This window comes from Nitrospira sp. Nam74 (genome assembly GCF_965152615.1).
In genome coordinates, this window is the sequence record NZ_OZ224220.1 from 57,672 (window position 1) to 167,747 (window position 110,076).

The 110,076-nt window shown below is 56.2% G+C and carries 118 protein-coding genes and 3 tRNA genes (1 of these 121 cut by a window edge); 44 read left to right on the forward strand and 77 right to left on the reverse strand.

Annotation, left to right across the window (positions count from 1 at the left end; all coding sequences use genetic code 11):
* Positions 1–1,059: the 5' portion of a glycerate kinase type-2 family protein gene (locus tag ACWHYZ_RS00275; RefSeq protein WP_447985305.1), read on the reverse strand. Its footprint begins 279 nt before the window's first position; 1,059 of the gene's 1,338 nt are visible here — the first part of the coding sequence; it begins with the start codon at positions 1,057–1,059; its stop codon lies beyond the left edge, outside the window.
* A 2-nt stretch (positions 1,060–1,061) separates the two neighbouring features.
* Entirely contained in the window at positions 1,062–2,198 is a 1,137-nt protein-coding gene (locus ACWHYZ_RS00280) for a lytic transglycosylase domain-containing protein (RefSeq protein ID WP_447985306.1), read from the reverse strand.
* Between the two features lie 163 nt (positions 2,199–2,361).
* On the opposite strand from ACWHYZ_RS00280, the gene ACWHYZ_RS00285 reads away from it, so the two are divergent.
* A complete protein-coding gene (locus ACWHYZ_RS00285; protein ID WP_447985307.1) occupies positions 2,362–3,108 on the forward strand; it encodes a uracil-DNA glycosylase in 747 nt (248 codons plus the stop codon).
* On the opposite strand, the gene fsa is transcribed toward ACWHYZ_RS00285, so the two are convergent.
* A complete protein-coding gene (gene fsa, locus ACWHYZ_RS00290; RefSeq protein WP_447985308.1) occupies positions 3,065–3,712 on the reverse strand; it encodes a fructose-6-phosphate aldolase in 648 nt (215 codons plus the stop codon). The two genes, ACWHYZ_RS00285 and fsa, sit on opposite strands and share 44 nt — an antisense overlap.
* 231 nt (positions 3,713–3,943) lie before the next feature.
* Here fsa and ACWHYZ_RS00295 point away from each other — a divergent pair, with 231 nt between their 5' ends.
* Positions 3,944–4,255, forward strand: coding sequence for a hypothetical protein (locus ACWHYZ_RS00295; RefSeq protein WP_447985309.1), 312 nt, complete (start codon positions 3,944–3,946; stop codon positions 4,253–4,255).
* Here ACWHYZ_RS00295 and ACWHYZ_RS00300 read toward each other — a convergent pair.
* From ACWHYZ_RS00300 to dapA, 3 genes are all read right to left on the reverse strand, one after another.
* The gene (locus tag ACWHYZ_RS00300; protein ID WP_447985310.1) at positions 4,252–4,503 is read right to left on the reverse strand and encodes a YHS domain-containing protein; all 252 of its coding nucleotides are present in this window, start codon (positions 4,501–4,503) and stop codon (positions 4,252–4,254) included. The two genes, ACWHYZ_RS00295 and ACWHYZ_RS00300, sit on opposite strands and share 4 nt — an antisense overlap.
* A 745-nt stretch (positions 4,504–5,248) precedes the next feature.
* Entirely contained in the window at positions 5,249–6,052 is an 804-nt protein-coding gene (gene dapB, locus ACWHYZ_RS00305) for a 4-hydroxy-tetrahydrodipicolinate reductase (protein ID WP_447985311.1), read from the reverse strand.
* 70 nt (positions 6,053–6,122) lie between these two features.
* The gene (dapA, locus tag ACWHYZ_RS00310; protein ID WP_447985312.1) at positions 6,123–6,995 is read right to left on the reverse strand and encodes a 4-hydroxy-tetrahydrodipicolinate synthase; all 873 of its coding nucleotides are present in this window, start codon (positions 6,993–6,995) and stop codon (positions 6,123–6,125) included.
* On the opposite strand from dapA, the gene ACWHYZ_RS00315 reads away from it, so the two are divergent.
* The gene (locus ACWHYZ_RS00315; RefSeq protein WP_447985313.1) at positions 6,994–7,140 is read left to right on the forward strand and encodes a hypothetical protein; all 147 of its coding nucleotides are present in this window, start codon (positions 6,994–6,996) and stop codon (positions 7,138–7,140) included. The genes dapA and ACWHYZ_RS00315 overlap by 2 nt on opposite strands.
* Positions 7,141–7,186: 46 nt before the next feature.
* Here the strand turns inward: ACWHYZ_RS00315 and dapF are convergent, their stop codons facing one another.
* The 8 genes from dapF to ACWHYZ_RS00355 form a co-directional block, all read right to left on the reverse strand.
* A complete protein-coding gene (dapF, locus tag ACWHYZ_RS00320; RefSeq protein ID WP_447985314.1) occupies positions 7,187–8,068 on the reverse strand; it encodes a diaminopimelate epimerase in 882 nt (293 codons plus the stop codon).
* 104 nt (positions 8,069–8,172) lie between these two features.
* The gene (lysA, locus tag ACWHYZ_RS00325; RefSeq protein WP_447985315.1) at positions 8,173–9,432 is read right to left on the reverse strand and encodes a diaminopimelate decarboxylase; all 1,260 of its coding nucleotides are present in this window, start codon (positions 9,430–9,432) and stop codon (positions 8,173–8,175) included.
* Positions 9,425–11,311 carry a B12-binding domain-containing radical SAM protein gene (locus tag ACWHYZ_RS00330; RefSeq protein WP_447985316.1) on the reverse strand — a complete coding sequence of 629 codons (1,887 nt, stop codon included), beginning with the start codon at positions 11,309–11,311 and terminating at the stop codon, positions 9,425–9,427. Before ACWHYZ_RS00330 ends, lysA begins: the two co-directional genes overlap by 8 nt.
* A gap of 63 nt (positions 11,312–11,374) precedes the next feature.
* On the reverse strand, positions 11,375–11,683 hold the full coding sequence (locus tag ACWHYZ_RS00335) for a hypothetical protein (protein WP_447985317.1): 309 nt from the start codon (positions 11,681–11,683) through the stop codon (positions 11,375–11,377).
* Positions 11,674–13,083 carry an argininosuccinate lyase gene (gene argH / locus ACWHYZ_RS00340; RefSeq protein WP_447985318.1) on the reverse strand — a complete coding sequence of 470 codons (1,410 nt, stop codon included), beginning with the start codon at positions 13,081–13,083 and terminating at the stop codon, positions 11,674–11,676. Before argH ends, ACWHYZ_RS00335 begins: the two co-directional genes overlap by 10 nt.
* Positions 13,084–13,129: 46 nt before the next feature.
* The gene (locus tag ACWHYZ_RS00345) at positions 13,130–14,341 is read right to left on the reverse strand and encodes an argininosuccinate synthase (RefSeq protein ID WP_447985319.1); all 1,212 of its coding nucleotides are present in this window, start codon (positions 14,339–14,341) and stop codon (positions 13,130–13,132) included.
* Positions 14,338–15,336, reverse strand: coding sequence for an ornithine carbamoyltransferase (argF, locus tag ACWHYZ_RS00350; RefSeq protein WP_447985320.1), 999 nt, complete (start codon positions 15,334–15,336; stop codon positions 14,338–14,340). Before argF ends, ACWHYZ_RS00345 begins: the two co-directional genes overlap by 4 nt.
* Positions 15,337–15,347: 11 nt before the next feature.
* Positions 15,348–16,541, reverse strand: coding sequence for an acetylornithine transaminase (locus ACWHYZ_RS00355; protein ID WP_447985321.1), 1,194 nt, complete (start codon positions 16,539–16,541; stop codon positions 15,348–15,350).
* Positions 16,542–16,714: 173 nt separating this feature from the next.
* Here ACWHYZ_RS00355 and ACWHYZ_RS00360 point away from each other — a divergent pair, with 173 nt between their 5' ends.
* Both ACWHYZ_RS00360 and ACWHYZ_RS00365 read left to right on the forward strand, forming a co-directional pair.
* The gene (locus ACWHYZ_RS00360; RefSeq protein ID WP_447985322.1) at positions 16,715–16,915 is read left to right on the forward strand and encodes a hypothetical protein; all 201 of its coding nucleotides are present in this window, start codon (positions 16,715–16,717) and stop codon (positions 16,913–16,915) included.
* 40 nt (positions 16,916–16,955) lie between these two features.
* Entirely contained in the window at positions 16,956–17,630 is a 675-nt protein-coding gene (locus ACWHYZ_RS00365; protein WP_447985323.1) for a zinc-ribbon domain-containing protein, read from the forward strand.
* A gap of 122 nt (positions 17,631–17,752) precedes the next feature.
* Here the strand turns inward: ACWHYZ_RS00365 and ACWHYZ_RS00370 are convergent, their stop codons facing one another.
* Positions 17,753–18,655, reverse strand: coding sequence for a hypothetical protein (locus ACWHYZ_RS00370; protein WP_447985324.1), 903 nt, complete (start codon positions 18,653–18,655; stop codon positions 17,753–17,755).
* A 249-nt stretch (positions 18,656–18,904) separates the two neighbouring features.
* On the opposite strand from ACWHYZ_RS00370, the gene ACWHYZ_RS00375 reads away from it, so the two are divergent.
* Positions 18,905–19,510 (forward strand): 2,3-bisphosphoglycerate-dependent phosphoglycerate mutase, encoded by a 606-nt coding sequence (locus tag ACWHYZ_RS00375; protein WP_447985325.1) that lies wholly within the window; start codon positions 18,905–18,907, stop codon positions 19,508–19,510.
* 6 nt (positions 19,511–19,516) lie between these two features.
* Here the strand turns inward: ACWHYZ_RS00375 and ACWHYZ_RS00380 are convergent, their stop codons facing one another.
* Positions 19,517–20,011 carry a hypothetical protein gene (locus ACWHYZ_RS00380; protein WP_447985326.1) on the reverse strand — a complete coding sequence of 165 codons (495 nt, stop codon included), beginning with the start codon at positions 20,009–20,011 and terminating at the stop codon, positions 19,517–19,519.
* Between the two features lie 144 nt (positions 20,012–20,155).
* On the opposite strand from ACWHYZ_RS00380, the gene ACWHYZ_RS00385 reads away from it, so the two are divergent.
* The 4 genes from ACWHYZ_RS00385 (at position 20,156) to ACWHYZ_RS00400 (ending at position 24,073) form a co-directional block, all read left to right on the forward strand.
* The gene (locus ACWHYZ_RS00385; RefSeq protein WP_447985327.1) at positions 20,156–20,704 is read left to right on the forward strand and encodes an outer membrane beta-barrel protein; all 549 of its coding nucleotides are present in this window, start codon (positions 20,156–20,158) and stop codon (positions 20,702–20,704) included.
* Positions 20,705–20,861: 157 nt separating this feature from the next.
* A complete protein-coding gene (locus tag ACWHYZ_RS00390; RefSeq protein ID WP_447985328.1) occupies positions 20,862–21,428 on the forward strand; it encodes a tetratricopeptide repeat protein in 567 nt (188 codons plus the stop codon).
* 117 nt (positions 21,429–21,545) lie between these two features.
* Positions 21,546–23,480 (forward strand): OmpA family protein, encoded by a 1,935-nt coding sequence (locus ACWHYZ_RS00395; protein WP_447985329.1) that lies wholly within the window; start codon positions 21,546–21,548, stop codon positions 23,478–23,480.
* Positions 23,481–23,638: 158 nt separating this feature from the next.
* Positions 23,639–24,073 carry a hypothetical protein gene (locus ACWHYZ_RS00400; RefSeq protein WP_447985330.1) on the forward strand — a complete coding sequence of 145 codons (435 nt, stop codon included), beginning with the start codon at positions 23,639–23,641 and terminating at the stop codon, positions 24,071–24,073.
* A 5-nt stretch (positions 24,074–24,078) separates the two neighbouring features.
* Here the strand turns inward: ACWHYZ_RS00400 and ACWHYZ_RS00405 are convergent, their stop codons facing one another.
* From ACWHYZ_RS00405 to ACWHYZ_RS00425, 5 genes are all read right to left on the reverse strand, one after another.
* Positions 24,079–25,374, reverse strand: coding sequence for an ATP-grasp domain-containing protein (locus ACWHYZ_RS00405; RefSeq protein ID WP_447985331.1), 1,296 nt, complete (start codon positions 25,372–25,374; stop codon positions 24,079–24,081).
* 123 nt (positions 25,375–25,497) lie between these two features.
* Complete coding sequence (locus ACWHYZ_RS00410; protein WP_447985332.1) at positions 25,498–26,199, reverse strand: DUF169 domain-containing protein; 702 nt, start codon at positions 26,197–26,199, stop codon at positions 25,498–25,500.
* A 68-nt stretch (positions 26,200–26,267) separates the two neighbouring features.
* Positions 26,268–27,827, reverse strand: a complete 1,560-nt coding sequence (locus ACWHYZ_RS00415; RefSeq protein WP_447985333.1) for a CUAEP/CCAEP-tail radical SAM (seleno)protein — start codon at positions 27,825–27,827, stop codon at positions 26,268–26,270.
* Between the two features lie 507 nt (positions 27,828–28,334).
* Positions 28,335–28,679, reverse strand: a complete 345-nt coding sequence (locus tag ACWHYZ_RS00420; protein ID WP_447985334.1) for a hypothetical protein — start codon at positions 28,677–28,679, stop codon at positions 28,335–28,337.
* A gap of 455 nt (positions 28,680–29,134) precedes the next feature.
* The gene (locus ACWHYZ_RS00425) at positions 29,135–29,431 is read right to left on the reverse strand and encodes an RNA recognition motif domain-containing protein (protein ID WP_447985335.1); all 297 of its coding nucleotides are present in this window, start codon (positions 29,429–29,431) and stop codon (positions 29,135–29,137) included.
* Positions 29,432–30,123: 692 nt separating this feature from the next.
* On the opposite strand from ACWHYZ_RS00425, the gene ACWHYZ_RS00430 reads away from it, so the two are divergent.
* Positions 30,124–30,516: a hypothetical protein gene (locus ACWHYZ_RS00430; protein WP_447985336.1), complete on the forward strand. Its 393-nt coding sequence runs from the start codon at positions 30,124–30,126 to the stop codon at positions 30,514–30,516.
* A 34-nt stretch (positions 30,517–30,550) separates the two neighbouring features.
* The gene (locus ACWHYZ_RS00435; RefSeq protein ID WP_447985337.1) at positions 30,551–30,937 is read left to right on the forward strand and encodes a DUF3015 family protein; all 387 of its coding nucleotides are present in this window, start codon (positions 30,551–30,553) and stop codon (positions 30,935–30,937) included.
* Between the two features lie 286 nt (positions 30,938–31,223).
* Here the strand turns inward: ACWHYZ_RS00435 and ACWHYZ_RS00440 are convergent.
* The 7 genes from ACWHYZ_RS00440 to ACWHYZ_RS00470 form a co-directional block, all read right to left on the reverse strand.
* A tRNA-Arg gene (locus ACWHYZ_RS00440) sits at positions 31,224–31,300 on the reverse strand.
* Positions 31,301–31,419: 119 nt separating this feature from the next.
* Positions 31,420–31,728, reverse strand: coding sequence for an RNA recognition motif domain-containing protein (locus tag ACWHYZ_RS00445; RefSeq protein ID WP_447985338.1), 309 nt, complete (start codon positions 31,726–31,728; stop codon positions 31,420–31,422).
* Positions 31,729–31,971: 243 nt separating this feature from the next.
* The gene (locus ACWHYZ_RS00450) at positions 31,972–32,472 is read right to left on the reverse strand and encodes a shikimate kinase (RefSeq protein ID WP_447985339.1); all 501 of its coding nucleotides are present in this window, start codon (positions 32,470–32,472) and stop codon (positions 31,972–31,974) included.
* Positions 32,469–33,326: a shikimate dehydrogenase gene (locus ACWHYZ_RS00455; RefSeq protein WP_447985340.1), complete on the reverse strand. Its 858-nt coding sequence runs from the start codon at positions 33,324–33,326 to the stop codon at positions 32,469–32,471. Before ACWHYZ_RS00455 ends, ACWHYZ_RS00450 begins: the two co-directional genes overlap by 4 nt.
* Positions 33,323–33,655, reverse strand: coding sequence for a hypothetical protein (locus ACWHYZ_RS00460; RefSeq protein ID WP_447985341.1), 333 nt, complete (start codon positions 33,653–33,655; stop codon positions 33,323–33,325). The genes ACWHYZ_RS00455 and ACWHYZ_RS00460 overlap by 4 nt, the downstream gene beginning before the upstream one ends.
* Before the next feature lie 10 nt (positions 33,656–33,665).
* Entirely contained in the window at positions 33,666–34,418 is a 753-nt protein-coding gene (locus ACWHYZ_RS00465; protein ID WP_447985342.1) for an SDR family NAD(P)-dependent oxidoreductase, read from the reverse strand.
* On the reverse strand, positions 34,409–35,461 hold the full coding sequence (locus tag ACWHYZ_RS00470; RefSeq protein WP_447985343.1) for a tRNA (adenine-N1)-methyltransferase: 1,053 nt from the start codon (positions 35,459–35,461) through the stop codon (positions 34,409–34,411). The genes ACWHYZ_RS00465 and ACWHYZ_RS00470 overlap by 10 nt, the downstream gene beginning before the upstream one ends.
* Between ACWHYZ_RS00470 and ACWHYZ_RS00475 the strand changes: the two genes are divergently transcribed.
* The 8 genes from ACWHYZ_RS00475 to ACWHYZ_RS00510 all read left to right on the forward strand — a co-directional run bounded on the left by ACWHYZ_RS00475 (position 35,414) and on the right by ACWHYZ_RS00510 (position 43,051).
* Complete coding sequence (locus ACWHYZ_RS00475; protein ID WP_447985344.1) at positions 35,414–36,748, forward strand: NfeD family protein; 1,335 nt, start codon at positions 35,414–35,416, stop codon at positions 36,746–36,748. The genes ACWHYZ_RS00470 and ACWHYZ_RS00475 overlap by 48 nt on opposite strands.
* Positions 36,749–36,765: 17 nt before the next feature.
* Positions 36,766–37,518, forward strand: a complete 753-nt coding sequence (locus tag ACWHYZ_RS00480) for a slipin family protein (protein ID WP_447987500.1) — start codon at positions 36,766–36,768, stop codon at positions 37,516–37,518.
* A 146-nt stretch (positions 37,519–37,664) separates the two neighbouring features.
* Positions 37,665–38,918 (forward strand): sigma-70 family RNA polymerase sigma factor, encoded by a 1,254-nt coding sequence (locus ACWHYZ_RS00485; protein WP_447985345.1) that lies wholly within the window; start codon positions 37,665–37,667, stop codon positions 38,916–38,918.
* Between the two features lie 447 nt (positions 38,919–39,365).
* Entirely contained in the window at positions 39,366–40,295 is a 930-nt protein-coding gene (locus ACWHYZ_RS00490; RefSeq protein WP_447985346.1) for a S1C family serine protease, read from the forward strand.
* Positions 40,292–41,062: a lipoyl(octanoyl) transferase LipB gene (lipB, locus tag ACWHYZ_RS00495; RefSeq protein ID WP_447985347.1), complete on the forward strand. Its 771-nt coding sequence runs from the start codon at positions 40,292–40,294 to the stop codon at positions 41,060–41,062. Before ACWHYZ_RS00490 ends, lipB begins: the two co-directional genes overlap by 4 nt.
* A complete protein-coding gene (locus ACWHYZ_RS00500) occupies positions 41,046–42,311 on the forward strand; it encodes a Glu/Leu/Phe/Val family dehydrogenase (protein WP_447985348.1) in 1,266 nt (421 codons plus the stop codon). Before lipB ends, ACWHYZ_RS00500 begins: the two co-directional genes overlap by 17 nt.
* A 14-nt stretch (positions 42,312–42,325) precedes the next feature.
* Positions 42,326–42,715, forward strand: a complete 390-nt coding sequence (locus ACWHYZ_RS00505) for a hypothetical protein (RefSeq protein WP_447985349.1) — start codon at positions 42,326–42,328, stop codon at positions 42,713–42,715.
* Between the two features lie 48 nt (positions 42,716–42,763).
* Positions 42,764–43,051, forward strand: coding sequence for a hypothetical protein (locus tag ACWHYZ_RS00510; RefSeq protein ID WP_447985350.1), 288 nt, complete (start codon positions 42,764–42,766; stop codon positions 43,049–43,051).
* A gap of 37 nt (positions 43,052–43,088) precedes the next feature.
* On the opposite strand, the gene ACWHYZ_RS00515 is transcribed toward ACWHYZ_RS00510, so the two are convergent.
* Entirely contained in the window at positions 43,089–43,550 is a 462-nt protein-coding gene (locus tag ACWHYZ_RS00515; RefSeq protein WP_447985351.1) for a group I truncated hemoglobin, read from the reverse strand.
* 179 nt (positions 43,551–43,729) lie between these two features.
* Between ACWHYZ_RS00515 and ACWHYZ_RS00520 the strand changes: the two genes are divergently transcribed.
* Together ACWHYZ_RS00520 and ACWHYZ_RS00525 are read left to right on the forward strand one after the other, a co-directional pair.
* Positions 43,730–44,689 carry a LysR family transcriptional regulator gene (locus ACWHYZ_RS00520; RefSeq protein WP_447985352.1) on the forward strand — a complete coding sequence of 320 codons (960 nt, stop codon included), beginning with the start codon at positions 43,730–43,732 and terminating at the stop codon, positions 44,687–44,689.
* Between the two features lie 143 nt (positions 44,690–44,832).
* The gene (locus tag ACWHYZ_RS00525) at positions 44,833–45,357 is read left to right on the forward strand and encodes a hypothetical protein (protein ID WP_447985353.1); all 525 of its coding nucleotides are present in this window, start codon (positions 44,833–44,835) and stop codon (positions 45,355–45,357) included.
* A gap of 121 nt (positions 45,358–45,478) precedes the next feature.
* On the opposite strand, the gene ACWHYZ_RS00530 is transcribed toward ACWHYZ_RS00525, so the two are convergent.
* The 3 genes from ACWHYZ_RS00530 to ACWHYZ_RS00540 all read right to left on the reverse strand — a co-directional run bounded on the left by ACWHYZ_RS00530 (position 45,479) and on the right by ACWHYZ_RS00540 (position 48,220).
* Positions 45,479–46,567 (reverse strand): D-alanyl-D-alanine carboxypeptidase family protein, encoded by a 1,089-nt coding sequence (locus tag ACWHYZ_RS00530; RefSeq protein ID WP_447985354.1) that lies wholly within the window; start codon positions 46,565–46,567, stop codon positions 45,479–45,481.
* Positions 46,568–46,741: 174 nt separating this feature from the next.
* Positions 46,742–46,939 carry a hypothetical protein gene (locus ACWHYZ_RS00535; RefSeq protein ID WP_447985355.1) on the reverse strand — a complete coding sequence of 66 codons (198 nt, stop codon included), beginning with the start codon at positions 46,937–46,939 and terminating at the stop codon, positions 46,742–46,744.
* Between the two features lie 81 nt (positions 46,940–47,020).
* Positions 47,021–48,220 carry an FG-GAP repeat domain-containing protein gene (locus ACWHYZ_RS00540; RefSeq protein WP_447985356.1) on the reverse strand — a complete coding sequence of 400 codons (1,200 nt, stop codon included), beginning with the start codon at positions 48,218–48,220 and terminating at the stop codon, positions 47,021–47,023.
* Between the two features lie 214 nt (positions 48,221–48,434).
* Here ACWHYZ_RS00540 and ACWHYZ_RS00545 point away from each other — a divergent pair, with 214 nt between their 5' ends.
* Entirely contained in the window at positions 48,435–48,758 is a 324-nt protein-coding gene (locus tag ACWHYZ_RS00545; RefSeq protein ID WP_447985357.1) for a hypothetical protein, read from the forward strand.
* Between the two features lie 479 nt (positions 48,759–49,237).
* On the opposite strand, the gene ACWHYZ_RS00550 is transcribed toward ACWHYZ_RS00545, so the two are convergent.
* From ACWHYZ_RS00550 to ACWHYZ_RS00675, 26 genes are all read right to left on the reverse strand, one after another.
* A complete protein-coding gene (locus ACWHYZ_RS00550; protein ID WP_447985358.1) occupies positions 49,238–50,236 on the reverse strand; it encodes a PCP reductase family protein in 999 nt (332 codons plus the stop codon).
* A gap of 10 nt (positions 50,237–50,246) precedes the next feature.
* Positions 50,247–50,528 (reverse strand): integration host factor subunit beta, encoded by a 282-nt coding sequence (locus ACWHYZ_RS00555; RefSeq protein ID WP_447985359.1) that lies wholly within the window; start codon positions 50,526–50,528, stop codon positions 50,247–50,249.
* Positions 50,529–50,594: 66 nt separating this feature from the next.
* Positions 50,595–51,491: a signal peptide peptidase SppA gene (gene sppA / locus ACWHYZ_RS00560; RefSeq protein WP_447985360.1), complete on the reverse strand. Its 897-nt coding sequence runs from the start codon at positions 51,489–51,491 to the stop codon at positions 50,595–50,597.
* A 34-nt stretch (positions 51,492–51,525) separates the two neighbouring features.
* Complete coding sequence (locus tag ACWHYZ_RS00565; RefSeq protein WP_447985361.1) at positions 51,526–53,238, reverse strand: 30S ribosomal protein S1; 1,713 nt, start codon at positions 53,236–53,238, stop codon at positions 51,526–51,528.
* 68 nt (positions 53,239–53,306) lie between these two features.
* Positions 53,307–53,918 carry a lysophospholipid acyltransferase family protein gene (locus tag ACWHYZ_RS00570; RefSeq protein ID WP_447985362.1) on the reverse strand — a complete coding sequence of 204 codons (612 nt, stop codon included), beginning with the start codon at positions 53,916–53,918 and terminating at the stop codon, positions 53,307–53,309.
* 41 nt (positions 53,919–53,959) lie between these two features.
* Complete coding sequence (cmk, locus tag ACWHYZ_RS00575) at positions 53,960–54,622, reverse strand: (d)CMP kinase (protein ID WP_447987501.1); 663 nt, start codon at positions 54,620–54,622, stop codon at positions 53,960–53,962.
* Positions 54,623–54,667: 45 nt separating this feature from the next.
* Entirely contained in the window at positions 54,668–55,969 is a 1,302-nt protein-coding gene (gene aroA / locus ACWHYZ_RS00580) for a 3-phosphoshikimate 1-carboxyvinyltransferase (RefSeq protein ID WP_447985363.1), read from the reverse strand.
* Positions 55,966–56,844 carry a prephenate dehydrogenase gene (locus ACWHYZ_RS00585; protein WP_447985364.1) on the reverse strand — a complete coding sequence of 293 codons (879 nt, stop codon included), beginning with the start codon at positions 56,842–56,844 and terminating at the stop codon, positions 55,966–55,968. Before ACWHYZ_RS00585 ends, aroA begins: the two co-directional genes overlap by 4 nt.
* A 92-nt stretch (positions 56,845–56,936) precedes the next feature.
* A complete protein-coding gene (gene aroF, locus ACWHYZ_RS00590; protein WP_447985365.1) occupies positions 56,937–57,950 on the reverse strand; it encodes a 3-deoxy-7-phosphoheptulonate synthase in 1,014 nt (337 codons plus the stop codon).
* Positions 57,951–57,973: 23 nt separating this feature from the next.
* Positions 57,974–59,050 carry a histidinol-phosphate transaminase gene (gene hisC / locus ACWHYZ_RS00595; protein ID WP_447985366.1) on the reverse strand — a complete coding sequence of 359 codons (1,077 nt, stop codon included), beginning with the start codon at positions 59,048–59,050 and terminating at the stop codon, positions 57,974–57,976.
* 2 nt (positions 59,051–59,052) lie between these two features.
* Positions 59,053–60,135 (reverse strand): prephenate dehydratase, encoded by a 1,083-nt coding sequence (gene pheA / locus ACWHYZ_RS00600; RefSeq protein ID WP_447985367.1) that lies wholly within the window; start codon positions 60,133–60,135, stop codon positions 59,053–59,055.
* Positions 60,136–60,317: 182 nt separating this feature from the next.
* Positions 60,318–61,322: a Holliday junction branch migration DNA helicase RuvB gene (gene ruvB / locus ACWHYZ_RS00605; protein WP_447985368.1), complete on the reverse strand. Its 1,005-nt coding sequence runs from the start codon at positions 61,320–61,322 to the stop codon at positions 60,318–60,320.
* Between the two features lie 55 nt (positions 61,323–61,377).
* On the reverse strand, positions 61,378–61,893 hold the full coding sequence (locus ACWHYZ_RS00610; protein ID WP_447985369.1) for a hypothetical protein: 516 nt from the start codon (positions 61,891–61,893) through the stop codon (positions 61,378–61,380).
* Between the two features lie 3 nt (positions 61,894–61,896).
* Complete coding sequence (gene ruvA, locus ACWHYZ_RS00615; RefSeq protein WP_447985370.1) at positions 61,897–62,505, reverse strand: Holliday junction branch migration protein RuvA; 609 nt, start codon at positions 62,503–62,505, stop codon at positions 61,897–61,899.
* A gap of 104 nt (positions 62,506–62,609) precedes the next feature.
* Entirely contained in the window at positions 62,610–63,365 is a 756-nt protein-coding gene (locus tag ACWHYZ_RS00620; RefSeq protein ID WP_447985371.1) for a YebC/PmpR family DNA-binding transcriptional regulator, read from the reverse strand.
* 203 nt (positions 63,366–63,568) lie between these two features.
* Positions 63,569–63,883 (reverse strand): DUF5683 domain-containing protein, encoded by a 315-nt coding sequence (locus ACWHYZ_RS00625; RefSeq protein ID WP_447985372.1) that lies wholly within the window; start codon positions 63,881–63,883, stop codon positions 63,569–63,571.
* A 6-nt stretch (positions 63,884–63,889) separates the two neighbouring features.
* Positions 63,890–64,633: a hypothetical protein gene (locus ACWHYZ_RS00630; RefSeq protein ID WP_447985373.1), complete on the reverse strand. Its 744-nt coding sequence runs from the start codon at positions 64,631–64,633 to the stop codon at positions 63,890–63,892.
* Between the two features lie 79 nt (positions 64,634–64,712).
* Positions 64,713–65,480, reverse strand: coding sequence for a PCP reductase family protein (locus ACWHYZ_RS00635; RefSeq protein ID WP_447985374.1), 768 nt, complete (start codon positions 65,478–65,480; stop codon positions 64,713–64,715).
* A gap of 23 nt (positions 65,481–65,503) precedes the next feature.
* Positions 65,504–66,424 carry an Mrp/NBP35 family ATP-binding protein gene (locus tag ACWHYZ_RS00640; RefSeq protein WP_447985375.1) on the reverse strand — a complete coding sequence of 307 codons (921 nt, stop codon included), beginning with the start codon at positions 66,422–66,424 and terminating at the stop codon, positions 65,504–65,506.
* A gap of 180 nt (positions 66,425–66,604) precedes the next feature.
* Positions 66,605–68,449 carry a GTP-binding protein gene (locus ACWHYZ_RS00645; protein WP_447985376.1) on the reverse strand — a complete coding sequence of 615 codons (1,845 nt, stop codon included), beginning with the start codon at positions 68,447–68,449 and terminating at the stop codon, positions 66,605–66,607.
* Positions 68,450–68,639: 190 nt separating this feature from the next.
* Complete coding sequence (gene cysD / locus ACWHYZ_RS00650; protein ID WP_447985377.1) at positions 68,640–69,437, reverse strand: sulfate adenylyltransferase subunit CysD; 798 nt, start codon at positions 69,435–69,437, stop codon at positions 68,640–68,642.
* Complete coding sequence (gene trpD / locus ACWHYZ_RS00655; protein ID WP_447985378.1) at positions 69,434–70,501, reverse strand: anthranilate phosphoribosyltransferase; 1,068 nt, start codon at positions 70,499–70,501, stop codon at positions 69,434–69,436. The genes cysD and trpD overlap by 4 nt, the downstream gene beginning before the upstream one ends.
* Before the next feature lie 80 nt (positions 70,502–70,581).
* Positions 70,582–70,995 (reverse strand): DsrE family protein, encoded by a 414-nt coding sequence (locus tag ACWHYZ_RS00660; protein WP_447985379.1) that lies wholly within the window; start codon positions 70,993–70,995, stop codon positions 70,582–70,584.
* Between the two features lie 102 nt (positions 70,996–71,097).
* On the reverse strand, positions 71,098–71,826 hold the full coding sequence (locus tag ACWHYZ_RS00665; RefSeq protein WP_447985380.1) for a phosphoadenylyl-sulfate reductase: 729 nt from the start codon (positions 71,824–71,826) through the stop codon (positions 71,098–71,100).
* A gap of 110 nt (positions 71,827–71,936) precedes the next feature.
* Complete coding sequence (locus ACWHYZ_RS00670) at positions 71,937–74,426, reverse strand: sulfurtransferase TusA family protein (RefSeq protein ID WP_447985381.1); 2,490 nt, start codon at positions 74,424–74,426, stop codon at positions 71,937–71,939.
* Between the two features lie 20 nt (positions 74,427–74,446).
* Entirely contained in the window at positions 74,447–74,899 is a 453-nt protein-coding gene (locus tag ACWHYZ_RS00675; protein WP_447985382.1) for an RrF2 family transcriptional regulator, read from the reverse strand.
* A gap of 167 nt (positions 74,900–75,066) precedes the next feature.
* Here ACWHYZ_RS00675 and ACWHYZ_RS00680 point away from each other — a divergent pair, with 167 nt between their 5' ends.
* The 6 genes from ACWHYZ_RS00680 to rplT all read left to right on the forward strand — a co-directional run bounded on the left by ACWHYZ_RS00680 (position 75,067) and on the right by rplT (position 79,112).
* Positions 75,067–75,642: a helix-turn-helix domain-containing protein gene (locus tag ACWHYZ_RS00680; RefSeq protein ID WP_447985383.1), complete on the forward strand. Its 576-nt coding sequence runs from the start codon at positions 75,067–75,069 to the stop codon at positions 75,640–75,642.
* A 76-nt stretch (positions 75,643–75,718) separates the two neighbouring features.
* Positions 75,719–75,793 (forward strand) — tRNA-Val (locus ACWHYZ_RS00685).
* 135 nt (positions 75,794–75,928) lie between these two features.
* Complete coding sequence (gene thrS, locus ACWHYZ_RS00690) at positions 75,929–77,866, forward strand: threonine--tRNA ligase (protein WP_447985384.1); 1,938 nt, start codon at positions 75,929–75,931, stop codon at positions 77,864–77,866.
* Positions 77,867–77,902: 36 nt separating this feature from the next.
* Positions 77,903–78,394 carry a translation initiation factor IF-3 gene (gene infC / locus ACWHYZ_RS00695; protein ID WP_447985385.1) on the forward strand — a complete coding sequence of 164 codons (492 nt, stop codon included), beginning with the start codon at positions 77,903–77,905 and terminating at the stop codon, positions 78,392–78,394.
* 27 nt (positions 78,395–78,421) lie between these two features.
* Positions 78,422–78,622, forward strand: a complete 201-nt coding sequence (gene rpmI / locus ACWHYZ_RS00700; protein WP_447985386.1) for a 50S ribosomal protein L35 — start codon at positions 78,422–78,424, stop codon at positions 78,620–78,622.
* 124 nt (positions 78,623–78,746) lie between these two features.
* Positions 78,747–79,112, forward strand: a complete 366-nt coding sequence (rplT, locus tag ACWHYZ_RS00705) for a 50S ribosomal protein L20 (protein WP_447985387.1) — start codon at positions 78,747–78,749, stop codon at positions 79,110–79,112.
* A 47-nt stretch (positions 79,113–79,159) separates the two neighbouring features.
* On the opposite strand, the gene pheT is transcribed toward rplT, so the two are convergent.
* The 5 genes from pheT to fmt all read right to left on the reverse strand — a co-directional run bounded on the left by pheT (position 79,160) and on the right by fmt (position 85,843).
* The gene (pheT, locus tag ACWHYZ_RS00710; RefSeq protein ID WP_447985388.1) at positions 79,160–80,875 is read right to left on the reverse strand and encodes a phenylalanine--tRNA ligase subunit beta; all 1,716 of its coding nucleotides are present in this window, start codon (positions 80,873–80,875) and stop codon (positions 79,160–79,162) included.
* A 62-nt stretch (positions 80,876–80,937) separates the two neighbouring features.
* Positions 80,938–82,509 (reverse strand): phenylalanine--tRNA ligase subunit alpha, encoded by a 1,572-nt coding sequence (gene pheS, locus ACWHYZ_RS00715; RefSeq protein ID WP_447985389.1) that lies wholly within the window; start codon positions 82,507–82,509, stop codon positions 80,938–80,940.
* 3 nt (positions 82,510–82,512) lie between these two features.
* The gene (rpe, locus tag ACWHYZ_RS00720; RefSeq protein ID WP_447985390.1) at positions 82,513–83,226 is read right to left on the reverse strand and encodes a ribulose-phosphate 3-epimerase; all 714 of its coding nucleotides are present in this window, start codon (positions 83,224–83,226) and stop codon (positions 82,513–82,515) included.
* Position 83,227: 1 nt separating this feature from the next.
* On the reverse strand, positions 83,228–84,610 hold the full coding sequence (rsmB, locus tag ACWHYZ_RS00725) for a 16S rRNA (cytosine(967)-C(5))-methyltransferase RsmB (protein WP_447985391.1): 1,383 nt from the start codon (positions 84,608–84,610) through the stop codon (positions 83,228–83,230).
* Positions 84,611–84,898: 288 nt separating this feature from the next.
* Complete coding sequence (gene fmt, locus ACWHYZ_RS00730) at positions 84,899–85,843, reverse strand: methionyl-tRNA formyltransferase (protein ID WP_447985392.1); 945 nt, start codon at positions 85,841–85,843, stop codon at positions 84,899–84,901.
* Between the two features lie 89 nt (positions 85,844–85,932).
* Here fmt and ACWHYZ_RS00735 point away from each other — a divergent pair.
* A tRNA-Met gene (locus ACWHYZ_RS00735) sits at positions 85,933–86,009 on the forward strand.
* A gap of 261 nt (positions 86,010–86,270) precedes the next feature.
* On the opposite strand, the gene ACWHYZ_RS00740 is transcribed toward ACWHYZ_RS00735, so the two are convergent.
* Positions 86,271–87,833: a DEAD/DEAH box helicase gene (locus tag ACWHYZ_RS00740; RefSeq protein WP_447985393.1), complete on the reverse strand. Its 1,563-nt coding sequence runs from the start codon at positions 87,831–87,833 to the stop codon at positions 86,271–86,273.
* 174 nt (positions 87,834–88,007) lie between these two features.
* Here ACWHYZ_RS00740 and ACWHYZ_RS00745 point away from each other — a divergent pair, with 174 nt between their 5' ends.
* Positions 88,008–88,448 carry a response regulator gene (locus tag ACWHYZ_RS00745; protein ID WP_447985394.1) on the forward strand — a complete coding sequence of 147 codons (441 nt, stop codon included), beginning with the start codon at positions 88,008–88,010 and terminating at the stop codon, positions 88,446–88,448.
* A 98-nt stretch (positions 88,449–88,546) separates the two neighbouring features.
* Here ACWHYZ_RS00745 and ACWHYZ_RS00750 read toward each other — a convergent pair whose 3' ends face one another.
* Positions 88,547–88,780 carry a hypothetical protein gene (locus ACWHYZ_RS00750; RefSeq protein ID WP_447985395.1) on the reverse strand — a complete coding sequence of 78 codons (234 nt, stop codon included), beginning with the start codon at positions 88,778–88,780 and terminating at the stop codon, positions 88,547–88,549.
* Positions 88,781–89,018: 238 nt separating this feature from the next.
* Between ACWHYZ_RS00750 and ACWHYZ_RS00755 the strand changes: the two genes are divergently transcribed.
* The 5 genes from ACWHYZ_RS00755 (at position 89,019) to ACWHYZ_RS00775 (ending at position 95,282) form a co-directional block, all read left to right on the forward strand.
* A complete protein-coding gene (locus ACWHYZ_RS00755) occupies positions 89,019–89,567 on the forward strand; it encodes a tetratricopeptide repeat protein (RefSeq protein ID WP_447985396.1) in 549 nt (182 codons plus the stop codon).
* Between the two features lie 318 nt (positions 89,568–89,885).
* The gene (locus ACWHYZ_RS00760) at positions 89,886–91,472 is read left to right on the forward strand and encodes a tetratricopeptide repeat protein (protein ID WP_447985397.1); all 1,587 of its coding nucleotides are present in this window, start codon (positions 89,886–89,888) and stop codon (positions 91,470–91,472) included.
* A 12-nt stretch (positions 91,473–91,484) separates the two neighbouring features.
* On the forward strand, positions 91,485–92,579 hold the full coding sequence (locus ACWHYZ_RS00765) for a FecR domain-containing protein (protein WP_447985398.1): 1,095 nt from the start codon (positions 91,485–91,487) through the stop codon (positions 92,577–92,579).
* Positions 92,580–92,602: 23 nt separating this feature from the next.
* Positions 92,603–93,862: a hypothetical protein gene (locus ACWHYZ_RS00770; protein ID WP_447985399.1), complete on the forward strand. Its 1,260-nt coding sequence runs from the start codon at positions 92,603–92,605 to the stop codon at positions 93,860–93,862.
* A 31-nt stretch (positions 93,863–93,893) separates the two neighbouring features.
* The gene (locus ACWHYZ_RS00775) at positions 93,894–95,282 is read left to right on the forward strand and encodes a S1 family peptidase (protein ID WP_447985400.1); all 1,389 of its coding nucleotides are present in this window, start codon (positions 93,894–93,896) and stop codon (positions 95,280–95,282) included.
* Positions 95,283–95,287: 5 nt separating this feature from the next.
* Here the strand turns inward: ACWHYZ_RS00775 and ACWHYZ_RS00780 are convergent, their stop codons facing one another.
* Both ACWHYZ_RS00780 and ACWHYZ_RS00785 read right to left on the reverse strand, forming a co-directional pair.
* Complete coding sequence (locus tag ACWHYZ_RS00780) at positions 95,288–95,827, reverse strand: hypothetical protein (RefSeq protein WP_447985401.1); 540 nt, start codon at positions 95,825–95,827, stop codon at positions 95,288–95,290.
* Positions 95,828–95,854: 27 nt separating this feature from the next.
* Positions 95,855–96,187 (reverse strand): hypothetical protein, encoded by a 333-nt coding sequence (locus tag ACWHYZ_RS00785; protein WP_447985402.1) that lies wholly within the window; start codon positions 96,185–96,187, stop codon positions 95,855–95,857.
* A gap of 357 nt (positions 96,188–96,544) precedes the next feature.
* Here ACWHYZ_RS00785 and ACWHYZ_RS00790 point away from each other — a divergent pair, with 357 nt between their 5' ends.
* Positions 96,545–97,006 carry a DUF4112 domain-containing protein gene (locus ACWHYZ_RS00790; RefSeq protein WP_447985403.1) on the forward strand — a complete coding sequence of 154 codons (462 nt, stop codon included), beginning with the start codon at positions 96,545–96,547 and terminating at the stop codon, positions 97,004–97,006.
* A gap of 63 nt (positions 97,007–97,069) precedes the next feature.
* Positions 97,070–97,546, forward strand: a complete 477-nt coding sequence (locus tag ACWHYZ_RS00795) for a DUF6328 family protein (RefSeq protein WP_447985404.1) — start codon at positions 97,070–97,072, stop codon at positions 97,544–97,546.
* Between the two features lie 3 nt (positions 97,547–97,549).
* Here the strand turns inward: ACWHYZ_RS00795 and ACWHYZ_RS00800 are convergent, their stop codons facing one another.
* Genes ACWHYZ_RS00800 through ACWHYZ_RS00820 form a run of 5 tightly spaced genes read right to left on the reverse strand, consistent with a single transcriptional unit; the run spans position 97,550 to position 100,244 of the window.
* The gene (locus ACWHYZ_RS00800; protein ID WP_447985405.1) at positions 97,550–98,680 is read right to left on the reverse strand and encodes an outer membrane beta-barrel protein; all 1,131 of its coding nucleotides are present in this window, start codon (positions 98,678–98,680) and stop codon (positions 97,550–97,552) included.
* Between the two features lie 39 nt (positions 98,681–98,719).
* The gene (locus tag ACWHYZ_RS00805; protein WP_447985406.1) at positions 98,720–99,019 is read right to left on the reverse strand and encodes a BON domain-containing protein; all 300 of its coding nucleotides are present in this window, start codon (positions 99,017–99,019) and stop codon (positions 98,720–98,722) included.
* A complete protein-coding gene (locus ACWHYZ_RS00810) occupies positions 99,016–99,468 on the reverse strand; it encodes a DUF421 domain-containing protein (RefSeq protein WP_447985407.1) in 453 nt (150 codons plus the stop codon). Before ACWHYZ_RS00810 ends, ACWHYZ_RS00805 begins: the two co-directional genes overlap by 4 nt.
* Before the next feature lie 36 nt (positions 99,469–99,504).
* On the reverse strand, positions 99,505–100,020 hold the full coding sequence (locus ACWHYZ_RS00815) for a hypothetical protein (protein ID WP_447985408.1): 516 nt from the start codon (positions 100,018–100,020) through the stop codon (positions 99,505–99,507).
* A gap of 29 nt (positions 100,021–100,049) precedes the next feature.
* A complete protein-coding gene (locus ACWHYZ_RS00820; protein ID WP_447985409.1) occupies positions 100,050–100,244 on the reverse strand; it encodes a hypothetical protein in 195 nt (64 codons plus the stop codon).
* Positions 100,245–100,678: 434 nt separating this feature from the next.
* Here ACWHYZ_RS00820 and corA point away from each other — a divergent pair, with 434 nt between their 5' ends.
* Complete coding sequence (gene corA, locus ACWHYZ_RS00825) at positions 100,679–101,782, forward strand: magnesium/cobalt transporter CorA (RefSeq protein ID WP_447985410.1); 1,104 nt, start codon at positions 100,679–100,681, stop codon at positions 101,780–101,782.
* Positions 101,783–101,871: 89 nt separating this feature from the next.
* Positions 101,872–102,315 (forward strand): tol-pal system protein YbgF, encoded by a 444-nt coding sequence (ybgF, locus tag ACWHYZ_RS00830; protein ID WP_447985411.1) that lies wholly within the window; start codon positions 101,872–101,874, stop codon positions 102,313–102,315.
* 89 nt (positions 102,316–102,404) lie between these two features.
* Here ybgF and ACWHYZ_RS00835 read toward each other — a convergent pair whose 3' ends face one another.
* Both ACWHYZ_RS00835 and ACWHYZ_RS00840 read right to left on the reverse strand, forming a co-directional pair.
* Entirely contained in the window at positions 102,405–102,956 is a 552-nt protein-coding gene (locus ACWHYZ_RS00835) for a DUF2726 domain-containing protein (protein ID WP_447985412.1), read from the reverse strand.
* On the reverse strand, positions 102,941–104,143 hold the full coding sequence (locus ACWHYZ_RS00840) for an anhydro-N-acetylmuramic acid kinase (RefSeq protein WP_447985413.1): 1,203 nt from the start codon (positions 104,141–104,143) through the stop codon (positions 102,941–102,943). The genes ACWHYZ_RS00835 and ACWHYZ_RS00840 overlap by 16 nt, the downstream gene beginning before the upstream one ends.
* A gap of 452 nt (positions 104,144–104,595) precedes the next feature.
* Here ACWHYZ_RS00840 and ACWHYZ_RS00845 point away from each other — a divergent pair, with 452 nt between their 5' ends.
* The 3 genes from ACWHYZ_RS00845 (at position 104,596) to ACWHYZ_RS00855 (ending at position 107,341) form a co-directional block, all read left to right on the forward strand.
* Positions 104,596–105,504 carry a metal ABC transporter substrate-binding protein gene (locus tag ACWHYZ_RS00845; protein ID WP_447985414.1) on the forward strand — a complete coding sequence of 303 codons (909 nt, stop codon included), beginning with the start codon at positions 104,596–104,598 and terminating at the stop codon, positions 105,502–105,504.
* 118 nt (positions 105,505–105,622) lie between these two features.
* Positions 105,623–106,444 (forward strand): metal ABC transporter ATP-binding protein, encoded by an 822-nt coding sequence (locus tag ACWHYZ_RS00850; protein WP_447985415.1) that lies wholly within the window; start codon positions 105,623–105,625, stop codon positions 106,442–106,444.
* A 78-nt stretch (positions 106,445–106,522) separates the two neighbouring features.
* Positions 106,523–107,341 carry a metal ABC transporter permease gene (locus tag ACWHYZ_RS00855; protein WP_447985416.1) on the forward strand — a complete coding sequence of 273 codons (819 nt, stop codon included), beginning with the start codon at positions 106,523–106,525 and terminating at the stop codon, positions 107,339–107,341.
* A gap of 232 nt (positions 107,342–107,573) precedes the next feature.
* Here ACWHYZ_RS00855 and ACWHYZ_RS00860 read toward each other — a convergent pair whose 3' ends face one another.
* Positions 107,574–107,984, reverse strand: a complete 411-nt coding sequence (locus ACWHYZ_RS00860; RefSeq protein WP_447985417.1) for a GNAT family N-acetyltransferase — start codon at positions 107,982–107,984, stop codon at positions 107,574–107,576.
* A gap of 75 nt (positions 107,985–108,059) precedes the next feature.
* Between ACWHYZ_RS00860 and ACWHYZ_RS00865 the strand changes: the two genes are divergently transcribed.
* Positions 108,060–108,236: a hypothetical protein gene (locus ACWHYZ_RS00865; protein WP_447985418.1), complete on the forward strand. Its 177-nt coding sequence runs from the start codon at positions 108,060–108,062 to the stop codon at positions 108,234–108,236.
* A 195-nt stretch (positions 108,237–108,431) separates the two neighbouring features.
* Here the strand turns inward: ACWHYZ_RS00865 and ACWHYZ_RS00870 are convergent, their stop codons facing one another.
* Together ACWHYZ_RS00870 and ACWHYZ_RS00875 are read right to left on the reverse strand one after the other, a co-directional pair.
* Entirely contained in the window at positions 108,432–108,854 is a 423-nt protein-coding gene (locus ACWHYZ_RS00870; RefSeq protein ID WP_447985419.1) for a hypothetical protein, read from the reverse strand.
* 226 nt (positions 108,855–109,080) lie between these two features.
* Positions 109,081–110,028, reverse strand: coding sequence for an RluA family pseudouridine synthase (locus tag ACWHYZ_RS00875; protein ID WP_447985420.1), 948 nt, complete (start codon positions 110,026–110,028; stop codon positions 109,081–109,083).
* Between the last annotated feature and the right edge of the window lie 48 nt (positions 110,029–110,076).

Below are 110,076 nucleotides of genomic sequence, written 5' to 3' on the forward strand. Positions count from 1 at the left end.
GCGCCCCCCTTGCCCTTTACCGCGGACAGTGACGGTCAATTCGCCTCCTGCAATGACGCAGGCCGGGCGCCGAATCGGTCGTCCTGTGGAGACGATCTCACGCGCAATCGCGCCAAAACATTTGGCCACTTCACGAGCTTCCCCTTGCAAGAACGTCGAGAGAATAAGCGGGTGCAGTCCGGATTGTTTCGCCACTTGGGCAACGGTCTCTACAGCACCCTGATTATTGCCGATAATCTGGTTCTGGACCCTGCGGAATATGCTCGCTCCAGGCTTCGGCGATTCAGGATACGCTCCTCGCCGGCCTTTGAGAAGATGAGCGCGTACGTTTCGGGGGACTTTGTTCCAGATGCCATAGCGGCGCAAAATCTGAATGGCATCGGCGTAGCTGGTTCCATCCGGAGCCGTGGGTCCCGAGCCGATCGTGCCCAGATCATCGCCCAGCACATCGGACAGGATCAAGGTGATCAAGCGAGCGCGTGTCGCCGCCGCCATACGACCGCCTTTCATGGCCGAGAGGTGCTTGCGGATGGTATTGATCTCGGCGATCGTCGCGCCGCTGCGTAAGAGCAGCGACGTCGTCCGCTGTTTATCGGCCAGCGCGACGCCCGGCGCAGGAGCCGGCAACAGGCTCGAGGCACCCCCGGACAACAGGACAAAGATCAAATCATCGGCGGTGAGCTCGTTGAGCATGGCCAAGACCCGTTCCGTCGCGTGTTGGCCTTTCAAGTCGGGAACCGGATGACCGGCTTCCTGTATATTAATGATTGAGGTCGATGCCGCGTGTCCGTATTTGACCACGACTACGCCGCCGCTCAGTCGCGCGCCGAGGCGTTGTTCCAGGGCGACAGCCATGCGAGCCGACGCTTTTCCTGCTCCGATGGCAAGCAGGCGCTTGTACCGCGCCAAATTGTAGCGATGCTCGCCTACTCGAAGTGTCCTGCCCTTAAGCAAGACGGCTTGATGCACCGCTTCATAGGGATCGACTGCAGTGAGGGCAGACGTCAGCATACGTCCGAGCAACATGCGGACTCGTAGCTGCTTCACGTCGATGTGCATGTTTAGGGAATGGTATCCTGCTTGAGGCAGCGAAAGGGACAGGCTTGTTTCGGTATGCGAATGGAGTGTGTGCCTTTGGGCAGGGAATCTTTGCGGATCTCGGGATTCAGCATTTTCAATTCGAGAAAATAAGAGCCGTAGTCTTGAGCGATGGAGGCCAAATGGCGTTGTGTCTCCTTGATCGTCACGGCCACCGTTTCCGTCTCAAGCTGGGCATAGAGATCCTTCCTGGTCAGGCCTAGGTATTTCTCGGGCTGAGAATAAATCTCCTTGGCCGCAATGATTCGAGGGACATACCGCATCGTCTCCCGGACATAATGCAGTTTCCAATAGTCGCTGACCCGCTGCTCCTTGAGCAGTTTTCTGATCCGGTCTTCACCGGCGTTGTAGGCGGCCATCGCGAGGAACCAGTCTCCCAGATCCTGTTTGAGATAACGGAGATACTTAATCGCCGCTTCAGTGGACATTTCGAGGTTCCGGCGATCATCCCGCCATTGGTTGCTATAGAGCTTGTAGCGTTTTCCGGTCGACCCAATGAACTGCCAGGGACCGGAGGCCTTCGCCTTGGAAAAGGCGGCGGAGATGCATTTGCTCTCGACCAGCAACATGTATTTCAGATCGTCGGGAAGACCTGACTGAGCCAACTGTTTCTCGACCGGCGGGAAACACCTGCCCGTCCGCTTCGCCATGATGATGCTTTCGCCTTCTTCGGCGAGGAACTGGTAAAATTCATATTCGATTCGCTCGCGGACTTGCCAGTTGTCCATCGGAACCGATACCCCGGCAAAGGTCAGTTGGGTCGGGAGCTTAAAGGAGCTGAGGAAGTAGCGCTGACTCGGCCGCTCGATTGGTGGAACCACGACCAGCGGCGTGTCGTTCCCTTGCCCTGAGTCCAGTTCCTCCCCAGAGGCCGGGACCAGCTCCTCCATGGACCCGCTTTTCTCTGTGTCGGCAGCAGGTGGCGGTGGGATGGCGGCTGCCGGTTTTGTATCAGTCACCTCCGGGATATCAGAAGTAGGGATATCCGCACTGACGGCGCTATGTACCACCGGCAGTCCGATGCCCACGTAGATGAGAAGGCTGATAATGAGTCGGCGGGAAAGTGACGAGCAGTTCGGGGCACAATATCCGGTTGTCACAAGCGTCGAATCCGTTATGAGAACAACGTAGTCATGCTATCAGGAACGCGATCCCTCGGCAAGTCTGATCAGCTTGATCATGAGAGCTTATGATACACTCCAGTCTATGCGGTCACTGGTCGTAGTGAATCAGTCTATCACCGAGTGTAGGAAGTGTCCCCGTTTGGTCGCCCATCGGGAAAATATCGCGCGTCTCAAACGGAGGCAGTATCGCGACTGGAGCTATTGGGGCCGGCCTGTTCCTGCCTTCGGGGATTCGTCCGCCCGGTTATTCGTGATCGGGTTGGCACCGGCGGCGCATGGGGGGAATCGCACCGGTCGTATCTTTACCGGAGATCGAAGCGGCGATTGGCTGTATGCGGCCCTCCACCGCTATGGATTCGCCAATCAACCCCAGTCGACTCATAAGGACGACGGTCTTGCGCTCAAGGACTGCTATATTGCCGCCGTGGTTCGTTGTGCGCCTCCCGACAATAAACCCACGCCCTCGGAGTTTGATCGCTGCCGCCCCTATTTGTTGGACGAGCTTCGTCTGCTAAAGAACATCCGGGTGGTCGTTGCGCTTGGGAAGATTGCGTTCGATCAATATATCAAGGCATGCCGTGAATTGGGCTATGAGGTTCCCTCACCGGCATTGCGTTTTGGACATGGAGTCGTCTATCGGCTTCCATGGGGCGTCACGCTCATCGGTTCGTACCACCCGAGCCAGCAAAATACCTTCACCGGCAAGCTGACCGCCTCGATGTTTCATGAGGTCTTTGCACAAGCTGTACAGGCAATGTCGAGCGCTTTAAATCCATCGAGTGCGAAGGAGGAGGGAGCCGGCCTGCGGCCGTCTCGTCGCAGGCGGCCCTCTGTTGAAAGAATCAGCTCAGTCGTTGGGCGTTCCAGTCGGCGAGAAACTTCTTGAGGCCGATGTCGGTCAGCGGATGTTTAATCAGCTGCTGGTAGACACTATAGGGCATCGTACAAATGTCTCCGCCCGCCAATGCGGCTTCTACGACGTGCATGGTGTGTCGCACACTGGCCACAAGCACTTGAGTCTTGAAATCGTAATTGTGGTAGATGGCGATGATCTGCCGGATAAGCTCCATCCCATCGGTGGCAACGTCGTCCAGTCGTCCAATAAATGGAGAGACGCACCAAGCTCCGGCTTTGGCGGCCAAAAGCGCTTGCGTTGGCGAGAAACAGAGTGTCACGTTGACTCGAATGCCCTCTGCAGTGAGTCGCTTGGTGGCTTTCAGCCCTTCGGGAATCAGCGGACACTTGACTACAATATTCTTATGGAGCTTGGCCAGTTCCCGGCCTTCTTTCACGATGGCATCGGCTTCAACACTGATGACTTCGGCACTCACAGGACCATCGACGAGGTTGCAGATCTCGAGTACCAGCTCCTTGAAATCCCGTCCTTCCTTCGCCGCCAACGAGGGGTTCGTGGTGATGCCGTCTACTGATCCCTGGCTGACCGCCTCCTTAATGTCCTTCACATTTGCGGTATCGAGGTAAATCTTCATGGCCATTCCTTTGGACAAGGGTTTGTCGCTGAAGAGTTAAATAATAGATTTATTGTATGAGCATCGACAGTCGAATGCAATGTCACCGAGGTTTTGACAGGGTCAGGTTCGACGACTACAATCATCGTGCGATGGAAAAGAGGCGTGTAACACAAGGCCTAGCTGCGTTTAGGCAGCGCGTCGCGGCGAGTCAATCGCTTGGAGGCTGACGGCTGTGGAGGGCAGCATGATATGAGACGATCAATAGCGTGGCTTCTGCTCATGATAGTGTTGACCGCCGGGTGCGGGGGCAATCCTTACCTCGATGCGTCGCTCAAACCGGCTGAGATGGAAGGCAAAGATAAGGCATGGTTCGAGAAAAACTGGGGAACTCCTAGCGGAAAAGCGGCGAGATTTTTTGGTGGAGAAGAGTGGATCTATTTTCGAATCGCGGGCGGGAGAAGCAGCGCGCCTTATTTTAATTTTGCGCCGAATCAATGTCAGATTACACTGAAGTTCGATAAGGAAGAAAAGTTGAATTCGTATAAATATTCAGGATGCTAATCTGAGAGTTGTTTCTGGAAGGTCTGCGCGCAGTTCCTACTACAGAAGTAATAGGTTTGCCCTCCAATGCTCGCACTCACGGCATTCCCCCGCGGAATATATGTTCGGCACACCGGGTCTTGAATCATTTGATCGGCCTCTGCACTCCCTTGATTGGGGAGCGATGGCTTATTAAACTCGCGCAGAGCTTTCCTGACTAAGAAATACAAAATAATCAACAGACCGAGGATCAACAATAGACGATACATAGAATCTCCCGCTACCCACCGACATCCTATGGCAGCTACCAATGGCTGTCAAGGAACCCAACGTATAGTGGTCGCAGTGACTCCAACTTGTTCCTACGACGACGACGACTAGAATCCGCGGCCCGAACGGCTCATTAACCAAACGAGCCGAAGGGCCTTTTGATTTCGACTAGAGGGACTTTCGGCTGATGGTCTCATGCGAAGGCCGCATGTTATGCTCACGGTATGAAGACTTGTGATAAGTGTCAGGGAACAATGTTGTTGGAGCGGGCGGTCGACCTCAATGCAGGTCTCGTCATCACTGTGTTGGCGTGTCTCAATTGCGGCAGGCGTCGTCCGGTGGAACAGCAACCCCGTCCTATCACCGCGCGTTGTTGACCGCCTGTTGCCTCACACAGGAAGTATGCCCGTGATGAGGCCTCGTTTTGCTCAGGTGGCAATATGAAACCGTCGGTGACGAGAGTGTCTCGCCCCTCGTGGACTGCTGTAGTGTGTTGCCCGCAGTGTTATCGACTTATTAGCTATGAATCCGGGCAGGCCAAGGTCCAGTGCCACGCCTGTGGTGCGGCCATCATCAGTCAGCCTTCGCCGACTGCCGACCAGTTGCCTTACACAGCGCAATAATTCCCGCCGAGCTATCGAATCCGAGGAGCCGACCCTGTCGATGGGTCTGCGGCGGCTTATTGCGCTGGATATACGAAGGCGGACAACCTATTCAAAAACGCAAAAGAAGAGGCGAGATACTTCAGCGAAGGTCGAGCACATCCAGCATATCGTAGAGACCGGGCTGTTGCTTGACTGCCCAGCGAGCAGCTCGTAGTGCCCCCCGCGCGAAGGTATCTCGACTTTGCGCGCGGTGAGTGACTTCAATACGCTCGCCCATTCCACCAAAGATCACCGTGTGATCTCCAACAATATCTCCCGCACGAATCGTCTGAATACCGATTTCGCCGGACTTTCTCTCGCCGATGAGACCTTTGCGCGCGTAGACGCCTTTCTCGTCAAGGCTTCGATTCATGGCTGTTGCCAGAACCTCGGCCAACTTGAGCGCCGTTCCACTCGGAGCATCCTTTTTTAAGCGATGATGAGCCTCGATCACTTCAATGTCGTAATCCTCGCCTAGTGTTTTGGCCATCTCGGCCACGGCTCTGAACAGCAGATTGACCCCGACGCTCATATTGGGGGAAACGACGCACGGGATGTGGCGGGCTAAGACTCGCAACTCGCTCATGTCCTCCGCGGTAAAGCCTGTAGTGCCGAGGACCACTGCGCGTCGATGCTGGGCGGCAAGTCGCACGTGCTCGAGACTCGCTTCGGGCGCCGAGAAGTCGACGACCACTTCTGCGTGCGGCAATAGGGATGATAAATCTTCGGTGATCCGAATCCCTACATGGCCGCAGCCTGCCGTTTCTCCGGCATCATCACCAATGGACCCATGCCCTTTTCGTTCTACCGCGCCTGCGAGCGTCAACGCTGCTGATTCCTTTGTGAGCGCAACCAAACGTGCGCCCATTCGGCCGGCGGCCCCAGTGATGATCACTTTTACCATCGGAGTCCTCGTTATGCTGGTTGGTGAATCCTATAGAGAGGGGATATTGAACGATTCATAATTGCTGGTGTCAAATGAGGCCGTGGTCTTTCAGGGCGCGCGCCAGCTTGTCTCGGTTTTCAGTAGACATCGGGCACAGCGGCAAGCGGAGTTCTGGTTGGATCTTGCCCATCATGCCGAGGGCTTCCTTCACCGGAATCGGGTTGGTCTCATAGAACAAGGCGGTGAATAATGGATAGAGCTTGTAATGCCATGCCATTGCTTGATCAAGCCGGCCTGCGGCACAGGCATCGACCAAGGCCGCCATATCGGCAGGCGCAATATTGGCGGTGACGGTGATGACGCCCTTCGCTCCCACGGCCATCATCGGCAGGGTTAGGGCATCATCGCCGGCGAGCACCGTGATGCGTTCTCCGCAGGCCTGTATGATCTCAGAGACCTGCCCCAGCGAGCCGGCGCCTTCCTTGATCGCCACAATGTTACGGATCGATGAGAGCCTCTCGACGGTAGCAGGCAGCAGGTTGACGCTGGTTCTACCGGGGATGTTATAGAGTACGAGGGGAATGTCCACCGCTTCTGCGATCGCCTTGTAGTGCCGATAGAGCCCCTCTTGTGTCGGCTTGTTGTAGTACGGACAAATCAAAAGCGCGCCGTCGGCTCCCGCCATCTTCGCATGTTTCGTCAGTGTGATCGCTTCATCGGTTGAATTAGAGCCCGTACCTGCGATTACCGGGACCCGCCCCTTGGTGGCTTCCACGGTGAATTCGATGACGCGGTCATGTTCCTCGTATGTGAGGGTGGCCGATTCACCGCTCGTGCCGCAGGGAACGATACCATCCGTGCCATTGTTAATCTGAAATTCAATGAGGTCGCCGAGCGCACGTTCGTCGACCCGTCCATTCTTAAAAGGAGTGACAATTGCGACTGATGATCCGGCAAACATGGCGAACCTCTTAACTGATGTCGCTCAAGAGTCGATGAAGATGCTCAAAAGCTGGAATATTACACTCACCTACGACGAGCGCGGCGAGAGGCGCTCTTTCCGAGGCGAAGCCCTGACGACGAACACTCGGAGCCATACCGCCTGAGGTACGCTGAGGATTGGTTCCAGTCACGAGCCGGTGGGCAGCCTTTTCAGCATCCTCTATAATATGTCCAAGCGTCCGGCAGTATCTTCCCCTCGTACACTGAACGGGCGTCGCCTTGCAAGTACACCTCTGTGAAGCGCTTCCCATCGGACTGAAAATGGACCGTGAGGTTGAGCCCACTCTGTGGGATCAGGGTCACAGGCGATTCTGCCTTCCCAACGAGACTTGCAATAAGGGCTGACGCAATCGAGCCGGTTCCGCAGGCGAGCGTCTCATCTTCGACGCCTCGTTCGTATGTCCGAATCCTGATGCGGTGCGGGTCCAGTACGGAAATGAAATTGACATTCGTGCCGGCGGGCTGAAAAAGAGCGTGATGCCGCGTCGGGCGCCCAAGTCCAACGACGTCAACCTGATCAGGATCATCAACCACATACACGCAGTGCGGAACGCCCGTATCGATAAAGTGTGCGTCCCACTCAGTTCCGTCGAGCGCCACGCGAAGATTCAGGCGCAGTCCCTTGGGATCGGGAAAGCGAATCTTCACTTGATCCAGAATCGGTTTTACGTCGCGCTTGAGATAGCGTGGCACCATTTCGGCTTCAATCAGTCCGGCTAAGGTTTCGAACCGCATCTGCTTGGGAGCGATACGTTTGAGGAACGCAAACCGCGCGGCACAGCGAGCACCATTCCCGCTGAACTCCGCTTCACTGCCATCCGCATTGAAAAGCCGCCACCGAAAATCGGCGCGTCGGGATCGTTCGATGAGAATCAGGCCATCACCTCCGACCGACATGCGGTGCGTACAGACTTTGGCCGATAGTGCCCCCGCACGTTTAGGATCGACTATCCGGTCTCGATTGTCGATCAGAATGAAATCATTTCCACTTCCCGAGAGCTTCATGAAGGAAATTGGCTGTTCTTTACGCATAGAGCCTCAAGTCCTCAATGCAAAATTGAAAATGCAAAATGACAAAATGTCAGAGCGTAAGAAGCTTATTCCTCCCTTGTTCATTTTGACTTTTGCCCTGTGCATTAGCCAAGAAATCCGGGGATACTTTCGCCGCGGACCAGATCGGCATAATCTTCCCGCGCTCGGATCACGTGCATTTCACCTTCCTTCACCAGGACCTCGGGGATGCGCGGGCGGGAATTGTAGTTCGATGACATGACGAACCCATAGGCGCCGGCGCTCATCACGGCCAAGAGATCGCCTGGCTGCGCTTCCGGCATGGCTCGATCCTTTGCGAGAAAGTCTCCGGACTCGCACACAGGGCCAACCACGTCTACAGTCTCCGTTTTGGCGGTGGGTGCTTCGCGGACCGGTTTAATTTCATGATAGGCGCCATAGAGACTCGGACGAATCAAGTCGTTCATGGCCGCGTCGACGATCACGAATTTTTTGGCTTCGCCGTCCTTGGTATACAACACTCGCGTCAGAAGTAAGCCGGCATTGCCGACGATCACTCGCCCCGGCTCCATAATCATCACACACTTCAGATCCCGGAGCAGTGGAGAGACCGCTTTGGCCAACTCGCGCGGGAGGGGCGGTGTCTCATCCGAGTAGGTGATTCCCAGCCCCCCACCGATGTTCAAATACCGGATGTTGGCTCCGCACGTCTTGAGGGTTTCGATGAGGCTCAAGACTTTTTTCAACGAATCGACGAAGGGCGTGACTTCCGTCAACTGCGATCCGATATGCGCGTGCACTCCGACCACGTCAATATGTTGTAACGACGAGGCGAGTTTAAACTCCTCGAGCGCTCGGTCAGCGCTGATGCCGAATTTGCTCTTTTTCAATCCGGTGGAAATGTACGGGTGCGTTTTGGGATCGATGTCCGGATTGATGCGCAAGGCCACACGCGCCTTGCGTTTTGCTTCGGCCGCTACGTCATCGATGGCCCGCAGTTCGGCCGACGACTCGACGTTGAACATAAGCACATCGGCATCCAACGCCTGCCGGATTTCCTGGCGGTTCTTCCCGACACCGGCGAAGACAATCTTATTCGAGGGAACCCCGGCTTTAAGGGCGCGATAGAGTTCTCCTCCGGAGACAATGTCCGCGCCTCCTCCTTCGCGCGCCATGAGGCGCAAAATCGCCAAGTTGGAATTGGCTTTCATGGCGAAGGCCACGATGTGCGGGACGCCTTGAAAGGCGCTATCGAACGCGCGGAAATGCCGAATCAGCGTACTATAACTGTAGACGTAGCATGGCGTGCCGAGTTCCTTGGCAACCCGTGACAAGGGCACCGCCTCGCAATAGAGCTCGCCCTGTTTATATTCGAAATCATGCATCTTGCCAATCCTCTTTCAACATGTCCAGGCCGCTCAGCGTGAAACCTTCCAGTGCAGATGCGAAGGCCGCGGTGAACTTTCTGTAGCGAATCTTTGCATGCGGCGCGATCGCGGTCAGCGCGTCATGGTTCAGCAAGGTCTCGAGGGCCTTGGGCGTCGCATGTTTGAGATGCTCAAAATTCACGATGATATCCATCTTCGCCTGCTCCGCCGCCTGCTTGATTCGTGTCAGTAATTCTTCGGCGTTCAGGTGGTCTAATGTCCCTTCCAGCTCGACGAACAGAGCCGCGAATTGATTGTGACGCTTTGTCTTGATATTCAGCCACAGCTCCTGCGCCGGCGCGGTTGTCTCCTCGAATTTCTGTTTCAAGGCGATCAGTGCGTTCGGGATGAGTTGCTCGGTGGCAAAACTCGGGAGCTTGGCCTGCAAGCCCTTGAGGACGTCGGCGACCGGAGACAAGCGTCCCTTCGGACACGATCGCTTGACCAGTTTGCGGAACTGCCGATTCATTTCCCATCGCGCCACCAGTCGCTGCTTCGTGCTCCTCAAGCGATGGAAGATGGACGGCAGCGAGTAAAACTGATGATTGGCCCAATAAAAGCCTTCCTGGAGCTGCTCCGGAGTCATGCGACTGGGATAGAAGACCACGTGCTTGCCGTCATATTTGGCCCAGTCGCGGTCGAAGATGCGTCCGGTGCTGTTGTAGCGCTCGAACAGGGCCGTCCCCGGAAGCGGCGTCAGAACATTAAAGTAGGCCAGCTCTACTTGGTTTTTTGTCAGGAAGTTCACGGCTCGCTCGAACACGGATTCGTCATCATTGTCGAAGCCGAACACGATTCCCGGATTGACCATGATGCCGTTGTCATGAAACATCTTGATCTCATCAGAGAACTTCTGAACGCGGTTGAACGGTTTGTTGGTTTCTTCCAGGCAATCTTCATCGAGCGATTCCATGCCGACGAACACGGACACGCATCCGCTCTCAGCCGCCAATTTGACCATCTCCTCGTCGTCACCGAGAAACAGGGTTGACTGGCATCCCCATTTGATGTTCAGCGGTTTGAGCGCCGCCCACAGTTCCTTACAGTAGGTGCGATTGCTGTTGTGAAGATCGTCGACGAAAGCGAAAATCGTTCCGTCCTCGATCCCAAGCCGGATGCGAAGTCCGGTGAGAAACGCCTGCCACAGCGTATCGTTGGACATGCGGTCAACCAGTTCGCTGCAAATCCACTGCTTGACGTGGGTCAGTTCCTTTACGACTTCGGGGACCGGCCGGCGGCGGGTCGTCTTTCCGTTGAACGGCGACACGCTGCAGAACTCGCAATCGAAGTGACAGCCGCGCGTGGTAAAGCTGCATTGCCGAGTCATGTAGGCATCCGGGCTCAGCAGATCGACCCGGGGGCTGATGTAATGGTCCAGCGCGGGGAACTGCTCCATTTTATACATACGCTTCATCGAGCCTGCCAAAAAGTCGGCGACCACTTGAGGCCACAGGTCTTCCGCTTCCCCGCACACAATAGCGTCGCTATACCTGAGTGCTTCGTCCGGGCAGTAGGTCGGATGAACGCCGCCGAGGACGACCGTCTTGCCTCTCTTCCGAAATTCGGCGGCAATTTCATAGGCGCGGGGCGCATAACACGTCATAATCGACAGGCCCACCAAATCACAGGGCTGATCGAAATCAATGTCCTGAACGGCCTCATCGAGCAGCACGACATGCCAATCGGCCGGAGTATAAGCTGCGATCACCGGCAAGCTGAGCTTCGGAAACCAGACGGCGCGGCGTTCACTGGCCGTCAGGTGATAGGGATTATTCCTGGGATAGGGATCGACGAGCAAGAGCGTATGTTTCTTTCCGGCTGTCGTGGTAACGTGCATCGTGTTCGTTCCTCCTCGTGCCCACTGCACGGCTTGTGCCGTGCGGACGTACGAATCGCGCTGTTATCTCGGTCTCACTAAGAAATCGCTGTCCGGTCGAGCGGCCGGCTGAACGATCTCACCCTGAAGCAACACATCTTCTGGACTCGGTGTTTGTTCCCCTGGACCCTGCGGCTTTTGTTCATCCCTGTCCCTATCTTGCCGCTTCTGAGCTTCTTGAATGCGCTGTTCGCGCGCTATTCTCTCTTTTTTATCAGCCTCTCGTTTGACATTCACCCCGATCGTATTCGGGGCAACCGGGGGCCCCATCACGCCGCACCCCGCCACCATAAGCGAGAGGACCATGAGGGTGATCCATTCCTTCACTTGCACGCCAGCGCTTTCTCCAAGACCTTCAGCCGTGCCTCGACCCGTTTGCGTGCAGTCCCCCCGATTTGAACCTTACGCTCAATGGCTCCTTCCAGGGTGATCGCATCAAGGACGTCTTTCTCAAATCGTTCGGAGTAGCCGCGTAGATCGGGCAGAGTCAACTCGCGCAGATCGCGTCGACCATCGAGGCAATCTCTCACGATGCGACCCGTGACTTCATGCGCCTCTCGGAACGGCAAGCCTTTCGCGACAAGATAATCGGCCAGTTCGGTGGCCAAAAGAAAGCCCGAGTCTGCAGCGCGAGCAATCGCCGCCCGATTGACCGTCAGTCCTTTCATCAGTTCAGCGCACAGCGTGACGGAGCCTCTGACCGTATCCAGCGCATCAAATAGCGCTTCTTTGTCTTCCTGGAGATCACGATTGTAACTGAGGGGCAGGCCTTTAAGAACGGTCAGCAACCCCATGAGATGGCCGTACACGCGGCCTGTCTTGCCGCGGATGATCTCCGGAACGTCCGGGTTCTTTTTCTGCGGCATCATGCTGCTGCCGGTGCAAAACGAATCCGGTAAGTCGATAAACTGGAATTCCTGCGAAGACCAGAGGACTAATTCTTCGCTCAATCTGGACAGGTGCATGGCGAGGATGGCGAGGGCACTGACGACCTCCAATACATAATCCCGGTCGGACACAGCATCCAGGCTGTTCTCGCTCACGGAAGAAAATCCAAGCAACTGCGCCGTGTATTCTCGATCGATGGGGTAATTCGTGCCTGCCAACGCTCCGGAGCCCAGCGGCATGACATTCACGCGTGTCAACGCATCACGGAGGCGGCTCTTATCGCGCTCCATCATGTCGACGTACGCCAACAGATGATGTGCGAACAGCACGGGTTGCGCCCGTTGAAGATGCGTATAACCGGGCATGACGACATCGGAATGCCGTCGCGCTTGAGCCACCAGAGCGGCTTGACACCGCTGAACCTCATCCGCCAATAAGGCGAGCGCCTCGCGAAGATAGAGGCGAAGATCGGTCGTCACCTGATCATTCCGGCTGCGGCCTGTGTGCAACTTGCCCCCAAGCGGGCCGATCAACTCGGTGAGTCGACGCTCGATGGCCATGTGAATATCTTCGTCCTGCGGCATGAAGGCAAAGCGGTCCGTATCGAGCTCGCGGCGGACTCGGTTGAGTCCTTCAATGATCGTGGCGGCTTCTCGCTTCGTCAGCACGGCCGCTCGATGCAACGTTTGCGCATGCGCGATACTGCCCTGGACGTCCTGGGCATACAGCCGCCGGTCGACGGCCAGCGAGGACGTAAATGCTTCCACCAGCCGATTCGTCCGTTCTCGAAATCGTCCGCCCCATAGTTTCCCATGCGGCGCCTGGCGGGACGTCTTTTTCTTCATCGAGCCTCGATGGTCAGCGGCATCGCCGGTTCCTGGTATCGACCGTTCATTTCCGTGTCCGGCGACGTTGCGTGCGGATCGCCAGACGCAAGGCGTTCAACCGAATGAACCCTTCCGCGTCCTTCTGTCGATACGATTCATCTTCTTCAAAGGTCGCCAAATCGAGCCGATACAGGGACCGATCCGACTTCCTCCCCACGACCGTACAGCTGCCCTTATACAGCTTCACCCGTACCGTGCCGGTCACATCTCGCTGGGCTTCATCCATGGTGGTCTGTAGCAGTTCCCGTTCGGGACTGTACCAATACCCATAATAAACGAGTTCGGCGTAGCGTGGTATCAGGCTATCGCGAAGATGCAGGACTTCGCGATCCATGGTTATCGATTCAAGCCCACGGTGGGCGGCATGCAGGATAGTCCCACCCGGCGTTTCATAGACTCCACGTGACTTCATGCCGACGTAGCGATTCTCAACCAAGTCCACTCGGCCGACGCCATGTGCGCCACCGAGCTTATTTAAGTGCGCTAACAAGGTGGCGGGGCTCATCCGTTTGCCATCCACTGCCACAGGATCGCCTTGAACGTACTCGATTTCTACTTCACGCGGCCTGTTCGGTGCTTTCTCCGGAGAGACCGTCATTTGGAAGATTTCATCAGGCGGGGCCTGCCATGGATCTTCCAGGATCCCTCCCTCATAGCTGATGTGGAACAGGTTGAGGTCCATGCTATAGGGCTTGGCCTTGGTTGCCGTGACCGGAATCCCGTGAGCCGCCGCATACTCGATGAGCTCGCGCCTGGAACGGAACGTCCACTCCCGCCACGGCGCAATGGTCCTGATCTTCGGATCCAGGGCCATATAGGTGAGTTCAAAGCGGACCTGATCGTTCCCTTTTCCTGTAGAACCATGCGAGACGGCATCCGCACCCTCCTTGCGGGCGAGTTCAATCTGCCGCCGTGCAATGAGGGGCCGCGCGATCGAGGTACCGAGCAAATAACTGCCTTCGTAGACCGCATTGCCTCGCAGCATAGGAAAGACATGCTCTTTGATAAAGACTTCCCGCAGATCCTCCACGTACACTTTCGAGGCGCCGACGGCGAGCCCCTTCGTTTTGATCGCTTTCAGATCTTCGCCTTGGCCCAAGTCGGCACAAAACGCGACGACTTCGCAGCCATAGGTTTCCTTGAGCCATTTGAGAATGACTGAAGTATCCAAACCGCCGGAATAGGCCAGCACCACCTTCTTCACGTCTTTTTTCATGCCCGTGTGTACCTTTTTCTTGTGTTCTGTTTGCCGGCAGACAACCATTCGACGAGAATGGCTTTCTGCATATGCAGACGGTTCTCTGCCTGATCCAGTACGACGGACTGCTCACCGTCGAGTACCCCCGCAGTGATTTCCTGGCCACGGTGGGCAGGCAAGCAATGCATCACGATCGCATCCGGGCGCGCGCCCTTCAACAATCGCTCATTCAATTGGTAAGGGGAGAGGATCTTTAACCGGCGCGACTGCTCGCGTTCACGGCCCATGCTGATCCAGACATCCGTGTAGACAACGTCCGCTTCTTTGACGGCCATATGTGGATTCTCCGTCAGCATGACCGACGCGCCGGTCTTCTCTCCTTCGACACGGGCCTGATCCACGATCCGCTGGTCGGGCTCATACCCGCTTGGGCAGGCCACGCTCACGATCATGCCGACTTTCACGGCCGCTTCGATCAGTGAATGTGATACGTTGTTGCCGTCTCCGACGTAGGCCAACTTCACGCCTTTGAGCGTCCCCTTCTTTTCTCGAATAGTCAGCAAATCGGATAGCGCCTGGCACGGATGGAAAAGATCGGTGAGTCCATTGATTACCGGAATCGTAGCCTGCTGGGCCCACTCTTCGACGATGGCATGATCGTACGTTCTCACGACCAGGCCGTCCAGGTATCGCGAGAGCACCCGTGCGGTGTCCGCAATCGTCTCCCCGCGACAGAGCTGAATGTCCGCGGTCGATAAGAATAACGATTGGCCGCCGAGTTGATTCATCCCGGCTTCAAAGGATACCCGTGTGCGGGTGGAAGGTTTCTCAAAGAGCAGGCCGAGTGTGGCGCCGACCAGTGGTTGATACACCACCCCGCATCGTCGTTTCGCCTTTACCTCGGCCGCAAGCCGGAGGAGTCGCGTGACCTGGGCGGGCGCAATGGCGCTGACCGTCAGAAGGTCCTTCCCAAATGAACGAGGGGCCTTGCCTCGCAAAGGCTGCACAGTCATGAGAGCCGTCCTTACACGCGTTTGCCGAGTACGTCCGCCAGTACGTCGACGAGGCGGTCTATCTCGCGCTGGGTGATGATCAGCGGTGGTACGAACCGCAAGACACGGTCCATCGTGCAGTTGATGAGGAGGCCGCGGTTGAGGCAGTCGGTGACCACGGGCTTGCCATCAATGGTAAGTTCTACGCCCTGCAAGAGCCCCAAGCCCCGCACGTCCTTCACGTTGGGAAGCCGGTCTTTCAGCTCAAGCAGGCTCTTTCCCATATACTGGCCGACCGTGCGACTCTGAGTGAGCAGCCGTCCTTCCAAGAGGACTCGCATGACGGCGAGCGCGGCGCTGCAGGCAAGAGGATTTCCCCCGAAGGTCGATGCATGGGTGCCCAGCCCAAACGCTGCCGCGACTTCGTCGGTCGCCAGGCAAGCACCGATCGGCAGGCCGCCGCCGAGCCCTTTCGCCAAGGTCATGATATCCGGCTGAATTCCATACTGCTCGTACGCGAAGAGCGTCCCTGTCCTTCCCATGCCGGTTTGCACTTCGTCCAGGATCAACAGAATGTCACGGTCGCGACAGAGATCGCGAAGGCCTTTCACAAATGCCTGATCGGCCACTTGCACGCCGCCTTCTCCCTGGATGAGTTCCAGCATAATGGCGGCAGTGGCCGGTGTGATGGCCTGTTCCACGGCGTTGAGGTCATTAAACGGAACGTAGGTGAAACCCGGCAGCAGCGGCTCGAACCCTTTCTGCACCTTCTCCTGCCCCGTGGCGGTCAATGTGGCCATCGTCCGGCCATGGAACGACTGCAACATGGTTATGATTTCGAAGCGGGAGGCTCCGTACTTGCCATGGGCGTACCGGCGGGCGAGCTTAATGGCGGCTTCATTCGCCTCCGCGCCGCTATTGCAAAAGAAGACTTTCCGGGCGAAGGAATGCTCCACCAAGGCCTCCGCCAATTTGACTTGTGGCTCGGTGTAATACAGATTTGACGCGTGCAACAGGTGCTGAGATTGCTTTTGAATGGCGGCAATGAGATCGGGATGGCCATGGCCGAGGACATTGACCGCTACGCCGGCGACGAAGTCCACATATTCCCGCCCTTCCAAGTCATACACACGGCTCCCGCGGCCGCGCACGATGGAGATCGGCTGGCGAGTATAGGTGTGCATCAGATAGCGATCGGCATCTTCCCGAAGTTCTTCCGTCGGCATGGTCCTCTTCCTTTAGAGATCGGTGGAAAATAGCATAAGCGTGCTCAGCCTCGCAATACAAAACGCTGGACAGAGGCGAGCTATCCGCTCATCAACGTTGGAGAAAATTCACATCCTGTGCTTGAGGCTTCCGCACAGACAGTGCTATAACCACCCCCTCTGCGACGCCCGTCATGCTAGACCCGATTATTGATGAATGCCGTCGCGAAGCGGCTGAGACGGAAGTCCTCTGCATTCGCCCACCGAAGACGCGCCATGAGGTGCCCTTTCCGGTTGGCGTCTTGCAGGGAGGGCGGCGGGGGCGAATTTACGGCTCGTCGAGGAGACCGGACGAGAACAGCCCCGACGGGCGAGACGATCGGCCGCTGCAGTAGATGTTCACAAAAAGTCCCGGCTAAGTAAGATTAATCAACCATGAAGTTCTGTCACAAATGTACACAGGCGAATCCGGATGAGGCGATTTTTTGCACGCAGTGCGGTACACCGCTTGAGACTGAGGCCGCCGAGCCTGTTCCGGAATTCGATGAGACTGGTTTGTGGCGATCCTTTATCGGACCTCAGAAGGCCCTTCTATTCTCTTTCACCAAGGGATGGTCATGGGGACGGCCTGACGACTATTATCTGCAACAGTTCAAGAAATTTTCTGCCGGAAATACGTCGCGATTCGCCCTAACGTGGCATTGGCCGGCCTTCCTCGTGGACCCATTTCTCTGGTTTCTTTACCGCAAGATGTACCTATACGCCCTCGTCTATGCCGTTGGTCCCGTACTCTCGGCCTATCTGACCGGCGATTTTACGGTCGGTTTTGTCTGGCGGGTGATGGCGGGCGTAAGTGGCAACTATATCTATTACTGGCATGTCCAGGAGCACGTGAACGAAATCCGCAAAAGCCGGCCTCTTGGCCCCGGCGCACTGGAAGAACAAATCCGCGACCGAGGCGGGGTTCAACCGTATGTCCTCTGGCTTGGTGTCGTTCTCTACATCATGCTCTTCTTCATCGTCGTCCAAGTCATTCGTGAAGGTCCACCCCCGACCGGGCCCCTTCAGCCGGGCAAGATGAAGCCGGTCGTCAGCCGTACGACGCTTTAGCAGACGCAACAACCCGTTGCTCAAAAAGATTGTCAGCAAGGCCGCAACGAGATTGGACGCCAAGCGTACGAGCCGGTACGTTGAGCGGGTCGATCGACCGAGAGCGCCGCTGACGAACTTTTTCAGCAGCCGGTCGAGGGGCGGGACATCTGCCATTGCCACCAGCCTCTGAACCAGTCGAAATCCTGATGGTAGGCAATCGCGGCGGATTCGGGATGTGCGGTGTGCTGCTCAAGTTGAGTATAGGTGCGGGGCCAGTTTTTTTGCCACCACGACTTGAGTTCATCCGGGGTGTGGGGCTGTCCGGTTTGTTGCACAATGCCGGCGGCTGTCGCGACCTCGGCGATCAAGGGCCAGTACCGGTCCTTGCCCAATCCCAGCGCTCTGAAATGCTCGCGTAACAAAAAGATGACCCAGAGCTCCGCGCTGTTTTTCTTATTGTGCTTAAACGGCTGTGTTTGCCGGAGCGGAATGGGATCGAAGTGTTTAATGACGGACGTGTAGTCAGGTCCGCCGTAACTGCCGGCGACTTCGGCGATCCCATCCAACATATGCGCCAGTTCTACTTCGACGACCGGCTTGCTTGGCGGCGTCGCGGATGTCGGTTCTTGCGCGAGGGGATTGCTGGCGGTCAGCAGTTCGATCAGTGGTTTGAGCTCGCGAAGCCGAACGACGGCTGCCCGTAAGATCTGCTCGGACTCCAACCAATAGTCAGGGTCGTTCTTTGTTAAACGTTCTCGGCCAGCGGGGGGCAGCACGGCCGGGATCCAATAGCGGAGCACGACAAAGAGAATGTAGTGGACGTTCCCTCCCGATCGCCCGACGCGCGCCAGGGCCGCATCGTGCCCAAGGGCGTTCTTAAAAAATACCTGGATTCGTTCCCCGACCCCGAGGCGTTGGGCCAAACTGACCCACCATTGTTCGACCTCCTGCCATGGGAATTCTGTAGGATCTTGGTCCGACATCGCCGCTCCATCCGCTCCTGGATCATTCACAATGCCGTCGAGATGCGAGACCGAATGCACACGTCCACCGCGCGCTTGGCAAGACAACGCGCCAGTGTCCGTGGGATACGCTTCCCATCGGTCTTTATAATAATCCGGGCTAGCATCGTATCGCCGGACTTGACCTATTGCAATATGCCTGGAACATCTGGTCGCCTCAGTCTCCACAAATATGAAATTTTTGGAGATGACAATTCAAATTGGCTTGACGTACTCTTCTGCAAGCGAAAGGTCGCGACGGCAAAGGAACTCGATGAGTGGAGGTATGTCATGGGCCGGATCGTGCTTCTGCGACATGGCGAATCGCAATGGAATCTGGAAAATCGGTTTACGGGATGGGTTGACGTGCCGCTTTCACCCAAGGGGGAAGAGGAGGCTCGGGCGGCAGGGGCAAAACTTAAAGGCTACCGCTTTGACCGGGCCTTTACATCCGTGCTCATCCGGGCAAACGAAACACTACGACTCGTCTTGGAGGAAATCGGGCAGACGAATATTCCCATCGAGAAAGATCAAGCGCTCAACGAGCGCATGTACGGTGACCTCCAAGGTCTCAATAAAGCAGAGACGGCGAAACAATATGGCGAGCAACAGGTCAAGATTTGGCGACGGAGCTATGAGGTGCGTCCACCGAATGGAGAAAGCCTAAAAGACACCGCGGACCGCGTGCTCCCGTATTACGAGCGGCGTATTAAGCCGCATGTCGTGGCCGGGGAGACCATTATTATCGCCGCCCATGGGAACAGCTTGCGAGCCTTAGTCATGCATTTGGACCAGCTCTCTAAAGAGCAAGTCTTGGAGCTGAATATTCCGACCGGCGCGCCGCTGGTCTATGACATTGGAGAAGGTGGCAAGGTCCTCGACCATCGATACCTCTGACTCCTGTTACGAATCGGTCAGTTCAAGACCCGCGACGAGTTCGCCGAACCCATCGATGGGAATCACATCGATAAACAGCGCCAGGAGTTTCTGACGGTCCCCCGCTCCAATTATGCCGGAAAATTCTAAGGACGCTGCTGATTCGCCGAAGACTGCGATCGGTGATCCTCCCTCTCGCACGATCTGATCGTAACCCGCGCGCCGGCTCTGCGCCTCTTCAAGAGCGGCGGCATGGTCACGCCCCTCCATATCGAAGTCCTTCCAGCCATGCTGGATACGCTGCGCCACTTCGCGTGAGACGCGTTCGGCTTCGCCGGCCCGCAGATTGGCTTGTAAGGCAGTCTGGATCCAATAGAGGTTCAGCGATAAGACCTCTTCAGTAATTTGTCGGGCTTGCTCGGGTGTGACCTCAAGGCCGTACTCACCCAACAGGTCGAGTGACATGGCGCGCGGCATCGCGGCGTACAAGGATTCAGCTGCTGCACGAAACGTGGTGGCCATTGAACTCTCAGAATCGTTACGTTGAAAGAATAGCCGATCGTTGAGGCAGGAACAATGGCCGCGAATATTTCGGACTGTCACCTTGTTGGGTAGAGTCCGCTATGGTACAGTGCGCCGCCAATTGAGCCCTAAGGAGGAGACGCGATGAACGTTAGGAGGCGAGCGACCCGACTCACGGCAGTCCTCATCATCGCATTCGTCTGTTCTGTCCCGTCAATCGTATCTGCCCAAGAGCCGCAAAATCGGTGGGGCTTTGGAACTGATCTTGGATTCACGAGCGGGACGGTCAACGGTACGGTGTTCACGCTAGGCTTTAACGCCGATTATTACGTGGACCGAGCGTTTTCGGTTGGCCCCATGCTGCTCTTGTCGCCGCTCGGTGATCTGACCCAGATTGCGGCCGCCGGGGTCGCACGGTATCACTTGAGAACCGCATCACTCAACGTGGTGCCGTTTGCGGGGATCGGGCTAATCCATGCCGCTCTCGACCGCGGCAGCGGTCCGGGACGGATCGACCGCAACGATACGAGCTGGTATCTGCCCATCGGAATTTCTGCCGAGTATCCCGTGAATCCCAAATTGGCCTTCGCATCGACGCTCATTGTCAACCTTCACGATATCAATCTTCAGCCGTCGGTCGAGCAAGACCATACGAGCGTCAGTCTGCTGTTCGGCCTCCGTTTTGGACCGTAGCACGGCTCTTCACGAGTCCTTCAGAACCCTCGTTATCTCCGTCCGACTTCCACTGACAGCCGCTCCACACTTTCATGGACACGGCATTATCTCTTTGCCTGGCTGAATTACCCAGGGAAAAGTCCTACGGTGACGTGTGCCCTATTGGAGCTTTATTGTGCGACCTTTCGTGGCTCTCGCTGTGCTTGCCGCTTGTGTGCGGTTATGGTTGACCCTCAATATCGGACCAACAGGCTTATCTGTGTCAGAAGCCCGCACACAGGATCTTCCCGGCCACGCCAAAGGAGCCGAAGAGCCTTGGCTTAATACTGTTGAAGACATCATGACTGGTCCAGTTGGATCGTTTCATGCTCCGGACCGGCAATTTTTCGATCGCATCGTGGCTGAAGCCAGACGGCAGGATTACGAGGCGGCGGCCGCCGGATTTAAATTATTCTTGGAATTGCATCCGACTTCATCTCTTTCGGCGCAAGCCGACTATTGGCTAAGCGAGTGCGAATATCAATTGGGGCACTATGAGGAGGCGATTCAAGCCCTCGACCGCGCGCTTTCTCACGCTCCAATCGATCCACAGCTGACGGCCGCCTCTTTTTTACGGAAGGGCAGCAGTTACGCCAAGCTCGGCCAAGTGCAGCGCGCCCGACATCTCTTGGAGCTTCTTGTCGTGCAGTTCCCGAGCACAGAGGAAGCTGCGGAGGCGCGTCATACACTTTTGGCGCCATAATCACCTCCTATTAAAAGCAATCACACCTAAGCATGGCAGGGCAATTGACGGGTCCATTTGCTCAGCAGATACTTCCCATTTTTCAATCGTTCACTATCGCCTTCAAAGGAGGGTGCTATGAAGAATGCGGCCGTGTTCATTCTTTTGTGTCTGCCCTTGATAGCTGGGTGCGTGAGCAAGTCCGCTCATCTGGATACCGTGGCCCAACTGGAGGAAGCCCGCAAAGCCGGCCTGAAAAACTCCGAAGCGTTTGAAACACTCAAGCGGCAATCGGCGGCTGATGCGGACTCCCAAAAGCAGCACTTCACACAACAGGTCACCGGCCTCGATCAGGACAGGATGCGCCTTGCCGACGAGTTGAACAAGGCACAACAGGCACTGGCTCGTGAGAAGCAAGACCGGGAACTGGCGCAACGGAATCTCGACAGTGAGCGGGAACGCCAAGGGAACATGGCAAAGCAACTGGAGCAGGCACAGGATGAACATCAGCAATTGGAGCGCACGAATGTCCAATTGGATCAAGAGCGCAATCGCTCGAAAACTGCCACTGATGCCTTGCAAGGGCAAGTCGACGATCTGCGGCAGCAGGTCGTCGTTGCGAAATCCGATTTGGCCGATGCCGATAGCCGCCATGCGGCCCTTCACAAAGAGAAAGAGCAACTGGCGAGCGATATGGCGGCGGCTCGCGATGAAGCAAAGGCCTTATCCGGCAAGGTGAGCGCGGAGCAACAGACTTCCAGTGGCCTGCGCGAGCAGGCACAACAATTGACCAGCGCCGCTGATGCATTGCAAGGGCAAGTCGACGATTTGCGGCAGCAGGTCGTCGTTGCGAAGTCCGATTTGGCCGATGCCGATAGCCGCCATGCGGCCCTTCAGAAAGAGAAAGAGCAACTGGCGAGGGATATGGCGGCGGCTCGCGATGAAGCAAAGGCCTTATCCGGCAAGGTGAGCGCGGAGCAACAGACTTCCAGTAGCCTGCGCGAGCAGGCACAACAATTGACCAGCGCCGCGGTGGCCGCTCAAGAAGAGCGAGCCCGCCTTCAGCAGCGTCTCGACAAACTGGAGAGGCAGGTCTCCGATTCCGAAGCGGAGCTGGCCCGTGTCCGGCAGCATGACGGCGAAGTTCAATCTCAGTTGACCAAACAACTGTCCGACCGGGATCAGGACATCGAACGGCTGAAGCAAGTGGCCGCTGATCGCGATATCCTCAACCAACAGGTCGCCGACCTCTCTAAGGATATCGAACATCATCGGCAACGCGTCGCCACGGTTAGCGGCAATCTTGAAACGCTGGAATCGGAAGCACAGCGTCTAAGGCAGGAACGCGATCGCCTAGCATCCGAACTTCAGCAACATCAAGATTTGCTGAAGGCCGCGGAGCCGAAACTCGCCAGTCTGAACTCGACGGTGTCCGAACGCGATCAAGAAGTAGATCGGCTTCGTCGGGATCAGGAACGGCTTCAATCCTTGCTCTCACAGGAAGAGGAGCGATTACAGCAGGAGGCCCGTGATAAGCAGCGGCTTGAAGAGGAACGGGCCTCGAAGGAAGCCGAGATCCAGCGACTGACGAAAACGTATGAGGACCTGACGAAATCTTTGAAGGACGATATTGAGAAGGGCAACATCACCATTAAACAAGTGCGCGATCAGCTCATGATCAATCTGGTGGACCGTGTCCTGTTCGATTCGGGCAAGGCCGAAATCAAGCCCGCTGGGCTAGAAGTGTTGAAACAGGTCGCCGACGTGCTGAAGGATGTCCAGGATAAACAGATTCGCATCGAAGGTCACACCGATAATGTGCCGATCGGCCCCAAAATTAAAGATCGCTTTCCGACGAATTGGGAATTGTCCACGGCGCGGGCCACGAGTGTGATCCGGTATCTCATTGAAGATGGCGGTGTAAACCGGACCTCCATTTCCGCGGGAGGCTATGCCGATACGCGGCCGACGGCTGCCAATGAGACCGATGAAGGCCGCGCCTCAAACCGGCGGATCGAAATCGTGCTCTATCCCAAGGATCTCGGTGCGATCGTGAGCCAGATGAGTCAATGAGAATCGGGTAGAGCGTGTGATCGCCCGTTCACAGGTCCAGACAGTTGTATCTCCGCGGAGGGAGGCGAATCACTCCGCGGGGCCAATCTTGCTCAGCGGTCACGGCCCTGTTAGACTTGATGTGTCTCGCTTTTGTCGGCAGCTAAAGGAGGATAGCCATGGGAGAAGTTAGTGCGGAACCCGAAGTTGCGGCGAGGGCTGTTGAAGATCTCACCAAAATAGACGTTGATCCTGCCAAGGGCGAGCGACTCTACAAAGCGGCGCTCATTCAATCGAACAAAGGGTCAGTGTACCGCCAACTGGCCAAGACCTTGAGCACGGGGAAGTTGGATCTCGTTCGCTACGGGTGTACGCTCGACGACGAGGGAAATCCTACTACCAAGTGGAGCATTCAGCGCATTTTGGAGCAGAAGCCTGAGCGGTTTGATAGGGAAATCGAGAGCATTAAGAAAGCCATTCAGGACGGCGGCGAAGAAGTGCAGGGTGTGTGGGTGCATGATTTGACGGGCATCACCGATGTTGCCGCCCAAGGAACTAGCCTAGCGGCATGGGCGAAAAAGATGGCGAGTGATCTTCGAAAACAAGCTTCCTGAGACGCTCAAAACCGAATCGATTGAACACCACTGTTCAGGTTCACTCGAGTTCCTTCGGCAGGCGCCTTCTTCTCATCAATCGAGAAGCTCAATCGTCCGTGTGCTTGCCGGAGCGCTGCTTCAACCTCGGCTGGCGTGGATGATCTGGCGATCATAAACCCTAAGTAGCGAGTCCCCTCCGGAAGCGGAATCAGTTCCTGACCCATCTCGGCCGTAATCGTTACGTCCTCGATCCCGGGAACTGCGCGCGCGCCCTCCTGTCCACCGATATCGCGCAGCACACCGCCTCGCGGGATCGGCAGCATCATGACGCCCGCCGCACCGCCTTCGCGATTCAGTGGCGGGAGATCCATCCGGAGCGCATGGCGTAGGATTAACTCCTCTAAGCTGCAGTCCGCCGCGAACCGGAGTGTACTGGAGCATCGACCGCCGATGGAGCGGGCGGCTACTTCGATGATCCAAGGTTTGTCATCGTTGATGCGTAATTCGCTATGAATGGGGCCCTCTCGGAGTCCCAGTGCGCCAGCGGCTTGTTCTGCACAGGCGGCGATCCTGATCTGAACGGCGTGTGAGAGACGAGACGGGGTCACGTAAATCGTTTCTTCAAAAAAGGGTCCGTCGAGCGGATCCGGCTTATCGAAGAGAGCGAGCACGTGAAGCGATCCAGCCGTCAGAAGTCCCTCTAAGGCGACTTCCTGGCCCGGTACAAAATCCTCCACTAGAAGTTGGCGTCCCGCTTCACTGGCTTTGGGCAATCCCAGTCGGTGAAGGAGCGACGTCACACGCTGGAATGCCACGGCAAACTCGCTAGGATTGTTCGCCCGGATCACGCCGCAGCTTGCGGAGAGCACCAGTGGTTTCAGTACGCAGGGGTAGGAGACCTGTTCAGCACGCACCACTGGATCATCGAAGATGGAAAATAGGACGAAACCCGGGACCGGCACGCCGCTCCCGTGTAGGAGCTCTCGCATGCGGAATTTGTTGCGAGCGGCGGACACCGAATCAAGGGAGTTGTGTGGAAGATTCAATGCTGCCGCGACTTGTGCCGCGAGTACGGCAGTCATGTCATCCACGCCCAGGACGGCATGGATAGGATGCGTATGAGTGTACTCGACCACCGCGTCCGCCGAACGCTCGGGCTCACTAAAATTCAATGAGAGCCAATCAAATTCGGGACGATCGATGAGGACAGCCGTTCTCTCCAGGCCCAATGTGATCTCGAGGCACAGCTTGCGGGCGGCTGCAAGAAACGCCTCGGCTCGGTAGGTTGTCGAGGGCAGTAGGAGAAGGATTCTCGGCATGGACGTTAGTAACCATTAGAGAAACTAAACAGGCGCCGTGCTTGGATAACGAGCTCCTTCCCAGTGGAGTACGTCGAGGAGTTTTTCGATCCGAGAACCCGGTACTAGGACTTTTCAGCCGTCTTACGAGCGCTCCGCCCGGGCCTTGTGAAACTCGTTCAGCTGCCGGTTCGCCTCAACAATAATTGCGAGCTTATTCACGACCTCAGGAATGTTGGTGCCGGGAATCGCATAGTAGCCCTCGTCATCTCCGAGGCCGGTATAGACGCGATTACCAATGCACCCGAAACTGGCGGCCGCCAGCCCGGATTGCAGTGACTCCGGAAGGATCGCGCAGGTCGGCCGTCCCATCGTCGCGCCGCCGCCAGCCACCCCGGCCGCTTGTACCGCTTCGGCCACCAGCATGAGTTGCTTGGCTGTTCCCCGGATCAGTATGACATCGGGTTCAAAGGGCGTATCGGCCAACGGAGCATAGAGAGCGACTCGAAACCGCTTTTGCCTGCGCGGGATCGTTGGAATCTCTTCCATTTTGATGTACTGCATTTGGACCATCGTCTGCACAAGGCCCTTCAGCTCCTGGGCGACATCGGCAGGAAGATCAATCCCGTGTGTATGGGCGCCCACCGGGCACGTATAGTGATCCGAGTCTTCTGTGTAAAACACGCGCCCTTCTGCGGCGAGACGCCAATACCCACAGCCGGCAGGGGCCGGAGACTCGATGCGTGGCATGTTCCCCGGCGCGGAGTCGCGAAAAGCAATGGCGACGGGCGGCAATCGCAACCCCAAGAGTCTCTGCAATCTTGTGCCTGATGTCGTGACGCTCATCTTTTTCTTTCTCCATAGAACCTAGGCCTCTGACCATGCATCCGAGGGAACTGCGGACAGGATCCACTTCATTGTGAATGATTCGGCTGGAGCGCCACGAATTGCTCTTTCGTCGGCTCCGCACAACAAAACCAAGGCTCGCTCATGCGAGGCGGCCGGCTCTGTTGAGCGCGCCTGGACCGATGCACGGCCGGCACCGTTCGCCGTGCCTTTCTATATGTCATGGCTCGCAGACGATAGAACGTATCGAAAGGATCCTCCTCTGCTTTAGTCGCGTCTTCGACTGCAAAGCTGATGTCCTGGTGCAATTGGTCCATGCGGGGATCAGGGTGCTTCCAATGATATTGGAAACCGGCTTGGTCCAACGGACCAAGGAACCTCTCAATAGACCCATACTGTGCGGGCTGATTGAGCAAGGCTGAGCCAGGCGGAATTAGGAGCCGAATGGCATACTGCACGGGGTCGATGGCATCGATCAAATCATTGGCCTCCACAATCGCGAACATGGTGAGATAATCATCGAGCGTTGTCCATGGGGTAAAGGCGACCAGTGATGGGCGAAGGGTCACCCCCAAGCCTCGCAGCATTTCAACCACGGTCATGACATCGGCCGCAGTATGCCCCTTTTTGAGATACGCAAGCACGGTGTCGCTAAACGACTCTACGGCGGAGATGACAAAGAGACAGCCGAATGCCGCAAGTTCAGGAACAATCGTCCGACGCTTCAGCAGATGCTCGATCTTGGTCGTGAAATCAAACGTCAGCAGGGGAAACTCCGTATGCATCGCGCGTACGATGCTCAATGAATGGCCGGGTCCATTCAAGAAGTCCGGGTCACCAAACGTGATATGGGTGGCGCCGGCTTCGACCTGTTGTCGGATGTCCCCAAGCACCACCTCTTCAGGGACCAAGAAGAAGCGGCCTTCGTACACCGGTACGATAGGACAATGTAAACAGGTATGGAGACAGCCTCGGCTGGCTTCTACATAGCCCGCGACATGCTGAGTGCCGAGGTAGTCAAGATGGGCATACCGCGTGAGTGGGGGCAGATTTGTACGACTGGGCGTCGGTGCGTGCCCCGGAAATCGTTTTAGTAATGGACTCACGATGTGGCCACGCAGGCTCACGCCTTCGATAGCGGGCAATTCGTGTTCGTCTCGGTGCTCTGTCTCGTGTTGAGAAGAGCCGGCCAGAGACTTTTGATCGAGAGCGTTGACCAGGTTCACGAGAGGCGTTTCATACTCGCCTCCAATGACTGAATCCGCGACCTGCCCCAACAAGTACTTCGCATTGATGGAGGCGTAGAGACCGAACACACAGATATGGCACTGAGGATTCAGGGTGCGGATCAATTCGGCCACGCGGACGCCCAGGCGCAAGGCCGTATGCATGGGGACGGAAATACCGATGAACCGAGCCTGCTTGACTCGCTCCCCATCGAAGTCTTCCACGGAAATGTCCAAGGCCGCGGGCGCATAGCCGGCCTGTTCCAAAAAACCGATCGGTTGGGCAGCGCCGATGGGCTGATGTCCGAGTTCGTAGCAGGAGATCAACAGAATGGCCCCGGGCCGACGGAGGGATACGGGGCTGTCGATCTGCCCTTGTTTCTGTAATCTGACGAGAACCACCTGAACCCTCGCTCCGCAGTGCTGATGGACCGTCAAGCTAGTTCATTTCGATCCTAGAGGGAAGGGTACGCAATCCGCCGTGCGAAAGCAATCAGTTGCCTTTTCTATCCCTCAGCGGAAGCGTGTGCGGAAGCAGCATTAGTATGCGGAAAGGCACGTACTTGCCACTGCAGCCTTATCTCAGCGACGATGCGGACGCGCCCGTGAAGGTGGAGCTAGGCGCCGCACAATCGCGCTCTCGTTTTCATCAATCGGCCCGGCGCTGATATCGTTCAGCGAAATGGGGAAAGCCCTCTCAGGACGACCGGGCTATGCCGGTTTAAGCAGTCTGGCCTTGAGCGACGTGAGGTGAAGAGAAAGAGCAGCTGGGGAGAACAACCCTGTCAGTGCTTAGCTCTTCAAGCAGGCACGCCTAAGGACCAAGCAGAAATGAGCGTGGATATGCTGCCGCCCTGTGTCGAGGTTAGGAGGACCCGCGCACTTTGAACGCCTTGAGGCAAGAGCACGTTAGAGAGATTCAAACAGTTCGATGATCTGGGTTATCGGAGTCGCATTGTCGATCGACGCAACAAGGCGACCCTCATTGTTCTGCTCACGAAGCTCAATCGCGCGATTGTGATGCTCATACCGGAGGGCATATCGAACGCCTGAAAAAGATACCCACAACATGTTGGCTGTGCTACCACCGTATGTTCTAGCTTCGATCGGATAGGAGGGGTCCTTAAAAAGCACCACGGCGCCCGCGACAGCCAGAATCGCTCCCCTCACGTCTCCAGCATGGTGACTCGCGCGGTCCAATACTCCGCGAAGATATTCCTGGAGAGCATCTACTTCAACCATAGTGCGTGTCATCTCAGTCACCTCCGTTGAGAAAGATCCAGACAAATAGTCCTGACTTTGTTATGTATCGGAACAGGTATAACGGTCTACTGCGTTGGTCATGCGGCTCGTGTAGGCCGGAATGGGTCTTTGAACCGTTCAGAAACTCGGGGTGGAAGCGGTCGCCATGGCTACGCGCAGGGGCACCCGTATGTCGAGAGCCTACGGCCAGGGGACGAGGCGCCAGCACGACCGCACCGCAACACAGAAATAGGACAATCAGCTGAGAGGGGAATGGCCCAACCGAGACGCAACGCTTCAACATCTCCTCCGAGGTATACCTTGAAAAAAGGACTGCTGATTCCCTTATCGGGAAGCGTTTCCGGGGATACAGTACGGTATACGAACAAATAATGCAGGGACACGGGCAGATAGGTTTTATGACGCTTAGAAGGCTGGAGCTTACGCTTTCGCGGACTCCTCGATCTTCACTTTGTCTGATCGGCAATATGGTTGGCCAACTGCTCCAATCTTAGTCCTTCCGAGCTATCGGCTTGTACAACGGAGAGTTTGCACCCGCCTTCAAGGGTAAAAAGTGTCGAACGGGAGAAAGTCGCCGTAAGCTTCTGGGCATCTTCTATTGAGTGGAGTTCCACCACGCCCACATCCCCCTGAACTGTTTGGATCAACGTGAAGGAGTGTGGGTGGAAGTCATCAAGAAGTGATCGGAGTTTTGTTTCGGTGATATAGAAAGGGATGCCAGTAATGTAAAGCTTGGCTCCCATGACGCAGCTCCTTTGTGAGGCGGCTCTCCTCTCCCTCTTATAAGCTCGGCGTATGCTCTACACTACGCTTGCACCTGTAGGCCGTCAAGTTAGGATAGGTTAGTACGTGATATTAGGAACGCTAAATTGTCCGTCAGGTTATTGATGCTTCTTCGCTTTCCCTTCGACGACATGCCGTTCATGCGTTCACGACTTGCGGCATCCGCTCGCGTCATTGCTCGTTGAAGAGCTGGAAAGCGTAGCGTAGGTGAGGAGAAAATTCGACATTCCTCTATAGAGATTATGGTGGACCTATTTGCGTGCCGGATAGAGTGTCCCTTTCTAAAGTGGATGAGTGAAGGGTGCCCCCTGTCATTTTTGACAGTTCCCCAAGGCCCCGCGGTTACCTACACTACCACGCGGTAATGGCTATAAGAGATGCCTCACGAATGGTGGGACGCCCATCGGCAGTGTGAAACTCATTGGAGAGGTGCCCAAGCCAATGAGGCACAAACTAGGAACGTTTCTGGATTCGGTTTATTGGCACGGCTTCAAGCGGAGCGGGATCGCGGCTGCTGGAGTCGTTCAGCGTCTCTCCAATCATGGCTCATTTACCAAACCAGTTGGCGTGTGGGCGCAACGTGTTCATGAAAAGAGCGATCTCATGACGCGACAAATCTGCAACCGGTCCCTGGAGGCGTCTGGTCGCTGGATTGGTAGGGACAATAATCGTCTTGAACGGCGGGCTGTCCAGCGCCGCCTTGGCTCGCCAAATTGAGACCAGTGTGGATGAAGCGCTGGTCCGTTTCGAAAAAGAAGTACAAGGCGGCAAGAGTTTCATAAATCCCAACAAAGGCATGGTCGTATTTCCGTCAGTGCTCAAGGCAGGACTTGGAATCGGGGACAGCATGGAGAAGGGGTACTCCGGGCTTCAGGCAAGACCGTGGATTATTATAGTACCGCGGCCGGTTCGTTTGGATTACAAGCTGGGGAGCAGGTCAAGAGCATCATCGTTGCGTTTTTTGGAGGCCGATGCACTGAAACGGTTTCAGGAAAGCGAAGGACGGAAGTGGGTGTGGATGAGTCGGTCGGGTGACGATGCATGACGGCTAAAGATGGAATCAACCGGGAGGTTTCCCTATGAGAATCGGAATAACCTTTCGCGCGCTCTCCATGATCCTGTTAGGACTGACTATGACGGCATGCGGGACCACCGAGAGCATCAGCGATAGCACGCAAAACACCACCGAGAGCACATCGGGCAATACGATGTTCCCGCGGAACGGAACCCTGAGACAGGATCAGAAGATCCATGCCTTCGCCAGTATGAATTTTGACAACCTGAAGCAGGACATGGCGCGGGGCCAGGGAGAATATCTCGCGTCTCTCGGTGCCCTTTTAGGCATTCCAGAAGAGCGTCAAGCGGCGTTCTATGCGTGGACCAGGGACCACTATCCGGTGCTGATCCGGTCGGACGGGACGACTCCTGGCGAAATGATAGCCGCGCTTTCTCTCTCCCCCGATTAAAACTTCTTGGCAAGACGTCGGTCTGAGACCCCTCGGAATCGTTCCGAGGGGTTGTGGCTCCCTAAACCAGTGTCCTGAGCGCAACACAAGGCGGGACAACACACTAAAGACCGCATGAATGACTTCTGCAAGCGAATCCACAAACGGGGCGGTGCAGGCAGCGGGGTTGGAAGGAGTGACGTGGCACAACTTGCGTCATACTTTTGCCAGTCGCCTGGCGATGTTCGTCGCCACAAGCTACGACATTGCAGCCTATCTGCGGCACAGCAATACGTCACTGGAACGTTGGTGCGCCCGGCAGGAATTGAACCTGCGACCTGCGGGTTCGAAGCCCGACGCTCTATCCAACTGAGCTACGGGCGCACAACTATTACAAACCACTTCCGTGGAAACATTGTCAAGATATGATATTCGGTTAGATTGCGGAACAAAAAAAGGCCGCTGAACTCAGCGGCCTTCATGCGTTCGTGTGTGTCATCAGCCTACCAGCGGTCGCCGCCTCCGCCCCCGGCTCCTCCGCCTCCGCCCCCGTATGCGCGCTTCTCCTGAGGTCGAGCTTCGTTGACGACGAGCGTCCGTCCACCCAATTCGGAGCCATGCAGTGCGGCGATGGCTTTCTGTGCTTCCTCCCCCGTCGACATTTCCACGAAGCCGAATCCTCGCGATTGTCCGGTGTACCGATCGGTAATCACTTTTGCGGACTGCACGGAACCATATTGTGAAAACAGCTCGCTGAGTTGCTGCTCGGTAGTGGAATAGGGAAGGCTGCCCACATATAATTTAGTGCTCACGACGACCTCCTCACGGCTGTTGATATTGTCTTGAGACGGGAGGATGGAAAGACGAAGAAGAGAACGGCAGGGATGCTGGACACCAGCCCATCAAACCACTTACGCTTTCCGAAACACTTCCTCTTCACAAGCCAACATCGGTTCAGGGCCACCTGACCGCGCGCTTCATCACTCGGCCCCGCAGCGATGAATTGCAAGTCAAGAATAGCACGGGAAATCAGGCAGATCAACTTCCTGTGGGGCTTACATCGCCGCAAGTATGGTGTTGGCTACTTGAGTCACTGACTGGTTATCTGTAGCAATCACATAGTCTGCCGCAGCACGGTACTTGGGGCGCCGTTCCTCTAAGACTTCGGCGATTTCCTCGATAAACGATTTGGATCCCGTCAGAGAGGGCCGCTGGGTATCCCCGCCAATACGGGCCTCGATGGTCGGGATCTCGGCCGTCAACCAGAAAAGGCGACCGTTGGCTTTCAAGGCCTGGACATTCTCCGGTCTGAGGATCGCTCCTCCGCCGGTATCAATGATGAGGGAGTCCTTTCCCCCGACGTCTCGGCATACCTCGCTCTCCAAACCTCGAAAATACTCCCACCCGAATGCTTTCACGATCTCTGGAATAGATTGTTTGGCCCGGGTGACAATTTCCGTGTCCGTCGAGACCCGTTCCCAACGGAGCCGGCTGGCGAGTATGGTCGCCACGCTGCTCTTTCCGGTGCCGCGATACCCGATCAGGACAATGTTCATGCGAACCGAGATTCTAAAACGGTTCGCATGACGTCTGCCGGGGCGGGCTGCTGCGTCCACAACTCGAATTGCGCGACCGCTTGATTGAGGAACATTTCCAGTCCACGGATGGTTCGGCAGCCGGCCGCTTTCGCATCGCACAGCAGACGGGTCTCCAGAGGATTGTAGACGATATCCATGACGGTGAGAGAGGGGTGAAGGAGCCCAGCCGGGATGCAAGTGCGGTCGATGTTCGGAGACATGCCTACAGGCGTGCAATGAAGGAGCACGTGCGACCCCTTGATGGCCTCGCTCAACGTCGCTTCATTCAATTGCGCGTCTTCTAGGGTGATGGCGGTTTTTGTGCGAAGATCATCGACGAGATGGCGCCGTTCGGCATCTTCAATTCCAAGGATGGTGAGCCGATCGATGCCGGTCTGACCTGCGAGGGCAAATGCAATCGCCCTCCCTGCCCCACCCGAGCCGACCATGAGGACGCGTTGTCCTTTCAGCGTAACGCCGGCGTCCGTCAACGCCCGCAACGCACCAGATGCATCGGTATTGTATCCGAGCAGCTTTCCCTGTTCCACGACGATGGTATTCACTGAGCCGATGTGTTGGGCAGTCGTCTCCACTTCATCAAGATAGGGCATCACCGCCATCTTGTGCGGAATCGTCACGCTGAAGCCGCGGACGTTGCCGAGTGCGCGAATGCCGCGAATGGCACTTTCTACATCGGCCACCGGGAAGGCGAGGTACACATAGTTGAGACCAAGTTTCTGGAACGCCGCGTTATGGATGACCGGTGAGAGGGAATGCTCAACTGGGTTCCCAATGACTCCACATAATTTCGTTTGCGCGTTGATGTCGATCATTTGTTCGGGAGTGCCGTTATTTTTTGCGCAACGTACTGCGTACCATTAACCAGATAGGTGACGATGACATGGTCGCCCTTCTTCACGTCAGCTAAACTTTTGATCCCGCTTCCCCTGAACTGCGTCTTGTCGTTCATAACAAAGGTAAAACGGGTTCCTCCCTCGTTTTTTTTGACGATCAGCTTTCCGGACCCCGGGTCTGCCACGAGCACAGTTCCCTGGAAGTCCGTACCTTCCTGTGCGTGGACCACCGCTGCGCCGGCACATGAAATAACCAACAGTACACCAACCAACAGGACGGACAAACGACGTTCAACTCTGTCGAACATGACAGCTTCCTCAGTGCGCAGTTAACCCGCCGTCGATGGTGAATGAGCTTCCCGTCACCCATGATGCATCATCAGAGGCAAGGTAGAGGACCATCTTTGCGACTTCCTCCGATGTGCCCACGCGACGGATTGGATAGGCGGATAACACCTCGGCTTTCATCTCCGGATTGTTGAGCAGGGGAGCGGCCATCGGGGTATCAATCAAGCCGGGGCATACGGAGTTGCAACGAATCTTATCCTGAGCGTAGTCCATGGCGACGCATTTGGTAAAAAGCTCCAAGCCGCCTTTTGACGTTCCGTACGCCGCGCTGCCTGAAAATCCGATCAGACCTCCAACAGACGACATATTGATGATGGAGCCGCCACCATTCTTTAACATGACGGGCACGGCTGCGCGAGTCATCCGAAACACTCCCGTGAGATTCACGTCGAGCACCTCATTCCATGTGGCATCATCGATTTCGTGCAGAAGTTTGCCGAAGGCGCCGATGCCGGCATTGTTAACAAGAATATTCAGTGTGCCGAAGGCGCGAACACACTGGTCCACGACGGATCGCACATGAGATTCATCGATGACGCTTCCGGCAACAGCCAGCGCTCGGCCCTTTTTGCGGTCGATACCCGCCACGACCTGATCCAATAGATCCTTCCTTCGCCCGGTCACGACCACGGCGGCACCTTCTGCGGCGAGCACGTCGGCAATCGCCGCGCCGATCCCTGCATTCGCGCCGGTGACGACGGCCACTTTCCCCGCTAGACGCATGGGCCCGCCTCCTCATTGTCCCGCATCTCGTCTTGGTCAGTCTCATCGATCGGCACAGGTTCAGCCTGTGTTTTGCGCCATAGGCCCGGTTCGATTTTGCGCGCCACGGTCAGAAATCCAGAATGGGCGACCATGCGATGATCGGGCCTGACGCTTCGTCCTTGAATATTCCATGTACGCAACAGTGTTTCAAAGGTGCTAATCATGCCGAATACATTCGCTCGCTCCAGAGCATCCACAGTCTGCGTGACCTGGGGAACGGTCGGGACGAAGCTCAGATAGATCCCGCCGGAACGGAGCGCGTCGACCGCATGGGGAACCACTCGCCACGGCTCCGGCAAGTCCAGGACGAGCCGATCAAAAAGCGGCGTGCGGTCCTCAGGCTTGATCCCTTCATAGACATCGGCGCGCCGGGATGTCAACGTTGAGACCGGACCCAGATACCGTTCGATGTTCTTCAGTGCGGTTCGCGCAAAGTCCTCTCTCGCCTCATAGGTCACCACGGCGCCTCGTTCGCCGACGGCGCGAAGGAGCGTCATGGTCAAGGCCCCGGAACCGGTGCCCGCCTCGAACACGCGTGCGCCGGGATAGATGTCCGCCCACATAGCGATCAGCGCCAAATCTTTGGGATACAGAACCTGCGCCCCCCGTGGCATTTTGAGGACGTAATCACCGAAGGTGGGTCGCAACGCGAGCATACGTTTGCCGCGTGAGAGCGTGACGAGGGAACCATCCGGTTGTCCTATCAGCGCATCGTGCGCGACCATCTCTCCGCTATGCTGATAGGTTTCGCCGGCTTTGAGCGTCAGCGCATAGTGCCGTCCGTTCTTATCGACCAAATGAACGCGTTCGCCATTTTGAAATTGCATGCGGCCATTGTAGGAGAACGTTCCAAACCTTTTCAACACGGCATCGCGCTCGATGAGCGCACTGCGTTTCTTGACACCGTATGATGCGGCTCCTATGATCAATTCGCAAGCGGGCGAGGAGCACTGATGTCGTCGGCACCCGTGTTCAAGATTCGTCGCGGTTTTCTCTTTCACTTTCTCTTCCTTTCTCTGCTGTTTGATTGGGCCATCACGTTGTCCGCGCAAGCGGCTGCACCAGTCGTTGTGGCGACGTATGAAGGGGTCATCAACCCGGTCGCGGCAGAGTACCTTCACGACGCCCTGGCGTGGGCAGAAGCGAATCATGCCCAGGTCGTCATCCTGCGGCTCGATACCCCGGGTGGACTCGACACGTCTATGCGGCTGATGATTAAGGACCTCACCGGATCGACGATTCCCGTTGTGGTCTACGTGGCTCCCTCAGGCGGCCGTGCGGCATCCGCGGGCGTATTTCTGACGATGGCCGCTCATGTGGCGGCTATGGCCCCCGGCACGAATATCGGCGCGGCTCATCCCGTCGCCCTGGGTGGTGGAGAGATGGATAAGACGATGAGGGAGAAGGTGGAGAACGACTCCGTCGCGTACCTCAAGTCCATTGCGGAACAACGAGGCCGCAATGTGCACTGGGCCGAGGACGCCGTGCGCAAAAGCGTATCGGTCACTGAAAAGGAAGCGCTCAATCTAAAGATCATCGATCTCATCGCTGAAGATCTTCCCGGGTTGTTGAAGAAGTTGGACGGACGTAAGGTGCCGATGGGGCAAGCTTCCGTGGCGTTACAGAGCAAGGATGCGGAGGTATTGGATTTTCCGATGGGGTGGCGCCTCGAATTACTCAAAGCACTCAGCGATCCCAATATTGCCTATTTGCTCATGACGTTGGGCACGATTGGATTACTGGCCGAACTCTATAATCCGGGGGCCATTCTACCGGGAATTGTCGGCGCGATTAGTCTGATTCTCGGCTTCTACTCCTTGCAGTCCTTGCCGATCAATTACGCCGGAGTCCTGCTGTTGCTCCTGGGTGTCGTGTTGTTTGTCCTTGAGGCAACGGTCACCAGTTATGGCTTGTTAGCAATCGGCGGTGTCCTCTCTATGTTGTTGGGCTCACTGATGTTGATCAAGACGGACGCGCCGTTTCTGCAAATTTCCTGGGCCGTCATTATTCCGGTGGTCGGGTTGGCCGCGCTCGTGTCGTTTGCGATTGTCGGTATGGGTGTGCGGGCCATGCGCCGACAGCCCATCACCGGCCGTGAAGGGATGGTAGGATTGGTCGGCGTTGCCAAAACAGCGCTCTCCCCCCGAGGCCAGGTCGCAGTCCGTGGCGAGTTGTGGGAGGCCATGAGCGAGGAACCGGTCGAGGCGGGAAGGATGGTCGAAGTCACCGCCATCGAGGGACTGAAGCTGCGCGTGAAGTCCACTCCGGAAAAGGGAGCCCTGCGATGAATGTTCTGTTCAGTCCCATGATTCTGTTGCTGCTCGTGCTCGTCATCATCGGAATGGGCTTTCATGTCCTGCGGGAATACGAACGGGCGGTGATTTTTCGCTGGGGCCGGTTGGCGCGTGGCATCATCGGCGGCAACGGGCCGGGCGTCGTCGTCATCATTCCATTCATCGATAAGTTGGTCCGGGTCAGTCTACGTACCGTCGCCATGGATGTTCCACCGCAGGATGTCATCACCAAAGACAACGTGTCCGTGAAAGTGAATGCGGTCATCTATTTCCGCGTCGTCGACCCGCAACGGGCGATTATCGAGGTGGAGGATTATCTCTATGCGACGTCGATGATGGCCCAGACCACCCTCAGAAGCGTGTTAGGCCAGGGGCAATTAGATGACTTGTTGGCGAGGCGAGAGGAAATCAACACTGAGCTGCAACGCATCATCGATACCCAGACCGAACCATGGGGCGTGAAAGTGTCGGCGGTCGAAGTGAAAAACGTCGATCTTCCCCAGGAAATGCAACGGGCGATTGCGAAACAGGCCGAAGCTGAGCGTGAGCGACGATCGAAAGTGATCCATGCCGAAGGCGAATATCAGGCCGCGCAGCGGCTGGCCGATGCTGCCACCATCATGAGCCAGAATCCTGTGGCGCTCCAACTCCGCTATCTTCAGACGTTGGTCGAAATTGCCGCAGAAAAGAACTCGACGACGATCTTCCCGGTCCCCATCGACATTCTCGCCCCGTTCATCAATGCGTTGGAGAAGAAGACGTAATCCTTCCTTGATTTCTGCTGTAATGGGCTTATCTCGTGTGGTGCAAGTGGCACCAGTCTTGAATCTTTTACGCGCTATCAGTCTCTAACAATCTAGATGGCACAACTCCGATCCCATTCTAGGGCCGGAGAACAGAGGGCAAATTCATGATCAATCATCAAAACATCGAACTGGAACAAGAGGAAGATCTGGTCCTGGATCCTGAGTCGGATGATTCGGAAGCCAGCGATATCCTGGAACTTATCGAGCGTGAGTCCAGTGCAACTCAGGAACCTGAAGTGCTCAGCGAGCCAGTCCCGGCCGCTGCTAAGGCACCGGCGGAAGATCTGGCCCTGGAATCGCTGTATTTTCGGTCATTTGGCGAACGACCGCTGTTGAAACGCGAGGAAGAAATTGCTCTGGCGAAGCGGATCGACCAAGGAACTCGGGCAATCCGGGCCGTCCTGCGTGAAACGCTCAAGTTAGCCGTGAAAATGCGGAAAGATGATGTAATCGTCGACGCCGTACATCAACTGAATGAAGTGCGCCAGCTCAGCGGCTTTTCCGCCACAGCGTTGGACAATACCGAGCGTCTTCTTGCCACACTCATCAGCGCGGCACGCCAGCATCGAGCGGGTGGATATCGAGAGAAGCAATATGAGCGCGGCCTTCGGCAACTTCGTGAAGCGCGCGTGGTTCTTGAGCGGGCGAAGGACGAAATGGTCCGGTGCAACTTGCGCCTCGTGGTAGATATTGCCAAGCATTACAACGGCAAAGGGCTCGGCCTGCTTGATCTGATTCAGGAAGGCAATATCGGGTTGATGAAGGCGGCGGAGCGCTATCAATACCGAAAAGGGTTCAAGTTCAGCACTTACGCGACATGGTGGGTGCGTCAGGGGATCACTCGCGCCCTGGCCGACCAATCCCGCACGATCCGGATTCCCGTGCACATGACCGAATCCTCACACCGCATTGTACGGACCACCCGTCGGTTGGCCCAACAGTTCGGGCGAGAGCCGAAAGCGGAAGAGATCGGCCGGTCATTGCAGATCCACCCGGATAAAATCAAGGACACACTCCAGATTTTCCAGGAGCCGGTGTCGCTGGACAATCCGGTCGGTGATGGAGAGACCCTTTTTGGAGAACTCATTGCCGACCGCCATGCGATGCCTCCTGATTCCCATGTGAACCGTACTGAGCTGACGCGTGAGCTCGATCGAATCTTAAGTACGCTGACGCCGCGCGAGCAGATAGTGATACGGATGCGCTTTGGGATTGGTCAGGATGAACCGTTTACACTTGAGCAAGTCGGCCAAAACCTATCTGTGACCCGCGAGCGCATTCGGCAGATTGAAGCCAAGGCCTTGAAGAAGCTGAAGACGCCTGAGATCAAGCAGATGTTTGCCGCAATCAAGGACTAACCCTTGGGGGAGCCAAGCCGGGAACCCCGCTTGGCTCTCCTCTACTTCTCCTGTCCGGATTCCCACCAGGACGTCTTGTCTTTTAGTGGACAAGTCTTCACTAGCAGCCCCGTGACCCCGTGTAAGTCCGTACCCAGCGGTCCGTGTAGGGGGGTGATGCGAAGTTACGTTACTTCATGTAAGCTGTTGGAGGTCCGCTTGTCATCCCGGAACATCGAATCTTCTGCAGTGTGGCAAACCGTTCCACCGCACTGGCACTCATCCCGCCCTTTCGGTAGAATGACTCTCCGTATCTCCCTAAGCCGATAAAGATTGAGGTGGCTTATCGAACGGTTCCTCCGCTCATGGTTCAGTCTCGCGATCACGTCTTGTCTGAATCTCCTTCCATTCGTGTGCTGTGCTCCCGCTCATAGCCGTTCGGATGACCTTCCCCATAAAGATATGTCGGTGCCTGCAGTCGTGGCATCCGTCAGACCTTCGGTCGTCGCCATCATGACCCGGGGCGTCCCTCCTAATTCTCCGCTTCACCCTGCACCCCCGGGATCCGGATCAGGGGTGATCGTCGACGAGCAGGGATATATTTTGACGAACAATCATTTAGTAGAAAATACAAAAAGCGTTGTCGTTGGCCTTCCGTCAGGTCGGCTGACGCCCGGTCGTGTGGTGGGCCGGGATTTTTTGTTGGATCTGGCGCTTATCAAGATCCAGGCTAAAGACTTGACCGCCGCTACGCTCGGGCGGTCGTCTACCCTTCAAATCGGGGAAACGGTCGTCGCGATCGGGAATCCCTTTGCGCTAAAGGGCGGCTCGACCGTGACGGTTGGAGTGGTCAGTGCGTTGGACCGATCTATTGTCACTCCCAATGGAGAGACGCTGTATGACTTGATTCAGACCGATGCGGCTATTAATCCCGGCAACAGTGGTGGTCCTTTGGTCGACCTGTCCGGCCGTGTAGTGGGCATGAATGTCGCTGTCGCGCCGTCCGCACAGGCGATTAGCTACGCGATTTCGATGGATGCGGCCTTTCCACAGGTACAGTCCATGATCGTCCGAGGGAGTATCATGCGCCCTGATCTGGGGTTTTTCCCTGTGACCGTTACGCCGAGCATTGTCGCGAGCTTTTCATTGGAAATTGATCGCGGCGTCCTCGCGGCACAGGTAGAGCCAGCCAAGCTCGCGGCGCAAGCAGGCCTTCAAACGGGCGACGTCATTACCGCCGTGGACAATATTGAGATCTACAACATGGGTGATTTTTGGCACGCCTATCTTCGTCCCGGTGACCCGCTCCCCGCCCAGTTGAGGGTATTCGGGAAAAATGGGCAGGTCACCCTGTCTCTTCCGCGTGATGCGTTTGCACAAAGCGACCGATCCCCATGATTCCGCCATCCGCTCAACGACCTGTGCGTGGCACCGTTCTTTCACTTGATCGAGTGGAGTATGAGGAAGCTTGGAACCTGCAGCGCCTGCTGGTGGAACGGCGCGCCATAGATCACGTGCAAGATACATTGGTGCTGCTTGAACATGACGCCGTATTCACGATTGGGCGAAGCGGGCGCGAGGAGCATTGGGGGCGCGATGAGCGTCGCCTGGTACAGTTCGGTTACCCGGTCTATCGGGTCGAACGCGGCGGCTCGATTACCTTTCATGGACCCGGGCAACTCGTCGGCTATCCGATTCTCCGTTTAGCGTCTTTCTGTCCCGGCCCCAAGGCTTATGTGCATCTGCTGGAGGAGGTCCTCATTCGAACTGTGGCACAATGGGGTATTATTGGGCGACGGATCGACAAATGGCCTGGACTCTGGGTGGGGTCCGAGCATCCTGCGAAAATTGCCGCCCTTGGGGTGAAGATCCAGCGCGGCGTCACCATGCATGGGTTGGCTTTGAATGTGACGATGGATCTATCCCCATTCCAACTGGTGACACCGTGCGGAATCGAGCAGTGTCGTGTCACGTCCATGGGCAACGTGCTGGGGCATGACGTTCGAATGGATACGGTTCGCCGTCGGATGGTGGAGATGTTTGGAGAGGTGTTCGGCATAGAATGGACGGAATGGATGACCGATGTAGGTACCATCCGACAACGGTGGGGGGCAGAGAATTCCGTCCAGGCGATAAGGGAGTTTGCTGATGAATTCGACGAATGAATTCGATACACCGATGTTTCGGCTGGCTGTGGCGCAGTTCGATCAGGCCGCTGAACTAATGGGGTTGGACCGCAATCTTCGTGAACGCTTGAAAATGCCGGACCGGTCGCTCATCGTCAGTGTACCTATTCGGATGGATAACGGCGCGGTGAAGGTCTTTACCGGGTATCGCGTCAAGCATGATTCTGCCCGAGGCCCTTCCAAGGGCGGCATTCGGTACCATCCTGACGTCAACCTCGGTGAGGTTGCAGCCCTCGCCATGTGGATGACCTGGAAATGTGCCCTCGCTGGACTGCCCTACGGCGGCGCAAAGGGTGGAGTCCGTGTGGCCCCCGAACAGCTGTCCCCGGGCGAATTGCAGCGTTTGACCCGCCGGTATGCCGCCGAGATTTTTCCTATGATCGGCCCCGACCAAGACGTGCCGGCTCCCGATGTCGGGACCAATCCGCAGGTAATGGCGTGGATCATGGACACGTATAGCCAGCAGGTCGGCTTCGCCGTCCCGGGTGTGGTCACGGGCAAGCCGTTGTCTATCGGAGGGAGCCTCGGACGCGAAGAAGCGACCGGACGGGGAGTCGTCTATGTGACGCTGGAGGCTATGCGGCATCTCAAGCTGGCCGTTGAGGACGCCACGGTTGTTGTGCAAGGATTCGGGAACGTGGGTTCGCACAGCGCTCGGATTATGCACGAGGTCGGCGCGAAAGTTATTGCGGTCAGCGACAAGACCGGTGGTCTCTATAATGAGAAGGGGCTGGATATCCCGACTCTGCTAACCCGGTATCAGTCCGAGAAGCAACCATTGTGTGACATTGCACTCGGTGAACGGATCACGAATGAAGAGTTGCTCGCGCTGCCTTGCACGGTGCTGGTACCCGCGGCGTTGTCCGAGCAGATTACTGCCACGAATGCGGCACGCATTCGCTGCCGGATCTTAGCGGAAGGCGCAAACGGTCCGACGACACTGGAGGCCGATCCCATACTGGCCGATCAGGGCGTCTTTATCATTCCTGATATCCTCGCGAATTCAGGTGGGGTGATCGTGTCATATTTCGAGTGGGTGCAGGATGCGCAGCGATTTTTCTGGAAAGCCACGGACATTCAAGATCGACTGCATGAGATCATCACGGCGGCGTTCGAACGCACCGTCGAATTTGCCACACGTCAGCGAACCTCCATGCGCATGGCAGCGTTCATGAATGGCATCGATCGTGTGGCGCAAGCCCATCTGTCTCGAGGGCTCTATCCCTGAAGTGGATACCGGTGGTGATCAGATACGTATTGGCGATGATCGCCGGGATATGGATGGCCGATGGCTTGGCGCTGCTTGTAGCTCCGCGTCAAGTTATGGCACACGTGCGCGAGGTGTTAGCGGTGTCGCCCAAAGTCCTCAGCTGGGAGGGGATGGCTGTCGTGTTGGGCGTATGTTTGTTGGCCGGGACCCGGGGATTTCATTACGAAATGCTGTGGGCCATGACGGGAGGCGTTATGGTGGCGAAGGGCGTATTCCTGATGATGGGGCCTGAACGGTGGCGACAGAGCGTGCTGGATTGGTGTCTTCGTCGCGACGATGTCGATTACCGCTTTTGGGGACTGGGCCTTTGCACGCTTTCAGTGCTTCTGTTGCATGCCTCGGGCTGGATTGGGACGGAATGAATCTGTACGGCGCCATAACCCCACTGATTCATGGATCAGGACAATAGGATGAACACGGATCTGCATACGCTGTGGGCGGTGCACCGTGAGGCCGGCTGGCCGGCGATGTCTACGCCGCACGAAGGAGAATTGATGACTCTGGACACGGTCGTCAGCGGCTGCGCCGTGTACTTCTTTGATACCGATGAAACACTCGATCCTCCGCGCATCGACATGTTGCAGGAATGTCTTGCTGAGCTGGACGATCTCTGGCCTGACTTGTCAGGCGAGTGCATTGATTATTTCAGCCGGCTGCGAGTGCTTGCCGAACTGCTCTTGAAGTCGAGCGAGCCCTGAAGACGGGGAGGCGTTACTGCTCACCTCCCCACCTGCGTTATGGGAGCTCCACAATTTCCTTCTTCATCGGGCTCAGAATGCCCAGCAGCTCCTTCTTTTCCGCCTCGGGCACTTTAAACGTATCAAGCGACGCGACCAGGTCTTCAACGAGGGCGTTGAAGTCGGGGGCGGTGATTCTCATGCCGGCATGCGTGCTCTTCATGTCACGGCCGGTATAGGTGCACGGGCCGCCAGAGGCCGTACAGACCTGGTCGACCAAGTGCTTTTTGAGCCGTGGTATATCGGTGGTCGCAAATCGGTCATTGATCCGCTTGTCGTTCGCGACGTTTGCCACGAATTGGTCGACCACCGCTGTAATGGCCGGCTTTCCCCCAAGACGGTCATAGAGTGACTTTTCTCCTCCTTGGCCGGCTTGGGTTTGCGACGCCGAACATCCGGCGACAGCAATCGATAGAACAGCGAAGAACACCGTGTGCGTTCTCGGTCGTAGATCGTTCACTTGGTCCTCCCTCTAGTGTGAAATGAGTGTGCGAGCTTGATCTCAAGCAGCAAGACGCTTGGCAGCTCACCCTTGTCATGAGGGAGGATATCCAGGCCGGACACAATAGATCAAATATATTGTTTCTATAGAATGGATAGGATTAGACTATACAAATCCTATTTGAACCGGAGAAGTGGATGGAGTTACGACAACTACGATATTTTCTGGCCGTGGCGGAGAGCGAGAGTTTTACGAGGGGTGCCGAGAAAGTTGCGGTCTCCCAACCCTCCTTGTCGGTTCAGATCGCTGGGCTCGAATACGAACTTGGAGCGCCGCTGTTCGACCGGCTTGGTCGACGCGTGGCTCTGACTGAAGCCGGTCGGCTGTTCCGAGAGCATGCGCAACGGGTGATCCGTGAAACGGAGTTGGCGGTCCAGTCAGTGCGAGAGCTGACCGGCGCTGAGCAGGGCCGGTTAATCGTCGGCGCCGTGTCGACCATTAATTCTTATGTCATCCCTCCGCTGGTATGCCGGTTCAAACAGCGATTTCCTCACGTGGACCTTCACGTGTATGCGCAGCCATCCTCGACAATTGAAGAGGCTTTGCTGGCCAACCGCTTTGACGTTGGCCTCTGTCTCCTACCCGTCACGAACGATCGTCTGGTTGCCATGCGCCTGTTTACAGAAACGTTGGTGCTGGTGAGTCCGCCTGGTGTTCGTCTGACCGCGAAGCGACTTCGCATGCGTGAGCTCGCGAAACTTCCACTAGTATTGTTGCCGAGCGATTATTGTTTGCGAAAGATGATCGAAACTCAGTGTGCCGAGGTTGGAGTGCGGCCACAGGTGTCCGTCGAAATGACATCGCCAGAAGGGATTCTGGAGGCGGTGAAGCAGGGCGCCGGGCTGACGATTTTGCCCGAACTGTATGTTCGCCATCGCCTTCGAGGTAGCGGTTTGCGCCTGATTGAGTTGTATGATCCTGTGCCGAGGCACGATGTCGGAATGGTCTCTCTGGCTCATCGTCATCTCGGCAAAGCTGCTCAGGAGTTTGTCCGACTCTGCCGAACCACACTCGACGATCTTCAAGTTAGCCTCGATCATGCGCCGGTTCAAAAGGCTCCGTCTCGGCGTATCATCCATGCCGAGAGCCAGGGGTAGGTCTCGTCGGTTCCATTCGAATAGAGAGATATGTCAGTCAGTTTCCTTGAAGTTCGTCAGTTCTGTCGGCTACAATTGCCCGAGAATTTTTTCGGTTGCGAGCCTCATTGTCTTGTATCAGCGGGGTTAATAAGGAGGACGTAATGGCAGGGAGACGATGGGCGATCTGGCTTTCGTGTTGTCTCACCTTGATCGTTGCGGGGACGGTCTCCGCCGAGCCGTATGAGCTAAGCAAGAACGATGTTATGGATCCAAAGATCTTTAAAAGCTCGGACATTTCCTTGTTTGGCGTGAAACTCGGCGACCCCGAGAGCAAGGCCTACGATGTATTAGTCAATGAGAAAATCCCCGGTGTAAAGACCGAACAGGAAGCCACGTTTATTCTTCTCCTGGATCAACGCAAGCCCACGGGTCCCATGGCCGGAGTGCGCTTGATGGATGGCAAGGTAGATTTGATCTTTATCAATAACCGGTTCGCTTATAAGGCGCGCGGCCTGTTTCGCAATGTCCTCAATAGCGAAAGCCCTGACGATATTCGGAAGATTCTCGGCAAGGAAGACTATGGGGACGAAAATGTGATGGGAGCCGTGCTGAACTACGAGAAGCAGGGATTTGTCGTCAATTATCTCGGGAAGGACGTCAATATCGAATTCAATCCGCCTCAGTAAGGAAGTTTGCCTTTCAATTTCTGGTTTGCTCTCGGCCGTACATCGCCCTGCCGTGCGCTGCTCAAAAGAGGCACCGACCGCTCGTGGAAACTCGGAAGCGGCACCGCGGCTGAGTCGTGCACTATTGCAAGGCAGTCGTGGTGACATGTGGATTCTGGAGTCCGTACTTGATCAAATGCGTCGCCGTATTCCACCGAGATGAGGCGTGAAGCAGCACGAGGAGCAGTTCTTTTCCGTCTTGAGACACTTTGGCAATTAGACATCGTCCAGCCTTTGATGTGAAGCCTGTCTTGACCCCTTCGACACCCGGCATCCGACCCAACAACCGATTTGTGGTGCGCAGTAGGTAGGATCGATTCGTATTGAGCGCAGTGAGGACCGCGCGCTCCTCTTTGACGTACGACCGAAACAGCGGATGTTGAAGAGCCAGCTCGGTTAACGATGCGAGATCCTGCGCGGTCGTGTAATGCGTGGGCGAGTCAAAGCCGCATGCATTGCTAAAGTGTGTATGCGTGAGCCCCAGGGCCCGCGCCTTCACATTCATCAGCTCGACAAAGTTTTCCTCTGAGCCACCGACATGAATGGCCGCCGCCAGGCAGGCGTCGTTAGCCGATGTGATGAGCATCGCCTTTATCAGATCTTCCAGGCGGAAAATATGCCCTGCTCGTAACCGCAGATGCATTTTTCGCGCGGCCGCCGCCTCGCGGCTCACGGTCACATACTCATCCAACTTACCGTATTCAAGCATGACGAGAGCCGACATAATCTTAGTCAGACTCGCCGGAGAAAGCCGACGATTCGCCTCGAACGCATACAAAATCTGACCGCTGGAAATATCCTTTAAGAGGATGCTGTCCGCCGGGATACGAGAGCGGCGGAAGGTACGAAAAGGCGTGGTCTTCGGTGCATATGCGGGTGGACTTTGAAGGGCGGGCCTCGGCAACTTGGTCTCTGCAAAGGATTCGGTAGGGGCTAGGAGTACCCGTACTACACCCACAGAACAAAGAAGGATGATTAACAGTAACAGGAGGGAGGAAAAAGTGAAGGATCTGTCCAAAGGACGGTCAAGTCGAGAAGGTCTTCTGCGGCGATCAGAGGGTGATAGTCTCACGTACCTTGGCGCCACGGAATCCGTTATCGATGACCTTATGAAAGAAGCGTAGCAGATCCGCCAAATCCAACCAGAATCCGCAGTTGAGGCACCTGGCATAGAGGCGTCTGCTGAGCAGGGTGTAATTCCGCTCTACCATCATGTACCCGTTGCACTTCAAACAATGCATTCCATGTCCGTATGGGCGTAGTCATTCGTGAGAATGGCGCTCAAATAAAACCAGTCGCTTGTACCGCGGGCCGCTTCGCACTGTCAAGTCAAATAGGCTGTCTGCTATCGCAGGCGATTCATGATCAGCGCTAGACATCCGGCTAGGAGTCCTCCGCCAAGGATCGTGATCGCAAACGTGAGATAGGCAGCGGCTCCTCCCGATCGTGTCCCGTACAAGAGATCGTGAACTCCCCCTTGAACCATGAGGACCGATAAGGTGGTCAGAGCCCCAATGTTGAACCACCAAACAAATGTCCGCACGGTCGTGCCTTCTGTCGCCTCCACACACTAGAGCTGACTCTAACTGACGAGGGCAGGACTGTCAAGAAACTGGAAGAGACATCAAGATGAGGTGTGAGGAGATGCGGTGCCGGTTCGGACACCACGATGCAGGAATATCGTGACACTAGCGGCGCCGTTATTGGCCATGACCAGTCCCGGGACTTCCGTCGACTGAGTCGTGAGATTCAGCGTGGCTAAGGCAAAGGGGCCGCCACGTGTTCGGTAATTAATCGGCGGATAACGAAATGTTCCGTCTCCGCGTCCATAAAGGATCGAGAGGTTGTTGGATTGGACGTTTACAATCGCCACGTCCATTCGCCCATCGCCGTCGAAATCGCGGGCTAAGCCGTAGACCGGCCCGGTATCGGCGCCCGATTCTTTGCCGGCCTGGAATGTGCCATTGCCGTTGCCAAGAAAGATGGTAAACGTATCCATCTCGCCATTCATCACTAAGAGATCCACGAACTGGTCGCCGTTGAAATCGGCGAAGGTCACGACCAGGGGGCGTTTGCCTGTTCGGTAGTCGGTGGGATTGCGAAATGTGCCGTCACCATTCCCCAACCAAATCGACACCGCACTGCTCATCGGACCTCCGTTGGTGACCGCAAGGTCTAAGGTTCCATTGCGGTCCAGGTCTGCCACGGCGATGGACGTCGGAGTGTCCCCATACTCGTATTGTGGGCCGTCCACAAAGGTGCCGTCCCCTTGCCCGATCAGAATCTTGATTTTGTCGTTGCGCAATGCCACGGCGAGATCCGGCTTATGGTCTCCATTAAAGTCGCCCCCAGCAATGGACACGGGTGACTTGTGGACTCCATATCGTTGCCCGGATCCGAAGGTTCCATTTGCGAGGCCGAAGTAAATGGCAATCTGATCGCTACCGGAACAGGCAATAGCCAAATCCATGCGGCCATCGTCGTTAAAGTCGTCCATCGCCAAGGCGCGCGGCTCTTTTGCAACCGGGATTTGTTTTTGTTCCTTGAAGGTGCCATCCCCGTTGCCGAAGAGAAGTGACAGGGAATCATTGCCGATATTCGTAGTAATAATGTCCGTGATGCCATCTTCGTTAAAGTCCCAGGTTGTCACAGAGGTGGGATTTTTCCCAACCGGGTACGTGGCAAAAAGGTATAAAAGGTCTGGAGGAATATAGGGGTCTTTGTTGGAGCACCCGATCAAGAGAAGGTTCATGGCCAGCAAGAACCGGCAAATCCGTCCTGCAATCAATGGGATACGCAATGTACGAACGTGAGCCTGAGCCACGCCTGTGCCTGATATTACGACTGGAGTCGCCATTGATGAAACGCCGCCAGAGTATACCCACCACTCTAGAAGCTTAGCAACAGCGTTGAGGTGAGAGGGAAGAGTCGATACGCTCCTCTCTTACAACCCCCCTACAATGGTCACAGGCCATGCTCTTTCCTGTGGAAGAGTGGAGGTTCATTACGCTAGAATAACGCTGAATAAGGAGGGTTCCATGGCAGACGAGAAGATGAAGATTGAACTGACGATGTACGGAATTGCCGAAGTGCTGAAATGGTGCATTGACAGGAATAATGGTCGCATCGCCGGAGTAGACACCGCGGGCTTTAAAAACATGCAGGCGCTATTGGCTGAACGTCCGCAGGTTAATGACTATTTTACGCTGGATCAATTCTGGAAAAAACCGGTCGTTTTGGAGCTGACGAAGGAAGAAGTGGAAACCATTGATCGGTGTCTCTACGACATTCCGAATTTTGAAAATGTGCAACTGCCTCAAATCCGCCATAAATTCTGGCCAAAGCAATCGGTTGCGCATTGAAGACTTGTCATTGCCTCTGCCCCATTAAGGGACATTAGTCCCCTTGCGAAACTGACAGGCGCTGTGGTTTATTGAAAGCGGTGGAGGTGTGCGTGCTTTGGTCGTGCCCCAAAGCTCCGACGTCTCTCATCCTCCTGTAGAGATGTCCCCTCCACCCTTTCATGTTTGTTGGGCAATCCTCCCAAGCACGCTGGCATTCACCTACTGCATAGTCTCAAGATCCAGCTCCATCAATATGGCAATAGAGAGTCAAAACCGCCGAGTTGACCCTCAGCATTGACGATATCATTTGCCAAGCCGGTGCGGCCCACGGGGCCAAGAGCAGGTCGGCTCCGAAAGAAGTGGATCTTCTTGAGGGAACAGGTGCCGGAGCACAGATGGCACTCGGCCTCTGTGTTTTCGCAGGCCATAGCGAGGCAGCTTCATTCCAAAGCCACCTCGCCGGTATCGCCCAAGAAAGAAAGGCGGGGCAGTGTGTACTAGAGTGGTCCCTCGCCCTTTAAATACTTCCGAAAGCGGCCCATAAGCTCGGCGCCGAGCGTACCGCCTTCCGGCTTCTGTGTGGTGGGGTCGTTGAAATGTTGGCGGATTTCTTCAAGCCGTTTCCCGGCCTGTTCATTCCCTTGGAGTCGTTTCGTCTTTTCGAGCGCCGTTTCGAAGGCGTCAAACGTCAACTCGTTATAACCGAACGACCGAATTCGCTTCACAGCTTTCATCATCGCTTCATTGCGAAACGTCGTCAGATGTTCCGAGTCGATTTCCGTCAATTTCAGCTTCCGCGCCCGTCGTTCTGCCGCTTTTCGGATGCCACTGCGCACGAAATCCGGCGAGGTGAGCAGCCGTTTCCATGCCTCATCGCTCCACAGCACACGCTCCTGCGGTGCATCCCATAGCTGAACCAGGGTGGCTTCATCGATCTGAGATAGGCCCTTCTCTCGCGCAAGATCCTCCGTGTCCCTCTTCAACATATCGGTCACGAAGTCCATGGCGATCGGAGGCGAATTCTTGATTTTGTCTTGCAAGCGCGCTCGCGCGCCCTCCGTCCAGGTCATTGGAGAGGCAGCCTGTTCCTGCACATCGCCCAGCGCTTCGACCTTTTCAAACAGTTCGATATTGACCTCGAGATGGCCCCGCTCTACTGCCAGCTCTTCGGCGATCTGCTGAATCATGTGACGCATGAATTCAGGCACAGTTTCCAATCGCGCTTTTGCTGTTGCCGTCCAGGGAATCTTGCCCTGTCCGATCTGATCGGCCGCGGCGGCCATGCCGGATTCCCCGCCCATTCGGCCCATCATTTGCGATTTGAACTGATCGAGAATTTCAGCCGTAATTTCGGTGTAGCCTAGTTCGTGGGCTTTTCGCTCGGCCAGGCGTTTTACCATGCCGCGTAGAAAGATCGGCGCCCGTTCCATTCGGAACAGCGCTTCTTTCGACCAGACAATCTCCGCTTCAGTGGTCTGCGTTTTTGATTCAAACATGTAGTCCTCGTTATGACTTATTGAGGAGTTCTTTTAATTCCTTACCGGCTTTGAAGAACGGCACCTTTTTCGCCGGCACGCTCACGGTCGTGCCCGTTTTAGGATTCCGTCCTTCTTTCATACGACGACTGCGCAGGCGGAAGCTTCCAAACCCTCGGATCTCCGTCTTGTCACCTTTGTGCAGAGAATCCCGGATGCTGTTGAACATCGTGTTCACCACGATTTCGACCTGCCGCTTGGTGAGGGTGGGAATTTGCTCCGCAACCTTCTCGATGATCTGCGCCTTTGTCATACGGGATCCTCCTTCGGCCATGCGCCGTTTATGAGTATACGCCCCTTGTGGTCGCGACACGCGGACTTAGAACGCCATCAGATACTTGAGCCGAACACCGGTTTCGAGTTGAAGGCTCGGGAGTATCTTTCCCAGGTGTCCTTCAATCAACTCTCGAACGGAAAACCGCTTTCGCGGCTCGACGACCCGCGGTTCGCCCTCCATGCCCGCCATGTCAGCCGCCAATTTAATCGCGTCATTCAAGTCCCCTAATTCATCGACCAGCTTCGAAGTCTTCGCTTGCCGACCCGTGAAGATCCGTCCATCGGCCAGCGTTCTGACGTCTTTGATTTCAAGGGAGCGGCCCGTCGCAACGGCTTCGATGAATTGGCTATGCACGTCGTCCATCACGTTCTGAAGGATGCGGCGATCTTCAGCGTTCATGGCTCGAAAGGGAGACCCAACATCCTTATGGTCTCCACTTTTTATGACGACGCTTTCCACCCCGATCTTTTTCATGAGGCCTTCCACATTCGCCAATTCCATGATGACTCCGATGCTGCCCGTCAATGTGCCGGGATTCGCTACAATGCGATCGGTAGCCGCGGCGATGTAGTACCCGCCGGATGCGGCGACAGTGCCCATGGAAGCGATGACCAACTTGTTCTGCTTGTCTCGGATGCGCTTCACGGCGTCATGGATTTCTTGAGAGGGAACCACGCCTCCACCTGGACTGTCGATACGGACGACAATGGCCTTGACGAGCGGGTTTTCGCCATATCGTTTCAGCTCGCTGACGGTCTGTTGCGCGTCGAGGATGACTCCCTCCACGCGAATCAGTGCGATGCGTTCTTCCGTGGAGAGATCCAGGTCAGGAAACAGCACATTCATGAGAACGAGGAGAACGATCCCTGCCGCGACAATCCACAAAAATAGCCGAAACCGGCTTCGGCGACGTGGAGGGCCGGGTGTCTCTTCGTTCATGGGCGGCAACCGATTTGATTAGGATGTCGCAACGCTATTCCTCCTCGTGCTCTTCGCGCTTCTTTGTCTTTTTGGCGGTCCGGCCAAGGCTTTGATCCACAGTACCTTGACTCGCATGATACTCGTCCATCTCACGCCGTTCATAATCATTCCGGTGCTCACGCAGGCTAAGCGCGATCTTGCGCTCGTCGCGGTCTACCTTGATGATTTTGGCGGAGACGTCTTCGCCGAGCTTGAATCGCTCTTCAAGCTTTGCGGAAGGCTCCAGCGCAGTCTCGCTGATGTGAATCAATCCCTCGACTCCACCGTCCAGTTCCACGAACACCCCGAAATCGGTGATCTTCGTGATTTTCCCGGCCGCCGTCGAGCCCATTTTGTAACGTTGAGGAATTTCATCCTCCCATGGATCTCGGGACAGCTGCTTATAGCCTAACGAGAGCCGTTCCTTCTCTCGGTCAATCTTCAGGACGACCGCATCCACCTTTTGACCCTTCTTAAATAGCTCCGATGGATGCTTGATGTGCTTCGTCCATGACATATCGGAGATGTGGATGAGACCATCGATTCCTTCTTCAAGACCGATGAAGGCCCCAAAGTCAGTCAGGCTTTTGACCTTGCCTTCGATGCGCGTGCCGGAAGGATATTTCGACTCTACCATGTCCCACGGGTTTGGAGCCGTTTGCTTCATGCCGAGCGAAATCTTGCGGTTCGGGATATCGACATTGAGCACCGCGGCCTCGACTTGGTCGCCGATCGACACCAGACGAGAGGGATGTCGAACCTCGTGCGTCCACGACATTTCAGACACGTGGACCAGGCCTTCTACTCCCGGTTCCAGCTCGATGAACGCGCCATAATCCGTCAGGCTCACCACTTTGCCGCGTACCCGAGTCCCCACCTGATATTTCGCGGCTACATTCGTCCATGGATCGGCGCTCTTTTGCTTCAAGCCCAGTGAAATGCGGCCCGTCTCTCGATCGTACTTCAGCACCATCACCTCGACCTTATCCCCGACCATGAACATTTCCGAGGGATGGCCGACGCGGCCCCAGGACATATCCGTGATATGAAGCAGGCCGTCGATGCCTCCGAGATCGATGAAGGCGCCGTATTCCGTGATGTTCTTGACCGTGCCTTGAATCAACTGGCCTTCCTTGAGGGTCGACAGCGTCGTTTGGCGTTTCCGGTCACGGGTTTCTTCGAGGAGGACGCGGCGAGACACGACCACATTGCCGCGACGGTGATTGATTTTGATGATTTTGAAGGGGAACGTCTTGCCCACCAGTCCATCGAGATCACGGACCGGGTGTAGATCGATTTGTGAACCGGGAAGGAACGCCTTGACACCGATATCGACCATCATCCCACCCTTGATGCGCGAGATGACGCGTCCTTCCACGACTTTTTCATCTTGGTGAGATTTTTCGAGCTCCTCCCACACCTTCATCTTGTCGGCTTTTTCTTTTGACAGAACGAGGTTGCCTTCTGCATCCTCGCGATCCTCGATATAGACCTGGATAGGGTCTCCGGCTTTCGCCGTCTGGAGTTCCTCGGTTGAAAACTGATCCGCAGGGATCATGCCTTCGGATTTGTAGCCGATGTCGACGACGACTTTGTCTTTTCCGACGGCAACGATCCGGCCCTCGATGATGGTGCCTTCTTCGAAGTTCTTAAAGGTCTCTTCATACAGGGCGGCAAGAGCCCCCCGGTCAAATTGCTCGTCTGTCTGCTTGGAAGCGGTAGTCATGCTTGCAGTGTCCAATCCTCCGACAATGGTCGGTGCTGATGGTGAAGGAAGGCGAACTTTTCTCAGCGTTAAAAAGTCCGTCTGCCGGATGTATGTCCTGCAGGGGGCGCGACGCCGCCTAATTCGGCGATACGCTCCATGACGGTCCGGCTCACATGTCGATACAAATCCTTGCGCGCTAACGTCTGCACGGCGGTCCTAAAATCGATGGGGGTACCGAACGTCACTTGAACGGGGTGAAACCTCAGACTCCATGAATTGATGGGCAGTGCTTCGTAAGTGCCCGCAATATAAGCCGGCAAGACCTGACACCCTGTTTCGGCCACAATCGTACCGATGCCGGGCTTCCCCGGCATGAGATGGCCTGTCCGTGTTCGCGTCCCTTCAGGGTAAATCACGACCGCTTGTCCTCTTTTAATCAATTCAATCGCCCGTTTAAAGCCTGTCCGATCTAACCTGTCGTGCCGTATCGGAATCCAACCGAGCCATTGGAGCACTTCATTAAGTCCTGGGATCGGAAAGAGATCCTGACGCCCTAAGAAGGCCACACGCCGGTGAATGCCGCATCCCAGCAATGGGATATCGAGGAAACTGGCATGGTTAGCGGCGATCAATAGCCCGCCATTCTTGGGAATCTGCTCGGTTCCAATAGCGCGATAGCGGAACCCGAGACGACCCATGACACGAAACAGGCCCCACAGACACCAGTAAATGACCCCACTCACTGTTTCGACGAAATCGCCATCATCAGCTTTTCGATGACCTCATCAATGCTTAACGTGGATGTATCGAGGACGATGGCATCGCGTGCGGGCTGTAACGGCGACAGGGACCGTGTGCGATCCCGATGGTCGCGCATTTCCATGTCTTGCTGCGTGCGATCCAATGGAACCGAGACGCCAGCCGTGACTAACTCTCGTTGGCGACGTGCTGCCCGAACGTCACTATCCGCGTCCAAAAAAAACTTCACCGAGGCTGCAGGGAAGACGCATGTTCCGATATCTCGCCCCTCGACGACGATATGACCTTCTGATCCCAGATTCCGTTGAACAGGGAGCAACCATTCGCGCACTGCCGGAATGGCTGAAACCACCGAGGCGATTTGACTGACTTCTGCCGTTCGGATTTCCTGCGTCACGTCCTGATCGTCCACTCGAATGCGTGGTGACCCTGGATCTGGGGTTACCGTAATCCGAGTGGAGGACAGCAACGTGGCGATCGCCATGTGGTCTGCCGGACTGATGCCGGAGCGCATCACCTTCCACGCAACCGCTCGGTAGAGGGATCCCGTATCCACATAACGATAACCTAAGCGTGTTGCGACCTGCCTCGCTACCGTGCTTTTCCCCACTCCGGCGGGTCCATCAATTGCGATTATCAGAATGTCCTCATCAGCTTCACGGACGGCTTATTATAGTCGTCGGTCAGGTTATGTCAATAATTCCAAGCGCTTCGCATTGAACCCAGGGAACGAGGTTTCGATGCAGTCGGTGTTGTCAATGTTCGTCGGTGCGTCGGCCACGAGTCCGGCCATCGCCAGCGACATGGCCACGCGGTGGTCACCGTAGCTGGTGCATGAGGCGCCGCGTAGCGTACGTCCGGCTGTCCCATGAATGATCAGACCGTCCGGTGTCTGTTCAATAGAGACGCCCATCTTCTTCAGTTCCGTGGCCATGGTGGCAATCCGGTCGCTTTCTTTGACCCGCAACTCTTCGGCGCCGGAAATGACGGTCTCACCGTCAGCCATCGCCGCAGCCACGCAGAGAATTGGAAATTCATCGATCGTTTGCGGGATCCGTTCATGACCGATACGGATGCCATGCAACCGACTCGCTCGGATGCGTAAATCAGCCACCGGTTCTCCGGCCTGCTCACGTGGATTGTAAATATGGATATCGGCCCCCATTTCAGTCAGGACGTCCAACACGCCGACCCGGGTTGGATTAATCCCCACATTCGTAATCGTGATATCGGACCCCGGATTGATGGAGGCGCCCACGAGAAAGAAGGCGGCTGAGGAGAGATCCCCCGGGATATGAAGCTCGCCTTTGCTGGACCAGCCCATGGATGGCCGTCCCTCTAACTCTACGGTGGTGCCCTCTTGTCGAACCGGGATTCCCAAAAATTTAAACATGCGCTCAGTGTGATCTCGGGAGCGCCGCGGTTCGGTGATCCGCGTGAGGCCTTCCGCAGAGAGGGCGGCGAAGAGCAATGCCGACTTCACCTGCGCACTGGCAACGGGTGAGACGTATGTCATTCCGCGTAACCGGCTTCCGGTCACCGCAAGCGGGGCGAGCTCTCCACCTTTTCTGCCGTTGATGGTCGCACCCATGGTTCGAATGGGTTTGACCACACGGCCCATCGGGCGGCGCCGGATCGAATTGTCCCCGGTCAGTACAGTAAAAAAATCTTGTCCGGCCAGGAGTCCCGTCAATAATCGGATGCCCGTCCCTGAATTGCCACAGTCGATGGGATTCTCCGGCTCGGTCAATCCCCACTGACCTTTGCCGTACACATGCAAGCTGGCGGGACTTTCATCAATCTGAATACCCATGGCTTGAAAAGCTCGAGCCGTATTCAGGCAGTCTTCGCCGGGGCAATAGCCGCTGATCGTTGTCTCCCCGTTTGCCAATGCGCTCAGCATGATGGCACGATGCGTGATGGACTTGTCACCCGGCACAGAGATCGTGCCCTTCAGTGGCCCAGCGGGATGGATGATTAAAGCGCTCATGGTGTGTTCAGCTGCTCGCGAGCTTGCCTGGCCCGCTCGAGTTCTTTTTCAATGCCGGGACCGTCTCCGAGCGAAATCAAGCGTTTCAAATGCTCCAAGCGCTGTTCGTATTGACCAATCATCGTGACGAGGTTGTCTCGATTCCATAAAAAGATATCCCGCCACATTTCCGGTGAGCTTGCGGCAATCCGTGTCGTATCGCGCAACCCTCCGCCGGCATAGGACAAGAGGTCAAGCTCGGGAGTCATCACCTGCCCCATCTCGACCAGCGCATTGATGAGCGAAAAGGCTGCCACGTGAGGCAAATGACTCACGGCCCCCAGAATGCGATCATGTTCAAACGGATCCATCGTCGAGACACGTGATCCGGCAGCCTGCCATAGGTCTCGGATGATTTCCATGGCGTGGCGGTCCGTGCGCGCCGTCGGCGTCAGGATGCATCGCGCTCCGCGAAAAAGGGTGACCGAACCGGCGGCGACACCAGTCTTCTCGCGTCCGGCAATGGGATGCGCGCCGACAAAACGCACACCGTCGGGCAATAACCCCTCAGCCTGCTCAACCAGACGTCCTTTGACACTTCCGACATCGGTGACGATAGCACCTGTTGAAAGGCGATGCCCCCATTCCTTCAGGTGCCGCTCATACGTATCGACGGGGGTCGCCAGGACGACCAGGTCCGCCTCGCGGACTGCTTCGATGGCATCCGCGACATAGCGGTCGATCGCGCCTAACTCCACCGCTGTCTTGAGATTGTCAACCCGTCGCCCTACGCCGACGATGGAGTCAGCGAGGTGTGCATGCTTCAGGACCAATCCAAGGGAGCCGCCAATGAGGCCGACTCCGATGATGGCCACTTGCTTAAAATGGTGAGACATGGTCAGCGGAAAGGACAGACGGCCGAGGGCCAGGAACTCAGGTCAGTGGATGTAATATTTTCTTCTCTCCCAGCGTCCATCACTCCGTCCTTCTACATTTCGCGGCCGACGGCCTCGGCGATTTTCTTTAAATCGTGCATGAGTTCTTTGAACTTCGTCGGCTTGATCGACTCCTCACCATCGCAGAGCGCACATTCCGGATTCGAATGCACTTCGATCAGTAAGCCGTCTGCCCCCGACGCAACGGCCGCTTTCGCCATTGGAGCGACAAGCTGCCATTTCCCCGTCGCATGGCTGGGATCGACGATCACAGGCAAGTGAGATAACTCCTTGAGCGATGGAACAGCGGCTAGATCCAACGTGTTGCGATATTGCGTCTCGAACGTCCGGATGCCGCGTTCGCACAAGATCACATTGCGATTGCCCCGGGACATGATGTATTCCGCAGACAACAGGAATTCCTTAATCGTCGACGAGAGGCCTCGCTTCAACAGGACCGGTTTATCATAGGCGCCGACTTCTTTCAGAAGCTCAAAATTCTGCATGTTACGGGCGCCGATTTGGATGATGTCGACTTTTTGGAGAAACAGTTCAATGTCTCTCGTGTCCAAAATTTCACTAACGATCGGCAGCCCCGTCTGGCGCTTAGCCTCCAGGAGATAATCGAGCCCTTCGCGCCCCACACCTTGAAAGGAGTAGGGCGACGTGCGGGGTTTATAGGCGCCGCCTCGCAAAATGCCCGCGCCGCTGGCCTTGACGTCGTGGGCAATCCCTGCCGTCACTTCAATCTTCTCGACGGCACAGGGGCCAGCCATGATCGCTAATTTCTTCCCACCGATTTTCACGCCACCAATATCAATGACCGTGTTGTCGCGTTTGAACTCGCGACTCACCAGCTTCCATGGCGCCAGAATCGGTGTGACGCTTTCCACGCCCGGGAAGGCGGTCAATGGCTGGTTTTGCAAGATGCGATCATCACCGATGACGCCGATGATCGTGCGTTCCTCACCGGTCGAGATGTGCGACTTCAACCCCAGCTCTCGCAGCCGATCCAATACGTGATCGATTTCCCGTTCAGTCGCTTCTGGTTTTAAGACAATAATCATAACCCTTCCTCTCGTGGGTCAGCTCAAGACAGGACCTTCTTGAGCGCGTCTAAAAAATAACGATTTTCTTCCGGCAAGCCGATTGTCACTCGGAGCAGGCGTCCTTCGATATGTCGCACAATGATCCCTTGGCGCAGCAAGGCTTCGAATACGGGACGACCGTCGCGCCCCACATCAAATAGGAGAAAGTTGGCTTGGCTGGGCACCGGGTGACAGCCCAATGCCACCAAACCGGCCCGCACTGTTGACATTTCGGCCGAGTTGAGTGCGCGACTCCGTGCCAGGTGCTCATCGTCGGTCAGGGCTGCCAGCGCGGCATGCTGCGCCACGGTGTTCACATTAAAGGGCGGGCGGATGCGATGCAGATACCCGGCAATCTCAGGGGTAGTGAGCCCATAGCCCACGCGAAGTCCAGCCAGGCCGTAGATCTTTGAAAATGTGCGCAGGACAATGGCATTGCGGCCTTGCGTTACCCATTTTAGACTGTCTGGAAAATGTTGATCCTGAACATATTCGTAATACGCTTCATCGAATACGACGATAACATCGTCAGGGACTCGATGCATGAACGCGTCGACCTCCGCGGCTGTCGCCATCGTGCCGGTTGGATTATTTGGATTACAGATGAAGACGAGCCGAGTCTTGTGCGTGACGGCCCCTGCCATCGCCGGCAGGTCATGCTGCCATTGCTTGAGGGGAACGATCACCGCCTTGCCATGTGCCGCCGTCACTTCCATCTTGTAAATGACAAATGTCTGGTCTGCCATGACGGCTTCATCGCCGGGCGAAAGAAACGCTCGGCAAAGCAATCCAAGAATTTCATCGGATCCATTTCCAAGGATCACGTGATCGGGAATGAGCTTGTGGCGATCAGCTAGCGCGGTGCGAAGCCGATGGGCGCCTCCATCAGGATAACGATGAAGGGTGGCCCCGGTCTGTGCCAAGACAGCCAACGCTTTGGGAGATGGCCCAAGAGGATTCTCGTTGGAGGCCAGTTTAATCGCCCGAGGAATGCCCAACTCGCGCTCCAATTCATCGATGGGCTTACCCGGCACGTAGGGGACAAGAGGCGCGATATGAGAGTGAATGTGCAATGGCATGATCAACTGTGTATGGGATAGGACCCAAGAATCTTCATGAAGAGGCACCGACCCTTGATTTCTTCCAGCGCCTTCTTGACTCGATCTTCATCAACATGCCCCTCGATGTCTACGAAAAAAATGTATTCCCAGGCCTTCCGTCTTGACGGGCGTGACTCGATCTTGGTCAGGTTGATGCCATGCGATGCGAAGGGCCGCAGCAAATCGTACAGGGCGCCGACTTTATCTTTAACAGACAACATGACGGACGTCTTGTCCTTGCCGGTGCGCTCAGGCGGTTTTTGAGAGAGCACCAAGAATCGAGTGAAATTATTGACATTGTCCTCAATCCGAGAGCGGACCACTTTCAAGCCGTACAATTCACCCGCAAGCTGCGAGGCGATTGCCGCTACAGTCGAGTCGGTTGCACTGACTTCCGCCGCACGCGCCGTGCTGGGCACTTCGCCCACGGGAATCCTTGGCACATTCGTTTCAAGCCAGTTTCGGCACTGGGCAATCGCATGTGGGTGGGAGTAGATCGTTTTGATGTCTTCTACGCGCCCGGTTTTGGAAAGGAGATGATGGGAGACTTCCTGTAGCACCTCTCCGTAAATCACCAGGTTCGAGTCGATGAACATATCCAAGGTATGGTTGACTACACCCTCGGTGGAGTTTTCGATCGGGACGATTCCAAAATGCGCTCGATCGCGTTCGACCTCGTTAAACACTTCCTTGATGCTGGTGACGGGAATGTACTGAGCCGAATTGCCGAATTTCTGAATACACGCGAGGTGCGTGAACGTTGCCGGCGGACCGAGATAGGCCACTTTCTGCGGGCCTTCCAATGACAGTGAGGCCGACATGATCTCTCGATAGACAGAACGTATCGCCTCATTCGGAAATGGTCCCGTATTCTCCTGCATGAGGCGCTCGATGATTTCCGCTTCTCGGCGCGGTGTGTGAAGATGCGCCTCCATATCGGAGCGTCTTTTTAATTTTCCGATTTCAATGACGTTCTTGGATCGCTCATTGAGGAGACGCAAGAGTTCATCATCGAGTTCATCGATTGCTTTCCGGAAGGAGGAGATGTCTTTTTGATCATCCATATAGTGTGAGCCGCCCGAAGGCGCAGTCCTACACCCTCGTCATTCATTAACCCGGCGCTTGCAGGAAAGTACGATCATACAGAAAAGTGCCTGAGAATTTCAAGGATATCAAAGGGATTTGTGCGCCTATCGGACCATCGGACCAAGGTGGAGAGCGCAAGATGTTAAGTGATCCTCACAGCCTAAGACAGTAAATCCTTCATCTTTCCAAAGTGTTCAAAGGCGAGTCGGGTAGCCTGCCGGCCACGGGCGGTGCGTTCGAGGTATCCTGACTGGATGAGAAATGGCTCATAGACATCTTCGAGCGTCGCCTTTTCCTCGTTCACGGTAGCCGCAAGCGATTCCACACCGACCGGTCCGCCTCGAAACTTCTCGAGAATGGTCAAGAGAATTTTCCGATCCATCTCATCAAAACCTGCCGAATCGATGCCGAGCCATTCCAGCGCGTCTTGTGCGACGTTGCGGGTAATCCGGCCTTGGGCTTTGATCTGCGCGAAGTCGCGCACACGCTTGATCAGCCGATTCACGATTCGCGGTGTGCCGCGTGCGCGATGCGCAATCTCCGACGCGCCCTCATGATCCATCGGCACGCTGAGCAGTCCCGCGGATCGTGTCACGATGGTCTCTAGTTCGGGTGGTGAATAGAAGTCCAGACGGTGTACTAGTCCGAATCGTTCACGTAGCGGCGAGGTCAGTGCACCGGCTCGGGTCGTCGCCCCGATGAGCGTGAAGCGAGGGAGGTCTAACTTCATGGTGCGCATCGATGGTCCTTGGCCGATGACCAAATCGAGCTGGTAGTCCTCCATGGCGGGGTAGAGAGCTTCTTCGACTGATGCAGGAAGCCGGTGGATTTCGTCGATAAACAATACGTCGCCTTCTTGAAGGTTCGTGAGGATCGCAGCCAGATCACCGGCATGTGCTAGGACGAGGCCGGATGTCGAGCGGATGGAGACCCTCATTTCATGGGCGATGATATGGGCGATGGTGGTTTTCCCTAGTCCGGGCGGACCGTAAAATATGGCGTGGTCCAGCGCCTCTCCGCGTCGCTTCGCCGCCTCGATGCAGATCCGCAAGGATTCTTTCATGCGCGTCTGGCCGACATATTCATCCAAGCTTTGGGGACGTAACGTCGTGTCCAGTCCGCGCTCTTCGTCTGTTAATTGGCCGTTCACAATGCGGTCCGTCATCTGATGACCTTCGGAAACCCGGTACGTCGTCTATCGAATGGACGGCAGCGTCGACTCATTCACTTTTCTTTTCCGGAGTTGGGCGAAACTTCGGTGGAGGAGGAATGGCGCCCTGCCCCGGAGCAACCGTGGAGCCGCAATGTGGTGGGCAGATAATACCGCCTTGACTGGGGTCCGGTAAATTGTTCTGCATATGCTCGAGCTGGCATTGCGTCACACGTCCGCCATCGGTATTGCCGCAGCGGGCCGGGCTTGCAGAACTGCCGACTTGCCGATACCCATCCGGGCACGAGCCGCATACAGACAGAATGTTGGCCCCCAAGGGCACGCATTGGACGACCGTCGGATCGCCGTCTTTGCAAATTTTCGCATCGGTCGTCACGCCGGTGGTCGCATAGCCCTCGGGGCAGGATCCGCAGGTCATGCGCGTACTTTTTGGTTCGCTGCTCTCTTGCGCCAGGAGTGTCATCGGGACATAGATCAGCACTATGACAAAGATGCCGGCAAAGTACCCGAGTTCTGAGGGCCAAAGGCGTCGAAGCACTTGCATGGTGGTGACCGTCCTCATCATTGACTACCCCCTTGCGAGTTCCTTCAGTGTTTCGCGAATCAAGTCTTTCAGCGGCATCGGACTGGACTGAGATTGAGTGATCCGTTTGATGATGTCTTTGGCTTCTTGGGCGCGATAACCGAGATTGACGAGAGCGGAGAGCGCGTCATCGTGTAAACGCGAGGAGGGGTCACCGGTGACAGTCTCTACAGCGGCAGGTATGGCTTGCAACCGTTCCACCTTATCTTTCAGCTCAAGGACGATGCGTCCAGCGGATTTCTTGCCAATCCCCGGCACGGTAGCCAGTTTCTCCATGTCGCCGGCCTGAATGGCAGACGCCAGATCCGTCACGCTTAATGTGGATAGGACGCTCAGCGCGAGCTTAGGTCCGATACCCGAAATCCCGGTCAACAGAATAAACGCATCCTTTTCTGTCCCCGTTAAAAAGCCGAACAACTGAATGGCATCTTCTCGAAGGTGGGTATGAATTCTTAGGGATGCAGACTCATTGATATCCGGAAGCGAATAAAAGGTACTCAGAGGAATGAAGACTTCGTAGCCGACGCCTTGGACGTCAACAGTAATCTGGGAGGGAGACTTAAACGCCAGCCGGCCGGTCAGCGCTGCAATCATCTGAATAACGGTGCTGAGCGATCAGCCATCAGTGCTGATCGGGAAGATTGTCGCCAGGTGCAACTCCAGACGTTCGTCACTCAGCATGCTCTATTCATCACAGCTTACCCGGCCGCCGCGGCGACTTTTTCCATGATTTCTTCGGGGATATCGAAATTGGCGTTCACTTTTTGGACATCGTCGTGCTCGTCAAGAATTTCCATGAGCCGCAACATCTGCTCCGCGGCCTTCTCTTCCAATCGGATGAGATTCTGTGGAATATAGGTGACCTCTGCGACCGTCGTTTCAATCTTAGCGTCGCTCAAGGCCTTTTTGACGGCTTCGAAGTCGTGCGGCGTCGTGATGATTTCAAAGGTCTTCTCATCGCTTTTCACGTCTTCAGCCCCGGCTTCCAGTGCCAACGACAACAACCGGTCCTCGTCCACCTTCCCTTTTTCGACGGCCAGCAAGCCCTTCTTGTGAAATTGCCAGGCGACGGAGCCTGCTTCCGCCATATTGCCGCCGTTCTTCGTGAGGATGTTTCGGATTTCTGCGACGGTCCGATTACGGTTGTCTGAAGTGATCTCCAACAAGAGGCCTGTCCCGCCGGGTCCGTAGCCTTCGAGTGAGAACTCTTCGTACGTCACACCCGGCAACTCACCGGTGCCACGCATAACAGCTTTCTTCAGCGTGTCGCCCGGCATGTTCGCATCTTTCGCCTTCGCAATGGCAAGGCGCAGACGCGGATTTCCATCAGGGTCACCGCCTGTACGCGCAGCAATAGTCAATTCTCGAATGAGCCGGGTAAAGATCTTTCCCCGCTTGGCGTCCACAGAAGCTTTATGCCGCTTAACGGTAGCCCAGTGGCTGTGGCCACCCATAATGCCCTCCTCGCAGGGCGCTGAAAAGGTCCACCAACTTCGTTCGCGACTCGAGAAAATCCTCAGCGTGCCGCGTTCGGTGCGCCTCCGGTTTTGTCCCGTCTGCGGCCTCGTTGGATGGCCCTTTTGAGTACCCTGTCAGCGAAACAGTTGTGAATTGAAAGTGGTCTAACACACTCCGAAGAGGGGTGTCAACGAAGCGGTTAGAAAGGATAAGGAGATCGCCGAGATGCCTTTGCAGCGCGAACGGCATCGGTTATGCTCCACATTGCAATTGCCGCGAGGGGTAGCATACGCAGTACAAAGCTCACGACATTGACCTCGTCCCCCCGGTTCCCGGAGAACACGCTTTGAAACACGGATAGTGTGTCGGACGTCACGCCGAAGCTTGCATCAACAAGAAGAGTGGTAATTAAAAAACCGGCCCCTTTGGCCCACTGGCGGTTGTAGAATTGTCCGAGTCCGGGTAGGACCGCGGATAAGAGTGCCGCCACCTTCGGGGAACGATCTGCCCCCATCTTCGTTTACTCAGAGTAGATCAGCAGTTGAATGCCGATCAGCAGTACCAGAGCCGCCCAGGCGATCTCCCATGGTGACCTCTCATTCGTGACGGATGACGCTTTCCAATCGGACAGGAATTTCGATGAGCCTGCGGTCACAGCCATCAGGCCCATGGCGGCATGGTGGAGCGCAATTTTGTGCGCCGAGGGGTGAGTTCCGTGGCTATGCAGAAATAGGGACACCCCTCCAATAATGGCAAACGCCGGCAATGGAATTTTCCACCAGCTGGCCATCACATGTCGAGTTCGCCGCAACCATTCGATACTGCCGATCGCCACGGCAACAAGCCCGAACCATTTATGTTGAATGGTTTCCCAGTCCCCCGTGAAGAATGCTTGAGAAAAGGTAGAGCCGAGCGGCCAGCTCTCATGGTCGCTCCAGATGAGCAGGAAAACGCCGACCGATACCAGAAAAATCGGAAGAAGGAGACGGGTGAATGCGAGAATTCGGGCCGCGAACCCGTAACGGATTTCGCTCAGTCCGATCAGGATGACGAAGATGCCCGCCAAGTGGTGGTTGAAATTCGAATAGGCCGTTCCTTTGGGAGAGCCATCCCATTGATCGCCATGATCGGCGACGCCATGGTGATGGTCATGTGCCGTGGCAGGCGCACCGTTATCGTGAGGATAGACCGGTATGACCAAGAACAGAATAAGGATTGCGACAAGTCCCAGACTTTGCATCCACCGTTTGCCTACCGATTCCATGAAGGCTCCTTCAAACATGAAAAAGGCCCACCCGGCGTTATACCGGATGGGCCTTTTCCGAAACAAGACCTGCTGCCCTTCACATGAACTTCATGAACTTCTCTTTCGCGTCATCCATTAGATCGGCCGTAATCGTGGTGGCGCCTTTCTCTTTGGCAATCCGCTCAATCTCGCGGCGAGCCATGGGTTGAATGAAATCCGGAATGTTTGCCAACCGCTTTTCAGCTTCGGGTGTCCAAGCCACTCCGTTGGAATCATTCTTGGAGTCGTCCATTACTTGCAGGTTGATAGTCTTGAACCCATGTTTTCGCGCATACGCTTCCACGCTGCTTTGGACCATGGGTTTGACAAATGAGGGCAAGCGCTCGAGTTTCTCTTTCGCATCGGCGGTCCAGGTGAGGTCGGACGCGTTCCCGGCGCCCGCTGCCGGCTTCCCGCCCGAGGTCAATCCCATTTCGGCGACCATGGCTGAGAAGGGACAACCACTCGCTGATTTTTCACCCTCTTTGCCTTGATGAGGGACAGTCTTCGCTGCACTCGCCGACGCGGCTACGGGTTGCCCCCCCTGAATTTTTTCGTTCAAATAAGCCGCCATCTGTCCGGATCCTGCCAGTGCCTCATCCTTTAAGGTGCCGCGCGTCATTTCGAATGGTTCAGCCGCGACTGTACGACCGCCGAGTTTCACCCCGAGTGAACTGACCATCTGGGTTTCGCCCGGATTTGTGACCATGGAAAACTTGGCCCCGCATGAGGGGCATCCGAAAAATACGCCGAGCGATCCTTCGGCTGGCTTCTCCACTTTTTCGAATCCCATGTACGTTTCACAATTGAGGCAAACGAATTTCATGACGGCTCCTCTTGGTCCTTCCCTTAAAGTTTTTGTGCAAGGACCTTTTTATAATCTAACAACGACCGAACCCGTCCCGCAATCTCTTGAAAGCGTTGGATCGTCGGGTACTGATCATCTAAGAGCGGGGCGCCCTTATCGAAGGTCCGTGCCAACGTCCGGTCGAAGGGGATTCGACCGAGCAGCGGCACGTCGAGGGCGTCGCACAACGCCTCGGTATCGCCTTCAAAGAGGTCGTGCTCGGCTCCGCACGAGGGGCACCGATACTTGCTCATATTTTCCACCATGCCCAGTACGCGAATGCCCATATCTCTGGCATAGGTGACCGACTTCTGCACGACGTCGGAGGCAACTTCTGAGGGTGTGGTTACCACGATGGCTCCGGCCAGATCCGGGATAAAGCCTGCGATCACAGGCGGCTTGTCGGCAGCGGCACCAGGGGGCAGATCGGTCAGCAAATAATCAAGTTCGCCCCAGACGACATCCGCCAAGAATTCTCGGATGACATTCATCTCCATCAACCCCAGCCAAACGGGGCTGACGTCCATCGGGCCTTTCCAACGGACCGGCGAGGCTGGATCGAGGAAAAAATCCATTGAAGCGACTTTGATCCCCAGTGGTCCGACCGGTGGGATGGCCCCATCCGCGGTCATCGTCAAAGATTGGCCGGTCATGCCCAGCATTCGCGGCACACACGGACCGTTGAGGTCGACATCCAATAAACCGACGTTCGCACCCTGGCGCGCAAAAGCTAGAGCGAGATTGACCGTGATCATGCTCTTGCCGACGCCGCCTTTGCCGCTCATGACGACCAGCTTGTGCCGGATGCCTCCCATGCGGGCCTGCACCTGCTTCATTTGCTCGGTGATCTGCTGGACCACCTTGGCGTCGTCGGAGTAGTTTAATTTACCGAGGATCGATTTCAGGTCTTTTTCAACAGCCATAAGCACTCAACGTAACATAGCGATTTCAAGCGAGTCAAACCAACAGGTTGCTGAAAAAGCCGCCCAGCGGCGTTCCCGGTCGCGCGTCCCGCTCAACGTACCACAGAGGGTACGTTGAGCGGGCTTCGCTTCCTGCGGCCTTGCCGGACGGTTTTTTGAACAGCCCGTCTCGTCCATTGTTTAGATTGAATACTGAAAGGTGGGTTTGGCGCCGATCGCTCGAGCCAGCACGCCTTTGCGTTTCAGTTCTTCGATAATCTGTTGGGCGGCCTCATCGAAGTTTTTCGGGCCGGCGAAATGGAGGTCCGTGTTGGGTGGCGCCTCTTCGGCTGCCTTGGTCATGTGCACCGCGATGACGGGAGTCGGGTGTACCAGCGTCCGGATGGACTGCGCAGCCTGATGGCCGGGTAGCGCAAAGGGATTGGTGGTCGAAATGAGAATCAGTCCCGTGTCGACCAGCAAGTGCGCGACTTCGCCGTATCGGCGGACCATTTCGTGGGCATGAGCCGTATCGGTTTCCGAGAGATCAGCGTCGAGCCCGCGACGGAGATTCTCAGCATCGAGCAGATAGGCATGACGGCCCTCGGCGACAAGCATGGCCTCTAGCTTACGCGCTAAGAACGATTTCCCGGTGTGCCGGCCCCCGGTAAACAAAATAATCGCAGATCGATGGCCGTAATGCCGGGCACGCGCTTCCGCGCCCACCTCACCCTTGATCCACGCGAAATCTCGCCGACGGGCCTCATCCCGCAACATTTCCTGTTCATCATGGACGAGTTCCGTGATGATGCCTCCCCCGGCGATATCGTAGTCATCGACGATGACGAACCGGCCGGTGGTTTCAAATGTATGTGATAGATCGAAGGCAATCGGCGCCTTCGCGCGCACGGTCAGTTCGGCGACCTGATTTTTCTCCACGGCTTCGCCTCCCTGGAGATGATCGAGGGCGGCCGTATCGACAATTCTGTGAATGGCTGCGATCTCGCATCCCACTTCCCGCGTGCCGAGGCGCAGCAGATACTTTTTCCTGCGTTCCAGTGGACGGCGACCAAGCCAAAATATGTTCGCGCGAAAGGCGGTTGAGACGAGGGGGATATCGTCCTGACGAGAGGCAATTTCACCCCGCTCGACAAAGATTTGCTCGTCCAGTGTGACACCGACCGACTGCCCTGCGTGTGCCTCGATGGGCGACGGTTCGATGTTGAACGCTTCGATGGTTTTGACGTTCGCGCTCTTGTTGGAGGGGGAAAAGACGAGACGATCGCCTACTTTCAACCGGCCGGCCGCAATGCGTCCGGCGATGATTCGTCGTGCGTCGAATTTGTACACGTCCTGAACCGGAAACCGCAGGGAGAGTTCCGCTCGTACGGATTCCTTCTTGAACTGACCCAGCGTATCTAAGACTGTCGACCCTTGATACCAAGGCATCTGCGTGCTGCGCGTGACAATATTGTCGCCCAGCTTGGCGCTCACCGGGATGATACATTCCGGCGAGACCTTGAATTGGCCGAGAAACTCTCGATATTCCTTTTCGATTCCGTCGAACACATCCTGCCGGTAACCGACCAGGTCCATCTTATTGACCACGACGGCGACCTGCTTGACTCCCAACATTGAGAGCAGATAGCCGTGTTTTTTGGATTGCTCCTTGACGCCTTCGAGCGCGTCAATAAGCAATAAGGCGGCCTCGGCCCGCGCGGCACCCGAAACCATGTTCTTCAGAAACTCCTTGTGCCCCGGCGCATCGATGATGATGTATTGCCGCCCATTCCACATAAAAAACGTTCGAGCCGTATCAATCGTTATGCCTTGTTCCTGCTCTTCAAGAAACGCGTCGAATAGGAACGCATATTCGAACTCTTTCCCTTGCTGACGGCAAATGGCCTGCACCTTTTCTAATTTTCCGTCCGGTAACGACCCGGAATCGGCATAGAGCCGGCCCAACAAGGTGGACTTTCCATGATCGACGTGCCCGACGATCACAATGTTCATCGTCTCCGATGACTTGGTCTGAATTGTTTCCATGCTCACATTCCGTTTATCGCAGCATGCTCAAAAAGGTCATTCATTACACCCACCCGCCCCAGGCGCGCCAAGACGCGCCCCTTCCCGAGCGAGGCCGCAGGCGAAAAGCAACCGGAGGCGTACCCTGTGGGGTACGTTGAGGATTGTTGAGAGACGAGAACGAAGTTGGGCGCCTTTTTCAGCATCCTGTTCACATGTAGCCGTCTTTGCGGAGCAGCTCCATCCCTCTCCCCTCATCCTGCGCGCGGCCCGCCCGTTCCGCGACAGTCGTATGGCGTAGCTCGTCAATGATATCGTCGACGGTCTTCGCGGTCGATTTGATGGGAAACGTACACGGCGCACAGCCGAGGCTTCGATACCGGGTGCCCTCGCCCTTATCCAGATAGAGATCAATAAAAGGGATATTTTCGAATTTGATGTATTCCCAAATGTTGATCTCGGTCCAGTCCAGCAGCGGATGAACGCGAATATGCGTGCCCTGTGGGAACGTCGTTTTAAACTGATCCCACAACTCCGGTGGTTGGTCGCGAAAATCCCAATCGCCATGCTTATCCCGGGGAGAAAAATAGCGCTCTTTTGCGCGCGTGCCTTCTTCGTCTGCACGGACGCCGAGGATGATTCCCGTATAGCCTTTGTCTTCGATCAAATTCTTGAGGCCCTGCGTCTTCAGGGCGGTGCAACAGGTGACGCGCCCCATGGATGGATTCATCCCCCCGGCCAGGGCCTCTTTGTTTTGCCCGACCACGAGATTCAACCGCCACTCTCGCGCGATCCGGTCACGATATTCAATCATGGCGGGAATTTTGTAACTCGTATCCACGTGCAGCAAAGGAAATGGGACGTGACCGAAGAATGCCTTCCGTGCCAGCCACAGCAGGACGGTGGAATCCTTGCCCATCGACCACAGCATGGCGAGGTGATCGAAGTGTTTGTAGGCCTCACGAAGGATATAGACACTCTGGTCTTCCAGCTGCCGAAGATGCTTCACGCCGCGGACTCCTTGTCATTGGCGCTCGGAGAGAACTTGGTTAGCTCGGCCAACTTCCTCGCCGCCGCGCCTGAGTCAATCATCTGTTGAGCGGTCGGCACGGCCGCGGAAATGGACGGGGTCATGCCGGCTGCATAGAGCAGCAGCGCGGCATTTTGCACGATCCAATCGCGTTGCACGCCGCGAAATTCGTTTGTCAGGATACGCCGAAGCAAGGTGGCTTCCTGCGCGGTTTGCCCTGGAGGAAATGCGGCCATCTCCCGAAACGTGCCGATCGGTAAGCCGATGTCACGAGGCTGGAGCGTCAAGGGCATGATCCGCTCCTCTTTGACGTCCAGGAGTCGAGTGGCCGAGGCGATCGAAAGTTCGGGATCGCCCTCGACTCCGCGCATGACCAGCACCCGTCTGCTGCCCAACATGTTGAGCGCTTCGGCCGTTTTCTCGAAATAGGGGGGATGCGTCACGCCAATGATTTGTACCGGTGCCCGCGCCGGGTTCAGCATCTTAGCGACCGGATGAAAAAAGCTTCGCACGCCGAGTTCCTGGCGCAGCCGTAAGAAATTGGCCAGAGGCGGATGATAAAGTGCAATATCGAGGTAGGCGAATCCTTTTGACGCCACGTCCTCTGTGACCTGCTGGGGAGGCAAGTCACTGGGGATGCCGAGGGCCGCCAATATGGATGCCATGCTCAGTCGTTCCGGAATCCCTTCGTGTCCGTGTATGAGCACTGCGACGCCTGCTGCCGCCGCGATAATCGCCGCGCCCGCCAAGGCGTGAAACGTGTCTTTCTTGCCGGCATAGCTGGACACGTCAATCAAAGGTTTCCGTGTCGCAATGCGGAGCGGCGGTTTGTATTCACGGGCAGCCGATGTAAACGCCGCGAGTTCCGAGACTGATTCCATCTTGACGCGCATGGCCAGAATAAATGCGCCGATTTGCACCGGCGTCGCCTGTCCTTCGATGAGCTGGCGCATCGCCTGTTTCGCCTCATCCCACGTTAAATCCTTTGAGGCTTTCGCACCCTTGCCGGTTTTGGAAATAAGATCTTGCATTGTAGAAGCCATATGATCATCGCTATGTGGTGATTTAGGATCGAGTGGCTGGGATGAGCAGATCGCTAGATCAGTAAATCAGCACATTCCTCTTAGAACGTCAGGACTTCATCGGCGTGGGTCACCGCTTCTTTCCAGAAGGCTTCGACACGCTGGACTTCGTCCAATTCTGGAATTAATTTCTCAACCGGGATGTCGAAATACTCGATGGAATCACGGCAGACCGAAAACTTGGCATCGCCCTTCTCCTTGATCTCACGCAAGAGTAAGGGCAGGTCGTGCAGCTTGCGATCTTTCCACAGATTCCGAACTTTGACTTCCCGCCCACGGTAGGCTTCGGTAAACGTCAGCTCTTGTACTTTCTCAACGGTCAAGCGTGCGACCGCTTCATCCCTAAACAGAATACTGACCCGTGCGCCGGATTCGACCGCAATGCCGGCGAGCTGACAGGCCTGCAGGATGTTGTTATATGTACCCCGCGTGATGATCATCACTAACTGTTTCATAGATTGAATGCTCCGTCCGTCCCGGAATTTTGCCGTCAGGTTCACTGGGTTAGTCAGGCACGTTCACACGTGATGACGATCATGATGGCTAAAGGCAGATTGTCATTTATGTAATCCACACTCCGTCTTGCCGAAATTCTTCCACCGGCCCGAGCGTGCATCTTCTCCGGGACGCACCGGAGCGGTGCAATGCGTACAGCCGATGCTGGGATAATTGCGATCGTGGAGGGCATTATATGGCACTTCATGGACTCGAATGTAGGTCCAGACGTCCTCGGAACTCCACTTCGCCAGTGGATTGAATTTCACCAATGCAAATTTGTGATCCCATTCGACCAAACCCGCGTTCGCCCTGTTCGGCCCTTGATCGCGCCGTATGCCCGTGACCCAGGCCGAATAGCGACCGAGGATTCGTGTCAACGGCTGCACCTTGCGCACATTGCAACATTGGTCGGGGTCCCGCAACCAAAGGGCGTCTCCATATTGTGTAGCCTGGCCCTCGGGTGTCAGTAAAGATTTGACCTGGATCACTTGCGAGGGCAGCAACCCATACTTCTCTATGATCCGATCCCGTACCGCATAGGTTTCGGAAAAGAGAAAGTCAGTATCCAGATAAAAGAGCGGCGTCCGTGGATTGATCTTATGTATCATATCGACCAGGGCGACATCCTCCGCTCCGAAACTGCACGCCAGAATAATGTTAGGTGAATACTGATCAAGGGCGTATGCCAACACGTCCCATGGCTGCCGCGTTTCAAAAGCATCGCTCAAGGCTTTGAGCGACTCGTCGGAGGGTCGTGTTTTCGCTTCACTCACTCTTTCTTTCCCCATTTTCCCAATCTAGCAGGGTGCAAAGGGAAGCCTGTCACGGCGCGTCCACCGAATTACTTTCCAAAAGTGCCCGGTGCGTGAGCACAAAGGCTCCGCTGTGCATCCTGTCCTCATCCTTCGACTTTTTCTACAAGGATCTTAAAGTGTGCCGCCTCCGGCTCCAACGGTTCTTGAATCACAATCTTGTGACCGTCGTTGCGAAGGCTCATGGGCACATTTTTGATCGGCTCTCCGGCATCCAGCCAGACTTCCAGCCGCTCTCCGGCATCCATCATTTCCAGTTTAAGCTTGGTCTTGACATAGTTCAGGGGGCACGCGACGCCTCGAAGATCGTAGACCGGCGCCGCCGCTGTTGCGGGAGCCGACTGGATCTTGACCCCTGGAGACGCTGAGCTCGAGCGGGTGGTTTCCGATGGCTCATCATCCGCCTTGAGCTTGAGGTCTTTGCCGATTCGCTCCGTCGCGGCCTTGCAGGCTTCGACAAACCCACGTGCGAACTCCATCTTTGCCCGCGCAAATTCGGGCGTCGTATCTTTGGGGCCGAGGTCGTCGACTTGCGCCGCCAGATTGCCATAGGAAGCAGGGACGACGTTTCGGCCCGCGAAGCGGCGTTCGAATTCAGACAGCGTTTCGGAATCGGTGGATGGGTCCATGCCTTCGGTGACCAAGAGAGCTTTGACCGCCGCCAGGACCGCTCGATAGGCTTTGTTCACCGAGACGGGGTATTGGTGCTTTTCCAACAGAAGACGACCCTGATACAGTTCTTGTTCGGCTTCTAGAATGCGATTGTCGATCATTTCCAGGGCGCCGCCCGCGCATTCACCCGGGCCGAGATCTTCCATCACAAATTCGTCTTCACCTTCCCAGTCATAGTAATACGAGGGGTCATCTTCGAACGGCGGGACAATCGTGTACGGAATGAGTTCTTCTTTCAGCTTGGCCTTCCCGCTTCGCGCGAGGAAGGCGGGAAAGGTTTCGCCCGACTGTCGCTCGCGACGAAAAAGATCTACCAAATGCGAGACTGCGGCTGGGACGTTCTTTGCCGGCAACTTCACGGTCATCTGGCCGATTTTGGCGGTTCCGTTCACCTGTCCGCCAAGGTGCAGTTCGTAGTGCGGGGCAACGTGCTCGGCAAATCGCTTGCCGACGCCATGCAGTCCGATCGTGGCAATGTGGTGCTGCGCGCACGAGTTGTGGCAGCCGCTGATCTTGACGCTGGTTCCCGCTAAGTCTTCGGGGACCCGGCCGGGAGGAAAGACTTCGGCCATGGCGCGGGCCAGTCCTTTGGATGAGGTAATACCCAAGCCGCACGTATCGGTGCCGGGGCAGGCAATAATGTCCTCAACCAACTCCGCCCCCGGAGCGGCGAGGCCATGGGTCGCCAAATCGGTATACAAGGCTTCGAGCCGCGTCTCGGGGACCCAACGCAGAATGATGTTCTGATTGATCGTCGTCCTTAGATTGCCGTTGGAATAGGTGTCAGCCAAGTCCGCGAGCGCATTCATCTGAACCGACGTGATGTCGCCCATCTGCAGCTTGATAATGGCGGCAGCATAGCCCGGTTGACGTTGTGTGATGGTATTGGTCCGTTTCCAGGCATGATATGGCGATTCCGGATGGGATCCGTTGCCGTTCCCATTTTGATGACCATTGGCAGGCACACTCTTGCTGGATGTCGGCATGATGAGCGGCACCGGCTCATCCCGATGTTCCAGCAGGCGAATCGGGCCATTGTCCGGGCGGGCATGGCCCATGGCCACATAGGCGTCTTCCCAGCGGCGCTTGAACTCATCGAAGCCTAATTTATCGATGACGAATTTCATCCGTGCCTTGTTGCGGTTCTTGCGGTTCCCCAACGTGTCGAATACTTTGATGACGGCTTCGATGCTGGGAATCAATTCGTCCATCGGAGCAAATTCGCGGAGAACCTGCGCGATCCGCGGCGTGGAGCCAAGACCGCCGCCGACCGCCATGCGAAAACCGATGGTGCCGTCGTGCCGTTTGGCGGCCAGGAGTCCGATGTCATGGATAGGGGTCAGGGCACAGTCATGGCGGCAACCCGAGAAGGCAATTTTGAACTTGCGTGGCAAGCTCTGATTCAGCGGATTGCGAAGCAGATGGAGGGCGACGGTCTTGGCGTACGGCGTGACGTCAAACACTTCGCCTTGACACACGCCGGCCAGGTGGCAGGCGGTGACATTGCGCACGGTATTAGCGCACGCTTCACGGGTGGTGAGCCCAACTTCAGCCAGCTTGCGCATGATTGTTGGGACATCATGCAGCATGGCAAAGTGCAGTTGGATGTCTTGCCGGGTCGTGACATGACCGACGCCGGTCGTATAGTGATCGGCAATCTCTGCGATACGTCGTAATTGGTTGGCGGTCAGGCCGCCGAAGGGAATCTTGATGCGCACCATTTGGACGCCTGGTTGCCGCTGCCCATAGATTCCGTACTGTAATCGGAACGGCTTAAAGATATCGTTCGATACGTCCCCGGCAGCCAGCCGCTGCACTTCACCTTCGAAAGTTTCGATCTCTTCGAGAATCGCAGGGGGAATGGGTGTCGTGCGGATGTCGTATGTGGTGTTAGGAGCAGCCATAATATCTCCGTAATGTCGGGTCAGATGTGATACATCAGGGCCCGCTCCTGATCGAATTGTTGATGCCGGTCGACCAAGTCTTTCAGGGTCACCGCAGAAAGTACGCCCAGTTCGGCTTGGCGAACGCGTGCCCAAATGTCGGAGAGCAGTGGGTCAAAGGCCGTGCGCACAGCCCCGCGACGGTGCGAGAGCTTGGGCTGCTTTGGCATCGTCAGCGGTCCATCCAAGGCTTCAACGATTTCCGCCAAAGAAATCTCCGATGGCACTTTCGTCAAGACGTACCCCCCTTGCGCGCCCCGTACACTGTCGACCAAGCCCGCGTGTTTCATAGCATGGAGCACTTGCTCGAGAAATCGAACGGGGATGGCCTGTCGACGTGCAATGGCCTTGGATTGTACTGGGACACTGCCGTTATGAATGGCCAGATCGATTGAAGCCATAATTCCGTAGGTTGCCTTGAGAGAAACCCGCATTTATGACTATTCCGATAGGAATAATGACGTCTCCATCATTAAATACAAAATATTTGTCGGGATTGTCAAGCAGAATTGGCTTTTGTCGTCTTTTATTTCCCTTCCACGTCCAATTGACATGGTACGAGCGTTGGTAGATAATCCCGCCTCTTCTTCGTGGTGCCTTCATGACAACTCGGCCATCGCCACTCAGTGTCCTAGTTCTGACACACGACCACGATCTTCCGACACAACTTAAACGTGAACTCAAAGAGGCCACGTGGACGGTGGCGAAGGATTGTGAGTCCCTTCCTCGCGCTAAGCGTCCGTTCGATGCGGTATTGATTGATGCCAAGCGAGGCGCCGTGACGGACTGGAGCAGCATTCAACGAGCCGTGGATTCGCCCCAAGCCGTCATTGTCGCCGCCCCTCGGGATATGCTCAGGCGGGCCTGTGAATTCCTCAAAGGAATGAAAACTATCAATGGGCGAGCGTACGAGGGGGCCGATACGTTATGCCTTGAAAGCTATTTGGAATCCAAGCTTGGGGAGTTTGTTCGGGGGATGAAGAGCACCTCAGGCCGGAATCTTCACCCGATGCTCATTTCCGCCGTGGAGCGGCCGCTGATTATCTTTGCACTCAAAGAAACGAACGGGAATCAAATTCAGGCCGCGCATTTACTCGGCATGAATCGCAACACGCTCCGGAAAAAAATCGGCGAGCTCCGCATCCCTGTCAAACGCGAAAAACCATCCAAGACCTGAAGCATGTCGGACTCCTAGTCATCTGAAATTCTTGACAGTGCAGGAGCCGCTATATTAGCATGGCGGTTATATTTTTAGGCGCGTAGCTCAGGGGGAGAGCGCTACCTTGACACGGTAGAGGTCGACGGTTCAAGACCGTCCGCGCCTACCATCCCGCCTAGCGTATCGAACCGCCTAGCGCGGTTGATGCCATACTTTTCCTGTGGGAAGCGCGGCGAAGAGACTCCGTGGACATTATCACACGCCACGGATTGACTAATCATTGACGTAGACGATCGGCGATACGATGGCAATCGGTTCTCATCAGATCACGATTACGTTGCCCGACGGCAGTCAGCGAAGCGTTCCTGCGGGCAGCAGCGTCGCGGACTTTTTAAAGGACGACAAGAAAGGTTCAGACATTCTGGCGGCAAAGGTGAACGGGACGTTGGTCGATCTTGCGACCGCCTTACAAGACGACGCCGTCGTCGAGCCGATCACATTTGCTTCTCCGGAGGGGAAAGAAGTCTATCGACACAGCAGCACTCACATTATGGCGCAGGCAGTGAAAGAGGTCTTCCCGTCTGCGCAGCTAACGATCGGTCCGGCACTCGAAGATACATTTTATTACGATTTCGCATTCGAACGCCCGTTCACGCCCGAGGATCTCGAAAAGATTGAAGCACGCGCACAAGAGATCATCAAGGCGGATCGCCCGTTCAAGCGAAGGGAAATGCCTCGCGAAGAAGGCATGAAGTTTTTCCGTGATCAGGGCGAGCAGTATAAGGTCGAGATCATCCAAGGATTTCAAGATCAGACCGTCTCTCTCTATGAGCAAGGCGGAGGCTTTGTCGATCTCTGCCGAGGGCCCCATCTGCCGAGCACGGGACGGGTGGGGGCGTTCAAGTTGCTGTCAACGGGGGGCGCATACTGGCGTGGTGATGAGCGCAACCCCATGCTGCAGCGTATTTACGGTACGTCCTTTCCAACCAAGAACGAACTCGACGCCTACCTCGCCAAACTCGAAGAGATCAAACGGCGAGATCACCGAAAGCTCGGGAAGGAGTTGGATCTCATCTCGATCCAGGATGATATCGGCCCTGGGCTTGTCCTCTGGCACCCTAAAGGCGCGCTCGTGCGTGTGCTGATTGAAAATTTCTGGCGGGAACAGCATCTCCAGCACGGGTATCAATTGGTATATTCGCCGCATGTCGCCCGGCTCGATCTCTGGAAGACCAGCGGCCATGTCGATTACTACCGCGAGAATATGTTTGTGCCGATGAAGGTGGAGGCCAGCGAGTATCAGCTCAAGCCGATGAATTGTCCCTTCCACATCATGATTTATAAGTCCCACATGCGCAGCTATCGGGATCTTCCCATTCGCTATGGCGAATTGGGGACAGTGTATCGGTATGAGCGAACGGGTGTGTTGCATGGGCTGTTGCGCGTGCGCGGGTTCACGCAGGACGATGCGCATCTCTTTTGCCGTCCCGATCAGATCGAATCTGAAGTGAGCCATGTGCTGGACTTCACATTTTTCATGATGAAGACGTTTGGATTCTCGGACTTTGAGGTCTATCTGTCCACGCGTCCTGAAAAAGCCGTCGGGTCGGAAGAGCGCTGGACGCAGGCGACGAATGCTCTTGAGGCGGCACTGAAGAATCGCGGGGTCGCCTATGAGATCGATCCAGGCGAAGGCGTCTTCTATGGTCCGAAGATCGATATCAAGATCAAGGATGTCCTGGGGCGAGCGTGGCAATGCTCTACTGTGCAGGTGGATTTTAACAATCCGGAACGATTCGAATTGGCGTATACCGGCGAAGACGGCAAAGCGCATCAGCCCATTATGATTCATCGCGCCCTCTTAGGGTCCATCGAGCGATTTTTCGGCATTCTAGTGGAGCATTATGCAGGGGCTTTCCCGACATGGCTGGCTCCGGTGCAAGTGCGCGTATTGCCCATTACCGACAAACAGCGTCAGTATGCCGAGGCAGTCGTCGGCCAGCTACACGCGGTCGGGTACCGGGCCGAGGCCGACGCTCGAAATGAGAAGATCGGATTGAAGATTCGCGAGGCGGAAAAGGCCAAGATCCCGTACATGCTGGTCGTGGGAGAGCGTGAGATGGAAGCGGGCACTGTGGCTGTGCGAGGCCGAAGCGGTGCTAATCTGGGCACCCTCTCCGTGCCCGGCGTCATCGATCTGATCCGGGATGACATTGCGAAGGCGATCCCCACTGTTCACTGATAACCGAGGAGGTGCCGTATCGTTCCTAAGCTGAGGGTGAATCGGGAAATCCGAGTTCGCGAAGTGCGTGCCATCGGCCCTGAAGGAGAACAGTTAGGGATTCTTCCTACTCCCGATGCATTCCGGAAGGCGCAAGAGATGGGGTACGATCTCGTTGAGGTCGCGCCGACCTCGCAGCCGCCGGTGTGCCGGATTATGGATTATGGCAAGTACAAGTATGAGCTCAGCAAAAAGGACCATCAGAGTCGACGCCATCAAAAGTCTACGCAGGTGAAGGAGATTAAGCTGCGGCCACGCACCGACAAGCACGATCTCGAGATCAAGGTGAGACAGATCAAGGAGTTTCTCGCGGAAGGGAATAAGACAAAGGTGACAGTGACTTTCCGCGGGCGCGAGATGGCCAACCAAGAATTAGGGCGGGCGGTCATGACGTCGGTGATGGAACAGGTCCTGGAAGCCGGGACGATCGAGTACCAGCCGCGCATGGAAGGCCGAAGCCTGATCATGATTGTCGCGCCGAAAAACTGACGTTGCAAGAATAGGAAAAGGAGCACTATGCCGAAATTAAAAACTCATAAGGGCGCAAGCAAACGATTCAAGCGCACAGGAAGTGGCAAGCTGATGAGAAAGAAAGCCGGCCGACGCCATATCCTGACCAGCAAGGCTCGCGATCGCAAGCGGCGGCTGAAAGGTTCGGCCGTCGTCGAGAGCGGGTTTACCGATGCCCTCAGCCGAATGTTGCCGTACGGTGCGTAAGAAGTCATTCAAAATGCAAAGTTCAAAATGTGTCTTCGTTTTGACTTTTGCATTGAACGCCTAGCGCCGTATCAAAAGCAGTGGGAGAGACAGGAACTAAGGAACTAAGGGAAGGAAGGTTGCCATGCCACGCGTAAAAGGTGGTCCCAAGACCAGACAGCGACGGAAAAAGCGGCTGAAATTAGCAAAGGGTCAGTATGGAGGAAAGAGCCGGCTGTTTCGAACCGCGACTGAGTCGGTCGACAAGGGCCAGCAGTATGCCTATGTTGAACGAAAAAAGCGGAAACGGAATTTTAGAAACTTGTGGGTGGCGCGCATCAATGCCGCTGTTCGAGCTCATGGATTGACCTATAGTCGCTTTATGAACGCCCTGAAGAAATCGAATATCGGGCTTGATCGAAAGGTATTGTCCGATATGGCGATCAAGGATCCGGGTGGCTTTCAGAAGCTGGCGCAGATGGCCAAGGAGTTTGTGCCCGTCGCAGGCTAGATTTCATTTCCTGTCATTCGACCTAGGTCGAATGACAGGATACCCGCTCATTTTCCCTCGATAAGACTGTCGATTGTAAGTTCAAATGCCACCGTGGGCATCGTTACCTGCCACTGCTCCAGCACTTCGGGATGCAGTTCTCCGATCACGCCGATGGGCCGGCTATCCACGAAGATCTGTCCGGCACGCCCGTCCAAAAAAGACGGATGGCTGACAGCCTCCAGTGTGTACGGCGTGCTCAAGTAATACAACAGCAGGTCCAGCGTCGAGTGGATTTCTGAAAAATTGGCTGCGGCATGAGCGATCACCGCGCCAAGTGAGAGCACCGTCCGCGAGCCGAGGTCATGGGTGGCGTTCGGGATCGCGACTTCTCCGACTTCGAAAAGACGATGCGGATAGAAGCTTCGAGTCGAGGTCGATTCAACACGCAAGAGAGACGGGATGATGGATTGCCTCAGCGTGCTATAGGTCTGCGCCATCGCATTATCGACCTCGACGACTTGCCCCCACGGCGTGCCGGACAGTCGCATACGATCGACCAATTCCACCCGCGATGACAGGAGATTCGACATCATTTCCTGAAACCCGAACCCCACCATCAAATCACGCATGCGATCGGACACCTGTTCCAGCCGCGAGAGTCCGCCGACGGTGAACTCCGACGGCATGATCGGCGCAAACGAGCCATAGCCTCGGCTGATGGCCACATCCTCGGCCACATCCACCGGATGCATCACATCATTGCGATAGGGGGGGAGGGTAACCGAGACGTTATCTCGTGAGACGGTCGTCTCATAGCCATACGACACCAGGGTCGTGCGAATCTCCTCCGCGTCGAGTCTTTGTCCCAAGGCAGATTCGATTGACCTCATGGGAAGCGTGTGCGGCTTGCCGAAGTTGTGAGGCGTTCGAATCGTCTTGCCGAACTCCGTCTCGTAAGGGTACACGATCTCCACGACATCGATGGCCGCGCCGCGGTCGGCCAAGTTCACCGCCATAATATTCAACGTCAATAGGACCATCCGAAGGTCCGTTCCCGTCACTTCGACCAACAGCTCCCGATCGCCCACGCGGACTTCACCGATTTCCCGGCTGTTAACAATGGGGGGCAACGAAAGGACCTGCCCTTCCGTATCCAGCAACAAGGGAACACGATCGTGTCCGGTTAGGATCGAAGCATATTCCAATCCTTTCGGGTGCACGGCGAGAATCTCTCGCGGCGTCATCTTCTCATCAAAGCCAAGCGGGGTGAATCGAACCTCGTCCGGTTTGACGAGGGTGTAGGTGATGGGAAAGACGATGGTGGGCAGGCGATAGAGTCCGATGGATACGATCCGTCGCTTGTGGCCAAAGATGTCGGCCAGCTTCTCCTGAACTTGAATCAGCTGGGCCAACCCGGCGGCCGTCACTTCATAGCCGACGGCTGTACAGGCGGCCACGTACGGCCTTACCGTATGAAGGTCAGGCGATACGGTAAGACGACGGGTCGAACGACTCTTCGCATGAAAAAATGAATAGCCGGGCAGCGCGCCGGCGAGCTTGGTGCGGATTTGCCGCGCGATACCTTCGCAGGACCACAGATCGGGTCGATTGCTGTCCTGTAGTTCGATGCGAAGTTCGCCGGTTTCCTGATCGTGGTCCTTCAGTTCACCTTTGACCAGTTGCAACCAGGATTCAATCTGGGCGTTCGTGAGCTGACCACTGTGCGGCAGTGGCCCCAGCAGCGCTTGGAAATCTTTTCGATCGATCGAAATCGTCGGCATATCACCCGTGAGTGATCAATGAAAAACGATAGACGATACACAACATCAGCATACGAGTCACCTTACAAAGGACTGCGCGTGGTGCGGATCAGTTCCAAATCGGCGGAAAAGAGATCGCGGATATCGTGGATGCCCAACGCGACCATGGCCATACGATCCAGTCCCAAGCCCCACGCGATCACCGGCACATTCACCCCGAGCGGCACGGTGACTTCCGGGCGAAATAGTCCTGCGCCACCGAGCTCCATCCACCCCAGGCGCGGGTGACGCACGTGCAATTCCACCGACGGTTCCGTGAAAGGAAAGTACGCAGGAAGGAAACGGCTTTCCTTCGCTTGCGCCATTTCCCTCGCGAAGAGATCCAACAGGCCGAGCAAGATTCTGAAATTAATGTCGGCCCCGATGACGATGCCTTCGACCTGGAAAAAATCTGGGGAATGCGTCGCATCGACCTGGTCGTATCGAAAGCACCGCGCGATTGAGAAATATTTTCCGGGCACCAGAGGTTTGGAGGCCAGCGTTCGCGCGGACACGGCTGTTCCCTGGCTGCGCAGCACCAGCCGCTTTGCCCGCTCGCGGTCATAGGCATATCCCCATCCGGCAGAACCGGTATCCCCGCCGTTTTCATGGGCGGCGGCCACGCGCTCGAGAAACGGGTCCGGGGCAGTCCGAGCATGCGAGGGATCTTTCACGAAATACACGTCGTGGATCGCGCGGGCCGGGTGGAACTGAGGCATATAGAGACTGTCCATATTCCAGAATTCCGTCTCGACCAGAGAGCCACGCATTTCCTGAAAGCCCATGCTGGCCAATTTGTACTTCACCTGATCCAAGAATTCCCGGTACGGGTGTCGTTTTCCAACGGCCGTGCGCGGCGGTCGTAGACTGATCGAATATTTCCGGAAGCGTTTGGTTCGCCATGAGCCGTCTTTCAATAATTCCGGCGTCAGCTGAGACACTTCTTCGGCGACCCCTTCTTTCAGCAAGGCTTGGATCGCTTCACCGTCCGGCGTGAGCGCGTAGGCGCGATCCGGCCGCTCATCGAGGCGGAACGGCTCCCGCGCATTGCCCCGTTTAACCGCGTGTTGCTTGATCAGGGCGCGTATGGGCTCAGAAAATGTCGAGAGGTCTCGCGTGCTCCCGTGCAATTGCTGGAGCAATGTGCGCAATAACTCTGCCGTCCGGCTGGCTTCGCCGGTTGCTTCCACGAATCCACCGGGAACGATGCGGATAGCCCCTTCTTTTTTGAGGGTCCCGATCGCGCTACTCATCTCGGTCGGTTCCAGCTCTTCGCTGGTTTGAATATCCTGGATCGTCACGCGCCTTTCAATCTGCTGGGCCTGCTTCAGAACTGAGAGAATGCGCTCGATCGGCGCATGCTTTTCGAAGTACCGCTCGCCGACATCAGTGAGTGAAACGGACGTCTGAAACACTTCCTCTTCTACACGAATGAGCGATTTGGCCAGCAGCCATCCAATCGCCATGCTGATCTGAGAAGGTTCAAGCGCGGTCGCGTATGTCAGCGGTTCTTCCCATAGAGGGGATTGGGACTGTGCCTGATGGCTGCCCAGTGCCGAAAGGACTTTGATCTCGAGGGGATGGAGGCTTTCGAAGAGCGCGGAGCGGTCTTGCATGACCTATCGCTGCCGACCGGTTTGCGATCGGGACGCTCCCTTCGCGGCCGAGGCCGAATGGCCGTCCTGTCGCAAGGCGGTGATTGTTGCGCCGTAATCGTCACTGCAAAAGATGGCCGATCCCGCGACGAGGATGTCCGCGCCCGCTTGGATGATTCGTCCGGCATTGTCAACTTTTACACCGCCGTCTACTTCTAGCACCGCCTGGCTGCCGGTCCGGTCGATGAGCTGCCGCGCGCGTTCGATTTTCTGAAGCATAGAGGGAATAAACTGCTGGCCGCCGAACCCGGGATTCACAGACATAATCAGTAACAAGTCGGCGTCGCCAATAATCTCCTCCACTGTGAAGAGCGAGGTGGCCGGATTTAATGTGACTCCTGCTTTGACGCCGCGCTCCTTAATGGACTGGACAGTCCGATGCAGGTGCGGGCAGGCTTCGACGTGCACGGTCAGGTAATTGGCGCCCGCTTCGGCAAACTCCTCTATGAAGCAGTCCGGATTCGTCATCATGAGATGGACGTCGAGCTGCAATTGGGTGACCTTGCGCAAGGCTTCGACGATGGGCGGACCAATGGTCAGATTAGGGACGAAGTGCCCGTCCATCACGTCCACGTGGAGCAGATCGGCGCCGGCGGCCTCCACGCGTGCGACTTCGTCGGCAAGCCGAGCGAAGTCCGACGACAGAATGGAGGGTGCGATACGAACGTCGGAGCGCATATCACCCCGCCTTTCGGAGTCGGGCGGCATAAAAGCCATCCATGGAGTGAGGGGCAAGCATGGTTGAAAGATCTCCGTGTCTGTTCACGAGGTTTCGGCCGCGAGCGGGTAGCCACGGCATAACGGCTTCCCGCGAAAAGTTCGGATGATCGGAGCAGAATTGCTCGATCACCTGCTCGTTCTCTTCAATTTCAGTTGAGCAGGTACTATAGACGATGATCCCGCCGGGCCGCAAGAGACCGCTTACGTGTGCGAGAATGGCGAGCTGGCGCGCCTGCTGGTGTTTTACGAGCTCTTCCTGTTTGTGCCACTTGGCTTCCGGGTGGCGGCGCAGCACTCCAAACCCGCTGCACGGGGCGTCGACGAGAATGCGATCGAAGGGTTGCGATAAGAAGGACGCGCGTGATGACACGGAACCCTCAGGGCGAGCGGCATCCATTAGCACCGGTGTGACGATGGAGATGCCAAGGCGCCGGCAATTGTCTTTCAATAAATGGAGACGGGCCGCGCTCTGATCGAACGCCACAATCTCTCCCCGGTTTTGCATGATGGCGGCGAGGTGTGTGGCCTTGCCTCCCGGTGCCGCACACGCATCCAGAATTCTTTCTCCTGGTTGCGCCTCTAACAACGGCGGGACCAATTGTGCCGCCTCATCTTCGACATAAAATGCCCCTTCATGGAAGAGAGGAAGATCTCTGATGGCGCCTTGCTTCTCCAGGATCAGTCCGATCGGACTGACGGGAGTTGGATGCGACTCCACTCCGGCTTTCAGCAGTTGTGCCTGCACGGCCTCGCGCGTGAAACGCAGGGTATTGATCCGCAGGGTCAGCGGTGGAATCGCTACAGTCGCATGACACAGCCGCTCGGCATCGGCGGGGCCGAACCGGGCGATCCATCGTTCTACCAGCCACTGCGGACAGGCATAACGAACGGCATACGCGTTGATTGGATCCTTGGCAGGATCGGGCCACGGAGGGGCCTGGCCACGTTGAAGGGCGCGCAAGATGGCATTGACGAAACCGGACCAATCGCGTCCTCGAACACTCTTCGCCAGGGCGACTGATTCGTTGACTGCGGCCGAGGCGGGAATCCGGTCGAGATACAACAGTTGATACGCCCCGAGGCGAAGTGCCGTTCGAATGGGCGGCGGGAGTCGTTCCATCGGTCGGTCCGAAACGAGATCCAGTCGCCAATCAAGCGTGCCTCGATGGCGGAGCACACCGTACGTTAATTCAGTGGTGAGCCCGCGATCGCGTGGGTCAACATGTGCAGTCGAGAGCACCCGATTGACAGACTCGTCAGCCGGTGCGCCGGTTCGTTCGGTGTCTTGAAGAATACGAAACGCAAGAAGACGGGCATTCGTCACTGAAGCGGGCCTGGACATGGCTCAGCCCGGGATATTGATGGATGCTGTTGCAAAGTGGCTGAGACCAAAGCGCTCGATGGCACCCGCCCATCGCGGGGGCGCCGACACGTGCCCTTTCCGGTGGACTTCTCGCGGAGCGCACCGCGCGATGAACAAAGAGGGCCACGTCTGTGCACGCCGACGAGTTGGTGAGCCGGCTGGATCTGGACACCTTGATTTTTCCGGTCCGTCGGTGAGAGTGAACGAGAAAAGCCTCGTCGGGCGAGAGGATCGGCCGCTATAGCAGGTGTTCATGAATAATCCGGGTCAAGGTTGCGGGCTGGAGTGCAAGCGAAATCCTGGCGTAAGCCGGTGCCCGGCGAGATAGTGTTGGACGGCCATTCGACGACTGTTCGCGGGCTGGAGTTCGAGGATGGCGAGCAATCCGAGGCCGGTGGCCACCTGAATCGCCTCCTTGGTGACCCCGACGACCGTTCCTGGTTCTGCCGTTGTGGGATCGCCCAGAGCCCGTACCTTCCAAATCGTCCAGCGTTCCTGGCCAGCATGTGTAAAGGCCCCCGGCCATGGTGAAAGACCACGGACCCGGTTCGCGATGTGGATGGCCGCTGATGTCCAATCAATCTGGCCCATCTCTTTCTCGAGGAGAGGCGCCATCGTGGCTTGGCTATTGTCTTGAGGCCGAGGGGTAAGAGTGCCGGCCTTCAACCGACGGATCGTTTCGACTAATAGGGGACCCCCGACCTTCCCGAGTTTTTCCGAAAGCGAGCCGGCGGTGTCCTCGGCATCGATCGGGACGCGCTCTTGTAACAGCATGGCGCCGGTATCCATGCCGGCGTCCATCAACATCGTCGTGATGCCGGTCTCCGCTTCTCCATTGATGAGTGCCCACTGGATGGGGCCGGCGCCTCGATATTTCGGCAAGAGTGACCCATGGACATTCACGCAGCCTTTCGGGGGGAGATCAAGAATCACGGGCGGCAGGATGCGGCCGAAAGCGGTCACGGCGATGAGGTCCGGTTGCCATGCCCGTAGTGCATCAAGAAAAGCAGGATCCTTCATCTTCAATGGTTGCAAGATCGGCACGCCGGCTTTCTCCGCCAACTGCTTGATTGGCGAGATCGCCATCGTTTGTCCGCGTCCCTTTGGCTTGTCGGGTTGCGTCACGACACCGACCACGCTGTCTTCTGAGTGAAGCAAGGCCTCCAATGATGGAACGGCAAATTGCGGTGTGCCCATGAATACGATGCGCATGGTATCGCTTTACCACTCTGCGGCAATGGAAAGCAATGTGACTACATTGTTTCCTTGACGCCGGATTCCTTCGTTTGTTACAGTCCGCCTGCGGGGTGGAGCAGCCTGGTAGCTCGTTGGGCTCATAACCCAAAGGTCGAAGGTTCAAATCCTTCCCCCGCAACCAAGAATGTCAAGAAGTGTGAAGGGGGATTGGCTATACAATAGCCAATCCCCCTTTGTTGTTGAGACCGCCGTATTTTGATCCCCCTCCAACCCTGTGTCAGCTCGCCTTCTCCGCAATCCTGTGCAGTCCGATTTGGACGCTGGTCATATCACACTATTGCTCCTGGGTTTGTTGCAGAGTCGAGGGCAGCTAGAAAGCAGCCCCCTCAAGTCCGTTACCTAAACGGCACGTGCAGTAGCAGCCCGGTCTCCGGCCCTTAGGTCATCGTCGTTCGCTATATCCCTGCTGGATCCATCGCTCTAATTGTTTGATGCGCCGCTTGAGCTGATCGAGGCTGGCGTTCTCTATCCGGCTCCCGGTGCGTCGCACGAGTTCAAGATTGATCCGCCGATGTTCGACGCCTGAGCGCTGGGCGACCTGGATGACTAAGCCTTTATGAGTCTGGCGTAATTGCTCTTTGCGTTCATGCAGCGGCAACGTGTCGGGTTGAGCTTGTACGGCGCCTGCTTCAGGCGGCGTTTCCTCCTCTTCATCTCCAATCCTGCCGTGGGCCAACGCCACCCCGCGCAACGGAATAAACGGCTCCACTTCATTCGCGTGGACGTCGAAGAGCGTTCTGGGCTCGGCGCGGGCGAGCTCGATCAGAACGTGGTCACGCTCGGCTTTGATGGCCTCGGCGTACTCGACCAATCGAGGATCGCGAGGCAGGTAGAGATACGCGCGTTGCGACGAAGGCAGATCGCTTTGCATCCGGACAAACCGGCCGACGACTTGGCGGAAATACATTTCCGTTTGCACATTCGTCGCATAGACACCGACTCGCAGCCGCGGGATATCCACGCCTTCCGAAACCATGTTCACGGCAATCAGCCAGCGATCCTTGCCGCTCGCAAAGCGTTCGATGATTTTGGTCGACATGGGATCGTCTGAAATGGCCACGCGCGCCGGCGTCCCCGTCATGGCCTTGATTTGTGCTGCCAGATGCCTCGCATGGTCCTGATCCATCGCGATAATGAGGCCTCCGGCTGCGCCATGCTGCTTTCTCACATTCGTCAGTTCGGCATCGGCGTCCTTGATGACCGAGTTCACCCATTCATCGTGCATCAGTGCGGTCTTGAGTCTTTCTTGCTGTTTGCGACGCCCCAAGTAATCGGCAAAGCGTGCGGTGACTTCTTTGCCCCGTGAGACCCAACTCAGATCGCCTTCATAAGTTGGAAAGACGATGGGGCGGCAGACCTTCTCGGCCAGCGCCTCGCGATATCCATAGCTGAAATCGGGCGCACTTTGCTCATTCTCATACGTGACAAACGGGATGGGGTTATTGTCCGTCCGAAACGGTGTGCCGGACAACGCGAGTCGCCTGACGGCGTGGGCGAACGCTTCGCGCAGGGCTTCGCCCCAATCTTTCCCATCGCCGGCATGATGCAATTCGTCAAAGATGGCCATCGTCGGGGACTGGCGACACGCGAGCCGATACACGTGTGGCGCGAGGCACACTTGTTGGTAGGTGACGACACATCCGTGATAATCCCGGCTCTCCTTTGCCTGATCGTTCGTGAGATACGGATCCAGACGGATGCCTGCCTCGTGGGCGGCACGGGCCCATTGTTGTCGCAAATGGTTGGTGGGACAGATCACGACGACGCGCATGGCGGCTTTCCGCTGCAGCACGTCGTGGGTAATGCGAAGCGCGAGGCGGGTTTTACCGGCGCCCGGCGTTGCCATGGCAAGAAAATCCGGCTTGGAATGGTTGGAGACCTGCTCGAAGGCGCGTTGCTGCCAGTCGCGCAGTTTGGCTTTCCATGGTTCCAGCGAAAGGGTCATGATACGGCTTCGGCCATGTGAAAGAAGCAGGGAGGTCTATCGGAAGTGGTCGGCGGTGTCAAGCGAACGGGACCGGTACGTAGGCTGTCGTACCCGGTCGGCTCTCCAGTTGGCTGATTTGTGGCGCACCGGCTCATCATTACACTAGTCACTATTCCATTGTATGGAGGAACCATGAAGTTTTCCGAGTCGCATCACCATCTATCTCCGCCAACGGTGCGCATGTTAATTATCGACGACGACGATGTGCTTCTCTCGGCCTTGCCGTGGCCGATCAGGCGGCGCATGCCGCAGATGAGCATCGATACGGCGGACACCCCCGAGGATGCGCTTCGTCATGTGTACTCACATGACTATGACGTCATTCTCAGCGATATTCGGATGCCCCGAATGGATGGTGTGACCCTCTTGCGCAAGCTGGGGGCGATCCAACCACAAACGCCTGTCATTTTGTGTACCGCGTGTGGAGAGGAAGAGTTGCGACGGCAGGCCAATTTGGCAGGAGCGTTTGCCTTTATCACCAAACCGCTGGATCTTCACTTCCTGATCGACTTACTGAAAAACGCCGTCTTTGCGCACCGGCGACAGATCCACCCGGTCGAGCAACAAACATAGGTAGTCACTCGACTTGGCATGGGTCAATCACCTTCATAGAAAAATCGGAATCCGAGGTCTACCGTCTGGACAGCGCGAGTCGTCAGATAAGACGGGGCCTAGACGTTTTGGTCTTCCGGTGGATCGAGAGGCCCAGCCCATTCTCCTCCGGTGACTTTCACGTCATCAAAGGATCCATCCGGCCATTGGAAGTATCCCGCCTCGTCGACCTCGACGATAATGGGAGAGGGATCTCGATAGGTGCCGCGCCGCCAATACCATCCTGCCTGCGACGGTTTCTCGGCGCTCCATGACAGTTTGCGTGTGAGATGATGCATTTGCTGTTTTGCCATGGTGCTCTTCCTCACAAACTATCCGCCTGTACGAAGGCCCAGCGTACACAACTCCCGTCCAAATAAAAAGAGGCCCCTGCCGCGGGTGCCGTGATTCGGTCATGGTGTCACTCAAGCTATCGCATGGCGTGGCTTACCGTCCATCGTGGCCATGTCGTCATCGTGTTACGTTGTTGCCGGGCTTTACTTTCTCGAAAATCCTACATACAGTTACCGCTCTTACAACGGAGAAAGGCGGATGAATATACTCGTCTCGATCTGTGTAGTATGTGGGCTGGCCTCAACAGCTTTCGCGGATTTTCGTGCCGGTGTGGACGCGTATCAACGCGGCAATCACATGATGGCCTTCCAGGAATTTTGGACACTAGCGCAGGAGGGCCATCCCGGAGCGGAATTTAATCTGGGCGTCTTGTATGCGAAAGGCCTTGCCGTGCCGCAGGACTTTCGTCAGGCCGCACGCTGGTATCGACTGGCCGCGGAGCACGGTCATTCATTGGCGCAATGCAACCTTGGCGCGCTCTATGAGGTGGGTAAGGGGGTCATGCAAAACAATGGAGAAGCGATCCGCTGGTACCGATCGGCGGCCGAGCAAGGAAACTCCGGTGGCCAGAATAATTTAGGTCGGATGTATGAGGAAGGCCGAGGCGTTCCACGTGATGTAGGCGAAGCGCTGGGATGGTACCGAAAAGCGGCGGTGCAAGGGAATGCGCAGGCTCAGGCGAACCTCGCTCGCCTTTCTGCCACTACGTCACTCCCACAAGATGATAGGACCGCGGTCCATAAGTAAGGAGCCTCAGAGCCGGCAGGGACGTAATGGTTATCGCGTTTACATCGTCATAAGGTCCTAATGACAGTCGCTCGTCATCGAAAGTCGCTTCAGCCGGCCTTCTCGTACGAACTCCACTGACAGCGCCATGTCCACATCCCGACATTTCAAAGCGTCTTTTCCGGATAGTGACATGTCGGCCTTCGTCGTAAGAATGTTGCTCTACTGAGCAGAGTCATTTAGGGAGATCCATGTTTAGGGAAAATAATGGTGAGTAAGGCGAGCCCATGGCTCACCTGCGTTTTTTTCGGGTGCAGTCTTCTTTGGTCGGATCAGGTCATGGCCCAAGTCTCAGTTAATCCGCAGCAATATGATCTTGCTCTTTCCAAGGGCGTGCTCAAATACAACCAAGGTCAGTATGAAGATGCCGCGACATTCTTTCGGCAAGCGCTCAATGCCAAGCCCGGCGATCCGGATGCCAGTTACTACCTTGGTCAGACTTTGATTCGAACAAAACGTTATCAGGATGCGGAAACGCTCTTTAGAACGGCCGTCGAGGCGGATCCATCGTCCGGGCGAGCCAAATTGGGCTTAGCGATGACCCAATATCATCAGGAGAAGTATCCGGAGGCGTTGAATAATCTCAAGGCTGCGCAAATTCAACTGCCAAATGATCCCTTGGTCTATTATTTTGAGGGCCTCACCTACATCCGTCTGGGTGCGTATGACAAGGCCGATGGACCGCTGACCAAGGCGATCCAATTGAGCCCGGATCTCGTGCCGGAAGGCCATTATCAACGCGGCGTGGCACAGTACGGTCTTGGCCGGTACGATGAGGCCGCCGCAGAGTTTGAAGCCGCCGTTGCCGCAGAACCCGGTTCGGAACTCGCGCAGGCCGCTCGGGTCTACTTAACTCAAATTCGAGAGGGCACCCAAGGGACCGAACGCAGACGGTTGGATCCCACGCAGCCGAGGATGCCCGTCCCCGTCGCGAGCCAAAAACGGTGGGACCTGACCTTCAGTGTGAGCCCCCAATACGACTCGAATGTGGTGATCCTGCCATTAGGTGTGCAGCCGCCGGGGGGCTCAAGCGGCATCTCTCAGAAAAGCGATTATCGAACCGTATTCACGGGGCGAGGTGAATACCGGCCGCTCCAGACGGATAATTGGACTGTAGGCACGGCTTACGGGTTCTACCAGAGCTTCCATCACACGCTGAGCGGCTTTGATGTGCAAGATCACACGCCGTCCGTCTACGTGCAACATCGCTACGGCCGCTTTCAGTCTCGAGTGGATTATCTGTTCGATTATGTCACGGTCGGCCGCGACCCCTTTCTCGTATCGCACGCGTTGCGACCGGTCTTCTCAGTTCGCGAAGGCAACAATTGGTTCACTCAACTGCAACTCGGCTACCAGAACAAGGATTTCAAAGACGACCGGTTCGCGCTGAACTCCACGAGAGACGGCAAGAATTGGCTCATCGGAGTGTCGCAGTTCTATCATTTTGCCGAGAACGCCGGTGTGGTGCGTGTCGGCTATATCTACGACACCGATCGCACCGGCGGAGGGTCGCCGTCTGTCGCTTTCGCCCCGAGTAATTCCGATTGGGCCTATACAGGGCATCGATTCTCAACCGGGCTCCGCTTGCCACCGGTGTGGACTCTGACCCCGGATTTCACCTTCGACTATTATCGACAGAATTACGACAATCCCAATTTCTTCTCAGTAGATCCCAATAACTTTTCGCGTGGTGGGCGTACAGTCCGGCACGATGACATCTATATCGTAACGGCCGCGGTTTCCCGCCCGATCACCCAAAAGCTTTTTCTCGGCGTGCAGTATAGCTACACCCGGGATGTGGCGAATGTCCCACTCTTCAATTACGAACGCATGGTGTACTCCCTCACATTAAGCGGCGGTTTTTAAGGCGCGCGATCGATGTCCAGTTTTCTCACACGGGTCGCGATGTTGGTCGGTGTCGGCCTCACCCTGACCATGTGGCCATCCTCGGCACCCACGGCGGCGACAGATTCTATTGGGCTCATCACCACCCTCGAAGGGAAAGCCTATGTCGCGCGAGAAGGGAGTGCCAAGCCGCTGCTGCTCAATGGACAGGATGAGGTATTGATCCATGATGTGATTGAAACGCAATCGCATTCACGACTGAAGATCTTGTTTCAGGACGATAGTCTGCTGACGATCGCTGAGAATAGCCGTATTGCCATTCGCGAATTTTCCCACGGCAGTCTCATTCCATCGAAATTAGTTATTCAGCTCGACCGAGGTGCCGTTCGCAATTCCATCGGCGGCCATCCGGCGGGCGCGGATTCGGCATTCCAAGTGCAAACACCTGCGGCATTGATTGGGGCGCGTGACGCCTATTTCGCGGTATGGATCGATGAAGGCATCCCGGCGCTCATTCAGGGGGACGCAGAGCAGCACAGCCCCGCCCACGGCACTCCATCTGCAGGACCCTTACTTCCACCCGCTGTTTTGCACCGCCAGGTCGGGCTCGCAAACATCGGACAGGCCGGCACTGTGACGGTGATGTCGGCCGGCCAGTCGATCACCATCAATCCCAGCGAGTATGTCGTCGTTCCGTCCAATTCAGGCTCTGTCACGCCAACGACGTGGACCGCTACGCCGCCACCGCCTGTGGCGATGGTGATTGCCGCGACGGAACTCAAAGCCTTCCCAAAAACCGAGACAGCGAAAGAAACCTTGCGCGTGGTCGGAGCAGGAGTCGACCCCGCTATAGTCACCGGTACGTCGAATCTGGAGCCAGCTGCCATGGTTCCTCCAACCGGGCAGGTTCGTGTGCCTCAAGTTATGATGACACCGCCGGCAGTCATTTCTGGAGCCGCCCCTATATCGCCGTCGGGAACTTCCGCAGCTCAACCTGGCCCGCCCGCTCCACCAGCGCCACATCCAGTGCCGCCACCGACACCACCGCCCGCGCCTGCTCCGGCTCCCGCGCCAGCACCGGCCCCAGCGCCAGCTCCGCCGCCGACTTCACCGCCTGGCCGTAGGTAGAGGCGAGAGAGGAGAAAAGGATCATGAGCACGAAGCGAATTCTCGTTCTTGTCGTTTCAATCTTCATTGGAACGGCAATGTATAATGCGCTACAGGTCCATGCCTCAGTGTCTGCCGCTAAAATATCAACCAGCTCCACTGGCTTGGTCGAGGCCTGTGGCGACAAAGGAGGCCAGGAGAAGTACACCTGTTATGAAGCGGCTTTACTAGATATCGTAAAGACATCCGGGTTGGCTACCGCGATGGATGTCCTTTCGGTGCTGGGCGTGTTTGACGAGGACGTGCAGCGTGACGGACATGTCTACGCCCATGCGATCGGGATTGCCGGTTTTCAGTCTGATCCGGACATGGGAAAGACGTTCGCACGATGCACGGAATTGTTTCAGTCAGGGTGTTACCATGGAGTGATCCAAGCCTATCTCGATCACATACTTGATCCCGTACTGATTGCCGACTCGGGACGGATCAATGGTCTCTGCCAGGCCTATCGTAAGGAGACCCGCAGCCGGTGGTTGCTCTTCCAATGCGTCCACGCTCTAGGCCATGGGCTCACAAGTTTTTATGCACATGATTTGCCGCGCGCTCTGCAGGGGTGCGATCTGCTCGCGGATGACTGGGATCGCCACAGCTGTTATGGCGGCGCGTTCATGGAGAATGTCGTCCATGCCATTCACCCCCATCACCCGGCGCCTCATCCGAAACTTATCGCCACGGCCGAGCCTCACGTGCACCCGTCGCCGGACGATTTCGTGGCGATTAAAGCCACGGATCCTCTCCATCCTTGTTCGATGCTGGACGATCGCTATTTAACGGATTGCTACCTGATGCAGACCTCCATCATCCTGTATCTGAATCACGGAGACATGGCGGATGCCGCTCGGACCTGCGACCGTGCCCCGTCCGCGATGCGGGTGCCGTGTTATCAAAGCCTGGGGCGGGATGTCAGTTCCTATAGCGTGCAGCAGACAGATGAATCCATACGGATGTGTTCACTCGGCCATCCTGACTATCAACCGTGGTGTTACGTCGGCCTGGTGAAAAACTTTATCGACATCACGGCGAAGCCTGAAAGCGGGTTGAACTTCTGCCCGCGTGTCCCCGGGCGGGGCAATCAAATGAAATGTTATGAGGCGGTCGGCGAAGAGATTTGGGCCTTGACGTCGAATGACAGCGAGCGGGCGACGCTCTGCGGAAAAACCGAAGGGGATCTGTATGAAGCCTGCCGGTATGGGGCACGTTTGAGGCAAGAGCCGCCCGTGGGCATCCCGATTGCGCGACAATAATCGACTCGACCTAACGATGAGTGGAGATGTTATGAGAACAATCATGTACCGCGCCTTTCTTGGCTGTGCCGTGTTCGCAGTTGTGCTCTCCACCGTGTCCTGTGCCACACGGACGCGCTATCTCACCGTGCGTCCTCCCCATGCCCTTCCTACGGAAGGACAGGCGCTGCCCCTCACGGCCGCGCTGGTTTTGCCGGATGCTGTCAGGAATGCAACCGACCAGGAACAAATCAGTTGTCCGTTCAGTACGACGGCCTTTGTATTTCAGATTGGATCGGGGTTTGAAAAAGGCGCCCTCCAGGCCATGTCGCATGCATTTACGAAGGTCGACCTCGTCAAAGAAAAGAAACTCGGCCAGTACGATGTCTTTATCGAGCCGGCGGCACCGGACATCGAATTGGAAGGACACTGTAATCTCTTCGTCAACGAACGGCCGACCCTTGATGCAAGAGCCACCGTCGCCGTCCGCGTGACCGATCGAAAGGACCAACCGCTGCTGGACGCGATCTTCTCCTCGGGCCAGCATACCGAAGAAAAGGTTTTGGACGTCGTCGGAAAAGCAATGGCAGAACTACTGCAGACAATGGCCCAAGGCCTCATGTCGGCTCCTAAAATGCTTGCGTATGCCGGCATGCCGGTGGATGCAGAGGCGATCGATCGAAAAATGGCGGAGTCTAGCCCGCGCAAAGGCGACACGCCGATGCACGCCGAACCGCCGAAACGAGTCGCGGCTGCGTTTGCACCGGTGGCCGCGGCTCCCGAGCCGACGCGTCCGCTGGTCACGGGGGCCGGATTTAGCGTCGGGTTCGGCTATGTGGTGACGGCATACCACCTTGTCGCTGGCATGTCCTATGCGACGGTCTACGAACATGAAAAGGCGCTCCCAGCGGCCCTCGTCTTGCGGGACCGGCTCAGCGATGTCGCTTTGTTAAAGGTAGAGGAGGGGTCTGATAGTCCCGCGCTGCTGGGTCTTCGGTTAGGCGATGGCACGAAAGTTAAAGTGGGGGACCGTGTGTGGATCGGCGATCTTTCCCCCTCGAGCAGCGGCCTCGAAAAAGTGATCTGGAAAGAGGCCCGGATACGTCCGTTGCCGGGCAGTGGGAATGGAGATCCTCGGATTCTACCCCTCGCGCTTGCGACTCCGCTTCAGCACAGTGGCGGACCGGTACTGAACGAACAAGGCGAAGTCATCGGCATGATGTTGGCTCCGGTTGACGCCGAGCATCTGTTTACCAATTTGGGACCGTTGTCTGCGGATACCGGGATAGCCATCAAGATTCAATATCCGAAGTGGCTTTTATCAATGCTGCCGGAATCCGAATACGTCTTGCCTGCGTCTATGCCACGGTCGCAGCCGGTCTCCACCTTGATGGAAAATGCCAAACCGCAAGTGGTGGTGATCAAAGCCGCGGCCAGATGAGTGCCTTACCGGAGGAGTGTGTTGTCCTGCGGGTTCACGGACTGGTAGGCCCGGACGAATCGTCCGAGATAATCGTGGACCGTCGTGCGAAGCATCGAGACGTCCAGTGGGCTCATCACTCCGTCCGCATGGATCCACCAGGTGGGCGCGAAAGTCGAGATGGAGGGAGAGCGAGTCAGCATCACGGTCTGATTCAGGCTGATTTCTAAGGAATAGGTGTGGACCGGCTCGGCATTGAGAAGGCTCAAGCGTATATAGAGGTAGGGATAGCCGGGTTGATTGAGCCGTTCCTTATCTTTGAGAACTCGGATGCCGGCTTGGTCTAATTGGGTTTCAATGTCAGACTTCAGCACACTACTTGAGAGGCCGTCCACGTCCAGCGATTCAACGACGACTTCAACGCCGGTGAGATCTCGCAGGGTGTCCCGCTTCCCTTCTCCAAAGAGAATACCGTTCGCGCCCATCTGTGCGAACGCTGTGACGGGCGTGTATCCGCACAGCCATAGAGAAAGACAGAACCAAAGCGTGGCCCCTGAGGGTCGCATCAGGCACGACCGGAATCCCATATCCATCTATGCGGTGACCGGTGTATGAGACAAAACCCTATCGCCCTCCTCCGCCTGATCCCGAGCCAGCACTCGTTCCGCCCGAACCAGAACTTCCACTACCCCCTGGACTCGTTCCGCCGCCCAGTGAACTTCCACCACTCCCCCGTGATGAGCCTGCGCCGCCCATGTTCGCTCCTCCGCCCGGGTTCCCCGTCCCCTCAGTCGCACCTGTACTTCCCATGCCGCTGCCGGGTCCGGTCCCTCCTGGGCTGCCTTTCCCGGTTCCCCCGGTCGAGCCCATGCCGCTGCCCGGCCCGGTTCCCGATGGAGGCCCTTGCCCCGCGCCTCGCCCTCCACTTCCGCCTGACTCAGCGATGAGTACCAATCCCGGGTCCGAGACTCGGGGGGAGAGATCCTCGTCGGAGAGCGCTACGTGGAGGCTCCATGCCGGAGAAGACGACGCGAGTATACCGACCATCCCCAGAAGCGGCAACCCCAGGCGCGTTGCCTTGACGGCTACCATGTGAGAGGAACGGAAAGACATATCGTACCTCCTTGGTTAGACACTTGTTTTACGATGAAAAGGCATGGATAAGACATCGGGGGAATAGGGGATTTCTGTCGTCCGCCTATGTGGTCAACAATAAGCATCCCGCCGACACGGTACGGGGTTTCCGATTCTCGTGATAGCGTAAAGCACATTCATGGTGACTCATGTCGCGGCAAGATTACATCGCCTTTGCTCGATTCCTTGCGCAAGTCCTCGATCGCAGCATTCGCGTGCCTGGCACCGATATTCGGATCGGGCTGGATCCGATCATAGGACTGGTCCCGGGATTCGGTGATGCGGTAGCGAGTTTGGCCGGCTCGGTGATCTTGTTCCTTGCCGCCAAGTTACACGTGCCTAAGATTGTGCTGATTCGCATGAGCGTTAATATTGCACTGAATGGTCTGATCGGTTCGATTCCTCTTTTTGGGGATGTGTTTTCCGCATGGTTTCAGAGCAACGTAAGGAATGTCGAATTGCTGGAGCGCCATCTAGAGGAAGGACGTGCCTCGACGCTGGCCGACTGGGGGTTCGTCATAGGATTGCTGCTCCTGATCATCTGTGTATTCGCCGGACTGCTCTTTGCTATCGTCTGGGCTTTCAAAGCCATCTGGCAATGGCTCGGGTGAAGCCTTCGATGGCGGCATGCTGTCTTCGAAGCGTTCGTTCTCAACTTGTATCGGAGAAGATGTATGGCAGACAAAAGTGATGCGATGAGAGAGTCGACGTCGACGGCCATCACTCATCTCTTAGAGGAATGCCGGATGGTGCTGCCCGGGATTCAAGCGTTGTTTGGATTCCAATTGATGGCGGTCTTCAACCAAGGGTTCTGGGAGCGGCTGGACTCCACTGAACAGCAACTTCATCTCCTGGCCGTCGTGCTCGTTGTTCTCGCGGTGGCATTAGTCATGACGCCGGCGGCGTATCATCGTCAAGCGAAGCACGCGACGCTGCCTGAGCGGTTTATTTCACTTTCCTCTCGGCTTCTCCTCTGGAGCATGTTCCCCCTGATGGTAGCAATCTGCGTCGACTTTTATCTTATTGCCCGGATGATTCTGGTGAATGCAGTTATGAGCCTTCTCGGCGCTTGTCTATTATTGCTCGTCTTTGTTGCTTGCTGGCTCATGCTGCCCCGCTCGAAAAGCTTTCGGCGATGGCTTGGCGGATAACCCTCATGAGTCGAATGCCCACATTAACCCCACCCAAATGACGTGTTGATCACGGACTAATCGAAGCGTCCCCGGTACGGTTTCCCCATCCGTGAAGAATCCGCCTTCCGGGCCGGAGGAGCGGTCGTAGCGATATTCGAGACGCACGACGGCCAGCTGTGGCCCGAGATGTTGTTTGTAATCCAACGTCGACGTGATGGCCCAGAGCAGTTGTTGCGCCTGGGTCATCAAGCCGTTCCGGTCCCAAAACATTTCAGGTCTCAACGCCACCGCCAACGGACCTCCCAGTTCCCACCGTGCGTAGAGTGCCGACGCCATCCAAAACTGACGTGATGCGGCCGCATCTGCCGATGACCTCTCGGTGCCGATGTCATAAGAAAGGGCGAACGTCAGCGAGTCGCCACGCCATTGAAGCGTGCTGTCTGAAAACGCGCGCCAGAACTTTACATGGGTTTCGGGTTGATCCGGGCCATAGTAAACATTCTGATAGAGAGTGGTCCGGGTCGTGATCCGCCAATCGAGCTCCGCGCCATAGCTGGGCAAATTGTTAGAGTGAGACAAATATTGAAAGCCGTTCAGAATATGAAGCCCAGCGTTGACGTTTGGGGTGATCGGATAGCGTCCACCGATCGCCAAGATAAAATTGGGGTTATAGTCTGTCAGGTACGCGCGGGTATAATTGAAGTTGTCTTTGGCATAGAACGATTCATAGTTAATGAACCCTTTCATCAGGCCCGCGGTGAGTTCGAGCCCATTCCCCACAGGAGCCAGATAGCTGATATTCGCGCGAGCCAGATGGCGAAGCGTGTCTGCCCCGGACATCGGATGTTCACGCGGGACCAATTCTTTGGTGTCATAGCCGCCTTGTACTGCCAATTCCATTCCCCAGCGAGAGCCCATTCGTGGCTCCTTGCGAAGGTAAGCCAATCCCATGTTAGGAGCCAATTCATTGGTGCGCGGCGTTGTTTGTTTGCTTCGCCACTGGTGGTTATCCGGAAAGTTGAAATTCCCACCATAGCCCGCATCGAGATAGGCGCCGTATTGCCAGCCGTCGTCCGGAGGCGACTGTCCTTCAGCGTTGGTTGCCGGGTAAAGCCCCAGCTGGAATCCCAGGCAGGCTAATGCTGCCGCCATAAATGCGGCAGGTCTGGGCGGCCTAGGTGGACTGACCATTTAAGGTTGCAGTTCCAGCTTATTGACCACGCGCCGGACGCCATGCACTGTGCGTGCGATGTCTTCAGCCCGTCGCTTCTGCGCATAGTTCTGCACCTCGCCGCTGAGGTATACGGTTGCCTCCGTGGTTTGCACGTCGACGCGTGTCAAATTAACCTTTTCTTCATGGACAAGGGCCCGAACCACGGCCCGGGTGATGGCTTCGTCTGCCGCGTAGTTTGCATGCGCGCACGCCAGATGAAGACAGCTGACCACGAGCAATACCAATCGTATCGCCGGTTTTGGCACGCTTCTCGTCATGACGAAGTTCTATGTGGGATAATGGAAATGCCCCCGCTGCTTTCCAAGACCGCGTACTTGATTTGATCCATCCGCTCGATTCCCTGAGACTTGCGGGCCATTGCCAAGATGTCCTCTTCGTCGACCCGGGCTTTGTTCATCAAATGCTTGAGCGGGCGACCGTTTTCGACAATGACGAGCGGCACGCCGTCAAGCCATTTTTGCATGACCGGCATTCGATGCTTGATATGGGAGAGACCAATGTCCAGTGCCACTAATGTCAAGATCACCAGAAAGCCGTTCGTCACGGAATAATCATTTCCTATCATCGCATTCTGAGTGGCTTCACTGAGGATGAGCAGCAGGATAAAGTCGAAGGTTGTCATCTCCATGAGCGTTCGGCGGCCGGCGATTCGAATAACGAGCATTAGAAACAGATAGACGGCTGTGGCACGCAGCACCGCGTCCATATGAACCTCCTTTGAGATGAGTGGGCGTCACGAACGCTACGGATAAATCCATTGCCGGAAGTGGAGCGTATGCGATTCATCCAGGCCGATTTGTCCCGAGATCACCCCGATCGACTGTGCCTGTAAGTCTAGGATAATGTCCGCAGGGAGTTTCGACCCGCTCTGCCGAAACACATACGTCATGCCGGTCGATGAGATTTTCCCACTCTCAGGGGTCGGCATGATGTGTGCGATATGGACTTTGCTCAAGTAGTTATTGGAGAGCCAAATCCGGACAGTGCCGTTGGAGTCGGCCCGTTCATGGACATGCAGACGCAAGGTCATCTCGCTTTGATAGCGACCGAAGCGCTCGTAGTCGAATGAAAGAGGGGCTGAGGGATCCCCGGCCGTTGTCTCGCTGAGGGGGCCGCGACCGAAAACGCCTAAGCATGCGGCAAGTAGAATGAGGACCATCGCCCCCCACCCACATCGCTGAATCATCCAGGTGCGATGCTGAAAGGGCAGATCCTGTTTGAGGTCCGGATAGCTGTGGTGTTGAGCCGCTGTAGCCATCGACCGTCTTCTTCTCTCCATCGAGGACATCAACGGCTTGGAGGAGGCACCGGTGCCGGCGGGATAGGATCGGCCTTTGGCGGTGGTGTGGGCGCTGGAGGGAGAGGATCGGGCAAGCGCGGAGGAACGGGGGCTGGAGGGATGGGGCGCGGTTGAGCCATCACGGTCATCTCAGCGCAGGCGGTGAAGATGGCGCATCCAATAATCGCAAGAGCTAAGCGCATACTCTCTCCTTTGGTGGTCGCTATCCGGTTCGTCTGACGTTGCGTATTGTTTGTGTTCCGTTACATAGGAGAGGGAGTTCCTCTCTGACTTCCTGACCGAAACATTGCAAAGGACGCGCCTGATAAGGCCCTGACGCCGATGAAACGGGGAAGCGTGAAGTCATGTGCACAATGCCGGAGCCCTGGTATTTCCACGCCTTCGAGCAAATCTGCTGTGATGCATCTCATAACCCTAGGTGAACGAACCTGCTTACTTTCCATCTTGTCTTCGATCCTGGACAGAATGCCCCGTATTTCTCCTTGCGACGTGCGTGTTAACCCGACCGCCATTGCTCAACGGGAACGTCTTTGCTACCCTCGGCCATCTACCATCCAGACGACATTGCAGCTGTCGTAGGAAGCCTGCACGGTGAATTGTCTTGTACGGAGGCTCTATGCCTGAGCGCGTCACGCCTGGGATTGATTCTTCTAAGAAAGCAAAGCGGCGGTCGGCGAAAGCCGGGTTGCCGCCGGGAACGCTAGTTTATATCGGCGAGCGCAAGACGGATCACGTCCGGCTGACTCTCATTCAGTATCGTGAGGGTGTCTTTAGCCAACGGGACCTCACAAGCGTCGATGAGTTTCTGGCGATCTACGCGGCGACGGAATCAGGCACGCAGACATGGTTGGACATCGGCGGACTCCATGATGTGCAGCTCATCGAACAGATCGGCAATGTCTTCCAGCTGCATCCCTTAGTGCTCGAAGATATCGTAAATACCGAGCAGCGCCCAAAGCGCGAAGACTATGGCAACTATATTTATGTCGTCCTCAAGATGTTGTGTCTTGACGCTGGCCGCACCGCCGTGCTGGCCGAACAGGTGAGTCTGGTCATGGGCGAGCGCCTGCTTCTCTCGTTTCAGGAAAACGGCACGGACGTGTGGGGGCCTATTCGGGACCGTCTGCGGACCGGCAAGGGCCGTATTGCCGCCGCCGGTGCAGATTACCTCCTGTATTCCCTTGTCGACGCGGTGGTCGATAATTATTTTTCGGTCTTGGAGTTCATGGGAGAAACGCTCGAGGCCATTGAGGATCGTTTACTCGCGGCGCCAAGCCCAAACACCCTTGGAGATCTCCATGTGCTCAAGCGTGAAATGCTGTTTGTCAGGAGGGCGACCTGGCCTCTTCGAGAAGTGTTGAGTGGATTGGAGCGGGGTGATTCAAAACTGATTGCGGAATCGACCCGCGTTTACATGCGCGATGTGTACGATCACGTGGTCCAGGTTATCGACACACTTGAAACGTCGCGTGAGACAGTGGCCGAAATGCTGGATGTGTATCTTTCAAGCATGACGAACCGGATGACGGGCGTGATGAAAGTGCTGACGATCATTACGACCATTTTTATGCCGCTCTCGTTTATTTCCAGTGTTTACGGTATGAACTTTCGCCATATGCCCGGCCTTGATTCACGATGGGGTTATCCGCTCATCTTGGCATTGATGGTCGGCATCGGTTTACTGATGGTCGTCGTGTTCCGAAGAAAACGCTGGCTCTAATCCGACTTATTGTGACATCCTCTCTGGGAACCCCGTATATTTTTCGTCGCGTTCTTTCCTCCCTTCCATGTGAATTGTTACAATGCCGCATGAGACTGTCCCTGCTGTGCGTGTTTCTTGTGTTGCTTGCGAGTGCCCCGGGTTTCGCCCTCACGCCGCCATCCGATGCGCCGAAGCGGTTGTACGACCGCGTCATGGAAGAATTCCAGCATAAGGATTATGAGGCTGCGCTGGCAGGATTCCGGTTGTTCCTGGAATTACACGGACAGAGTCCGCTCGCCTCGAGTGCCCTCTATTGGACCGGCGAATGTGAGTTCCGGCTGGGTCGATTCCACGATGCCGTGCTCTCATTTGAAGGCGTCATCACGCGTTATCCCCAGAGTCAGAAGGTGGCATCGGCGACGCTGAAGAAAGCGATGGCGTATGACAAATTGCGGATGAGACGAGAAGCGCGAATCTTATTCCAGCGGGTGGTCGTCCAATTTCCTCGTTCGCCGGAAGCCGCGGCTGCGAAGAAAGCGCTCAAGGGATAGGCGGAAAAGTTATCAAGGGGGTACGGGGTTGGGTAAAGCTTAGCCCGCTTCTCACTCTACCCGTGACCCCTCTAGTCGATTTATGTACTTCATTCAGTGGGCTCAATATCTAAAGCTGCGGCCAAGTCGGGGATCGTATAGATTCGGTTCAACGTCAGCCGCAACACGTCGATTCCCGCGGCCTTGAGCGTGTCTTCCACCAGTTGATTTCGCACCTGACGTTGCGTGCACGGCGGATCTTCTTCCATTTCAATTGCCTTTGCCACCGTCAACGTTCCCGGATGAACGAGAACAAAATCGATGCGCTTGAGCGCGATTTGGCCGAGAAACTTGACCCGAGTTTGTGGATCCGCGGCGTGGACGTTCACCAAGCACCACAGCGGCACTTGCGCGAACAGTAGATATTCATCTTGAACGGCGAGGCGGAGCACGTTATAGAAAGCCGCCTCCGCCTTTGTCATGAAGGGCTGAGCCGTCAGTTCAAGGCCGGGCGGGATGGATGTGTCGTCGGCCACGTTGCGCCTCGAGAGTTTGGTCAGCAAGATGGTCGCCCACCAGAGCAACAGCACGACGAGCAGCCCTCCAAACACGAGGGAGATGGGCGCCATATTGTCGGCGATGAATGCTACGAGCGTGTCCATGCAACCTGTCCGGGTGTGATCTGGCCCAGCACAACGGGATGTGAGGCGCCCGTGACTGACGGCACGTTCGTGCAGACGCCGTTCATCGTTTGATAGGCGAAGAGCGCAAAGGCAATCGCTTCAAACGCTCGACTGTCCCATCCCAGGTCATCCAAGCGCGTGACGGGTGTCGGATCAAAGACTGCGGCGAGATCGGCCATCACCTTGCGGTTATGAGCGCCTCCGCCTGCGACGATCACTTCTTCGACATGGCCGGGGAGCCACTGCCTTGCCAGGCCGACAGAAACCGCTGTAAAGCGCGACGCGGTTGCCAGCAGATCTTCCCGTCGCATCGATCGACGTGTGGATTTTAGGATGCGGGCAATAAATGCGTCCCCGAATTCTTCACGTCCGGTGGATTTGGGTGGTCGCTTTTTAAGAAACGGATGCGCCAGCATGGTCTTTAGGAGTGCCAAATCCACACTGCCCTTGGAGGCCAGAAGGCCGTTGCGATCCATCGAAAGGCGACCGTCCGAGAAATGATGCATCAGCGCATCCAGCACCATATTCCCCGGACCCGTATCGAAGGCTCGGACGGCGGTCAGTGCTGTGCCAGCCGGAAGATAGGTCACGTTCCCGATCCCCCCAAGGTTCACGATCAGGCGAGAGCGATGCGGGTCTCCGAGCAACAAGTAATGGGCGTATGGGGCCAAAGGGGCTCCCTCACCGCCAACCGCCATATCGCGCGGTCGAAAGTTCGCGACGGTCGTAATCCCTGTGCGCTCCGCAATAATCGAGGGTTCGGCGATTTGAAGCGTGGACCGTATAGGCCCGATGCCATATTCGCGAACAGGTGTCGGCAGGTGGTGCATCGTCTGACCGTGGGACCCGATCAGATGGACTTGCGAAGGGGGTAATCCGGATTGTGTGATAACGCGAAGGGCAGCACGACTAAACCACTCGCCGAGCACGGCGTTGAGATGACAAATCTCGGCGACCGATCCGCCCGCGGCAGCCGAGACAATACGCTGCTGCAGTCCACGCGGGTAGGGCAGCGACGAAAAAGCGAGCGGCTTGACCCTAACGGCATCGCGACTTCCACTGATTCTGACCAATGCCGCGTCGACACCATCTGCCGACGTGCCGGACATGAGTCCGATGACGTTCCTACTCTTGCCAATCTTGGTGCGCGTTGTCTTCAGCTTCATAAAGCGCGGCTACGCTAACTGAATAGACCGTAAGGGTCAAGCCCGCTCTTATACCTCTTATACGTTTTGCTCATCAGTGTGAGTCGGCATCACTGCCTTGTGCTCATCCTTTTGTCGACCCTTTCTTTTTTTCGCTCCCGGCAGGCATTCGGACGCTCTCCAACTGCGCCATATTTCACCCATCCACCTCGGGCTCGCCAAGGCGCGCCCTTTCCCGAAGGAGCACCGTCTTCGCGTGGACGGTGCGTTTGCTAAATCATCTTTTATTTCTCTCCCCCGGTGTAGGTGAAGTATCCGGACTCCATTGCGCGCATCGAGTGAGCACATTCTGATCGTGCGCACTCTGCGAGCACCGAGGCCGGATGCTTCACCTACACCTCCTCATCCTTTGACTTTGCCCCAATCGTCTGCTACGTTCGCGCCCCATGCGCGTTCGGTCTTTCATGTTAAAGATGGCTGCCTGGGGCGTTGGTATTGTGGCTTTTGCCTTACCGATGTGTGCGTGGGCTGCTGAGTCGCCGAAGAACGGTCCACCGATTCAGGTCGTGGTGACGATGCCCGTGCTCAAGGACTTTGTCGAGCAGGTCGGCGGTTCTCATGTGCAAGTCTTGTCACTCTTATCGGGTTTAGAAAGTGAACATACCTATTCGCCGAAACCAAGCGACATCATTGCCGTACGCAAAGCCCAACTACTGGTGGAGGTGGGTGCAGGGCTTGAGGTGTGGGTATCGTCACTGGTCAAAAATGCTGGCAGTGCATCATTGGCCGTCATTACGACATCCAAAGGCATTGCGCTGATTCGAGATCAGAGTCGAGATGACGGCCATCAGGCCGCGGAGGACAATGCACATGGCGGGAATCCACATATCTGGCTGGATCCTGAAAATGCCAAGATCATGATGCGTCATATCACGGAAGCCTTAATCAAAATTGACCAGGCCCATGCCTCCGTATATCGAGACAATCAGGCTGCTTATCTGCGTCAGTTGGATCAATTGCAGAAAGAGTTAACGGAACGTTTAAAGACTACCAAGGATCGCCGTATTGTGGTCTATCATCCTGCCTGGCCTTATTTCGCACGGCGGTTTGGCTTTCGCATTTTCGATGAGATCGTCACGCAAGCCGGTGCGGAGCCGTCGGCGCATCATTTGCAGGAATTGGTCAGCCGGATTCGCAAAGAGGGGATTCGCGTGATCGTGTCTGAGCCGCAGATGAATTCTAAAATTCCCGGCATGTTGGCTCGTGAAACAGGTGCGCGGATCGTCGTGCTGAGCCCCTTGCCGGGCGCCATGCCGGGCACGGAAACCTATTTGAGTTTGCTCCGCTATAACGTCATGCAGCTTGCCAACGCCCTATCCTAAGAATGCCGCACCGAAAGGTTTGACAGATAAAAGGATCCGGCATGCTCAAAAAAGGCGATCGGCAAGGCCGCAAGAACGGAGACCCGCCGCGTACGCTTTTGGTACGCGAGGAGTACGCGTGACTGAGATCGCAGTTGAAGGGCTTTTTCAGCATTCCCCCAAGACGCATTCGATTGTTCGCTTCGACCATGCCTCCTTCGGATTTCCCGGTGTCATTGCACTCAAGGATATATCCCTCGAGATCGCCGGCGGGGAATTCGTGGGCGTCATCGGTCCGAACGGGTCCGGCAAGACGACCCTGTGCAAGGCCATTTTGGGATTGATGCGTCCGCTAGAAGGCACCCTACAGATTTTTGACTGCTCGTGCGAGAAGCTCCAATGCCATCATCGCGCCAAAATCGGCTATCTGCCGCAGAAGGGCACGATCGATCGGAATTTTCCCATTACCGTGCTGGAGACCGTCATGATGGGGCGGTATGGCGTGCTGGGCGTATTGAAGCGCCCGGGAAAACGCGATCGGGACATTGCGGAGGAGGCACTTTCCCATGTCGGAATGCTCAATCACCGGCATGATGCATTGGGGCTGTTATCGGGCGGTCAGCAGCAACGCGTCTTTATTGCCCGGGCGTTGGCTCAGCAACCGCAAGTCTTGTTGCTTGATGAACCGACGACCGGCATCGATATCGTGACGCAACACAGCGTGCTGGATCTTATCAAGCGGTTGCACCATGATCTTGGACTCACCATCGTATTGATTACGCACGACATCAACATGATCCGTATGCATGTCGATCGGCTGGTGCTGCTCAAAACGAAGTTGTATGCGGCCGGTCCCCCGGCGCATGTCCTCAAGCCCGATATTTTAAAGCAGGTCTACGGTAAGGATGTCGTGATCACGGATAAGGATCTCGTCATCGTCGAGGATTATCACCACCACTGAAGAGAAAGGCCATCAGATCTCAGCTATCAGTGTCAGCCCTTGTAGAAGCTGAACGCTCATAGCTGAACGCGTTTCGTTATGCTTGAGCTGCTTTCCTATGATTTCATGCAGCGCTCCCTCCTTGCAGCGGCGCTCGTCGGGGCATTGTGCTCGGTCATCGGGGTCTTTGTGGTGCTGCGTGGATTGGCGTTTGTCGGAGCCGGAACTGCGCATGCCGCCTTTGCCGGCGTCGCCCTGGCCTATTTAATCGGCCTGCCCCCCTTGCCATTGGCCATCCTGTTCGGTTTGGCGACCGTCTGGGTCACCGGGGTCATGGAAGAGCAAGGACGCATGAAGCTGGATGTGTCGATCGGCATTTTGTATACCGCGACGATGGCGCTCGCCATTCTCTTCATCGGGCTGATGAAAACCTACAATGCGGAAGTATACGGCTACTTATTTGGGAGTGTGTTGTCGGTCACGTCCGAAGAGCTGCGCATCATCCTTATTTTGAGCTTTCTGGTCCTCGGGATCATCTTGTTGTTTTCTAAAGAGCTGTACTTCATCGCGTTTGACCAGGAGATGGCCGAAGCCTCGGGCGTCCCTGCGAGACGGATGTACTATCTGTTACTCACGCTCATCGCTTTCACCATGGTGGTCTCGCTCAAAACTGTCGGCGCGATTCTCGTCTTTGCCATGGTCCTCATCCCGGCTTCCACGGCCTATCAGCTCACGCACAGCTTACGTCACATGACCCTCTATGCCGTGGTCATCGGGACCAGCTCGGCAGTCGGTGGGGTATTGCTCTCGTATATGTGGGACGTGCCGACCGGCCCGGCCATTGTGCTGCTGGCGACGGGCATATTTTTTGTGTCGATTTTGGTGTCGCCAAAACGGTCAAGACGGCTTCTTACCTAAGCGGGAGTCAACGCCTAATGATATTTCCAAAAATTACTTCTCAGGGAGCACCCGAAATCTCTACAGCCACATCAGGCCGTTCACAACCGCCATCCAACAAAGCCGCAGACGCGGAAAGCGTCGGAGGCGTAGCCTCTGGGTACGTTGAGGATGCTTTCAAGACGAGAACTCAGACCGGGAAAGACCTCGTCTTGGCGCAGGCGGGTGAAATTGCTGTCGGTTTCAGCAGCCGTCATTCCAGGCGGGCGTGCTTTGCGCGCGCCCACACCATCCCCGTTTGCTCGTTCGAGCTGAACCCCAATTTTTCGTAGAAGCCTGGCGACCGGGTGCAGAGCCAGAAGAGTTCGACTCTTTTCAGATCGGGATGCTCGAGGATGCGTTGTATGATTTGGGTGCCGATATCCTGCCGTTGGTAGGTTGTGTCGACAATGATGTCCCAGATCGACGCGCGGTAGACGTAATCGGTGAGGACTCGGCCGAACCCCACCAATCGATTCCCATTCCATGCCGTAATCACCACATCGGTATGGGTCAACATCTCGCGAGCCTCTTCGGGGTTGCGGGTGTTGGCCCATGGCGCTTGACGGTACAGGGCCACCAATAGGGCTGCGTCGATGTCCTTGCGGTCAGAGAAGCTAATCATGGTCTTGAGAGTTTGACCCTCCTTGTATTAGGTTAGTGTTCTATTGATAAGCGCATGCTATCGAGGTGACGGCGAATGACCAAAGTGAAGACCTGCCCACGCTGTTTTCAATTAATGTGGCCCAAGGACGCGGATCTCGAATATCTGGACGAGAACACAGTCCGCACCAAATGTCCGCATTGCCATGCATTGGTCCGTATTAAGCTGGTGATGAGTGGGGCCAATGCGGCCGGCCCCAAAATGGGTCACTAGCTGGATGCTGGAAAAGGCATCCTGCTTCGTTCTCAGTCATTCGGACGCCTCAACGTACTCGCACTGTACGCCTCGGCGTCCGAACTCCTTGCAGGCCTCGCTGACTGCCTTTTTGAGCATCCTGCTCTTTCCTTGGACCGTGCTCTTTGCGGCTTAGCGCGGGAAGGAGCGTGAATCAACACCAAACTTTCTTCTTTACATCCCTCTCCCTGCGCCCTCGAGTTCCGGTTGATTGCCGGGAAGTAGTTTGTTCAATGCGACGCGGTATTCCACCAGGCGTTTGGCTTCGGCCGGCGTGACGGCAATATCTTTGTCATGCTGCATCATTTCCAAGAGGTCCAGCACCGCCAGCAGTGGTTGAATTGCGCTGAGTAGTTTTCCGGCCTCGAACGCCTCCAGCGAATCAAGAAAGTGATCGTTCAGCCGACGGTACACCGATTTGCCGCTCTGGTCGCGAAATCGGGAAACGGTCGTCTCATACCCTTCAATCGATTCCGGTGTCGGCTTGAGTCCGCCAGGGAGGGAGGACAGATGCACGACAGGCGGCAGTTTCCCCCCATAGGTTTTCAGTGCGGACACTAAACTCCCCAGGAGATCGAGCACTTCGTGGCAAGTCATCGATTCCACCCCAACATAATCCTTGATGCATACAGGCCTTGGATTCATCTGTCAAGCACTTGACAGGATGTTGAAAAAGGCTTCTTTGTACCCTTAGGCCCCAAGTGCGCCAGGACGCACTCCTGACTTTGCTTTGTTCCTGCGCGCATTCGCTCAAGCCTCACCGTACTGCCACGGGAATGTGCTGACGACTTATCTTCATAGCTGGCTAGTCAGCTTGAGCGCCTTATGTGTCGCGCGCTATGTGCCGCAGCGATTCGACCATGGCGGCCATATCCGCCGGTAATGGTGTGCTGAATGCCAGAGCCGCTCCAGTGCCGGGATGGGTGAAGCCCAATGTTTTGGCATGCAACATCACACGAGGAATGGTGAGATCTGCGATTTCCTTCACCTTCCGTCCTCCGTATGTGGGATCGCCAAGGAGAGGATGGCCGAGTGAGGTTAGATGAACCCGAAGCTGATGGGTGCGGCCTGTCAAAGGCCGAAGAAGCACATGCGTCGCCATCTTCCCGAAGCGTTCCAGTACGTGATAGTCCGTCGCTGACTCCCGCGGTCTCGTTGTTCGAGCGGAAAACTTTTTCCGTTCTTTCGTGTCTCGACCGATCGCCAGTTCGATGCGCCCTTCCGATTTTTTCAGCGTGCCCCACGCCAGCGCTTCGTACGCACGGATGATGGTATGGTGCTTGAACTGATGAGCCAGGGACCGATGGGCGTGATCGGTCTTTGCGACGACCATCACCCCGGATGTTTCCTTATCGAGGCGATGGACCAGACCAGGCCGTTCCTGCCCCCCGATCGTTGAGAGTCCTCCGGTATGTCGAAAGTGGTAGAGGAGAGCATTGACCAGTGTGCCGGACCAGTGGCCTGGCGCAGGATGTACGACGAGGCCGATCGGTTTGTCGAGGACCAGCAGCCATTCATCTTCGTACACAATGTCGAATGGAATGTGTTCCGGCTGAAGCGCGAGCGGTTCAGGTCGAGGAATATTGAGCTCAAGGCGGTCCCCGGGTCTGATTTTCTGACTTGGCCGAACGGCGAGTCCGTTAATCGTGATGCTTCCGCCAACGATCAAACGCTGCAGCGCAGATCTCGAGAGAGTCGGTTCACGGTTTGCCAAGAAGACATCCAGCCGTTTCGGCGTCTCACCGGGCGTAATTGTCAGTTCTATTTTCATCGACAGATTCGACGCGCGTTGGTGGATCTCAGCCGACCTGGTGCATCC

What these genes read in the sequence shown, in the direction of transcription:
- fsa (WP_447985308.1), bottom strand. Translation starts at nt 3,712, where the DNA reads ATGAAGATTTACCTCGATACCGCAAATGTGAAGGACATTAAGGAGGCG.
- ACWHYZ_RS00295 (WP_447985309.1), top strand. Translation starts at nt 3,944, where the DNA reads ATGAGACGATCAATAGCGTGGCTTCTGCTCATGATAGTGTTGACCGCC.
- ACWHYZ_RS00300 (WP_447985310.1), bottom strand. Translation starts at nt 4,503, where the DNA reads ATGTATCGTCTATTGTTGATCCTCGGTCTGTTGATTATTTTGTATTTC.
- dapB (WP_447985311.1), bottom strand. Translation starts at nt 6,052, where the DNA reads ATGGTAAAAGTGATCATCACTGGGGCCGCCGGCCGAATGGGCGCACGT.
- ACWHYZ_RS00315 (WP_447985313.1), top strand. Translation starts at nt 6,994, where the DNA reads ATGGCGAACCTCTTAACTGATGTCGCTCAAGAGTCGATGAAGATGCTC.
- dapA (WP_447985312.1), bottom strand. Translation starts at nt 6,995, where the DNA reads ATGTTTGCCGGATCATCAGTCGCAATTGTCACTCCTTTTAAGAATGGA.
- dapF (WP_447985314.1), bottom strand. Translation starts at nt 8,068, where the DNA reads ATGCGTAAAGAACAGCCAATTTCCTTCATGAAGCTCTCGGGAAGTGGA.
- lysA (WP_447985315.1), bottom strand. Translation starts at nt 9,432, where the DNA reads ATGCATGATTTCGAATATAAACAGGGCGAGCTCTATTGCGAGGCGGTG.
- ACWHYZ_RS00330 (WP_447985316.1), bottom strand. Translation starts at nt 11,311, where the DNA reads ATGCACGTTACCACGACAGCCGGAAAGAAACATACGCTCTTGCTCGTC.
- argH (WP_447985318.1), bottom strand. Translation starts at nt 13,083, where the DNA reads ATGAAGAAAAAGACGTCCCGCCAGGCGCCGCATGGGAAACTATGGGGC.
- ACWHYZ_RS00345 (WP_447985319.1), bottom strand. Translation starts at nt 14,341, where the DNA reads ATGAAAAAAGACGTGAAGAAGGTGGTGCTGGCCTATTCCGGCGGTTTG.
- argF (WP_447985320.1), bottom strand. Translation starts at nt 15,336, where the DNA reads ATGACTGTGCAGCCTTTGCGAGGCAAGGCCCCTCGTTCATTTGGGAAG.
- ACWHYZ_RS00355 (WP_447985321.1), bottom strand. Translation starts at nt 16,541, where the DNA reads ATGCCGACGGAAGAACTTCGGGAAGATGCCGATCGCTATCTGATGCAC.
- ACWHYZ_RS00360 (WP_447985322.1), top strand. Translation starts at nt 16,715, where the DNA reads ATGCTAGACCCGATTATTGATGAATGCCGTCGCGAAGCGGCTGAGACG.
- ACWHYZ_RS00365 (WP_447985323.1), top strand. Translation starts at nt 16,956, where the DNA reads ATGAAGTTCTGTCACAAATGTACACAGGCGAATCCGGATGAGGCGATT.
- ACWHYZ_RS00375 (WP_447985325.1), top strand. Translation starts at nt 18,905, where the DNA reads ATGGGCCGGATCGTGCTTCTGCGACATGGCGAATCGCAATGGAATCTG.
- ACWHYZ_RS00380 (WP_447985326.1), bottom strand. Translation starts at nt 20,011, where the DNA reads ATGGCCACCACGTTTCGTGCAGCAGCTGAATCCTTGTACGCCGCGATG.
- ACWHYZ_RS00385 (WP_447985327.1), top strand. Translation starts at nt 20,156, where the DNA reads ATGAACGTTAGGAGGCGAGCGACCCGACTCACGGCAGTCCTCATCATC.
- ACWHYZ_RS00395 (WP_447985329.1), top strand. Translation starts at nt 21,546, where the DNA reads ATGAAGAATGCGGCCGTGTTCATTCTTTTGTGTCTGCCCTTGATAGCT.
- ACWHYZ_RS00400 (WP_447985330.1), top strand. Translation starts at nt 23,639, where the DNA reads ATGGGAGAAGTTAGTGCGGAACCCGAAGTTGCGGCGAGGGCTGTTGAA.
- ACWHYZ_RS00405 (WP_447985331.1), bottom strand. Translation starts at nt 25,374, where the DNA reads ATGCCGAGAATCCTTCTCCTACTGCCCTCGACAACCTACCGAGCCGAG.
- ACWHYZ_RS00410 (WP_447985332.1), bottom strand. Translation starts at nt 26,199, where the DNA reads ATGAGCGTCACGACATCAGGCACAAGATTGCAGAGACTCTTGGGGTTG.
- ACWHYZ_RS00420 (WP_447985334.1), bottom strand. Translation starts at nt 28,679, where the DNA reads ATGACACGCACTATGGTTGAAGTAGATGCTCTCCAGGAATATCTTCGC.
- ACWHYZ_RS00425 (WP_447985335.1), bottom strand. Translation starts at nt 29,431, where the DNA reads ATGGGAGCCAAGCTTTACATTACTGGCATCCCTTTCTATATCACCGAA.
- ACWHYZ_RS00435 (WP_447985337.1), top strand. Translation starts at nt 30,551, where the DNA reads ATGAGAATCGGAATAACCTTTCGCGCGCTCTCCATGATCCTGTTAGGA.
- ACWHYZ_RS00450 (WP_447985339.1), bottom strand. Translation starts at nt 32,472, where the DNA reads ATGAACATTGTCCTGATCGGGTATCGCGGCACCGGAAAGAGCAGCGTG.
- ACWHYZ_RS00455 (WP_447985340.1), bottom strand. Translation starts at nt 33,326, where the DNA reads ATGATCGACATCAACGCGCAAACGAAATTATGTGGAGTCATTGGGAAC.
- ACWHYZ_RS00460 (WP_447985341.1), bottom strand. Translation starts at nt 33,655, where the DNA reads ATGTTCGACAGAGTTGAACGTCGTTTGTCCGTCCTGTTGGTTGGTGTA.
- ACWHYZ_RS00465 (WP_447985342.1), bottom strand. Translation starts at nt 34,418, where the DNA reads ATGCGTCTAGCGGGGAAAGTGGCCGTCGTCACCGGCGCGAATGCAGGG.
- ACWHYZ_RS00475 (WP_447985344.1), top strand. Translation starts at nt 35,414, where the DNA reads ATGTCGTCGGCACCCGTGTTCAAGATTCGTCGCGGTTTTCTCTTTCAC.
- ACWHYZ_RS00480 (WP_447987500.1), top strand. Translation starts at nt 36,766, where the DNA reads ATGATTCTGTTGCTGCTCGTGCTCGTCATCATCGGAATGGGCTTTCAT.
- ACWHYZ_RS00485 (WP_447985345.1), top strand. Translation starts at nt 37,665, where the DNA reads ATGATCAATCATCAAAACATCGAACTGGAACAAGAGGAAGATCTGGTC.
- lipB (WP_447985347.1), top strand. Translation starts at nt 40,292, where the DNA reads ATGATTCCGCCATCCGCTCAACGACCTGTGCGTGGCACCGTTCTTTCA.
- ACWHYZ_RS00500 (WP_447985348.1), top strand. Translation starts at nt 41,046, where the DNA reads ATGAATTCGACGAATGAATTCGATACACCGATGTTTCGGCTGGCTGTG.
- ACWHYZ_RS00510 (WP_447985350.1), top strand. Translation starts at nt 42,764, where the DNA reads ATGAACACGGATCTGCATACGCTGTGGGCGGTGCACCGTGAGGCCGGC.
- ACWHYZ_RS00520 (WP_447985352.1), top strand. Translation starts at nt 43,730, where the DNA reads ATGGAGTTACGACAACTACGATATTTTCTGGCCGTGGCGGAGAGCGAG.
- ACWHYZ_RS00525 (WP_447985353.1), top strand. Translation starts at nt 44,833, where the DNA reads ATGGCAGGGAGACGATGGGCGATCTGGCTTTCGTGTTGTCTCACCTTG.
- ACWHYZ_RS00530 (WP_447985354.1), bottom strand. Translation starts at nt 46,567, where the DNA reads ATGCCAGGTGCCTCAACTGCGGATTCTGGTTGGATTTGGCGGATCTGC.
- ACWHYZ_RS00545 (WP_447985357.1), top strand. Translation starts at nt 48,435, where the DNA reads ATGGCAGACGAGAAGATGAAGATTGAACTGACGATGTACGGAATTGCC.
- ACWHYZ_RS00550 (WP_447985358.1), bottom strand. Translation starts at nt 50,236, where the DNA reads ATGTTTGAATCAAAAACGCAGACCACTGAAGCGGAGATTGTCTGGTCG.
- ACWHYZ_RS00555 (WP_447985359.1), bottom strand. Translation starts at nt 50,528, where the DNA reads ATGACAAAGGCGCAGATCATCGAGAAGGTTGCGGAGCAAATTCCCACC.
- sppA (WP_447985360.1), bottom strand. Translation starts at nt 51,491, where the DNA reads ATGAACGAAGAGACACCCGGCCCTCCACGTCGCCGAAGCCGGTTTCGG.
- ACWHYZ_RS00565 (WP_447985361.1), bottom strand. Translation starts at nt 53,238, where the DNA reads ATGACTACCGCTTCCAAGCAGACAGACGAGCAATTTGACCGGGGGGCT.
- ACWHYZ_RS00570 (WP_447985362.1), bottom strand. Translation starts at nt 53,918, where the DNA reads ATGGGTCGTCTCGGGTTCCGCTATCGCGCTATTGGAACCGAGCAGATT.
- aroA (WP_447985363.1), bottom strand. Translation starts at nt 55,969, where the DNA reads ATGAGCGCTTTAATCATCCATCCCGCTGGGCCACTGAAGGGCACGATC.
- ACWHYZ_RS00585 (WP_447985364.1), bottom strand. Translation starts at nt 56,844, where the DNA reads ATGTCTCACCATTTTAAGCAAGTGGCCATCATCGGAGTCGGCCTCATT.
- aroF (WP_447985365.1), bottom strand. Translation starts at nt 57,950, where the DNA reads ATGATTATTGTCTTAAAACCAGAAGCGACTGAACGGGAAATCGATCAC.
- hisC (WP_447985366.1), bottom strand. Translation starts at nt 59,050, where the DNA reads ATGCCATTGCACATTCACTCTCATATCGCGCCTCTTGTCCCCTACGTG.
- pheA (WP_447985367.1), bottom strand. Translation starts at nt 60,135, where the DNA reads ATGGATGATCAAAAAGACATCTCCTCCTTCCGGAAAGCAATCGATGAA.
- ruvB (WP_447985368.1), bottom strand. Translation starts at nt 61,322, where the DNA reads ATGACGGACCGCATTGTGAACGGCCAATTAACAGACGAAGAGCGCGGA.
- ACWHYZ_RS00610 (WP_447985369.1), bottom strand. Translation starts at nt 61,893, where the DNA reads ATGATGAGGACGGTCACCACCATGCAAGTGCTTCGACGCCTTTGGCCC.
- ruvA (WP_447985370.1), bottom strand. Translation starts at nt 62,505, where the DNA reads ATGATTGCAGCGCTGACCGGCCGGCTGGCGTTTAAGTCTCCCTCCCAG.
- ACWHYZ_RS00620 (WP_447985371.1), bottom strand. Translation starts at nt 63,365, where the DNA reads ATGGGTGGCCACAGCCACTGGGCTACCGTTAAGCGGCATAAAGCTTCT.
- ACWHYZ_RS00625 (WP_447985372.1), bottom strand. Translation starts at nt 63,883, where the DNA reads ATGGGGGCAGATCGTTCCCCGAAGGTGGCGGCACTCTTATCCGCGGTC.
- ACWHYZ_RS00630 (WP_447985373.1), bottom strand. Translation starts at nt 64,633, where the DNA reads ATGGAATCGGTAGGCAAACGGTGGATGCAAAGTCTGGGACTTGTCGCA.
- ACWHYZ_RS00635 (WP_447985374.1), bottom strand. Translation starts at nt 65,480, where the DNA reads ATGAAATTCGTTTGCCTCAATTGTGAAACGTACATGGGATTCGAAAAA.
- ACWHYZ_RS00640 (WP_447985375.1), bottom strand. Translation starts at nt 66,424, where the DNA reads ATGGCTGTTGAAAAAGACCTGAAATCGATCCTCGGTAAATTAAACTAC.
- ACWHYZ_RS00645 (WP_447985376.1), bottom strand. Translation starts at nt 68,449, where the DNA reads ATGGAAACAATTCAGACCAAGTCATCGGAGACGATGAACATTGTGATC.
- trpD (WP_447985378.1), bottom strand. Translation starts at nt 70,501, where the DNA reads ATGGCTTCTACAATGCAAGATCTTATTTCCAAAACCGGCAAGGGTGCG.
- ACWHYZ_RS00660 (WP_447985379.1), bottom strand. Translation starts at nt 70,995, where the DNA reads ATGAAACAGTTAGTGATGATCATCACGCGGGGTACATATAACAACATC.
- ACWHYZ_RS00665 (WP_447985380.1), bottom strand. Translation starts at nt 71,826, where the DNA reads ATGGGGAAAGAAAGAGTGAGTGAAGCGAAAACACGACCCTCCGACGAG.
- ACWHYZ_RS00670 (WP_447985381.1), bottom strand. Translation starts at nt 74,426, where the DNA reads ATGGCTGCTCCTAACACCACATACGACATCCGCACGACACCCATTCCC.
- ACWHYZ_RS00675 (WP_447985382.1), bottom strand. Translation starts at nt 74,899, where the DNA reads ATGCGGGTTTCTCTCAAGGCAACCTACGGAATTATGGCTTCAATCGAT.
- ACWHYZ_RS00680 (WP_447985383.1), top strand. Translation starts at nt 75,067, where the DNA reads ATGACAACTCGGCCATCGCCACTCAGTGTCCTAGTTCTGACACACGAC.
- thrS (WP_447985384.1), top strand. Translation starts at nt 75,929, where the DNA reads ATGGCAATCGGTTCTCATCAGATCACGATTACGTTGCCCGACGGCAGT.
- rpmI (WP_447985386.1), top strand. Translation starts at nt 78,422, where the DNA reads ATGCCGAAATTAAAAACTCATAAGGGCGCAAGCAAACGATTCAAGCGC.
- rplT (WP_447985387.1), top strand. Translation starts at nt 78,747, where the DNA reads ATGCCACGCGTAAAAGGTGGTCCCAAGACCAGACAGCGACGGAAAAAG.
- pheT (WP_447985388.1), bottom strand. Translation starts at nt 80,875, where the DNA reads ATGCCGACGATTTCGATCGATCGAAAAGATTTCCAAGCGCTGCTGGGG.
- pheS (WP_447985389.1), bottom strand. Translation starts at nt 82,509, where the DNA reads ATGCAAGACCGCTCCGCGCTCTTCGAAAGCCTCCATCCCCTCGAGATC.
- rpe (WP_447985390.1), bottom strand. Translation starts at nt 83,226, where the DNA reads ATGCGCTCCGACGTTCGTATCGCACCCTCCATTCTGTCGTCGGACTTC.
- rsmB (WP_447985391.1), bottom strand. Translation starts at nt 84,610, where the DNA reads ATGTCCAGGCCCGCTTCAGTGACGAATGCCCGTCTTCTTGCGTTTCGT.
- fmt (WP_447985392.1), bottom strand. Translation starts at nt 85,843, where the DNA reads ATGCGCATCGTATTCATGGGCACACCGCAATTTGCCGTTCCATCATTG.
- ACWHYZ_RS00740 (WP_447985393.1), bottom strand. Translation starts at nt 87,833, where the DNA reads ATGACCCTTTCGCTGGAACCATGGAAAGCCAAACTGCGCGACTGGCAG.
- ACWHYZ_RS00745 (WP_447985394.1), top strand. Translation starts at nt 88,008, where the DNA reads ATGAAGTTTTCCGAGTCGCATCACCATCTATCTCCGCCAACGGTGCGC.
- ACWHYZ_RS00750 (WP_447985395.1), bottom strand. Translation starts at nt 88,780, where the DNA reads ATGGCAAAACAGCAAATGCATCATCTCACACGCAAACTGTCATGGAGC.
- ACWHYZ_RS00755 (WP_447985396.1), top strand. Translation starts at nt 89,019, where the DNA reads ATGAATATACTCGTCTCGATCTGTGTAGTATGTGGGCTGGCCTCAACA.
- ACWHYZ_RS00760 (WP_447985397.1), top strand. Translation starts at nt 89,886, where the DNA reads ATGGCCCAAGTCTCAGTTAATCCGCAGCAATATGATCTTGCTCTTTCC.
- ACWHYZ_RS00765 (WP_447985398.1), top strand. Translation starts at nt 91,485, where the DNA reads ATGTCCAGTTTTCTCACACGGGTCGCGATGTTGGTCGGTGTCGGCCTC.
- ACWHYZ_RS00770 (WP_447985399.1), top strand. Translation starts at nt 92,603, where the DNA reads ATGAGCACGAAGCGAATTCTCGTTCTTGTCGTTTCAATCTTCATTGGA.
- ACWHYZ_RS00775 (WP_447985400.1), top strand. Translation starts at nt 93,894, where the DNA reads ATGAGAACAATCATGTACCGCGCCTTTCTTGGCTGTGCCGTGTTCGCA.
- ACWHYZ_RS00780 (WP_447985401.1), bottom strand. Translation starts at nt 95,827, where the DNA reads ATGCGACCCTCAGGGGCCACGCTTTGGTTCTGTCTTTCTCTATGGCTG.
- ACWHYZ_RS00790 (WP_447985403.1), top strand. Translation starts at nt 96,545, where the DNA reads ATGTCGCGGCAAGATTACATCGCCTTTGCTCGATTCCTTGCGCAAGTC.
- ACWHYZ_RS00795 (WP_447985404.1), top strand. Translation starts at nt 97,070, where the DNA reads ATGGCAGACAAAAGTGATGCGATGAGAGAGTCGACGTCGACGGCCATC.
- ACWHYZ_RS00800 (WP_447985405.1), bottom strand. Translation starts at nt 98,680, where the DNA reads ATGGCGGCAGCATTAGCCTGCCTGGGATTCCAGCTGGGGCTTTACCCG.
- ACWHYZ_RS00805 (WP_447985406.1), bottom strand. Translation starts at nt 99,019, where the DNA reads ATGACGAGAAGCGTGCCAAAACCGGCGATACGATTGGTATTGCTCGTG.
- ACWHYZ_RS00810 (WP_447985407.1), bottom strand. Translation starts at nt 99,468, where the DNA reads ATGGACGCGGTGCTGCGTGCCACAGCCGTCTATCTGTTTCTAATGCTC.
- ACWHYZ_RS00815 (WP_447985408.1), bottom strand. Translation starts at nt 100,020, where the DNA reads ATGGCTACAGCGGCTCAACACCACAGCTATCCGGACCTCAAACAGGAT.
- ACWHYZ_RS00820 (WP_447985409.1), bottom strand. Translation starts at nt 100,244, where the DNA reads ATGCGCTTAGCTCTTGCGATTATTGGATGCGCCATCTTCACCGCCTGC.
- corA (WP_447985410.1), top strand. Translation starts at nt 100,679, where the DNA reads ATGCCTGAGCGCGTCACGCCTGGGATTGATTCTTCTAAGAAAGCAAAG.
- ybgF (WP_447985411.1), top strand. Translation starts at nt 101,872, where the DNA reads ATGAGACTGTCCCTGCTGTGCGTGTTTCTTGTGTTGCTTGCGAGTGCC.
- ACWHYZ_RS00835 (WP_447985412.1), bottom strand. Translation starts at nt 102,956, where the DNA reads ATGGACACGCTCGTAGCATTCATCGCCGACAATATGGCGCCCATCTCC.
- ACWHYZ_RS00840 (WP_447985413.1), bottom strand. Translation starts at nt 104,143, where the DNA reads ATGAAGCTGAAGACAACGCGCACCAAGATTGGCAAGAGTAGGAACGTC.
- ACWHYZ_RS00845 (WP_447985414.1), top strand. Translation starts at nt 104,596, where the DNA reads ATGGCTGCCTGGGGCGTTGGTATTGTGGCTTTTGCCTTACCGATGTGT.
- ACWHYZ_RS00855 (WP_447985416.1), top strand. Translation starts at nt 106,523, where the DNA reads ATGCTTGAGCTGCTTTCCTATGATTTCATGCAGCGCTCCCTCCTTGCA.
- ACWHYZ_RS00860 (WP_447985417.1), bottom strand. Translation starts at nt 107,984, where the DNA reads ATGATTAGCTTCTCTGACCGCAAGGACATCGACGCAGCCCTATTGGTG.
- ACWHYZ_RS00865 (WP_447985418.1), top strand. Translation starts at nt 108,060, where the DNA reads ATGACCAAAGTGAAGACCTGCCCACGCTGTTTTCAATTAATGTGGCCC.
- ACWHYZ_RS00870 (WP_447985419.1), bottom strand. Translation starts at nt 108,854, where the DNA reads ATGACTTGCCACGAAGTGCTCGATCTCCTGGGGAGTTTAGTGTCCGCA.
- ACWHYZ_RS00875 (WP_447985420.1), bottom strand. Translation starts at nt 110,028, where the DNA reads ATGAAAATAGAACTGACAATTACGCCCGGTGAGACGCCGAAACGGCTG.